Annotated in this window: 103 protein-coding genes and 1 tRNA gene (2 of these 104 only partly in view); 39 read left to right on the top strand and 65 right to left on the bottom strand. The window is 72.8% G+C overall.

The genetic code is table 11. The features are described from left to right. Positions 1-894, bottom strand: partial view of an aldehyde dehydrogenase family protein gene (locus IE182_RS07755; protein ID WP_190108924.1) — the 5' portion only. 483 nt of this gene lie to the left of the window's left edge; the window shows 894 of its 1,377 coding nt (coding positions 1-894); its start codon is at positions 892-894; its stop codon lies off the left edge, out of view. A 121-nt stretch (positions 895-1,015) separates the two neighbouring features. Beyond that, positions 1,016-2,383 (bottom strand): glutamine synthetase family protein, encoded by a 1,368-nt coding sequence (locus IE182_RS07750; RefSeq protein ID WP_190108923.1) that lies wholly within the window; start codon positions 2,381-2,383, stop codon positions 1,016-1,018. 72 nt (positions 2,384-2,455) lie between these two features. On the opposite strand from IE182_RS07750, the gene IE182_RS07745 reads away from it, so the two are divergent. The 3 genes from IE182_RS07745 to IE182_RS07735 all read left to right on the top strand — a co-directional run bounded on the left by IE182_RS07745 (position 2,456) and on the right by IE182_RS07735 (position 5,496). After that, positions 2,456-3,178: a FadR/GntR family transcriptional regulator gene (locus IE182_RS07745; protein WP_190108922.1), complete on the top strand. Its 723-nt coding sequence runs from the start codon at positions 2,456-2,458 to the stop codon at positions 3,176-3,178. Between the two features lie 102 nt (positions 3,179-3,280). Beyond that, positions 3,281-4,747, top strand: coding sequence for an ethanolamine permease (gene eat, locus IE182_RS07740; protein WP_190108921.1), 1,467 nt, complete (start codon positions 3,281-3,283; stop codon positions 4,745-4,747). 26 nt (positions 4,748-4,773) lie between these two features. After that, positions 4,774-5,496 carry a gamma-glutamyl-gamma-aminobutyrate hydrolase family protein gene (locus tag IE182_RS07735; RefSeq protein WP_229844657.1) on the top strand — a complete coding sequence of 241 codons (723 nt, stop codon included), beginning with the start codon at positions 4,774-4,776 and terminating at the stop codon, positions 5,494-5,496. Between the two features lie 46 nt (positions 5,497-5,542). On the opposite strand, the gene IE182_RS07730 is transcribed toward IE182_RS07735, so the two are convergent. Genes IE182_RS07730 through IE182_RS07720 form a run of 3 tightly spaced genes read right to left on the bottom strand, consistent with a single transcriptional unit; the run spans position 5,543 to position 8,071 of the window. Further along, the gene (locus IE182_RS07730; protein ID WP_190108919.1) at positions 5,543-6,199 is read right to left on the bottom strand and encodes a hypothetical protein; all 657 of its coding nucleotides are present in this window, start codon (positions 6,197-6,199) and stop codon (positions 5,543-5,545) included. A 52-nt stretch (positions 6,200-6,251) separates the two neighbouring features. Beyond that, complete coding sequence (locus IE182_RS07725; RefSeq protein ID WP_190108918.1) at positions 6,252-7,109, bottom strand: siderophore-interacting protein; 858 nt, start codon at positions 7,107-7,109, stop codon at positions 6,252-6,254. A gap of 56 nt (positions 7,110-7,165) precedes the next feature. After that, positions 7,166-8,071, bottom strand: coding sequence for a 5'-3' exonuclease (locus IE182_RS07720; RefSeq protein WP_190109155.1), 906 nt, complete (start codon positions 8,069-8,071; stop codon positions 7,166-7,168). A 180-nt stretch (positions 8,072-8,251) separates the two neighbouring features. Here IE182_RS07720 and IE182_RS07715 point away from each other — a divergent pair, with 180 nt between their 5' ends. The 3 genes from IE182_RS07715 to IE182_RS07705 are packed head-to-tail and all read left to right on the top strand — an operon-like array spanning position 8,252 to position 11,919. Beyond that, positions 8,252-9,340 carry a quaternary amine ABC transporter ATP-binding protein gene (locus IE182_RS07715; protein ID WP_190108917.1) on the top strand — a complete coding sequence of 363 codons (1,089 nt, stop codon included), beginning with the start codon at positions 8,252-8,254 and terminating at the stop codon, positions 9,338-9,340. Continuing rightward, on the top strand, positions 9,333-11,147 hold the full coding sequence (locus IE182_RS07710; protein ID WP_190108916.1) for an ABC transporter permease/substrate binding protein: 1,815 nt from the start codon (positions 9,333-9,335) through the stop codon (positions 11,145-11,147). Before IE182_RS07715 ends, IE182_RS07710 begins: the two co-directional genes overlap by 8 nt. 31 nt (positions 11,148-11,178) lie before the next feature. Next, positions 11,179-11,919 (top strand): helical backbone metal receptor, encoded by a 741-nt coding sequence (locus IE182_RS07705; RefSeq protein ID WP_190109154.1) that lies wholly within the window; start codon positions 11,179-11,181, stop codon positions 11,917-11,919. On the opposite strand, the gene IE182_RS07700 is transcribed toward IE182_RS07705, so the two are convergent. Further along, entirely contained in the window at positions 11,846-12,964 is a 1,119-nt protein-coding gene (locus IE182_RS07700) for a TDT family transporter (RefSeq protein WP_190108915.1), read from the bottom strand. The two genes, IE182_RS07705 and IE182_RS07700, sit on opposite strands and share 74 nt — an antisense overlap. A gap of 70 nt (positions 12,965-13,034) precedes the next feature. Here IE182_RS07700 and IE182_RS07695 point away from each other — a divergent pair, with 70 nt between their 5' ends. Next, positions 13,035-13,952, top strand: a complete 918-nt coding sequence (locus tag IE182_RS07695) for a LysR family transcriptional regulator (protein ID WP_190108914.1) — start codon at positions 13,035-13,037, stop codon at positions 13,950-13,952. Between the two features lie 175 nt (positions 13,953-14,127). On the opposite strand, the gene IE182_RS07690 is transcribed toward IE182_RS07695, so the two are convergent. The 12 genes from IE182_RS07690 to IE182_RS07635 all read right to left on the bottom strand — a co-directional run bounded on the left by IE182_RS07690 (position 14,128) and on the right by IE182_RS07635 (position 26,379). Beyond that, positions 14,128-16,953, bottom strand: coding sequence for a DEAD/DEAH box helicase (locus IE182_RS07690; RefSeq protein ID WP_190108913.1), 2,826 nt, complete (start codon positions 16,951-16,953; stop codon positions 14,128-14,130). A 44-nt stretch (positions 16,954-16,997) separates the two neighbouring features. Then, entirely contained in the window at positions 16,998-17,903 is a 906-nt protein-coding gene (locus IE182_RS07685; protein WP_190108912.1) for a diacylglycerol kinase, read from the bottom strand. A gap of 116 nt (positions 17,904-18,019) precedes the next feature. Beyond that, the gene (gene tatC / locus IE182_RS07680) at positions 18,020-18,892 is read right to left on the bottom strand and encodes a twin-arginine translocase subunit TatC (RefSeq protein ID WP_190109153.1); all 873 of its coding nucleotides are present in this window, start codon (positions 18,890-18,892) and stop codon (positions 18,020-18,022) included. A 111-nt stretch (positions 18,893-19,003) separates the two neighbouring features. Then, entirely contained in the window at positions 19,004-19,282 is a 279-nt protein-coding gene (gene tatA / locus IE182_RS07675) for a Sec-independent protein translocase subunit TatA (RefSeq protein ID WP_190108911.1), read from the bottom strand. A 263-nt stretch (positions 19,283-19,545) separates the two neighbouring features. Continuing rightward, a complete protein-coding gene (locus IE182_RS07670) occupies positions 19,546-19,752 on the bottom strand; it encodes a hypothetical protein (RefSeq protein WP_190108910.1) in 207 nt (68 codons plus the stop codon). 41 nt (positions 19,753-19,793) lie between these two features. Then, the gene (locus tag IE182_RS07665) at positions 19,794-20,054 is read right to left on the bottom strand and encodes a hypothetical protein (protein WP_506417120.1); all 261 of its coding nucleotides are present in this window, start codon (positions 20,052-20,054) and stop codon (positions 19,794-19,796) included. Between the two features lie 14 nt (positions 20,055-20,068). Beyond that, positions 20,069-21,031: a helix-turn-helix transcriptional regulator gene (locus IE182_RS07660; protein ID WP_190108908.1), complete on the bottom strand. Its 963-nt coding sequence runs from the start codon at positions 21,029-21,031 to the stop codon at positions 20,069-20,071. A 21-nt stretch (positions 21,032-21,052) separates the two neighbouring features. After that, the gene (locus tag IE182_RS07655; protein ID WP_190108907.1) at positions 21,053-22,045 is read right to left on the bottom strand and encodes a helix-turn-helix transcriptional regulator; all 993 of its coding nucleotides are present in this window, start codon (positions 22,043-22,045) and stop codon (positions 21,053-21,055) included. Positions 22,046-22,161: 116 nt separating this feature from the next. Further along, a complete protein-coding gene (locus IE182_RS07650) occupies positions 22,162-22,536 on the bottom strand; it encodes an FKBP-type peptidyl-prolyl cis-trans isomerase (protein WP_190108906.1) in 375 nt (124 codons plus the stop codon). Positions 22,537-22,601: 65 nt separating this feature from the next. Continuing rightward, the gene (locus IE182_RS07645) at positions 22,602-23,591 is read right to left on the bottom strand and encodes an FKBP-type peptidyl-prolyl cis-trans isomerase (protein WP_190108905.1); all 990 of its coding nucleotides are present in this window, start codon (positions 23,589-23,591) and stop codon (positions 22,602-22,604) included. A gap of 148 nt (positions 23,592-23,739) precedes the next feature. Next, positions 23,740-25,101 carry a Pup--protein ligase gene (gene pafA, locus IE182_RS07640; protein WP_190108904.1) on the bottom strand — a complete coding sequence of 454 codons (1,362 nt, stop codon included), beginning with the start codon at positions 25,099-25,101 and terminating at the stop codon, positions 23,740-23,742. Positions 25,102-25,110: 9 nt separating this feature from the next. After that, the gene (locus IE182_RS07635) at positions 25,111-26,379 is read right to left on the bottom strand and encodes an MFS transporter (protein ID WP_190108903.1); all 1,269 of its coding nucleotides are present in this window, start codon (positions 26,377-26,379) and stop codon (positions 25,111-25,113) included. A 263-nt stretch (positions 26,380-26,642) separates the two neighbouring features. Between IE182_RS07635 and IE182_RS07630 the strand changes: the two genes are divergently transcribed. Continuing rightward, positions 26,643-27,623, top strand: a complete 981-nt coding sequence (locus IE182_RS07630) for a LacI family DNA-binding transcriptional regulator (protein ID WP_190109152.1) — start codon at positions 26,643-26,645, stop codon at positions 27,621-27,623. A gap of 67 nt (positions 27,624-27,690) precedes the next feature. Here IE182_RS07630 and prcA read toward each other — a convergent pair whose 3' ends face one another. From prcA to arc, 5 genes are all read right to left on the bottom strand, one after another. Next, positions 27,691-28,458, bottom strand: coding sequence for a proteasome subunit alpha (prcA, locus tag IE182_RS07625; protein WP_190108902.1), 768 nt, complete (start codon positions 28,456-28,458; stop codon positions 27,691-27,693). Positions 28,459-28,492: 34 nt separating this feature from the next. Further along, a complete protein-coding gene (gene prcB / locus IE182_RS07620; protein WP_190108901.1) occupies positions 28,493-29,335 on the bottom strand; it encodes a proteasome subunit beta in 843 nt (280 codons plus the stop codon). A 105-nt stretch (positions 29,336-29,440) separates the two neighbouring features. Beyond that, positions 29,441-29,659 (bottom strand): ubiquitin-like protein Pup, encoded by a 219-nt coding sequence (locus IE182_RS07615; protein WP_016325855.1) that lies wholly within the window; start codon positions 29,657-29,659, stop codon positions 29,441-29,443. Positions 29,660-29,836: 177 nt separating this feature from the next. Then, positions 29,837-31,348: a depupylase/deamidase Dop gene (gene dop / locus IE182_RS07610; RefSeq protein ID WP_359363187.1), complete on the bottom strand. Its 1,512-nt coding sequence runs from the start codon at positions 31,346-31,348 to the stop codon at positions 29,837-29,839. A 306-nt stretch (positions 31,349-31,654) separates the two neighbouring features. After that, positions 31,655-33,421 (bottom strand): proteasome ATPase, encoded by a 1,767-nt coding sequence (gene arc, locus IE182_RS07605; RefSeq protein WP_190108900.1) that lies wholly within the window; start codon positions 33,419-33,421, stop codon positions 31,655-31,657. A gap of 241 nt (positions 33,422-33,662) precedes the next feature. On the opposite strand from arc, the gene IE182_RS07600 reads away from it, so the two are divergent. After that, on the top strand, positions 33,663-33,959 hold the full coding sequence (locus tag IE182_RS07600; protein WP_190108899.1) for a ferredoxin: 297 nt from the start codon (positions 33,663-33,665) through the stop codon (positions 33,957-33,959). Between the two features lie 4 nt (positions 33,960-33,963). On the opposite strand, the gene IE182_RS07595 is transcribed toward IE182_RS07600, so the two are convergent. The 3 genes from IE182_RS07595 to IE182_RS07585 all read right to left on the bottom strand — a co-directional run bounded on the left by IE182_RS07595 (position 33,964) and on the right by IE182_RS07585 (position 36,879). Continuing rightward, positions 33,964-34,530 (bottom strand): hypothetical protein, encoded by a 567-nt coding sequence (locus IE182_RS07595; RefSeq protein WP_190108898.1) that lies wholly within the window; start codon positions 34,528-34,530, stop codon positions 33,964-33,966. Positions 34,531-34,701: 171 nt separating this feature from the next. After that, entirely contained in the window at positions 34,702-35,589 is an 888-nt protein-coding gene (locus IE182_RS07590; protein ID WP_190108897.1) for a tRNA (adenine-N1)-methyltransferase, read from the bottom strand. A gap of 45 nt (positions 35,590-35,634) precedes the next feature. Then, positions 35,635-36,879, bottom strand: a complete 1,245-nt coding sequence (locus IE182_RS07585; protein WP_229844656.1) for a site-2 protease family protein — start codon at positions 36,877-36,879, stop codon at positions 35,635-35,637. Positions 36,880-37,006: 127 nt separating this feature from the next. Between IE182_RS07585 and IE182_RS07580 the strand changes: the two genes are divergently transcribed. After that, positions 37,007-37,981: a RecB family exonuclease gene (locus IE182_RS07580; protein WP_373303516.1), complete on the top strand. Its 975-nt coding sequence runs from the start codon at positions 37,007-37,009 to the stop codon at positions 37,979-37,981. Between the two features lie 15 nt (positions 37,982-37,996). Then, positions 37,997-38,668, top strand: coding sequence for a response regulator (locus IE182_RS07575; protein WP_087928839.1), 672 nt, complete (start codon positions 37,997-37,999; stop codon positions 38,666-38,668). Between the two features lie 80 nt (positions 38,669-38,748). Here IE182_RS07575 and IE182_RS07570 read toward each other — a convergent pair whose 3' ends face one another. The 9 genes from IE182_RS07570 to IE182_RS07530 all read right to left on the bottom strand — a co-directional run bounded on the left by IE182_RS07570 (position 38,749) and on the right by IE182_RS07530 (position 50,815). Continuing rightward, positions 38,749-40,347, bottom strand: coding sequence for an ABC transporter substrate-binding protein (locus tag IE182_RS07570; protein ID WP_190108895.1), 1,599 nt, complete (start codon positions 40,345-40,347; stop codon positions 38,749-38,751). 138 nt (positions 40,348-40,485) lie between these two features. Next, complete coding sequence (locus IE182_RS07565; RefSeq protein WP_190108894.1) at positions 40,486-42,078, bottom strand: ABC transporter substrate-binding protein; 1,593 nt, start codon at positions 42,076-42,078, stop codon at positions 40,486-40,488. Positions 42,079-42,507: 429 nt separating this feature from the next. Further along, positions 42,508-43,200: an HAD family hydrolase gene (locus IE182_RS07560; protein ID WP_190108893.1), complete on the bottom strand. Its 693-nt coding sequence runs from the start codon at positions 43,198-43,200 to the stop codon at positions 42,508-42,510. Between the two features lie 157 nt (positions 43,201-43,357). After that, positions 43,358-44,407: a PAC2 family protein gene (locus tag IE182_RS07555; RefSeq protein ID WP_190108892.1), complete on the bottom strand. Its 1,050-nt coding sequence runs from the start codon at positions 44,405-44,407 to the stop codon at positions 43,358-43,360. 143 nt (positions 44,408-44,550) lie between these two features. Beyond that, positions 44,551-45,588: a glycoside hydrolase family 18 protein gene (locus IE182_RS07550; protein ID WP_190108891.1), complete on the bottom strand. Its 1,038-nt coding sequence runs from the start codon at positions 45,586-45,588 to the stop codon at positions 44,551-44,553. 117 nt (positions 45,589-45,705) lie between these two features. Next, positions 45,706-47,313, bottom strand: a complete 1,608-nt coding sequence (locus IE182_RS07545) for a glycerol-3-phosphate dehydrogenase/oxidase (RefSeq protein ID WP_190108890.1) — start codon at positions 47,311-47,313, stop codon at positions 45,706-45,708. A gap of 2 nt (positions 47,314-47,315) precedes the next feature. Continuing rightward, positions 47,316-48,851 (bottom strand): glycerol kinase GlpK, encoded by a 1,536-nt coding sequence (gene glpK / locus IE182_RS07540; RefSeq protein ID WP_190108889.1) that lies wholly within the window; start codon positions 48,849-48,851, stop codon positions 47,316-47,318. A gap of 44 nt (positions 48,852-48,895) precedes the next feature. Continuing rightward, positions 48,896-49,678, bottom strand: a complete 783-nt coding sequence (locus IE182_RS07535) for an MIP/aquaporin family protein (RefSeq protein WP_190108888.1) — start codon at positions 49,676-49,678, stop codon at positions 48,896-48,898. A 372-nt stretch (positions 49,679-50,050) separates the two neighbouring features. After that, positions 50,051-50,815, bottom strand: coding sequence for an IclR family transcriptional regulator (locus tag IE182_RS07530; RefSeq protein WP_190108887.1), 765 nt, complete (start codon positions 50,813-50,815; stop codon positions 50,051-50,053). Positions 50,816-51,104: 289 nt separating this feature from the next. On the opposite strand from IE182_RS07530, the gene metH reads away from it, so the two are divergent. Further along, the gene (metH, locus tag IE182_RS07525) at positions 51,105-54,611 is read left to right on the top strand and encodes a methionine synthase (RefSeq protein WP_190108886.1); all 3,507 of its coding nucleotides are present in this window, start codon (positions 51,105-51,107) and stop codon (positions 54,609-54,611) included. Between the two features lie 39 nt (positions 54,612-54,650). Here metH and IE182_RS07520 read toward each other — a convergent pair whose 3' ends face one another. Then, a complete protein-coding gene (locus tag IE182_RS07520; protein ID WP_190108885.1) occupies positions 54,651-55,385 on the bottom strand; it encodes a hypothetical protein in 735 nt (244 codons plus the stop codon). A 114-nt stretch (positions 55,386-55,499) separates the two neighbouring features. Further along, a complete protein-coding gene (locus tag IE182_RS07515) occupies positions 55,500-56,267 on the bottom strand; it encodes a GntR family transcriptional regulator (protein ID WP_190108884.1) in 768 nt (255 codons plus the stop codon). A 226-nt stretch (positions 56,268-56,493) separates the two neighbouring features. On the opposite strand from IE182_RS07515, the gene IE182_RS07510 reads away from it, so the two are divergent. Together IE182_RS07510 and IE182_RS07505 are read left to right on the top strand one after the other, a co-directional pair. Next, positions 56,494-56,634 carry a hypothetical protein gene (locus tag IE182_RS07510; RefSeq protein WP_190108883.1) on the top strand — a complete coding sequence of 47 codons (141 nt, stop codon included), beginning with the start codon at positions 56,494-56,496 and terminating at the stop codon, positions 56,632-56,634. Further along, complete coding sequence (locus IE182_RS07505) at positions 56,631-57,101, top strand: hypothetical protein (RefSeq protein WP_190108882.1); 471 nt, start codon at positions 56,631-56,633, stop codon at positions 57,099-57,101. Before IE182_RS07510 ends, IE182_RS07505 begins: the two co-directional genes overlap by 4 nt. A 37-nt stretch (positions 57,102-57,138) precedes the next feature. On the opposite strand, the gene IE182_RS07500 is transcribed toward IE182_RS07505, so the two are convergent. The 6 genes from IE182_RS07500 to IE182_RS07475 all read right to left on the bottom strand — a co-directional run bounded on the left by IE182_RS07500 (position 57,139) and on the right by IE182_RS07475 (position 64,176). Next, positions 57,139-59,397 carry a glycoside hydrolase family 31 protein gene (locus IE182_RS07500; RefSeq protein WP_190108881.1) on the bottom strand — a complete coding sequence of 753 codons (2,259 nt, stop codon included), beginning with the start codon at positions 59,395-59,397 and terminating at the stop codon, positions 57,139-57,141. A gap of 96 nt (positions 59,398-59,493) precedes the next feature. Beyond that, complete coding sequence (locus IE182_RS07495; protein ID WP_190108880.1) at positions 59,494-60,474, bottom strand: SMP-30/gluconolactonase/LRE family protein; 981 nt, start codon at positions 60,472-60,474, stop codon at positions 59,494-59,496. 154 nt (positions 60,475-60,628) lie between these two features. Then, a complete protein-coding gene (gene mshC / locus IE182_RS07490; RefSeq protein WP_190108879.1) occupies positions 60,629-61,858 on the bottom strand; it encodes a cysteine--1-D-myo-inosityl 2-amino-2-deoxy-alpha-D-glucopyranoside ligase in 1,230 nt (409 codons plus the stop codon). Positions 61,859-61,975: 117 nt separating this feature from the next. Further along, positions 61,976-62,806: an SCO1664 family protein gene (locus IE182_RS07485; protein ID WP_190108878.1), complete on the bottom strand. Its 831-nt coding sequence runs from the start codon at positions 62,804-62,806 to the stop codon at positions 61,976-61,978. Further along, entirely contained in the window at positions 62,770-63,360 is a 591-nt protein-coding gene (locus IE182_RS07480; RefSeq protein WP_190108877.1) for a DUF3090 domain-containing protein, read from the bottom strand. The genes IE182_RS07485 and IE182_RS07480 overlap by 37 nt, the downstream gene beginning before the upstream one ends. Before the next feature lie 120 nt (positions 63,361-63,480). Further along, positions 63,481-64,176, bottom strand: coding sequence for a histidine phosphatase family protein (locus tag IE182_RS07475; RefSeq protein WP_190108876.1), 696 nt, complete (start codon positions 64,174-64,176; stop codon positions 63,481-63,483). A 125-nt stretch (positions 64,177-64,301) separates the two neighbouring features. Between IE182_RS07475 and corA the strand changes: the two genes are divergently transcribed. Next, a complete protein-coding gene (gene corA / locus IE182_RS07470; protein WP_229844655.1) occupies positions 64,302-65,285 on the top strand; it encodes a magnesium/cobalt transporter CorA in 984 nt (327 codons plus the stop codon). A 25-nt stretch (positions 65,286-65,310) separates the two neighbouring features. Here the strand turns inward: corA and IE182_RS07465 are convergent, their stop codons facing one another. Together IE182_RS07465 and IE182_RS07460 are read right to left on the bottom strand one after the other, a co-directional pair. Beyond that, positions 65,311-66,099 carry a ferritin-like domain-containing protein gene (locus IE182_RS07465; protein WP_190108874.1) on the bottom strand — a complete coding sequence of 263 codons (789 nt, stop codon included), beginning with the start codon at positions 66,097-66,099 and terminating at the stop codon, positions 65,311-65,313. Between the two features lie 210 nt (positions 66,100-66,309). Continuing rightward, positions 66,310-67,359, bottom strand: a complete 1,050-nt coding sequence (locus IE182_RS07460) for an LLM class F420-dependent oxidoreductase (RefSeq protein WP_190108873.1) — start codon at positions 67,357-67,359, stop codon at positions 66,310-66,312. A 148-nt stretch (positions 67,360-67,507) separates the two neighbouring features. Between IE182_RS07460 and IE182_RS07455 the strand changes: the two genes are divergently transcribed. Together IE182_RS07455 and IE182_RS07450 are read left to right on the top strand one after the other, a co-directional pair. Then, positions 67,508-68,491, top strand: a complete 984-nt coding sequence (locus IE182_RS07455) for an aldo/keto reductase (protein WP_190108872.1) — start codon at positions 67,508-67,510, stop codon at positions 68,489-68,491. After that, positions 68,488-70,539 (top strand): helix-hairpin-helix domain-containing protein, encoded by a 2,052-nt coding sequence (locus IE182_RS07450; RefSeq protein ID WP_229844654.1) that lies wholly within the window; start codon positions 68,488-68,490, stop codon positions 70,537-70,539. The genes IE182_RS07455 and IE182_RS07450 overlap by 4 nt, the downstream gene beginning before the upstream one ends. A 55-nt stretch (positions 70,540-70,594) precedes the next feature. Here IE182_RS07450 and IE182_RS07445 read toward each other — a convergent pair whose 3' ends face one another. Further along, a complete protein-coding gene (locus IE182_RS07445) occupies positions 70,595-71,365 on the bottom strand; it encodes a hypothetical protein (protein ID WP_190108871.1) in 771 nt (256 codons plus the stop codon). A 47-nt stretch (positions 71,366-71,412) separates the two neighbouring features. On the opposite strand from IE182_RS07445, the gene IE182_RS07440 reads away from it, so the two are divergent. Next, complete coding sequence (locus IE182_RS07440) at positions 71,413-71,601, top strand: DUF5703 family protein (RefSeq protein ID WP_190108870.1); 189 nt, start codon at positions 71,413-71,415, stop codon at positions 71,599-71,601. Between the two features lie 88 nt (positions 71,602-71,689). Here IE182_RS07440 and IE182_RS32590 read toward each other — a convergent pair whose 3' ends face one another. The 3 genes from IE182_RS32590 to IE182_RS07425 all read right to left on the bottom strand — a co-directional run bounded on the left by IE182_RS32590 (position 71,690) and on the right by IE182_RS07425 (position 74,437). Beyond that, the gene (locus IE182_RS32590; protein ID WP_190108869.1) at positions 71,690-72,535 is read right to left on the bottom strand and encodes a chaplin; all 846 of its coding nucleotides are present in this window, start codon (positions 72,533-72,535) and stop codon (positions 71,690-71,692) included. 165 nt (positions 72,536-72,700) lie between these two features. After that, the gene (locus IE182_RS07430; protein WP_190108868.1) at positions 72,701-72,934 is read right to left on the bottom strand and encodes a chaplin; all 234 of its coding nucleotides are present in this window, start codon (positions 72,932-72,934) and stop codon (positions 72,701-72,703) included. Between the two features lie 153 nt (positions 72,935-73,087). After that, complete coding sequence (locus IE182_RS07425; RefSeq protein ID WP_190108867.1) at positions 73,088-74,437, bottom strand: M20/M25/M40 family metallo-hydrolase; 1,350 nt, start codon at positions 74,435-74,437, stop codon at positions 73,088-73,090. A gap of 235 nt (positions 74,438-74,672) precedes the next feature. Here IE182_RS07425 and IE182_RS07420 point away from each other — a divergent pair. After that, positions 74,673-74,760 (top strand) — tRNA-Leu (locus IE182_RS07420). A 48-nt stretch (positions 74,761-74,808) separates the two neighbouring features. Here the strand turns inward: IE182_RS07420 and IE182_RS07415 are convergent. Continuing rightward, entirely contained in the window at positions 74,809-75,555 is a 747-nt protein-coding gene (locus IE182_RS07415) for a carbonic anhydrase (RefSeq protein WP_190108866.1), read from the bottom strand. A gap of 162 nt (positions 75,556-75,717) precedes the next feature. Continuing rightward, the gene (locus IE182_RS07410) at positions 75,718-76,599 is read right to left on the bottom strand and encodes a DMT family transporter (RefSeq protein WP_190109148.1); all 882 of its coding nucleotides are present in this window, start codon (positions 76,597-76,599) and stop codon (positions 75,718-75,720) included. Between the two features lie 367 nt (positions 76,600-76,966). On the opposite strand from IE182_RS07410, the gene IE182_RS07405 reads away from it, so the two are divergent. The 3 genes from IE182_RS07405 to IE182_RS07395 all read left to right on the top strand — a co-directional run bounded on the left by IE182_RS07405 (position 76,967) and on the right by IE182_RS07395 (position 81,623). Next, the gene (locus IE182_RS07405) at positions 76,967-77,959 is read left to right on the top strand and encodes a hypothetical protein (protein WP_190108865.1); all 993 of its coding nucleotides are present in this window, start codon (positions 76,967-76,969) and stop codon (positions 77,957-77,959) included. A gap of 95 nt (positions 77,960-78,054) precedes the next feature. Continuing rightward, positions 78,055-79,635 carry an APC family permease gene (locus IE182_RS07400; protein ID WP_190108864.1) on the top strand — a complete coding sequence of 527 codons (1,581 nt, stop codon included), beginning with the start codon at positions 78,055-78,057 and terminating at the stop codon, positions 79,633-79,635. Continuing rightward, a complete protein-coding gene (locus tag IE182_RS07395) occupies positions 79,632-81,623 on the top strand; it encodes a primary-amine oxidase (protein ID WP_190108863.1) in 1,992 nt (663 codons plus the stop codon). The genes IE182_RS07400 and IE182_RS07395 overlap by 4 nt, the downstream gene beginning before the upstream one ends. 40 nt (positions 81,624-81,663) lie before the next feature. Here the strand turns inward: IE182_RS07395 and IE182_RS07390 are convergent, their stop codons facing one another. Beyond that, positions 81,664-82,080 (bottom strand): (2Fe-2S) ferredoxin domain-containing protein, encoded by a 417-nt coding sequence (locus IE182_RS07390; RefSeq protein WP_190108862.1) that lies wholly within the window; start codon positions 82,078-82,080, stop codon positions 81,664-81,666. A gap of 58 nt (positions 82,081-82,138) precedes the next feature. Between IE182_RS07390 and IE182_RS07385 the strand changes: the two genes are divergently transcribed. Then, positions 82,139-82,663 carry an NUDIX domain-containing protein gene (locus IE182_RS07385; RefSeq protein WP_190108861.1) on the top strand — a complete coding sequence of 175 codons (525 nt, stop codon included), beginning with the start codon at positions 82,139-82,141 and terminating at the stop codon, positions 82,661-82,663. 809 nt (positions 82,664-83,472) lie between these two features. Here the strand turns inward: IE182_RS07385 and IE182_RS07380 are convergent. Then, on the bottom strand, positions 83,473-84,396 hold the full coding sequence (locus IE182_RS07380; RefSeq protein WP_190108860.1) for an NADP-dependent oxidoreductase: 924 nt from the start codon (positions 84,394-84,396) through the stop codon (positions 83,473-83,475). Between the two features lie 32 nt (positions 84,397-84,428). Continuing rightward, positions 84,429-85,937, bottom strand: coding sequence for an MFS transporter (locus tag IE182_RS07375; protein ID WP_190108859.1), 1,509 nt, complete (start codon positions 85,935-85,937; stop codon positions 84,429-84,431). Positions 85,938-86,086: 149 nt separating this feature from the next. Between IE182_RS07375 and IE182_RS07370 the strand changes: the two genes are divergently transcribed. After that, positions 86,087-86,527 carry a MarR family winged helix-turn-helix transcriptional regulator gene (locus IE182_RS07370; RefSeq protein ID WP_190108858.1) on the top strand — a complete coding sequence of 147 codons (441 nt, stop codon included), beginning with the start codon at positions 86,087-86,089 and terminating at the stop codon, positions 86,525-86,527. A 114-nt stretch (positions 86,528-86,641) separates the two neighbouring features. Then, complete coding sequence (locus IE182_RS07365; RefSeq protein ID WP_190108857.1) at positions 86,642-87,580, top strand: MBL fold metallo-hydrolase; 939 nt, start codon at positions 86,642-86,644, stop codon at positions 87,578-87,580. A gap of 25 nt (positions 87,581-87,605) precedes the next feature. On the opposite strand, the gene IE182_RS07360 is transcribed toward IE182_RS07365, so the two are convergent. Beyond that, positions 87,606-87,752: a hypothetical protein gene (locus IE182_RS07360; protein ID WP_190108856.1), complete on the bottom strand. Its 147-nt coding sequence runs from the start codon at positions 87,750-87,752 to the stop codon at positions 87,606-87,608. A gap of 357 nt (positions 87,753-88,109) precedes the next feature. Here IE182_RS07360 and IE182_RS07355 point away from each other — a divergent pair, with 357 nt between their 5' ends. Continuing rightward, positions 88,110-89,138 carry a phosphotransferase family protein gene (locus IE182_RS07355; protein ID WP_190108855.1) on the top strand — a complete coding sequence of 343 codons (1,029 nt, stop codon included), beginning with the start codon at positions 88,110-88,112 and terminating at the stop codon, positions 89,136-89,138. Positions 89,139-89,144: 6 nt separating this feature from the next. Then, entirely contained in the window at positions 89,145-90,359 is a 1,215-nt protein-coding gene (locus tag IE182_RS07350) for an acyl-CoA dehydrogenase family protein (protein WP_190108854.1), read from the top strand. A 40-nt stretch (positions 90,360-90,399) separates the two neighbouring features. Here IE182_RS07350 and IE182_RS07345 read toward each other — a convergent pair whose 3' ends face one another. Then, a complete protein-coding gene (locus IE182_RS07345) occupies positions 90,400-91,011 on the bottom strand; it encodes a TetR/AcrR family transcriptional regulator (RefSeq protein ID WP_190108853.1) in 612 nt (203 codons plus the stop codon). A 153-nt stretch (positions 91,012-91,164) separates the two neighbouring features. Between IE182_RS07345 and IE182_RS07340 the strand changes: the two genes are divergently transcribed. Then, a complete protein-coding gene (locus IE182_RS07340; RefSeq protein WP_190108852.1) occupies positions 91,165-92,502 on the top strand; it encodes an alpha/beta fold hydrolase in 1,338 nt (445 codons plus the stop codon). 169 nt (positions 92,503-92,671) lie between these two features. Continuing rightward, positions 92,672-93,283: a hypothetical protein gene (locus IE182_RS07335; protein ID WP_190108851.1), complete on the top strand. Its 612-nt coding sequence runs from the start codon at positions 92,672-92,674 to the stop codon at positions 93,281-93,283. 73 nt (positions 93,284-93,356) lie between these two features. On the opposite strand, the gene soxR is transcribed toward IE182_RS07335, so the two are convergent. Both soxR and IE182_RS07325 read right to left on the bottom strand, forming a co-directional pair. Beyond that, the gene (soxR, locus tag IE182_RS07330; protein ID WP_190108850.1) at positions 93,357-93,818 is read right to left on the bottom strand and encodes a redox-sensitive transcriptional activator SoxR; all 462 of its coding nucleotides are present in this window, start codon (positions 93,816-93,818) and stop codon (positions 93,357-93,359) included. A gap of 15 nt (positions 93,819-93,833) precedes the next feature. After that, positions 93,834-94,466 (bottom strand): TetR/AcrR family transcriptional regulator, encoded by a 633-nt coding sequence (locus tag IE182_RS07325; protein WP_190108849.1) that lies wholly within the window; start codon positions 94,464-94,466, stop codon positions 93,834-93,836. Between the two features lie 123 nt (positions 94,467-94,589). Here IE182_RS07325 and IE182_RS07320 point away from each other — a divergent pair, with 123 nt between their 5' ends. Beyond that, positions 94,590-95,102, top strand: coding sequence for a DUF2165 domain-containing protein (locus IE182_RS07320; RefSeq protein ID WP_190108848.1), 513 nt, complete (start codon positions 94,590-94,592; stop codon positions 95,100-95,102). Here the strand turns inward: IE182_RS07320 and IE182_RS07315 are convergent. Next, on the bottom strand, positions 95,099-96,187 hold the full coding sequence (locus IE182_RS07315) for a zinc-binding dehydrogenase (RefSeq protein ID WP_190108847.1): 1,089 nt from the start codon (positions 96,185-96,187) through the stop codon (positions 95,099-95,101). The two genes, IE182_RS07320 and IE182_RS07315, sit on opposite strands and share 4 nt — an antisense overlap. A 91-nt stretch (positions 96,188-96,278) precedes the next feature. Further along, on the bottom strand, positions 96,279-97,697 hold the full coding sequence (locus tag IE182_RS07310; RefSeq protein WP_190108846.1) for an aldehyde dehydrogenase family protein: 1,419 nt from the start codon (positions 97,695-97,697) through the stop codon (positions 96,279-96,281). Between the two features lie 216 nt (positions 97,698-97,913). Here IE182_RS07310 and hmgA point away from each other — a divergent pair, with 216 nt between their 5' ends. Further along, complete coding sequence (hmgA, locus tag IE182_RS07305) at positions 97,914-99,245, top strand: homogentisate 1,2-dioxygenase (RefSeq protein ID WP_190108845.1); 1,332 nt, start codon at positions 97,914-97,916, stop codon at positions 99,243-99,245. 22 nt (positions 99,246-99,267) lie between these two features. Beyond that, positions 99,268-100,017, top strand: a complete 750-nt coding sequence (locus IE182_RS07300; RefSeq protein WP_190108844.1) for a GntR family transcriptional regulator — start codon at positions 99,268-99,270, stop codon at positions 100,015-100,017. Positions 100,018-100,137: 120 nt separating this feature from the next. Here the strand turns inward: IE182_RS07300 and IE182_RS07295 are convergent, their stop codons facing one another. Continuing rightward, a complete protein-coding gene (locus IE182_RS07295) occupies positions 100,138-100,428 on the bottom strand; it encodes a hypothetical protein (protein ID WP_190108843.1) in 291 nt (96 codons plus the stop codon). A 236-nt stretch (positions 100,429-100,664) separates the two neighbouring features. On the opposite strand from IE182_RS07295, the gene IE182_RS07290 reads away from it, so the two are divergent. After that, positions 100,665-102,344, top strand: a complete 1,680-nt coding sequence (locus tag IE182_RS07290) for a serine/threonine-protein kinase (RefSeq protein ID WP_190108842.1) — start codon at positions 100,665-100,667, stop codon at positions 102,342-102,344. On the opposite strand, the gene IE182_RS07285 is transcribed toward IE182_RS07290, so the two are convergent. Continuing rightward, positions 102,333-103,136 carry an SGNH/GDSL hydrolase family protein gene (locus IE182_RS07285; RefSeq protein WP_190108841.1) on the bottom strand — a complete coding sequence of 268 codons (804 nt, stop codon included), beginning with the start codon at positions 103,134-103,136 and terminating at the stop codon, positions 102,333-102,335. The genes IE182_RS07290 and IE182_RS07285 overlap by 12 nt on opposite strands. A 305-nt stretch (positions 103,137-103,441) precedes the next feature. Here IE182_RS07285 and IE182_RS07280 point away from each other — a divergent pair, with 305 nt between their 5' ends. From IE182_RS07280 to IE182_RS07255, 6 genes are all read left to right on the top strand, one after another. Next, on the top strand, positions 103,442-103,909 hold the full coding sequence (locus tag IE182_RS07280; protein WP_190108840.1) for a hypothetical protein: 468 nt from the start codon (positions 103,442-103,444) through the stop codon (positions 103,907-103,909). A 1-nt stretch (position 103,910) separates the two neighbouring features. Next, the gene (locus tag IE182_RS07275; RefSeq protein ID WP_190108839.1) at positions 103,911-105,005 is read left to right on the top strand and encodes a GNAT family N-acetyltransferase; all 1,095 of its coding nucleotides are present in this window, start codon (positions 103,911-103,913) and stop codon (positions 105,003-105,005) included. A gap of 410 nt (positions 105,006-105,415) precedes the next feature. Then, on the top strand, positions 105,416-106,240 hold the full coding sequence (locus IE182_RS07270; protein WP_190108838.1) for a glycosyltransferase family 2 protein: 825 nt from the start codon (positions 105,416-105,418) through the stop codon (positions 106,238-106,240). Then, entirely contained in the window at positions 106,237-107,292 is a 1,056-nt protein-coding gene (locus IE182_RS07265) for a glycosyltransferase family 2 protein (protein WP_190108837.1), read from the top strand. The genes IE182_RS07270 and IE182_RS07265 overlap by 4 nt, the downstream gene beginning before the upstream one ends. After that, positions 107,289-108,089, top strand: a complete 801-nt coding sequence (locus IE182_RS07260; protein WP_190108836.1) for a polysaccharide deacetylase family protein — start codon at positions 107,289-107,291, stop codon at positions 108,087-108,089. The genes IE182_RS07265 and IE182_RS07260 overlap by 4 nt, the downstream gene beginning before the upstream one ends. Continuing rightward, a complete protein-coding gene (locus tag IE182_RS07255; protein ID WP_190108835.1) occupies positions 108,082-111,753 on the top strand; it encodes a polysaccharide biosynthesis protein in 3,672 nt (1,223 codons plus the stop codon). The genes IE182_RS07260 and IE182_RS07255 overlap by 8 nt, the downstream gene beginning before the upstream one ends. A gap of 16 nt (positions 111,754-111,769) precedes the next feature. Here the strand turns inward: IE182_RS07255 and IE182_RS07250 are convergent, their stop codons facing one another. The 3 genes from IE182_RS07250 to IE182_RS07240 form a co-directional block, all read right to left on the bottom strand. Then, positions 111,770-112,405 carry a hypothetical protein gene (locus tag IE182_RS07250; RefSeq protein ID WP_190108834.1) on the bottom strand — a complete coding sequence of 212 codons (636 nt, stop codon included), beginning with the start codon at positions 112,403-112,405 and terminating at the stop codon, positions 111,770-111,772. A gap of 2 nt (positions 112,406-112,407) precedes the next feature. Then, a complete protein-coding gene (locus IE182_RS07245) occupies positions 112,408-112,662 on the bottom strand; it encodes a hypothetical protein (RefSeq protein ID WP_190108833.1) in 255 nt (84 codons plus the stop codon). A 120-nt stretch (positions 112,663-112,782) separates the two neighbouring features. Continuing rightward, on the bottom strand, positions 112,783-113,317 hold the 3' end of the coding sequence (locus tag IE182_RS07240; protein WP_229844653.1) for a glycoside hydrolase family protein. Its footprint extends 854 nt past the window's final position; 535 of the gene's 1,389 nt are visible here — the last part of the coding sequence; its start codon lies off the right edge, out of view — the gene reads right to left on this strand; it ends in the stop codon at positions 112,783-112,785.

The following is a 113,317-nucleotide window of genomic DNA, read 5'->3' as shown; positions in this document are numbered from 1 at the left end:
CGGGTCGGTGGGGTCGCCCACGACGTAGGACGTCACGGCCGGCTCCAGCAGCTCCATGAAGCGGTCGTACACCGTGCGCTGGACGAGGATGCGGCTGCGGGCGCAGCAGTCCTGGCCGGTGTTGTCGAGGAAGGAGCCGGGGGCCGCCGCGGCGGCCCGTTCGACGTCGGCGTCGGCGAAGACGATGTTGGGGCTCTTGCCGCCCAGTTCGAGGGTCACACGCTTCACGCCGGCCGCGCACGTGGCCATGATCTGCTTGCCGACGGCGGTGGAGCCGGTGAAGACGACCTTGGCGACGCCGGGGTGGACGACGAGCGCGTCGCCCGCGACGGGCCCGGCCCCGGGGAGGACCTGCAGGAGGCCCTCGGGCAGCCCGGCCTCCAGGGCCAGTTCGGCCAGGCGCAGGGCGGTCAGCGGGGTGGTCTCGGCGGGTTTGACGACGACGGCGTTGCCCGCGGCCAGGGCGGGTGCGAAGCCCCAGGCGGCGATGGGCATCGGGAAGTTCCACGGGGCGATGACCGCGACGACGCCGAGCGGTTCGTGGAAGGTGACGTCGAGCCCGCCCGCGACGGGAATCTGGGAGCCGGTGAGCCGCTCGATGCCGGCGGCCGCGTACTCCAGCAGGTCACGGACGTTGCCCGCCTCCCAGCGGGCGTTGCCGACGGGGTGGCCGGCCTCGGCGACCTCCAGCTGGGCCAGTTCCTCCAGGTGTGCGTCGACCGCGTCGGCGAAGCGGCGCAGCTGCCGGGCGCGGTCGCCGGGGGCGAGCCGGGCCCAGCCGCGCTGGGCGTCGGCGGCGCGGGTCACCGCCGCGTGGACGTCCTGCCGCGTCGCGGCCGGGACGGTGGCGACGAGTTCCTCCGTCGCGGGATTGAGTACGTGAAGCTCGTGCAAGTCCTCTCCTGCGGTTCGTACGCGGCTGCACGCCGGTGGTCGCGTTGTGCCCACCCTCCCCCAGCTACCGCTGGGAGGTGCCCCCAGCCCAGCGGGACACAGGTGGGCGCAAAGTCACGGGTTACATCCGCTCGAAGGAGCGGAAGCGCTCCCAGTCCGTGACGGCGGTGTCGTACGCCTCCTGCTCGACACGCGCCATGTTGAGGTAGTGCTCGACGACCTCGTCGCCGAAGGCGGCCCGGGCCAGGGGGCTGGCCTCCCACACATCGGCGGCCTCGCGCAGGGTGGCGGGGACGTGCGCGGCGCCGCCGGTGTAGGCGTTGCCGGTGCAGACCTCGGGGAGCTCCAGCTCGTGCTCGACGCCGTGCAGGCCGGCGGCGACCATGCCGGCGACGGCCAGGTAGGGGTTGACGTCCCCGCCGGGCAGCCGGTTCTCGAAGCGGTGGGCGAGGCCGTGGCCGACGACGCGCAGGGCGCAGGTGCGGTTGTCCGGGCCCCAGGCGACGGCGGTGGGGGCGAAGGAGCCGGGGCGGAAGCGCTTGTAGGAGTTGATGTTCGGTGCGTAGAGGAGGGTGAAGTCGCGCAGGGCGGCGAGCTGGCCGGCGAGGAAGTGGCGCATGGTCTTCGACATGCCGTACGGGCCGTCGTCGTCGGCGAGCACCGGCCGCCCCGCCTCGTCGCGCAGCGAGAGGTGGATGTGGCAGGAATTGCCCTCGCGTTCGTCGTACTTGGCCATGAAGGTGAGGGCCATGCCCTCCTGGGCGGCTATCTCCTTGGCACCGGTCTTGTAGACGGCGTGCTGGTCGCAGGTGGTGAGCGCCTCGTCGTAGCGGAAGGCGATCTCGTGCTGGCCGAGGTTGCACTCGCCCTTGGCGGACTCCACCGTCATGCCGGCGGCGCCCATCTCGTTGCGGATGCGGCGGAGCAGGGGCTCGACGCGGCCGGTGCCGAGGACGGAGTAGTCGATGTTGTACTGGTTGGCGGGGGTCATGCCGCGGTAGCCGCGGCTCCAGGCGTCCTCGTAGGTGTCCTTGAAGACCATGAACTCCAGCTCCGTGCCCGCGTAGGCACTCCAGCCGTGCTCGGCGAGCCGGTCGAGCTGGCGGCGCAGGATCTGGCGCGGTGAGGCGAGGACGGGCGATCCGTCGTGCCAGGCGAGGTCGGCGGTCATCAGGGCGGTGCCGGGGTTCCACGGGGTGCGGCGCAGGGTGGCGACGTCGCCGTGCAGGGCGAAGTCGCCGTAGCCGCGTTCCCAGGACGACATGGCGTAGCCGCCCACGGTGTTCATGTCGGTGTCCACGGCGAGGAGGTAGTTGCAGCCCTCGGTGCCGTGTTCGAGGGTGTCGTCGAGGAAGAACCGGGCGGCGAACCGCTTCCCCTGGAGCCGTCCTTGCATGTCCGTGAAGGCGAGGACGACAGTGTCGATCTCCCCGGCGTCGACGAGCCTGCGCAGCTCGTCGACCGTGAGCGGGGGCATGCGGTCTGCCACGGTGTTGCCTCCTGTCGGTGCGACCGGGGGTCTTAAGGTAGGGCCGTAGACCATTGATTGGGAAGGGGGAAGATGAACGAGCATGCGGCGGACCGGCTCTCACCGGTCCTGCGGCCGGTCCGTGCGGGCAACGGCTTCGAGGAGGCGCTGCAGCAGATACTCCAGATCGTGCGGCTGGGTCTGGTGGCGCAGGGGGAACGGCTGCCCGCCGAGCGCGAGTTGGCCGAGCGGCTGCAGATCAGCCGGGTGACGCTGCGCGAGGTGCTGAAGGTGCTGGCGGACCAGGGCCTGGTGGAGAGCCGGCGCGGCCGGTACGGGGGGACGTTCGTGCTGGCCCGGCCGGCGACGGCGGGCGAGGACGAGCTGCGCCGGCGCGTGGCGGCCGTGGACGTGGAGGACGTGCTGCGCTTCCGCGAGGTGCTGGAGGTGGGCGCGGCCGGGCTGTGCGCCGCGCACGGCCTGGGCGACGAGGAGGCCGGGCGGCTGCGGGCGGCGCTGGCGGCCACGCACGACGCGCCGCTGGCCGACTACCGCCGCCTGGACACGATGCTGCACCTGACGCTGGCCGAGCTGTCCGGCTCCCCGACGCTGGCCGCGCAGTACGCCGCGGTGCGGGCGACCGTCAACGACCTGCTGGACTGCATCCCGCTGCTGGTGCGGAACCTGGAGCACTCCCAGCAGCAGCACACCGCCCTGGTGGAGGCGGTGCTCGACGGCGACGCGGAAGGTGCGCGGGAAGTGATGCGGGAGCACTGCTGCGGCACGGCGGCATTGTTGCGGGGGTTTCTGGCCTAAGTAACCCGGGTTTAACGCAAGGGGGTTGCCTTTCGGCCGCCGCCGAGGCAAAGGTATGGCGCAAAACCTTTGCCTCCCGGCACCTCCAGGCAGGAGCGGCTCATGGCCGATCGCACGGACACCCCCAGCGCGCCACCCGACCGACCGGCACCCCTGGACGGCGCCCCCGGCTATCTGGAGAAGCGCACCCTGCGCCGGGGCAGCGCGGGCCCCCTCCTGCTGACCGGGCTGGGCGTCGCCTACGTCGTCTCCGGCGACTTCTCCGGCTGGAACTTCGGCCTCGCGCAGGGCGGCTTCGGCGGGCTGGCCGTCGCCGCCGCGCTCATGGGCCTGATGTACACGTGCATGGTCTTCGCCCTCGCCGAGCTCGCCGCCATCCTCCCCACGGCCGGCGGCGGTTACGGCTTCGCCCGCCGCGCGCTGGGCCCCTGGGGCGGCTTCCTCACCGGGACGGCCATCCTCATCGAGTACGTCCTGGCCCCGGCCGCGATCTCCCTGTTCATCGGCGACTACGTCGAGTCGCTGCACCTGTTCGGGCTCACGTCGGGCTGGCCCGTGTACCTGGCATGCTTCGTGATCTTCATCGGCATCCACCTCTGGGGCGTCGGCGAGGCCCTGCGCTTCAGCTTCGTGGTGACGGGCGTGGCGGTCGCCGCCCTGGTCGTCTTCGCCGCCGGCGCGTTCACCGAGTTCGACGCGGGGCGGCTGAACGACATCCCGGCCGACCCCGGCGCGTTCGGCTCCTCCTCCTGGCTGCCGTTCGGACTGCTCGGCATCTGGGCGGCGTTCCCCTTCGGCATGTGGTTCTTCCTCGGCGTCGAGGGCGTGCCGCTCGCGGCCGAGGAGACCCGCGACCCCGCCCGTACGCTGCCGAAGGCCATGGCCACGTCCATGGGCATCCTCCTCGTCCTGGCGCTGCTGACGTTCCTCGCCGCGACCGGGGCCGGCGGGGCCGAGGCGATGAAGGACGCGGGCAACCCCCTGGTCGCCGCGCTGGAGGGCGACGGACAGGGCCACGTCCTGGCCCGCATCGTCAACTACGCCGGCCTGGCCGGGCTGGTGGCCTCCTTCTTCTCCCTCATCTACGCCGGCTCCCGGCAGCTGTTCGCCCTCTCCCGGGCCGGTTACCTGCCCCGCTTCCTCTCCCTCACCAGCCGCCGCAAGGCCCCCTGGCTCGGGCTGCTGGTGCCGGGCGCGCTCGGCTTCACGCTGGCGGCGGTGACGGGCGACGGGGCGCGGATGCTCAACGTGGCGGTGTTCGGCGCCACCATCTCCTACGCCCTGATGTCGCTCTCCCACATCGTGCTGCGCCGCCGCGAGCCGGGGCTGGCGCGCCCCTACCGGACGCCGGGCGGCGTGCTGACGTCGGCGGTGGCCTTCGTCCTGGCCTGTGCGGCGCTGGTGGCCACCTTCCTGGTGGACGTCACCGCCGCCGTCATCGCCCTGGGCGTCTACGCGGTCGCCGCCGCCTACTTCGCCCTCTACAGCCGGCACCGGCTCGTGGCGAGCGCACCGGAGGAGGAGTTCGCGGCCCTGGCCGCGGCGGAAGCGGAACTTGCCCGAGAATGAGTCACCGGGACGAAAGGACACGGCACGTGAGCACTCGGCCACGCCCCCTCATCGGCGTCACCACCTACCTCGTCCAAGCCCGCTGGGGAGTGGCCTGGGACCTGCCCGCCGCCCTGCTGCCGGCCGCCTACCACGAGCACGTCCAGCGCGCGGGCGGCCTGGCGACGCTGCTGCCGCCGGACGACCCGGCCGTCGCCGCGTCCCTGGTCCGGCGGCTGGACGGCCTGATCATCGCGGGCGGCGAGGACCTGGACCCCGCGCTGTACGGCGAACGGCCGCACCCGCGCGCCGGGACGCCCGTACCGGAACGCGACCGCTGGGAGCTGGCCCTGCTGGACGCCGCGCTGGAGCAGGGCCTCCCCGTGCTCGGCATCTGCCGCGGCCTGCAGGTGATGAACGTCCACGCGGGCGGCACCCTGATCCAGCACCTGCCGGACGAGGTGGGCCACGAGGGCCACAACCCCGTGCCGGGCTCGTTCAGCGACCACACCGTCAAGGCCGTGCCCGGCACGCTGACCGGCAGCCTGCTGCCCGGCCACACGCTGGACGTGGCCACCCACCACCACCAGGCGGTGGACCGGCTCGGCGCGGGTCTGATCGCCACCGCTCACGCGGAGGACGGCACCGTCGAGGCCCTGGAGTACGCGGACGGCCGCTTCGCCCTGGGCATCCAGTGGCACCCCGAGCCGAAGGACGACCTGCGGCTGACGCAGGCGCTGGTGCGGGCGGCCGGCGGCAGCGGGGACTGATCCGCCGCACCGGCCGGGTGCTCCGTGGGGACGCGCCGGCGCGCCCCTACGGAGCCGCGTCCTCCGGCGTCTTCTCCCCTGCGTCGCGGCGGCGCCGCCTGCGGGTGAGCAGGTACGTCGCCGTCGAGGCGAGCGCGGCGGCCAGGGCTGCCGTGCCGGCGATGACCGCGGCCAGTTCGCCGAGGCTCACGCCCTCCTCGTCCTCGTCGTCGTCCGGCGCCGTCTCGCTGGTCCGGTCGGCCACCTCGTCGTAGCTGCGCGGGCTCTCGCAGAACTCCCGGTTGCCCGGGTCCATGTCGGCGACGACCGTCAGCTCGGTCGTGTCCGCCGGCTCGTCCTCGCCACCGTCCTTGAGCTCGACGGGGTACGTCCCGGGCGCGACGTCGCACAGCACCATGCCCGCGACCTGCGTGTGGAGCATGGCGTCCTTGCCCTCGCGGAAACGCTTCGCCTTGAGGGTCAGCTTCTTGGCGAAGGCCGGCGACTCGACGGTGAGACGGCCGTCGTGGGCGTCCAGCACGTCCTGACTGGTCGTCACCGTGAAGACGGCCTCGCGGCCGCGCTGAGCGGGCCCGCCGCCCGATATGGAGGACTCCGAGTCCGAGGAGTCCGGGGCGGCGAAGGCCGGCGCGGCCCCGGCGGGGGCCGCCATGACGAGGGCCGACGCGGCCAGGGCCGCCAGGGCTGTCCGGGCACGATTCATGCGGCGAGAATATCTGCGGACGACCCCGGTGGTGAGCCCGGTTGACGGGCACTCATGCGGCCGCCGCGTCCGCGCCGCCCTCCTGCTCCGCCTCCACCTGCCGGTTCCACTCGCGCTTGGACGCCTGCCAGCCGTCCTCGTCGTGGCCGCGCCGCCAGTACCCGGAGATGGACAGCCGCTCGCGCGGCACCTCACGCTCCATGCGCAGGTGGCGCCGCAGCTCCTTGACGAAGCCCGCCTCGCCGTGGACGAAGGCGTGCACGGTGCCGGCGGGGAAGTCGAGCGAGCGGACGGCCGCGACCAGCAGCTCGCCCACGGGCCGGCTCCCGCGGTGCAGCCAGGTGACCTCGACGCCCGCGGGCAGCCGGAGTTTCTGCTCCTCGTCCGCGTCGGCGACCTCGACGAAGGCGTGGACGACCGCGCCGTCGGGCATCCGCTCCAGCGAGGCGGCGATGGCCGGCAGCGCGCTCTCGTCCCCCGCCAGCAGGTGCCAGTCGGCGGCCGGGTCGGGGGCGTACGCGCCGCCGGGGCCGAGGAAGAGGATCTCCTCGCCGGGCCGCACGCCGGCCGCCCAGGGGCCGGCCAGGCCCTCGTCGCCGTGGTGGACGAAGTCGATCGTCAGCTCGCACGCGGCGGGATCGAAGGAACGCACCGTGTACGTGCGCGTCCGGGGCCACTGGTCGCGCGGCATGTCACGGCGGACGGCCTCGATGTCGAAGGGCTCCGGATAGGCGACGCCCTCCACGGGGAAGAGCAGCTTGACGTAGTGGTCGCTGCACTCGCCGGCGGCGAGCCCGGCCAGGCCGTCGCCGCCCAGCACCACGCGGACCATGTGCGGCGTCAGCCGCTCCGTACGGACCACGCGGGCCCGGTTGAGCTGCGGCTTGCTGCGGACCGGACGCTCTGCCATCGCTGTCTCCCCTGATCCCCTGATCAATGCAAGTTAGGTACGCCTAACCTAACAGTTCAGGCGGCGAGCGTGGACAGCAATCGCTGGAGCGCCCCTCCCAGGCCCCACCGCCGGGCGAGCTCGTCCAGCCCGCGGGGGTCGCGGGGCGAGGACGGCAGCGCCGCGTCGAAGGGCGCCAGCGGCACGTCGGAGGCGACCCGCACCACCGTGGGGGCGACCGCCAGATACGGGCGGGCCTCGTCCAGCCGCCTGCGCTGGGCGGGGCTCAGCCTGGCCGCGGGGTCGTCGACGGCGGCCAGGATCCCGGCGAGGTCGCCGAAGGACGCCAGCAGCTTGGCGGCCGTCTTCTCGCCGACGCCGGGCACGCCCGGCAGCCCGTCGCTGGGGTCGCCGCGCAACAGCGCGAGGTCGGCGTAGCCGGGCCCGTCCACCCCGTACTTCTCGCGCAGTACGGCCTCGTCCACCACCTGCAGCGTGCCCACCCCCTTGACCGGGTAGAGCACCCGCACGCCGCGCCGGTCGTCGACGAGCTGGTAGAGGTCGCGGTCGCCGGTGACGATGTCCACGGGGCCCCGGGCCCGGGCGGCCAGCGTGCCGATCACGTCGTCGGCCTCGTAGCCCACGGCGCCGACGCGGGCGATGCCCACGGCGTCCAGCACGGCCTCGATCACCGGCACCTGCGGGGAGAGCGTGTCGGGCGTCTCCTCCTCGTCGGGCGCCCCCTCGACCTCCTCCGCCACCCGGTGCGCCTTGTAGGAAGGGATCAGCTCCACCCGCCACTGCGGGCGCCAGTCGAAGTCCATGCAGGCGACCAGGTCGTCGGGGTGGTGGTCCTGGACGAGGCGGGCGATGAAGTCCAGCAGGCCGCGCACCGCGTTCACCGGGGTGCCGTCGGGTGCCTTCACCGATTCCGGCACCCCGAAGTAGGCGCGGAAGTAGAGGGAGGCGGTGTCGAGGAGCATCAGGCGTCGGGTCACGCACCGATCATGCCGCACCCCACCGGCAGCGCCCCACCGGCATGTGAACCGGATCACTGTTCCGTTTGCCCCGAATGATCGGGGGCAGGCGCGGCGCCGGAGCGGTCCTGCCCTTGGGGGGTGGCGGGCCCCGCCGTCCGATGTTGTCCGACCCGAGAGGTTTATGTGTCCAGGCTGAAGGCCGAGCACCTGTACAAGGTGTTCGGCAGACGACCCGAAGCAGCCGTCCGGCGGCTCGCCGACGGTGCAGACCGCGACGAGCTGCGTGCGGACGGCACCACCGCGGCGGTGATCGACGCGTCGTTCGAGGTCGAAGCCGGCCAGATCTTCGTGGTGATGGGGCTCTCCGGATCCGGCAAGTCCACCCTCCTGCGCATGCTCAACGGGCTGCTCGACCCGACCGCGGGACGCGTCCTGTACGACGGACGGGACCTGACCGCGCTGTCCCCGCGCGAACTGCGCGACGTGCGCTCGCGGAACATCAGCATGGTCTTCCAGCACTTCGCGCTCTTCCCGCACCGCAGCGTGCTGGAGAACGCCGCCTACGGCCTGGAGGTGCGCGGCGTGCCGCGCGCCGAGCGCGAGGAGCGGGCCGCCGAGGCACTGGAGCTGGCCGGCCTCAAGGGCTGGGAGAAGTCCTGGCCCGACGAGCTGTCCGGCGGCATGCAGCAGCGCGTCGGTCTCGCCCGCGCGCTCGCCACCGATGCCGACCTGCTGCTGATGGACGAGTCCTTCAGCGCGCTCGACCCCCTGATCCGCCGCGACATGCAGGACCAGCTGCTGGACCTGCAGAAGCGGCTGAAGAAGACCATCGTGTTCATCACCCACGACCTCAACGAGGCCATGCGCCTCGGCGACCGCATCGCCGTCATGCGCGACGGCCGGATCGTCCAGAACGGCACCGCCGAGGACATCCTGGTCCGCCCGGCCAACGACTACGTCGCCTCCTTCATCCAGGACGTCGACCGTTCCCGGGTCCTCACCGCGGGCTCGATCATGACCGGCTCCGCGGCCCCCGCCGCCGGCCTGCCGGACGACGCCACGACCGTCAGCGCGGACACGCCCGTGGCCGAGCTGTTCAGCCCCTTCGCACGCAGCGGCGAGCCCGTCGCCGTCACCGGCGAGGACGGCGAGCTGACCGGCGTCGTCACCCGCGACGGCCTGCTGGCCGCGCTCGGCGACCAGCCGCAGGTCGCCCAGGGCGCCGCGCCCCGGGCCACGGATCCCGAGCCGGAGGTGACCGCCCATGCCTAGGATCAGCCTCGGCAGCTGGGCCGAGAGCGCCGTGGACTGGCTGCAGTCCCACCTCTCCTGGCTCTTCGACGCCGTCAACACCGTGCTGACCGGCATGTACGACGGCGTGAACGCCGTCCTCGGCGCGCCGGACGCCCTGCTCATGGCGGGCATCCTCGCCGTCGTCGCCTGGTGGCTGCGCGGCCTGCTCGCCGGCGCCCTCGCCTTCGCCGGGCTGGCGCTCGTCGACTCGTTCGGCCTGTGGGACGAGGCGATGGCGACGCTCTCGCTCGTCCTCGTCGCCAGCCTCATCACGCTCGTGCTCGCCGTGCCGCTGGGCATCTGGGCGGCCCGCAACCGCCGGGTCAGCCGGGTGCTGCGCCCCGTCCTGGACGTCATGCAGACGATGCCCGCCTTCGTCTACCTGATCCCGGGCGTGATGTTCTTCTCCATCGGCCCCATCCCCGGCCTGATCGCCACCATCGTCTTCTCGATGCCGCCCGGCGTCCGGATGACCGAGCTCGGCATCCGCCAGGTCGACGGCGAACTCGTCGAGGCGGCCCGGGCCTTCGGCACCACCCCGCGCGACACCCTCGTCCGCGTCCAGCTGCCGCTGGCGCTGCCCACCATCATGGCGGGCGTCAACCAGGTCATCATGCTGGCCCTGTCCATGGTCGTCATCGCCGGCATGGCCGGCGCGGGCGGCCTCGGCGAGTCCGTCTACGCGGCCGTGACCCAGGTGAACATCGGCGGCGGCGTCGAGAGCGGCCTCGCGGTCGTCGTCCTCGCCATGTACCTGGACCGGATGACGGGCGCCCTCGGCCGGCGCGTCTCCCCGTCGGGCCGCCGCGCCGCGGCCAAGGACGCCGCCTCCGCGCGCGCCTCGGCCTCCGCCGCGTTCCTGCGGTACCGCCCGGGCACCGCCGTCGCCACCGTCGGCATCGTCGTCCTCGCACTCGTCGCCGGTGGCATGCACCTCACCCGGGGCGGCGACGACCGGCAGGCCGTGGCCGCCGGCAAGAACGCCGGCCACGGCAAGAAGGTCAGGCTCGGCTACTTCCCCTGGGACGAGGCCGTCGCCACCACCTACCTGTGGCAGAACGTCCTGGAGGACCGCGGCTACGAGCCGGACGTCAAGCAGCTCGACCCCGGCCCCCTCTACACCGCGCTGGCCCAGGGCCAGATGGACCTCCAGTTCGACTCCTGGCTGCCCACCACGCACAAGCAGTACATGGACCGCTACGGCGACAAGCTCAGCGACCTCGGCTCCTGGTACGGCCCCACCTCCCTGGAGCTGACCGTCCCCTCGTACGTCAAGGGCATCGACTCCCTGGCGGACCTCAAGGGCAAGGGCGCACAGTTCGGCGGGAAGATCGTCGGCATCGAGTCCAGCGCCGGGATGATGGGCACGCTCAACGACAAGGTACTCAAGGAGTACGGCCTGGACGGCGAGTACAAGGTCGTCTCCTCCTCGACGTCCACGATGCTCGCCGAGCTCGACCGGGCCGTCAAGAAGAAGGAGCCCGTCGTCACCACCCTGTGGTCGCCGCACTGGGCGTACGCCAAGCACGACCTGAAGAAGCTCAAGGACCCCAAGGGCGCCTGGGGCAAGGGCGAGGAGATCCACGCCGTCGGCAAGAAGGACTTCGCCGCCGACTTCCCGAAGGTCGCGCAGTGGGTGAAGGACTTCAGGATGTCCGAGAAGGACCTCGCCTCCCTGGAGGCCGAGATCCAGAGCGGCGGCAAGGGCAAGGAGAAGGACTCCGCCCGCCGCTGGCTGGACGCCCACCCGGGCTTCGCGGACAAGCTGGCGCCTGTCGGCGCCTGACGAACAGGCGTACGGTGGGGCGGTGAGCTCGCTGAGCGGCCGCCCCGCCGTACGCCGTGTCGTCTCCCTGGTCCCCTCGCTCACCGAGGCCGTGGCCCGGTCCGCGCCCGGCCTGCTCGTGGGCGCCACCGACTGGTGCGAGCACCCGGCGGGCCTCGGCGTCGTCCGGGTCGGCGGCACCAAGAACCCCGACGTGGCGCGGATCGCGGCCCTCGCGCCCGACCTCGTCCTCGCCAACGAGGAGGAGAACCGCGCCCCGGACCTCGGCGCGCTGCGCGCCGCCGGACTGGAGGTGCTCGTCACCGAAGTCCGCACGCTGGAGCAGGCGTTCGCCGAACTGGAGCGGGTCCTCGTGCGCGGCTGCGGGCTGGCCCGGCCCGCCTGGCTGGACGACGCGCGCGACGCCTGGCGGGACGTGCGGGCCACCGCCCCGCTGACACCGGCCGTCGTCCCCGTCTGGCGCAGACCGTGGATGGTGCTGGGCCGGGACACCTTCGCCGGTGACGTCCTCGCCCGGCTCGGCATCGCCAACGTCCACGCCGGGCACGCCGATCGCTACCCGCGCATCCCGCTCCCGGAGCTCAACTCCTGCGGCGCCGAGCTGGTCGTGCTGCCCGACGAGCCGTACCGCTTCGGCGCCGACGACGGGCCGGAGTGCTTCCCCGGCCTGCCGTCGGCGCTCGTCAGCGGCCGTCATCTCACGTGGTACGGGCCCTCGTTGACGCAAGCGCCGGCGCTGCTGGGCGCGGCGCTGCGAGCAGCTTCCCGCTGACCAGGCCGGCCAGGGTGCGGGCCCCGGCGACGGCCCAGGCCGCCACCAGCAGGACGTACAGGCCCACCGCCAGCCAGGTGAAGGCGTCCAGGCCGGTGCGGCGCGCCAGGGCGGCGGCGCCCGTGACGCACGTGCCGACCGGGAAGGTGAAGGCCCACCACGTCATCGCGAAGCCCATGCCCTGCCGGAAGGCCCGCACCACCATGGCCGCGGCCAGCACCAGCCAGAGCATCGCGAAGCCGAGGACCGGCACCCCGTAGAGGAGCGCGAAGCCCGCCATCGCCTGCGCCGCGGGGGCCGCGACGGCGTGCGGTGCGACGTCGGCGAGGTTGCCGACGGCCGTCGTGGACTGGCCCAGCGGGCCCAGGACGAGGAACAGCGCCGGCGTCAGCGCGAGCGGCAGCGGGCCGTGGTGGAGGAGCCGCGCGAAGACCACCGGCAGGATGAGCAGCGTCGCCAGCAGGCTGATCCCGAACAGCGCGTAGCAGCCGAGCAGCATCGCCTGCTGCCACTGGCCCGCGGGCAGGTGGGGGACGAGCGTGGGGCCCAGCGCGGCGGAGACCATGGGCGGGACGACGGACAGCAGCCACACCGGCGAGGCGTCGCCGGGGCCTATGCGGTGACGGGTGACCATCAGGTAGGGCACGGCGGCCGCGGCGGCGAGGCCGACGACGGTGCCGGTCGTCCACAGCACGGCGTCGGTGGCCACGGCGGCGCGTTCGCCGATGACGCCCGAGCCCACGGAGCCGGTGGCGCCGCCGACGGCCAGCAGGGCCATGGCCAGACAGCCGTAGAAGGGGGCGACGGCGGGGTCGGCCAGGTGCTGCCTGGCCTGGTCGGGGTGGCGGGCCCAATGGGCGGCGCGCGCGACGAGCAGGGCGAGCAGCAGCAGCGCGGCCAGCGCCCACACCACCTCGTACGCCCCGCGCAGCCCGGTCCGGTGCACGGGCAGGGCCGCGCCGGCGGAGGCGACGATCGCGGTGCCCATGACGGTGGCGTACCAGTTGGGGCCGAGGTGGCGGAGGGGACTGCTGTGCGTGCTCATGGCTCCACCGTCGCCCGGGCGGGCCCGCCCGACCAGGGGCTTTGGCCGTATGAGCACATAAGCTGGGTTTATGACCATGGAGCCGGTTCCCTCCCCGCTCGCCCACCGGGTGCCCGACCTGGGCTCGCTGGAGCTGCTGCTCGCCGTGGCCCGGCTGGGCAGCCTCGGCCGGGCGGCCCGCGAGCTGGGCATCACCCAGCCTGCGGCGAGCGGGCGGCTGCGCGCCATGGAGCGGCTGCTCGGCGTCGCCCTCGTGGAGCGTTCACCGCGCGGATCGCGGCTGACGGACGCCGGAGTGCTCGTCACGGACTGGGCACGCCGGATCGTGGAAGCGGCGGAGGCGTTCGACGCGGGCGCCCAGGCCCTGCGCGGGCGGCGCGACTCGCGACTGCGGGTCGCCGCCAGCATGACCATCGCGGAGTACCTGCTGCCCGGCTGGCTGATCGCCCTGCGCGGGGAACGGCCGGACACGGCGGTCTCGCTGCTGGCCGGGAACTCGGCGGCGGTCGCCGGGCGCCTGCTCGCCGGGGAGGCCGATCTCGGCTTCGTGGAGGGCCTGGACGTGCCGCCCGGCCTGGACGGCGCGGTCGTCGCCCACGACCGGCTCGTCCTGGTCACCGCCCCGGGCCACCCGTGGGCCCGCCGCAGGGCCCCCCTGGCCGCGTCGGAGCTGGCGGCCACCCCGCTGATCCTGCGCGAGCGCGGCTCGGGCACCCGCCAGGTCCTGGACACGGCACTGGCCTCGTACGGCGGTCCGGCCGAGCCGCTGCTGGAGCTGGCGTCCACGACGGCGGCGAAGGCGGCCGTGGTCAGCGGAGCGGGCCCGTCGGTGCTGAGCGAGCTCGCGATCGGCGAGGAGCTGGCGGCCCGCCGCCTGGTGGAGATACCGGTCGCGGACCTGTCCCTGCGCCGCACCCTCCGGGCCGTCTGGCCGAGAGGCCACCGCCCAACGGGCCCGGCCCGCGACCTGCTGGCACTGACGCGGTGACGGCACCGCCGACCACCCTTGCGGTGGGCTGAGCGCCATTGCGGCGGAGAAGAAGCCCCGGCCCCGCCCTTTCACCGTTTCTTGTCCTCAAGCGCCGGACGGGCTGAATTTCAGCCCGTCCGGCGCTTGAGGACCGGGGGTCCGGGGGCGGAGCCCCCGTACCCGGACCCGTGCACTAGCCCACCGAGGAGTACGCCACGACCCCACGCAGCAGGCCCTCGACCGCCTTGCGCGCGTTCCGCGCGACGGGGCTGCCGGCCGGGGCCGCCGCCGCGATCTGGCCCAGGACGTCGATCAGCTGCTTCGACCAGCGCACGAAGTCGCCCGCCGGCATGTCGATCTCGCGGAGCACCTCGTCCAGGCCGTGGCCGGAGGCCCAGCGGTAGGCGGGCCACGCGAAGCCGAGGTCGGGCTCGCGCTGGCCGACGCCCTCGGCCTGGTTGATCTTGTGCTGCTCCTCCAGGGCATCCAGCCGGCCCCAGATGCGGACCATCTCGGCGAGCGCCTCCTTCGCCGCCCCCACGGGCAGCTTCGGCGGCACCGCGTCGTCGGCCGCGCGGGCCTCGTACACCAGGGCCGACGCACAGGCCGCCAGCTCCGCCGGGCCCAGACCGTCCCAGACGCCGTCGCGCAGGCACTCGGAGGCCAGCAGGTCGAGCTCGCCGTAGAGACGGGCCAGCCGGCGGCCGTCCTCGGTGACCTCGTCACCGTGCAGGTAGTCGAGGTCGGTCAGCAGCGCGCAGATGCGGTCGAAGGTGCGTGCGATGGTGTTCGTACGGCCCTCGATGCGCCGCTCCAGCTGGCGGGTGTCGCGCTGCAGGCGGTGGTAGCGCTCGGCCCAGCGGGCGTGGTCCTCGCGCTCGTCGCAGCCGTGGCAGGGGTGACGGCGGATCTCGGCGCGCAGGCGGGCGATCTCGGTGTCGTCGGCGGCCTCGGACCGCGCCTTGCGGTGCCGGTCCGGCACGATGTGCCCGGCCTTGGTGCGCAGGGCGGAGGCCAGGTCGCGGCGGGACTGGGGGCTGCGCGGGTTGAAGGACTTGGGGATGCGCATCCGCTCCAGCGGCTCCACCGGCACCGGGAAGTCGATCGGGGCGAGCCGCTTGACCTGCCGCTCGGCCGTGAGGACCAGCGGACGGGGGCCGTCGTAGTGGTCGAAGCCGCGGTTGCGGTCGGTGCGGCCGGGCGCCACGCCCGGGTCCAGCACCAGCGCCAGGCCCGCGAACTTGCCGGTCGGCACGTGGATGACGTCGCCCGGCTTGAGCCGCTCCAGGGCGGCCGCGGCGGCGGCCCGCCGCTGGGCCGCGCCCCGCTTGGCCAGGTCGTTCTCCCGCTCCTTCAGCTCGCGGCGCAGGCGCGCGTACTCGTCGAAGTCGCCCAGGTGGCATTCGATGGCCTGGCGGTAGCCGGCCAGGCCCTCCTCGTTGCGCTGCACCTGGCGGGAGATGCCGACGACCGACTTGTCCGCCTGGAACTGGGCGAAGGAGGTCTCCAGCAGCTCCCGGGAGCGGTGCCGCCCGAACTGCGAGACCAGGTTGACGGCCATGTTGTACGACGGCTTGAAGCTGGAGCGCAGCGGGTACGTGCGCGTGCCGGCCAGGCCCGCCAGCGCGGCCGGGTCCATGGCGCGCTGCCACAGCACCACCGCGTGGCCCTCGACGTCGATGCCACGGCGGCCGGCGCGGCCGGTGAGCTGGGTGTACTCGCCGGGGGTGATGTCGGCGTGCTGCTCGCCGTTCCACTTGACGAGCTTCTCCAGCACCACCGTGCGGGCCGGCATGTTGATGCCCAGGGCCAGGGTCTCGGTGGCGAAGACGGCCTTGACCAGGCCCTTGACGAAGAGCTCCTCGACGACCTCCTTGAAGGTCGGCAGCATGCCCGCGTGGTGGGCGGCGATGCCGCGCTCCAGTCCCTCCAGCCACTCGAAGTAGCCCAGGACGTGCAGGTCCTCGTCGGGGATCGGGGCGCAGCGCTCCTCGACGATCTCCCGGACCTTGGCGCGGGCCTCGTCGTCGTTGAGCCGCAGGCCGGCGTAGAGGCACTGCTGGACGGCGGCCTCGCAGCCGGCGCGGCTGAAGATGAAGGTGATGGCGGGCAGCAGGCCCTCGGCGTCGAGTCGCTCGATGACCTCGGGGCGGCCGGGGGTCCAGATGCGGCTGCGCTGGCGGCGCTCGCGCTCGCGGTCGGCCTCGCGCACCATCTTGCCGCGGCGGCGTTCGCGCGGGTTGTAGGTGCGGCTGTTCTCCATGCGGGCCATGCGCAGCAGGTCGGGGTTGACCTCGCGGCGGGCGGCGCCACGGCCGCCGTGGTCGGTCTCCTCCTCGAACAGGTCGTACATCCGCCGGCCGGCCAGCACGTGCTGCCAGAGCGGGACGGGCCGCTCCTCGGAGACGATGACCGCGGTGTCGCCGCGGACGGTGTCCAGCCAGTCGCCGAACTCCTCGGCGTTGGAGACGGTGGCCGACAGGGAGACCAGGGTCACCGATTCCGGGAGGTGGATGATGACCTCCTCCCAGACGGCGCCCCGGAAGCGGTCGGAGAGGTAGTGCACCTCGTCCATGACCACGTGGCCGAGACCTATGAGGGCCTGCGAGCCGGCGTAGAGCATGTTGCGCAGGACCTCGGTGGTCATGACGAGCACCGGGGCGTCGGGGTTGACGCTGTTGTCACCGGTCAGCAGGCCGACCTTGGCGGCGCCGTAGCGCCTGACCAGGTCGTTGTACTTCTGGTTCGACAGCGCCTTGATGGGCGTGGTGTAGAAGCATTTGCGGCCCTGGGTGAGGGCCAGGTGGACGGCGAATTCGCCCACGATGGTCTTTCCGGAGCCGGTCGGCGCCGCGACCAGCACCCCCTTGCCGGCTTCCAGGGCCTTGCACGCCTCTATCTGGAAGGGGTCGAGCTCGAAGTCGTACATCTCGCGGAAGGGGGCGAGCGCGGTGGCCTGCTCCGCGGCGCGGTGCCGTGCCAGGGCATAGCGCTCAGCAGGGGACATGTCCTCGGTCATCTTGTGTACGAGCCTACCGGGGACCTCCGACAGCCACCCGATCTTTATCGAGCTCCCAGCAGGCGCACGGCCCCCGGCACGGTCTCCGCGGTGACGGGCAGCGGGCCGAGCCGCTCTCCGTCGGCGTAGCCGGTGACGGGTTCGTGGCCGGGATCGACCGCCAGCGTCACCTTGGCCGCGCGGTGGGTGGTGACCTGCGGGTGGCCGAGGTGGGTGCCCCGGTAGACCTTCGGGAAGACGGTGAGCAGCGTGGTGCGGCGGCAGGGGCCGACCACGGTGATGTCGAAGAGCCCGTCGTCCAGCCGGGCGCCGCCGCAGATGCGCATGCCGCCGCCGTAGGAGCTTCCGTTGCCGACCGCGACCAGCGTCGCCTCGATCAGCTTCTCCGGCCCGTCGTCGAGCCGCATGCGGTACGGGATCGGCCGCAGCGCCGCCAGCTCGGCGAGCATCGCCACGTCGTAGCGCAGCCGCCCGGTGGGGAAGCGCATGCGGTTGCCCCGGTCGTTGACCCGTGAGTCGAAGCCGGAGGCGAGGACGGTGCCGAACCAGGTCTCCCCCACCCTGCCGAGGTCGACGGGCCGGCCGCCGTCGCCCTTGAGGGCCGTGGCGACGACCCGGGCCGCGGCCACCGGGTCGCGGACGGGCAGCCCGCTCGCGCGGGCGAAGTCGTTGCCGGTGCCGACGGCCACCACGCCGAGCGGGGTCCGCGTCCCGGCGACGGCCTGCAGCGCCAGCGAGGTCATGCCGTCCCCGCCGACGGCGATCAGCGCGCCGGTGCCGCCGGCGACGGCCTCGCGGGCGCGGCGCAGGGCGTCGGGGGCGTCCGTGCCCAGGACGGTGCGGACGGAGAATCCGGCCTCGCGCAGCACCCGGGCCGCGGGCTGGGCCGCGCGGGCGCCGCGGCCGCGGCCGGCGGAGGGGTTGACGAATAACGTGATGTCGCTGGTCACGCAGGGACACTATCGGGTGGGGCAGGTGGGCATGAACACGACGGGGCGGTCGCCGTTGCCGGCGACCGCCCCGGGTCCGGATGCCGCGGGGAGCCCACGTGCCGGATCAGGTCAGGTCAGGTCACGTCGTCGTAGCCGCTGCGGTGGTGGCTCTGCTCGGGCAGGGCCGGCATCGGCTCGCTGTCGCCGGCCGACTGCGGCGTGAGGTCCAGCGGGGACGCCTCGTCGTCGTCGAGCAGGCGGTCGGGGTTGCGGCGCGCGCGGCGCTTGTCGTTGAGGATCGAGAAGCCGACCGCCCCGAAGTACAGGATGATGATCGGCACGGCCAGGACGCACATGCCGAACGGGTCGGTGCTCGGGGTGGCGACCGCGCCGAAGATGAAGACGCCCATGACGACGCCCCGCCACCACTTGACCATGGCCTCGCCCGAGACCATGCCGGCCAGGTTCATCATGACCAGCAGCAGCGGCAGTTCGAAGGCGAGACCGAAGACGAGGATCATCCGGACGCTGAAGTCGAGGATGTCGTCCAGCGCCAGGGTGTTGGCCGCGGAGTCCGGGGTGATGCTCAGCAGGACCTGCATGCTGGTGGGCATGATCAGGTACGCCAGGTAGGCGCCCGCGAGGAAGAGCGGCGCAGCGGTCGCCACGAAGGCGATCGTGTACTTCTTCTCGTTCTTGTGCAGCCCCGGGGCGAGGAACGCCCACAGCTGGTAGAGCCAGATCGGCGCCGAGACGGTGACGCCGGCGAGCAGGCAGACCTTGACGATCGTGGTGAAGGGCGACGTCAGGTTGCTGAACACCAGGACGGCGCAGTTGCCGCCATGGCTCTTGGCCAGATCACGGTCCGGACACTGCGGCACGGGGCCGGACAGGAAGTCCATGATCTGTTTGTTGTAGAAGGCCGCGACGATGGCGACCACGACGATCGCGAGGACCGCCTTCGCCAGCCGGTTCCGCAGCTCACGAAGGTGCTCCGTGAGGGGCATCCGCCCCTCGGGGTCCTTCTCCTTCTTGCGGGCAGACGTGCGCAACCCACCGTCCCTATCTCGTGCGGCAGACGGACGCCGTCCCGGCGGCCGTCTCAGTCTGTCCGGGGGTCAGCGCTGGGTCGTGCGGTCGGTCTGCTCGGTCACCGGGCGGGAGGTGACGTCGCCGGGGGCCGCCTTGATCGTGCGGGGGGCCTCGGTGGCCGGCGGGTCGGCGGGGGCCGCGGCAGTGTCCTGGCCCTCCGACTTCATCGCCTTCGCCTCGCTCTTGAGGATGCGGGCGGACTTGCCGAGGGCACGCGCCATGTCCGGAAGCTTCTTCGCACCGAACAGCAGGACGATGACGACAAGAATGAGGATGATCTCGGTGGGGCCGAGCCGTCCGAACATGTGGTTTACCTTCTCACCGAAGCGGCATGGGTATGGGGGTCCGGGCGACCGATCGGACATTTGTCCATCAGTCGTACGGCAGCGATCGTAACGCGCAGGGGTAAACGCCGGGCAATCCCCGTGCATACTCCCGGTCGCGGCCCTCCGCCTCGTCCGCAGGGCCGCCCGGACCAGCGTACCGTCCGCCCCCGGAGGCCAGCAGAGCCCCGGACCCGGCCCTTCAGCTGCGGTCCCGCCGGAAACGGCCGGAAACCGCCGCCCGCTCAGTCCTGGCGCAGTACGTGCGCGCCGCCGGCGGCCAGCGGCGTCGCGGCCCGTTCGAGGTCCTCGGCCGCCCGGGTGATGCGCCCGGACGCCTCGGACACCTGCCGGGCGAGCCGCCGGGTCTCGACGAACACGCGCGCGGCCAGGACGCCGAGCACGGCGATGCCGAGGAAGCCGAGGGCGATGGCGAGCATGGGCCAGAACATGGGACGAGCCTATCGGGGGGACGGGAGGGGGGCCGGGGCGCTCAGGCCGTGATGTGCAGGCGCAGCGTGCGCACGCCGCCGCCCGTGAGCAACTCCACGATCCGCTCGCCGGCCGGCTTGCGGACGGCCGAGCCGCAGTCGGGGCAGGTGAAGGAGTAGAAGGTGGTGCGGTCGCTGGCGCCGATGGCCAGCCGCAGGGCGCCCGCGGCCAGCTCGAAGCACCCCCGGCAGTCGGGGCACGCGGCCTTGAAGACGGCGGCTGCCGTCGTCCGGGCGTTCCTCACGTCTCCTGACCATTCCACTGTGCGGTTCCCCTTCACTCTCCGTACGCCGCGAGCGCCTCGCGGGCGGCGTCCCGTGCGCTGTCGGCCAGATCGGCCGGGGCGGCGATCCGCCCGTCCCGGCCGAGCCGCAGCGCCAGCCGCCGCAGGGAGGCCGGGTCGGGGGTGCGCAGTGTGATCCGCAGACCGCCGTCGGCCAGCTCCTCGGCGCTGTCGTGCGGGTAGTACTCGGCGACCCAGCGGCCGCCGGGGCCCACCTCGATGACGACCTCGGGATCCTCGGCGGCCGGCTGCACCAGCCCCTCGGAGAGGTCGCGCAGCTCGACGGGCGGCGGGTCGGAGGGCTCGTCGAGGATCCTGATCTCGGCCACCCGGTCGAGGCGGAAGGTGCGCCGCGCCTCGGAGAGCCGGCACCACGCCTCCATGTAGGTGTGGCCGACGGCGAACAGCCGGATCGGGTCGACCTCCCGCTCGGTCAGCTCGTCGCGGGCGGGCGAGTAGTAGCGCAGCCAGACGCGGCGGCGCTCGGAGATGGCCCGGTCGGCGTCGGCGAAGACGCCGCCCTCGGACTCGAAGGTCACCGACAGCCGGGAGCTGGCGCCCGCCGCCTCGCCCGCCGCGGCCTCGATCTTGGCGGTGGCGCGCACGAGGGCTTGCCGGTCGCTCTCGCGCAGCCCGGGCAGGGTCGCCACGGCGCGGGCGGCGACGAGCAGCGCGGTGGCCTCGTCGGCGGCGAGCCGCAGCGGCTCGCCGGTGCTGGTGCCGGAGGCGTCGGGGTTGTGCCACCAGATGCGGTCGCCGTCGGTGTCGATGTCCAGCAGGTCACCGCCCCGGAAGCTGGTGCCGCACATGGGCAGCACGTCGAGGTCGCCGATCAGCTCGTCCTCGGTGATGCCGAAGGCGCGGGCGACGTCGGTGACGCGGGCACCGGGGCGCTCGCGGAGGTAGGTGACCAGCGAGAGCATCCGCCGGGTCTGGTCAATGGCGTTGGTGGCCATCAGGGGTCGCTTCCGTTCCTCTCAGCCCTTGGCGACGGCGCGCAGCCGGTCGATCACTTCGGCCCGCAGCTCGGCGGGTTCCAGCACGATGACGTCGGGCCCGAACTCCACGAGCCAGGCGTCCAGCCCGTGCCCGTAGGGGATCTCCAGCTCGTCCCAGCCGTCGCCGAGGTCGTGCGTGGCGAGCGCGCGGGCGCGCAGCGGGTAGCCGTGGCCCGCCCGCACCTTGATCCGGGCCGTGCCGGTGGCCTTCTCGCCCGCCCAGCGCTCGACGGTGGTGCGGACGGTGACGTGGTCCGGCACGGGCGCGGTGAACGGCAGGGCGCGCGAGCGCACCTTGCCGGTGATCCGGGAGAGCCGGAAGACGCGCTCGGCCTGCCGGTCGCGGTCCCAGCCGGCCAGGTACCAGTGGCCGCGCCAGCACTCCAGGGCCCAGGGCTCGACGCGGCGCTGTTCGGGGCGGGCGGCGTTGCTCTTGCGGTAGTCGAAGACGACGGGCCGGCGGTCCCGGGCGGCCAGCATCAGCGGCTCGAAGGCCGCCTCGTGGACGGGGATGCGGGTCTCCAGGGCGCTGTGCGTCCCGTACGGGTCCTCCGCCAGCGGCATGCCGGCCGCCGCCAGCTTCTGCAGGGCGCCGCTGGCGGCGGCGGCCAGGCGGGCCTGTTGCCACACCCTGGCGGCCAGGCCCAGGGCGGCGGCCTCCTCCACGTCCAGGGTGATCGCGGGGAGACGGTTGCTGTCGCGGCGGGCGAGGTAGCCGGTCTCGCCGTCCAGGCCCTCGACGGTCTCGATGATCAGCCCGAGCTCGCGGAGGTCGTCCTTGTCGCGCTCGAACATCCGGTTGAAGGCGTCGTCGTTCCCGGGGTCGTCGCCGGCCGCCGCGCCGCCGGCCCCCTTGCCGGCTTCGATGTAAGCCTCGATCGAAGCCCGCAACTCACCCTTGCTGAGCGGACGGCGCGTCCCCAGCAGGCACAGCGCCAGGTTCATCAACCGCTCGGCCTTGGCAATCGCCATCGACGCCCTCTCTACTTGTGCTCTCAACCGTTGACCGTACCGCTCACGGCTCCCACGACAAAAGCCGAGGGCCCGTGCCAGTCAGGCACGGGCCCTCGGCCTTCGTTCGGGGTGTCTCAGACGCCCATCAGATCGCAAACGAAGATCAGCGTCTCGCCCGGGGCGATGACACCGCCGCCGGCGCCGCGGTCGCCGTAGCCGAGGTGGGCGGGGATGACCAGCTTGCGGCGGCCACCGACCTTCATGCCCTGGATGCCCTTGTCCCAGCCCGCGATGACCTGGCCGGCGCCGAGCTTGAACTCCAGCGGGTTGCCGCGGTTCCAGCTCGCGTCGAACTCCTCACCGGTGGACCAGGCCACGCCCACGTAGTGGACCTTGACGAAGTCGCCGGCCTTGGCCACGGCGCCGTCGCCCTCCCAGATCTCCGTGATCTCGAGGTCGGACGGAACGTCGCCCTCGGGGAAGTCGATCTCGGGCTTTTCGATGTTCACGAACGTGCTCCTACGAATGAATCGTGTAGACAACCGTGCAATTCTGGCAGACCCCGGTCAGGGGATCAGACCTTGCCCACGATGTCCACGACGAAGACCAGGGTGTTCTTGTCGAGTCCGCTCTGCGCCTGGCCCTCGTAGCCGAGCTTCGGCGGGATCACCAGCTCGACGCGGTCGCCCACGTGCTTGCCGACCAGGCCCTTGTCCCAGCCCTGGACGACCGAGCCGGTGCCGATCTGGAAGGCCGTGGCGCCGGCGTGGTCCCAGGAGGAGTCGAACTTCTTGCCGTCCTCCCACTTCACACCGGTGTACTGGGCGATCAGGCCGTCCCCGGCCTTGATCTCCGCGCCGTCACCCTTGATCAGCACCTGCTCCTTGAGCTCGGTCGGCGCCTTGGTGTCCTTGGGGATGACGATCTCGGCGGCCTTCTGCGCATTGGGCTTGACCTCGGGCATGCCCTCCTCGGGCTTGGCCTGCTCGCCCTTGGCCTCGGCCTTCGGGTCGACCTTCTTGGCCCCGACGACGTCGATGACCCACACCAGGCCGTCCTCGGGCTTGACACCCGCCTGCGGGTTGAGCTGATCGCCGATCAGGGCCTTGGCGGTGCCCTCGACCTCGATGCGCGACCCCGCCTTCTGCCCGATCACCGCGTCCAGCACCTTGGCCGGCATCTCCTGGCTGGGCTGGCCGAGCTGCTGCACCATCTGGCGGCGCGGCGCGCCGGGCGTCGCCGTCTTGTCCTGGGTCGCCCAGGTGCCGCCGAGCGGCTTGTTGTCCTTCATCGTCTGCCCGGCGAAGTCGAGCCGGACGAAGGAGCCCTTCTCCGCCTTCTCGCCGGTGCCCTCGGTCAGGGTCTTGACGACGAGCTTGTCCGCCGGCTTGGCGTCGTCCGGTACGGAGATCTCGGGCTTCTCCCCGAACGCCCCCTTCACCGTCACCTTGGCGTCGGAGGAGGACCCACCGGCGTCCTCGGACCCGCACGCCGCGGCGGTCAGCAGCAGGACGGGCACGGCCAACGCCGCGGCGAGGCGACGCGCGTTCTTCGTGTGGTTCATGAAGTCCAACTCGGGCTATAGGGGTCGCTGGGCAGTGCCGTCACTCTACGGCCTGCGCCCGGCTGATCAACCCCGTCCGACACGGATGTGCGCCGGGTACGGTGGACCCGGCGCACATCCGTGCCTTTTGCGACGTCCGGCGCCGCTCTCACATCCCGGCGATCAGCTTCTCCACCCGGTCGTCCACCGACCGGAACGGGTCCTTGCACAACACCGTCCGCTGCGCCTGGTCATTGAGCTTGAGGTGCACCCAGTCGACCGTGAAGTCCCGGCGCTGCTCCTGCGCACGGCGGATGAAGTCGCCGCGCAGCCGGGCACGAGTGGTCTGCGGCGGCACCGACTTGCCCTCGAAGATCTTGAGGTCGTTGCACACCCGCGCCGCCTGGCCGCGCTTCTCCAGGAGGTAGTACAGACCCCGGCGGCGGTGGATGTCGTGGTACGCGAGGTCTATCTGCGCGATCCTCGGGTGCGACATGGAGATGTTGTTCTTCGCGCGGTACCGCTCGATGAGCTGGTACTTCATCACCCAGTCGATCTCGGTGGCGATGCGGTCCAGGTCCTCGTCCCGGATGGCCTCCAACGAGCGGCCCCACAGCTCCAGCACGCGCTCGACGGTGCCCGTGCGGATGCCCCGGCGCTCGCAGAAGTCCACGGCCTTCTCGTAGTACTCCTGCTGGACCTCCAGCGCCGACGCCTCGCGGCCGCTGGCGAGGCGCACCTTGCGCCGGCCCGTGACGTCGTGGCTGACCTCGCGGATGGCCCGGATCGGGTTCTCCAGCGTCAGGTCGCGCATGACCGTACCGGCCTCGATCATGCGCAGGACCAGGTCGGTGGCGCCGACCTTGAGCAACATGGTCGTCTCGGACATGTTGGAGTCGCCGACGATGACGTGCAGCCTGCGGTAGCGCTCGGCGTCGGCGTGCGGCTCGTCCCGGGTGTTGATGATCGGCCGGGAGCGGGTGGTGGCGGAGCTGACGCCCTCCCAGATGTGCTCCGCGCGCTGGCTGACGCAGTAGACCGCGCCCCGCGGGGTCTGGAGCACCTTCCCCGCCCCGCACAGGAGCTGCCGGGTGACCAGGAAGGGGATGAGGATGTCCGCCAGACGGGAGAACTCCCCGTGCCGCGCGACGAGGTAGTTCTCGTGGCAGCCGTAGGAGTTCCCGGCGGAATCGGTGTTGTTCTTGAAGAGGTAGACGTCGCCCGCGATTCCCTCCTCGTGCAGGCGCCGTTCTGCGTCGACGAGCAGGCCCTCGAGGATGCGCTCGCCCGCCTTGTCGTGGGTGACCAGCTCGGTCACGCTGTCGCACTCCGGAGTCGCATACTCCGGGTGCGAGCCCACATCCAGGTAGAGACGGGCGCCGTTGCGCAGGAAGACATTGCTGCTGCGGCCCCAGGAAACAACGCGGCGGAAGAGGTACCGCGCCACTTCGTCAGGGGACAGCCGGCGCTGTCCTCTGAAGGTGCACGTGACGCCGTACTCGTTCTCCAGCCCGAAAATGCGGCGGTCCATGCCTGAACATTACGCCTGATGCTCCGTGCTGAAACCGGGTTCGACAGCACCGTTCCGATCATTTTCCGACCGGGCCACGACCGTCGAGGCGGCCGCGGGGGCCTGCAGGGAGCGCCGCGCGAGCAGGAGGACCAGCGCGGCGGCGATGCCGCCGCCCACCGCGACGACGAACCCGGCGGTGGCCCCGCCGTATTCGACCGCCGGTCCCACGAAGGCGGTGCCGATCGCGGCGCCCACACCGAAGGAGGTCACCAGCCAGGAGAACGCCTCCGTCACGGTGCCGCTCGGGGCGTGCCGGTCGACGACGACGAACGCACAGGCGAGGCAGGGGGCGAGGAAGAGGCCCGCCACGACGGCCAGCGTCGTCATGGCCACCACGCCCGGCACCAGCAGCAGCGGTACGTAGAGCAGGGCCAGCCCGCAGACCAGCACCCGCAGCCGCTGCTCGGGGCTGCCGCCCCACTGCCGGGCGCCGTAGACGGAGCCGCCGATCAGGGCGCCGACGCCCAGGGCCGAGAGGAGGTAGCTGGCGACGTTGCCGCCGCCGCGGTCGTCACCGTAGGCCACCGACGCGACGGCGATGGAGCCGAGGGCCGAGCCGATGAAGAAGAACGTGCCCAGCAGCACCAGCAGCCCGCGGGAGCGCAGCGCGCCCAGCCAGTGCGCCTCGCGGGGCGCACTGCGCCACCTGCGGGAGGGCGGCGAGCTGACCACCGCGAGGGCGCCGATGACACCCAGCAGGTGCAGGACGTTCAGCGCGGCGGCCTCGGACCACAGGGCGACGATCCGGGTGACGATCAGCGGACCGACCACGTAGATCAGTTCCTGGGCGATCGCGTCCAGGGAGTACGCGGCGTGGAGGTCGTCCTCGTTCTTCAGGACGGAGGGCCACAGGGCCCGCAGTCCGCCCTCCAGCGGCGGCGCGAACAGACCCGCGAGGATCATGGCACCGTAGGACAGAGGCAGCGGGTCCAGGCCGACGACGGTGAACAGTCCCATGCCCAGCGCGGTCAGCACGGCCGAGGGGAAGATGACGCGGGGCTGGCCGTAGAGGTCGACGGCCCGGCCGAGCAGCGGCTGGCCGACGGCGTTGGCCACGCCGTAGACGGCGGAGAGCGCACCGGCGAGGGTGAAGCTGCCGCCCTCGGCGCGGACGAAGAGGACGATCGCCAGCGCGGCGGTGGCGTTGGGAAGCCGGCCCACCAGAGTGCCGGCGAGCAGCCGCGCCGCGTGCCGCGTCTTGAGCATCTCGACGTAACCGCCGCCCGCCGCCGCCATTGTCCGCCTCTCGTAGCGATCCGGCGGCCGAGCGCCGGTCGTCTTTGACCGAGCCATCCCGGTTTTACGTATAACTAGCTCGTTATACGTACCATGGCCGCAGCCTGCGGGTCCAGCCGCGGAGCACGGCGGCAGCGGAGAGGGGCGTCACAGCGGTGGCTGCAGACGAACGCGAGGTCGGGCAGGGCGACGACAAGGGCGGACCGCGCTGGCCGACCGTCCGGGGGCGGCACGCCGCGGCCGCCCGGGCCACCAGCCGTGACGTGGCGCGTGCCGCGGGCGTCTCCCAGGCTACGGTCTCCCTCGTCATGGGGGAGAAATGGCGGGGCCGGGTCTCCGAACCGACCGCCGAGGCCGTGCGCGGGGCCGCTCGCGAACTGGGCTACCGGCCCAACCTCGCCGCCCGCAACCTGCGGCTGGGCCGCACCCGGACCGCGCTGCTGGTCGTGCCCGCCCTCACCAACGACTTCTTCGCCCGCCTCTACACCGGCGCGGCCCGGGCCGCCGCCGAGCACGGCGTGGGCGTGGTGCTCTACCCCTCCCCCGGCGGCACCGGCCCCGCCCCCGACCCCTTCGCCTCGGCACGGGCCACCCTCGACGGCGTCATCGCCTCGTCCATGGCGGCCGACGCCCTGACCGACATCCGCGAGGGCGGCCTGCCCCTGGTCATGCTCGACAGCGACCCCGAGCGGACCGACGCCGCGGCCACGGTCAACCTCGACATCGCCGACGGGATGCACCAGGTGGCCCGGCACCTGCTCGGCCTCGGCCACCGCCGTATCGGCCACATCGCGGCGGGCATCGACTCGTGGACCTTCCGGGTACGGGCCCGGGCCCTGGCCGACGCCCTGCAGGGCACCGCCGCCGCGGTCGTACGGACCGAGCACGCCGCCCTGGACGTCCATGCCGGCCGCCGCGCCGCCGAGCGCGCGCTGACCGGACCCGGACCGCGCCCGACGGCCCTCATCTGTGACGGGGACATGCTGGCCGCGGGCGCCTGCAAGGCCGCCCGGCGGCTGGGCCTGCGGGTGCCGGACGACCTCTCGGTGACCGGCTTCGACGACCTGCCGCTGGCCACGGCCCTGGAACCGGAGCTGACCACGGTCCGGCTGCCGGCCGAGGCCGTGGGCGAGGCGGGCATGCGGGCCCTGATGGCCGTCCTGGACGGCAAGCCCGCCGAGGCGACGGCCCTGCCGGTCGGCCTGGTGGCCCGGAGGTCCACCGGCCCCGCGGCCGGAAAATGAGCACCGGGCGGGCCGGATGTCCCGGCCCGCCCGGCGGTACGCACAACACGCTCGGTCCCCGGCGCGCTCAGTCCTCGCCGTCCTCCGCGGACCCGGCGCCCTCCGAGGAGCCTGCGGAACCGGAGCGGGAACCGCTGCCCTCCTCCAGCAGCCGGGACAGCTGCCGCCCGAGGAGACGCTTGAACTTGCGCTGCTGCGGGCGCTTGCGGTCCAGGACCGCGACCTCCAGCTGCTCGGCGGTCAGCGTGCGCTCACTGCCGTTGGTGTCCCGGGCGAGCGACTCCACCGCCAGCTTGAGCGCCTCGGCGAGGGTCATCCCGTCCCGGTGCCGCTGGTCGAGGTAGCTGCTGATCTGGTCCGCGTTGCCGCCGACCGCGACCGAGCCGTGCTCGTCCACGATCGAGCCGTCGTGCGGAAGCCGGTAGATCTGGTCGTCCTCGGGGGCGGCCCCCACCTCGGCGACGATCAGCTCCACCTCGTACGGCTTCTCGCCCGCGCTGGAGAAGATCGTGCCCAGCGTCTGCGCGTAGACGTTGGCCAGGCCGCGGGCGGTGACGTCGTCGCGGTCGTAGGTGTAGCCGCGCAGGTCGGCGTAGCGGACGCCGCCGATGCGCAGGTTCTCGAACTCGTTGTACTTGCCGACCGCCGCGAAGGCGATCCGGTCGTAGATCTCGCTGACCTTGTGCAGGGCCCGGGACGGGTTCTCGGCAACGAAGACAACGCCGTCGTTGTACTGGAGGACCACGACGCTGCGGCCGCGCGCGATGCCCTTGCGGGCGTACTCGGCGCGGTCGGCCATGGCCTGCTGGGGTGAGACATAGAACGGCGTCGACACCGCTATCCGTCCCTTTCTGTTGGTGACGAGGACATCACAGCAGCGCGGCCCGCGGGCCGTCCGGCTCTTCGAGCCGCCGCTCGTGGATGGCGCGGACGATCTCGGAGCACTGTGCCTCGGTGAGCTTGCGGAAGCCCTCGTCGGTGATGACGATGACGAGCGGGTAGATGCGGCGTGCGAGGTCGGGCCCGCCGGTCGCCGAGTCGTCGTCGGCGGCGTCGTAGAGCGCCTGGACGACGAGCGTGGTGGCCTGCCCCTCCGTGAGGTCGTCCCGGAAGAGCTTCTTCAGCGAACCGCGCGCGAACAGCGAGCCGGAGCCCGTGGCCGCGAAGCCGTGCTCCTCGGAGCGGCCGCCGGTGACGTCGTAGGAGAAGATGCGGCCCTTCTCGCGGTCCACGTCCCAGCCCGCGAAGAGCGGCACCACGGCCAGGCCCTGCATGGCCATGCCCAGGTTGCTGCGGATCATGGTCGACAGGCGGTTGGCCTTGCCCTCCAGCGAGAGCTGGGCGCCCTCCACCTTCTCGAAGTGCTCCAGCTCCAGCTGGAAGAGCTTGACCATCTCCACGGCGAGGCCGGCCGTGCCCGCGATGCCCACGGCCGAGTACTCGTCGGCCGGGAAGACCTTCTCGATGTCCCGCTGTGCGATCACGTTGCCCATCGTGGCCCGGCGGTCACCGGCGATCACGACGCCGCCGGGGAACGTCGCGGCCACGATCGTCGTCCCGTGCGGCGCCTCGATCACGCCCTGCGCGGGCAGCTGCCGGTTGCGCGGCAGCATCTCGGGCCGGTGGGCGCCGAGGAAGTCCATGAACGACGACGAACCGGGCGTCAGGAAGGCAGCCGGCAGACGCCCCGTACCAGGAAAGTTGGCTTCCACTCGATTCCTTCGAAGAGATCTTGAAATGCTGCTCGGACGATACCTTCGGGCCGGCGAACCGTCCGTCCCGCACCCCTGGCCGGGGCGCGGGACGGGAAGCTCGCGCTACTGCCCACCCTTTTGCACGAACGAGCGTACGAAGTCCTCGGCGTTCTCTTCGAGCACATCATCGATTTCGTCCAGCACGGAATCCACGTCGTCCGACAGCTTCTCCTGGCGCTCCTTGAGGTCCTCGGACGCCTGCGCGTCCTGCGCCTGCTCCTCGACCTCTTCCGTCGAACGCGTGGCCTTCTGCTGCCCGCCGCCGGTGTCCTTGGTCGCCATACCCCTCACCCCGCTCGGTTTCGACGTACACGTACACGAGACGTACAAGATCAGACCCTACAAGCAGGGTCCGCGATCGGCCCTGCACTTGCTACAACGTCCCGGAACCACCGTGATGATTCCCGGTTCCCGCACTTCTCAGACCCCCGGCCACCACAGGGAAGGTCCCGGGCCCCGCTAGCCGCCCGAGAGCACCCGGACGAGGTCCTCCGCCGTGCGACAGCGGTCCAGGAGCTCCTTGACGTGGTTGCGGGTGCCGCGCAGGGGCTCCAGGGTCGGGACCCGCTGCAGGGAGTCACGGCCGGGCAGGTCGAAGATGACCGAGTCCCAGGAGGCGGCGGCCACGTCCTCCGCGTACTGCTCCAGACAGCGGCCGCGGAAGTAGGCACGGGTGTCCTCCGGCGGCGCCGTACGGGCGCGGGCCACGTCGTCCTCGTCCAGCAGGCGCTTGATCCTGCCCCGGGCCGCGAGGCGGTTGTACAGGCCCTTGTCCGGGCGCACGTCGGCGTACTGCAGGTCGACCAGGTGCAGCCGGGCCGCGTCCCAGCCCAGGTCGTCGCGGCGGCGGTAGCCCTCCAGCAGCTCCCGCTTGGCGACCCAGTCGAGCTCGCCGGCCAGGCTCATCGGATCGCGCTCCAGCCGGCCCAGGACGTCCTCCCAGCGGGTCAGCACGTCCTTGGTCTGCTCGTCTGCGTCCGCCCCGAAGCGGTCCTCGACGTACTTGCGGGCCAGCTCGCAGTACTCCATCTGCAGCTGGACGGCGGTCAGCGTGCGGCCGCTGCGCAGCGTGACCAGGCGTCGCAGCGAGGGGTCGTGGCTGACCTGGTGGAGGGTGCGCACGGGCTGTTCGACGGCGAGGTCGGTGGCGATGAAGCCGTCCTCGATCATGGACAGGACCAGGGCGGTGGTGCCGAGCTTGAGGTAGGTGGAGATCTCCGAGAGGTTGGCGTCGCCGATGATCACGTGCAGCCGGCGGTACTTCTCGGCGTCGGCGTGCGGCTCGTCGCGGGTGTTGATGATGGGCCGCTTGAGCGTGGTCTCCAGACCGACCTCGACCTCGAAGTAGTCGGCGCGCTGGCTGATCTGGAAGCCGTGCTCGTGGCCGTCCTGGCCGATGCCGACGCGGCCGGCGCCGGTGACGACCTGGCGGGAGACGAAGAAGGGGGTCAGGTGGCGCACGATGTCCGAGAACGGGGTCTCCCGCTTCATCAGGTAGTTCTCGTGCGTGCCGTAGGAGGCGCCCTTGTTGTCGGTGTTGTTCTTGTAGAGGTGGATGGGCTGGGCGCCGGGCAGCTGGGCGGCGCGCTCGGCGGCCTCGGCCATGATGCGCTCGCCGGCCTTGTCCCACAGGACGGCGTCGCGGGGATTGGTGATCTCCGGCGAGCTGTATTCGGGGTGGGCGTGGTCGACGTAGAGACGTGCGCCATTGGTGAGGATGACATTGGCCAGGCCGATGTCCTCGTCCGTGAGCTGGCTGGAGTCCGCCGCCTCGCGGGCGAGGTCGAAGCCGCGGGCGTCCCGCAGCGGGTTCTCCTCCTCGAAGTCCCAGCGGGCACGGCGTGCCCGGTGCATCGCGGCCGCGTAGGCGTTGACGATCTGGGACGAGGTGAGCATGGCATTGGCGTTCGGGTGACCGGGGACGGAGATCCCGTACTCCGTCTCGATGCCCATTACTCGCCGTACGGTCATGCGGCCCTCCTTGCCCGGCGACGCCCCGTGGTGGGGTCGGCGCTCAAGTACCGCTGCGCTTCCGGTCCGTATACGGTCCCCGATCCCCCACTGCGCTGTGCGGTGGTACCGAAGAGCCTAGAACGGCTTTGCGGCGCTTGGGAGATCATTACAGTCATTGCTCCGGTTCTGGCGGTGCGCGGATCAGGTCGTCGTGCGCGTCCCACAGGTGGGGCAAAACGCGTCCGGCTGCGGACGCCCCGGTCTCCTCCGCCCCGTGAGCGGGAGGATGACAACAACAGGGACATCCGCAGCCGGACGGCGGTGTTACAGGTACTGGCCGGTATTGGCCACGGTGTCGATGGAGCGGCCGGTGTCCGCGCCCTGCTTCCCGGTGACCAGGGTGCGGATGAAGACGATCCGCTCGCCCTTCTTTCCGGAGATGCGGGCCCAGTCGTCCGGGTTGGTGGTGTTGGGCAGGTCCTCGTTCTCCTTGAACTCGTCGACGCAGGCGGCGAGCAGGTGGGAGACGCGCAGACCCTTCTGGTTGTGGTCGAGGAACGCCTTGATGGCCATCTTCTTGGCGCGGTCCACGATGTTCTGGATCATCGCACCGGAGTTGAAGTCCTTGAAGTAGAGGACTTCCTTGTCGCCGTTGGCGTACGTGACCTCCAGGAAGCGGTTCTCCTCGGACTCCGCGTACATCTGCTCGACGACGGACTGGATCATGCCGTCGACGGCGGCGCGGGCCGATCCGCCGTGCTCGGCGAGGTCGTCCGCGTGCAGCGGGAGGGTCTCGGTGAGGTACTTCGAGAAGATGTCCTTCGCGGCCTCGGCGTCCGGGCGCTCGATCTTGATCTTCACGTCGAGCCGGCCGGGGCGCAGGATGGCCGGGTCGATCATGTCCTCTCGGTTGGAGGCGCCGATGACGATGACGTTCTCCAGGCCCTCCACGCCGTCGATCTCGGAGAGCAGCTGGGGGACGATGGTGTTCTCCACGTCCGAGCTGACCCCGGAGCCACGGGTGCGGAAGAGGGAGTCCATCTCGTCGAAGAAGACGATCACGGGCGTGCCCTCGCTGGCCTTCTCCCGGGCGCGCTGGAAGATCAGCCGGATGTGCCGCTCGGTCTCGCCGACGTACTTGTTGAGCAGCTCGGGGCCCTTGATGTTGAGGAAGAAGCTCTTCCCCGCGGGCTTGCCGGTGACTTCGGCGACCTTCTTGGCAAGGGAGTTGGCCACGGCCTTGGCGATGAGCGTCTTGCCGCAGCCGGGCGGGCCGTAGAGCAGCACGCCCTTGGGCGGCCGCAGTTCGTGCTCCTTGAAGAGGTCGGGGTAGAGGTAGGGGAGCTCGACCGCGTCGCGGATCAGCTCGATCTGGTTGCCCAGGCCGCCGATCTTCGTGTAGTCGATGTCCGGGACCTCTTCGAGGACGAGCTCCTCGACCTCGCTCTTGGGGATGACCTCGTAGACGTAGCCGGAGCGGGATTCGAGCAGGAGGGCGTCGCCGGGGCGGATGGTGGTGTCCAGCAGCGGCTCGGCGAGCCTCACCACCCGCTCCTCGTCGGTGTGCCCAATGACCAGGGCGCGTTCGCCGTCCTCCAGGATCTCCTTGAGGGTGACGATGTCCCCGTGCCGCTCGTACGCCATGGCCTCGACCACGTTGAGCGCCTCGTTGAGCATGACCTCCTGGCCGGGCCGGAGGTCCTCGACCTCGACGCCGGGGCTGACGTTCACCCGGAGCTTGCGGCCCCCGGTGAAGATGTCGGCCGTGCCGTCCTCGTTCGCGTGCAGGAAGACACCGAAGCCGGCCGGCGGCTGGGCGAGCCGGTCCACTTCCTCCTTGAGGGCCACGATCTGGTCGCGGGCCTCGCGGAGGGTGTTCGCGAGCCGTTCGTTCTGAGCGGAGACGCCGGCCAGGTTCGTCTGGAGCTCGACGATGCGCTCTTCGAGAATCCTCGTGTGGCGCGGAGAGTCGGCGAGCTTGCGTCGCAGGACGGCGATCTCCTGCTCAAGATAGGCAACCTGGCCCGCGGGGTCGTCAGACCCTCGTCCCGGCCGGATGCCGCGGTTCATGTCGTCGTCGTGGGCTGCCACGGTCCTCACCTCCTCCAAGGGGAGCTGGACGCTTCCTGACCCTACCTGGGCCGGTGCAGGTTGAAACCCCTAGATCACAAACCCGGTCGGAGTGTGTCCGATCTTCACCCTTGCGCACGTCCTCACGTGAGGGGGATACCCACCCACCAACATCGGAAAGCGGGCGGTTGTATCGTCGACTCGGTCAACACCCGTCAGGGCTGGCTCCAATTGATTCACATACGTAGGGACGGCAGGCGAGATGACCGTGCAGGAAGACGGACTCGGTGAACTGGAAGTCTGGATCGACCAGGACCTGTGCACCGGCGACGGTATCTGCGCGCAGTACGCCCCCGAGGTCTTCGAGCTGGACATCGACGGTCTGGCGTACGTGAAGAGCGCCGATGACGAGCTGCTCCAGGACAAGGGTGCCACCACGCCGGTGCCGCTGCCGTTGCTGAACGACGTCCGGGACTCGGCGAACGAGTGCCCGGGCGACTGCATCCACGTCCGGCGCGTCTCGGACAAGGTCGAGGTCTACGGCCCCGACGCGGAGTGACGGCCTAGACACTCCCCGCGACCGGCTGGGCGGTCAGGACGAACTTCCCGTCCCGCCAGTGCCACTTGACCACGCGCCGCCGGTCCGGGCAGCAGCGCGGGACGCCGGGGCCGGAGTAGCCGAGCAGAGTGGCCGAAAGGGTCCCTCCGGCCGCCACCAGGCCGGTGACGCTCATCCGCTCGCGGGGGTCGACGAGGGTCGCCGCGACGCGCGGCGCACTCCCTCCGGCCGCCGGGTGGGCGAGGACGTAGACGCCGCTGGGCCTGGTGCCCGCCCCGGAGGGGCAGCGCACGACCACGGCCGTCTCGGCCCGCCCGTCGCCGTCGAGGTCCGCGGGGGCCTGCCCGACGACCTGGGCGCTCACCGCTCCGCAGTTCACGGGGTAGTGCGCGGCGTACGGGTCCGGGGCGGCGGTGGGGGCGGGGCGGCCGGCCGTGGCGGTGGCCGTGGCGTCGCCGGGGCCGGCGAGGACGGCGCCGCCGAGCACGGCGGCCAGCGCGGCGGCGGTGGCGAGCCAGTGGACCGGGCGGGGACGGGAGTGCGGGTGGGGCGCGGGTCCTGCTGGCTGCACGCTCGCTGACTCCTGTGAGAGACGCGGGGACGAGGATCTTCCGCATCGTGCCACACCGCCGCCCGCCGCGCAGCAGGGGGCCGGGCGCCCGCGTCGCCCAACGACCACGCGCCGCCGCCGAGTTCCGCGTGCTGCGGTACCCGGCGGCGGCGCGCTGAGGTGGTGCGGGCGTCAGCCCTTGTTGGGGCCCTCGTAGTCGTCGCCGTAGGCGCCCTTGGCGGGGCGGCGGCGGCGCATCGGGGGCTCCACGCCGTCGGCGAGACGGCGGGCGGTGACGAGGAAGCCGGTGTGGCCGATCATCCGGTGGTCCGGGCGGACGGCGAGGCCCTCCACGTGCCAGTTGCGGATCATGGACTCCCACGGCTGCGGCTCGGCGAAGCAGCCGATCTCACGGATCGACTCGACCGTCCGCGCGAGCTGGGTGGTGGTCGCCACGTAGCAGCAGAGGATGCCGCCGGGGACGAGCGCCTTGGAGACGGCCTCCAGGCACTCCCACGGGGCCAGCATGTCGAGGACGACCCGGTCGACGTCGGTGTCGGAGAGGTTGTCCTGCAGGTCGCCCACGGTCAGCTGCCAGGCGGGGTGCGGGCCGCCGAAGTAGCGCTCCACGTTCGCCTGCGCGATCTCGGCGAAGTCCGCGCGGCGCTCGTAGGAGTGCAGCATGCCCTGGTCGCCGATGGCGCGCAGCAGGAAGGCGCTGAGCGAGCCGGAGCCCACTCCCGCCTCGACGACGCGCGCGCCGGCGAAGATGTCGGCGAAGGCCAGGATCTGCCCCGCGTCCTTGGGGTAGACCACGGCGGCACCGCGGGGCATGGACAGGACGTAGTCGGGGAGCAGGGGGCGCAGCGCGAGGTAGGCGACGTTTCCCGTGGTACGGACAACACTGCCCTCGGGAGCACCGATCAGCTCGTCGTGCGGGAAGGAACCCTTGTGGGTGTGGAAGTTCTTCCCGGCTTCGAGCGTGAAGGTGTAGTGGCGTCCCTTGGGGTCGGTGAGCTGGACCTGGTCCCCGACCTGGAAGGGCCCGCGACGGCGGGCGGCACCGGTCGGTTCGGACATGTGACCAGCCTACCGGGCCTGCGGAGGGCCGGGCACCACGAGGCTTCAGGAGGAGGGCCGGGCCATGGCCGCGACGAAGGCCCGCTCGACGTCCGCGGCGGACAGCACGCCGTAGACCTCGCCGCTGTCCTCGACGACCAGGTACTCGGTGGCCGGGGTGGCGCGGAGGACCTCCAGGAGCTCCTCGCCGGCGAGCTCCGCGGGCACCCGCATGCCGTCCTTGAGGTCCTGGGCGAGGGTGCCGACGGCGACCCAGGGGCGGCGGTGCTCGGGCACGCCGACGATGGCCGCCTCGCGGACGAGCGCGGCGGGGTGGCCCTGGCCGTCGACGACGACCAGGGCGCGGGCGCCCGCCTCGTTGGCGCGGCGCAGGGCCTCGGAGAGCGGGGTGGCGGCCTCGACGGGGACGGCGCGCCGGGTCAGGGCGCGGGCGCGCAGGGCGGGCAGGTGCTCGCGCAGGCGGGCCATGCGCAGGCTGTTGCCGGCGCCGGTCCAGATGATCGCCGCGAGGATGGCGGCGAGGAGGGCGTCGGTGAGCATGTCGACGCCGCCGAAGTCCTCGGAGTCGCTGCCGCCGAGCCCGCCGCCGTGGGTGAGCAGCGGGAGGCCGACGAGGACGGAGACGGCGAGCGCGCGGCCGACCCAGGCGGCGGCGACGGTGCCGGTCATGGGCTTGCCGCTGATCTTCCAGACCACGGCCCGGAGCATCCGGCCGCCGTCCAGGGGCAGGCCGGGCAGCAGGTTGAAGACGGCGACCAGGAGGTTGGAGACCATCAGTCCGGCGAGCAGGACGCCGGGGACGGACTCGGGCTCGACGGCGAGCAGGCCGAGGTAGAAGGCGCCCGCCAGGAGCAGCGAGAGCAGGGGGCCGACGAAGGCCAGCACGAACTCGCGGCCGGGGGTCTCGCTCTCCTTCTCGATCTCCGAGACGCCGCCGAAGAACTGGAGCTGGATGCGGCGCACGGGAAGCTTGAAGCGCAGGGCGGCGACCGTGTGGGCGAGCTCGTGGACCAGGACGGAGGCGTAGAAGGCGACCGCGAAGAAGAGGGCGACCAGGTAGCGGGCGCGGCCGAGCTCGGGCAGGACGCGGTCGAGCTGGCCGCCGAAGACCCAGGTGATCAGGGCGGCGACCAGGAACCAGCTGGGGGCCACGTAGACGGGCACGCCGAAGGGCCGGCCCATGAGGATGCCGCCGCCGGCCTCCTTCGGACGCTGCGGCCGGCGGTCCCCGGGCCCGGCCGGTCGGCCTGCGCCCCCGCCGCCGGATTGGCCCTGCCCGCTGTTGTCCACGGTGTCCCCTCGTCGGATCCGTTCCCCCCGCACCCGCCTGGTGCGCTGTCACGATCATGCAGTGCGAGGAGGTCTACCGTCGATGGTATGTCGCCGACTGTCAGTGACGGGCCGTAGGGTCTGTGTCATGGATACCGCCACCGACCATTCCGCCGGGCAGGGCAGCGGGCCGGCCGGGGACCGCTCCGCCGCCCCGTCGGGCGCCGTGCCGCCGTCGTCGCTCTCGCCGTCCCGTGCGGCCGATTTCATGCGGTGCCCGTTGCTCTACCGCTTCCGGGTGATCGACCGGCTGCCGGAGAAGCCGAGCCCCGCCGCCACCCGGGGCACGGTGGTGCACGCGGTGCTGGAGCGGCTCTTCGACGCCCCGGCGGCCGAGCGCACGGCCCCCCGGGCGCGCGGGCTGCTGCCGGGCGAGTGGGAGAAGCTGCTGGCGGCCCGGCCGGAGCTGGCGGAGCTGTTCCAGGGGGAGGACGGCACGCACGACGCCCAGCGGCTGGCCGCGTGGCTGGCGGACGCGGAGCGGCTGGTCGACCGCTGGTTCGAGCTGGAGGACCCCACCCGGCTGGAGCCGGCCGAGCGGGAGCTCTTCGTGGAGACGGTCATCGAGGGGGCCGGGGCCACGGGGCTGAAGCTGCGGGGCATCGTCGACCGGCTCGACGTGGCGCCGTCGGGCGATCTGCGGATCGTGGACTACAAGACGGGCAAGGCCCCGGCCCCGCAGTACCGCGGGGACGCCCTGTTCCAGATGATGTTCTACGCGCTGGTGATCTGGCGGCTGCGCGGCCGGGTGCCGCGCCGGCTGCAGCTGGTGTACCTGGGCAGCGGCGACGTGCTGACGTACGACCCGGTCGAGGCCGAGCTGCTGGGGGTGGAGCGCAAGCTGCGCGCCCTGTGGGAGGCGATCTCGCTGGCCACGGAGACCGGCGACTGGCGGCCGCGGCCGACGAAGCTGTGCGGCTGGTGCGACCACCAGGCCGTCTGCCCCGAATTCGGCGGCACTCCCCCGCCGTACCCGCTGCCCCTGCCGGCGCAGCGCGAGGGCGGTGCGACCGGTCCGGATGCCCCGGGCGAAGCGGGTCAGGGCAGAATGGAGCCGGTCTAGCGAAGGAGTTCTCCTGTGGCGATCCGCGTCCTATTGGTCGACGACCAGCCGCTGCTGCGCACCGGCTTCCGCATGATCCTGGAGGCCGAGCAGGACCTGGCGGTCGTCGGGGAGGCCGGGGACGGTCTGCAGGCACTCGACCAGGTCCGCGCGCTGCAGCCCGATGTGGTGCTGATGGACATCCGCATGCCCCGCATGGACGGTGTGGAGGCGACCCGGCAGATCACCGGCCCGGAGCGGAACGGCCCGGCGAAGGTGCTGGTGCTGACGACGTTCGACCTCGACGAGTACGTGGTGGAGGCGCTGCGCGCGGGGGCCAGCGGGTTCCTGCTGAAGGACGCGCCCGCCCATGAGCTGGTCCAGGCGATCCGGGTGGTGGCGGGGGGCGAGGCCATGCTGGCGCCGAGCATCACGCGGCGGCTGCTGGACAAGTACGCCGGGCACCTGCCGTCGGGCGAGGAGCCGCTGCCGGACACGCTCCACACGCTGACCGACCGTGAGGTCGAGGTGCTGAAGCTGGTGGCCCGCGGCCTGTCGAACGCGGAGATCGCGGCGGATCTGTTCGTCAGCGAGACGACGGTCAAGACGCACGTGGGACACGTGCTGACGAAGCTGGGCCTGCGGGACCGGGTGCAGGCCGCGGTCTACGCGTACGAGAGCGGCCTGGTGCGTCCCGGCGCGCAGTGACGGCAGCCTTGTCACCACCACGAACGCCCCGGCGCGCTGCGCGCCGGGGCGTTCGTGGTGTGCGTGGTGTTCCCGCCGGGTCAGGACTCCTTGGCGGCCTTGCTGATCTCCCAGAAACGGAAGACGGTCGAGGCGTCGAGGGTCCACTGGAGACCGGAGATGCGGCTGTTGGCCACGGCGTACTGCTTGCCCTGCCACAGCGGCAGCAGGGGGACCTCGTCGGCGACGGTCTTCTGCAGCCGGATGAAGTCGCTGACGGTCGCCGGGCGGCTGCCCTGGGCGGCCGTGGCCGGAAGGATGCCGGCTATCTCCTTCGACTGGTAGTTGTTGGCGAGGACGTTGTCCTCACCGAAGAACGGCGCGGTGAAGTTGTCCGGGTCCGGGTAGTCGGGGATCCAGCCCTTGACGTAGATGCCGTACTTGCCGGCCTCGATGTCCTTCTCGTACTGCTCCAGCGGGACGCTCTGGACGTCCGCCTCGAAGAGGCCGCTGGCGTTGAGCTGCTTGGCGATCTCCTGGAACTCGGCCACGGTCGCCGGGCCGTAACGGACCGGGGTGGCCCACAGGGTGAGCTTGACCTTGCCGCTGATGCCGGCCGACTTCAGGGCGTCGGCGGCCTTGTCCGGGCGGGGCCGGTCGCCGTACATGTCGAAGAACGGCGTCTTGTGGCCGGTGATACCGCTGGGGACGACGGAGTACAGGGGCTCGGCGGTGCGCCGGTAGACGTCGCGGACGAGCGTGCTGCGGTCGATGAGGTAGGCGATGGCCTTGCGCACGCCGACCTTGCCGACCACCGGGTCCTTGACGTTGAAGACCAGGTGCTGGACCTCGGCACTGGTGCCCTCGACGACCCGGAGGCTGTCCTTGTCACCGACGCCGGCGGCCTCCAGGTCGGCGATGTCCTTCATGGCCAGACCACGGTAGGCGAGGTCGACGTCGCCCTTCTGGACGGCCGCCTTCAGCGCGTCCTGGCTGCCGTGGAAGAACTTCAGCGTCATGCCGCTGTTCTGCACGGTGGCCGGGCCCTGGTAGTCGCCGTTGACCTTGAAGACGGCCTTGTTCTTGTCGAGGGATTCCAGCTTGTAGACGCCGGAGCCGACGGCCTTGCCGTCGTTGCGGAGCTTGTCCGCGGGGTACTCGGTGTGGTCGACGATCGAGCCGGCGCCGGAGGCGATCTTCTGCGGGAAGGTCGCGTCCGGGCGCTTCAGCTGGAAGACGACGGTCGCCTTGTCCGGCGTCTTGATGCTCTGGATCGACGAGAGCAGCGACGCCGCGGGGCCGTTCCTGTCATTGATCTTCAGCGTGCGCCGGAAGGAGAAGGCGACGTCCTCGGAGGTGAGGGCGTTGCCGTTGGTGAACTTCACCCCGTCGCGCAGCTCGCACTGGTAGACCGTGCTGGTCTCGTTCTTGAACTTGCAGCTCTTGGCGACTTCCGGAACGGGCGTGGTGCTGCCCTTGGGGAAGCTCATCAGCGACTGGAAGACGTTGTTGAAGAGCAGCCAGGATCCCGGGTCGTAACCGGATGCCGGGTCGGTGGCGAGCACCTCTTCCGACATACCCATGACCACCGACTGCCCGGTGCCGGCCGCCTTGCCGTCTTCCGATCCGCACCCGCTGAGCAGGGCGGCGGCAAGCCCCGCGCCGAGCGGGGCGGCGAGCCACTGGTCACGTTTCCTCACGTGCGTGTTCCTCACACTTCTTTGTTCGCTGAAGAGACCGTCTGTAGCTGGAGAACTCGTTCTGTGGAGCTGGGTGAAGCTGGTGGAGCTGGTGGTGCGCCGGAGCGGGTGTGCTCCGGGTGGTGCCCGACGGAGGGGTCAGGCGCCGCGGCCGAGCTCCCACGGCTGCAGCTCGGAGGAGGCGTTGAGGGCCCACTCCGCACCGGTGATCTTGCTGCGGACCGCGACGTACTGCTTGCCCTGCCACAGCGGGAGCACCGGGACCTCGTCGGCGACGATCTCCTGGGCCTGCTGGAAGAACTTGGCGGCCCCCTCGCGCTGCGACGCCTGGCGCGACTGGGGAATCAGGTCCTCGATCTTGGAGTTCCGGTAGGCGGAACCGAGGAAGTTGTCCGGGCCGATGAACGGGGCGACGTAGTTGTCGGGGTCCGGGAAGTCGGGGAACCATCCCATGCCGTAGACGGCGTACTTGCCCTTGGCGGCCTCGGGGCGGAAGTCCGCCCACTTCACGCCCTGGATCTTGGCGTTGAACAGGCCGCTGGAGTTCAGCTGCTTCTGCAGCGTCTTGAACGCCTTCTCGGTGCCCTGACCGTAGTGGTCCGTGGTGTACGTGAGGGTGATCGGCACCGGCGCGGTGACGTTGGCGCCGCGCAGGATGGCGCGCGCCCTGTCGACGCTGGGCTCGCCGTACTTGTTGGCGAACGCGTTCTGGTGACCGGTGATGCCGGTGGGCACCAGGGAGTACAGCGGCTCGCTCGTCCGGTTGTAGTTGTCGCGCGTCAGGGCCTGACGGTCAATCAGCTGGGCCATGGCCTGGCGCACCGCCTTGGGCTTCACCGAGGACTCCTCGGTGTTGAAGGCGAGGTAGCTGATCTCCTGGCCGGGCGACTCGATCAGGCGGACGCCCCGGTCCGCGGAGGAGCGCAGCCGGTCGATCTGCTCCGGCAGGATGGCGCGGTTCATGATGTCGATGTCGCCGTCGGTGAGCGCCTTCTCCATCGACGTGGAGTCGTCGAAGAAGCGCATCTCGACCTTGTCGTTCAGCAGCTTCACCGAGCCCTTGTAGTCGGGGTTCTTGGTGAAGGTGGCCTTGACGACGCGGCCGTCCTTCTGCTCGGTCTTGAGCGTGTAGGGGCCGGAGCCGACGGTCTTGAAACCGTTGCCGAGCTTCTTCTCGTCGTAGGACTCGCTGTCGACGATGGCCGCGGCCGGGGTGGCGATCTTCTGCGGGAAGGTGGCGTCGGGCGACTTCAGATGGAAGACGACCTCGCGCCGGCTGGGGGTCTCCACCGTGTCGATGTTGCTGAGCAGGGAGACCGGGCCGTTCTCGAAGTTGATGGCCCGGGCGCGGTCGATGGAGAACTTGACGTCCTCGGCGGTGAGCGCATGACCGTTGGAGAACTTCAGGCCCTCGCGCAGGGTGCAGCGGAACTGCTCGCTGTTGCGGTCGCCGAACGAGCACTTCTCGGCGGCGTCGGCGACGGGCGCGGTGCCGGAGCGGGGCAGGCGCAGGAGCGTCTGGAAGGTGCTGTGGAGCACATTCCAGGCACCGATGTCGTACGCGGCGGCCGGGTCGAAGGGCGCGGGCGCATCGGTGGTCTGCTCGAACCGGTCGGTGGTCCCGACGACGATGGCCTTGGATCCGCCGGCCCCCTCGCTCCCGCCGCAGGCGACGAGCACGGGAGCCAGCAGACCTGCCACGGCGGGCAGGACCATCGTCTTGCGGTTCATTGTCTGGGGCTCTCCCTGTGGTGCGTTCGGCTGCCCGGACCCTACCGATACCTGATGTGCTGGTCATACAGGCAGCCGTGAAGTTCTCGCGAAAAGATTAGTGCGCGCGGCCACCGGCGCCGGAACGGGATGAAGTTGAGGCGATATCACGTGGTGATAACGGAAGGCGAATGTCCGATATCCGGACGCGGGAACGATTCCGACACCTGATCACCAATCGGGACACAAGGGTGGGCTTCGCGCCGTTCGGAGCCGCTTTTCGAGGTGCGCAAGCCGACGCGCGGGCGACGGAACCGGTGACGAACGTCACTTCATTGCCGACGGCCGGGCCCGGGGGAATTCAGCCGTCGTATTCGTCACGGAAAACAATCGCCCAAGCGCTGAGAGTTCTTGGTCATTCGCACTGCACGCTCGGTGCACATGCGGCGATCAGACCGTGATCAGGCCCCGGAGAAAAGAAAGATCGACTTCCTCCAGGGAACCGACGACCGTGCGGCCCGCGGCCGGAGGGATCGGCGCGAGGGAGGGCACGGCCACCACCCGGCAGCCCGCCGCCTCCGCGGCGGTCACGCCCGTCATGGTGTCCTCCACCACGGCACACCGCGCCGGATCCACGCCCAGCCGGGCGGCGGCCAGCAGGTACGGGTCGGGGTGGGGCTTGGTGCGCGCCAGCTCGTCGCCCGCCACGGTCAGGGTGAAGTGCTGGGGACCGAGGGTGTGCAGCACGCGGTCGATGATGCGCCGGTGCGAGGCCGAGACCAGCGCCGTGGGCACCGAGTGGGCGGCGAGCTCCGCCAGCAGCCGCCGGGCGCCCGGCATCAGCGGCACGCCCCGGACGATCAGCTCGGCGAAGCGGGTGTTCAGCAGGGCGCTCAGCTCGGCGAGGGCGATCTTCGCACCGGTGGCCTTGATCAGGAAGGCGGCGCTGCGCGTCATCGGGCCGCCGACCACGACCTCCCGCCACTCCTCCAGCAGCTGGTGGCCCAGCTCGGCGAAGACGGCGACCTCCACCTCCCACCAGAAACCCTCGGTGTCGACCAGGGTGCCGTCCATGTCGAGCAGGACGGCCTGCAGGGCCGGTGCCGCCGAACGGGTGTCGACAGCGGGGATGCTGCTGGTCATCCGCACACCTCCTGAGGGGACGAGAAGGCCGGTCCGCACACCCCTGTGACAGGTGGCGCGAACCGGCCTTCACCGGACCGACAAGTGTACGACCGACCGTTACGGTGCGTCGCGTCGATATTCCGCTGTCCGCGCCGGCGCGCGGGAGCGGCGGGGATCAGCCCTCGTCCTCCGGGCCGTCGTCCTCCTCCGGGCCCTTGCCCGCTCCCCCGTCCTCGTCACGCGCGGGCGGCCGCGGCGGCCGGGTGCGGCCGCTGGACGTGTCGCGCAGGTAGGAGGCGTCCTTGCCGCCCTCGGCCAGGCCCGGCTCCGCCGCCAGGCCGCCCGGCTGGCCCGGCTGCGCGGGCCCCGGCTGGCCGTCCCGGCGGCGCAGGTAGCGCTCGAACTCGCGGGCGATGGCCTCGCCGGACGCCTCCGGCAGGTCGGCGGTGTCCCGCGCCTCCTCCAGCGACTGCACGTACTCGGCGACCTCGCTGTCCTCGGCCGCCAGCTGGTCCACGCCCAGCTGCCAGGCCCGGGCGTCCTCGGGGAGCTCGCCCTGCGGGATGCGCAGGTCGATCAGGTCCTCCAGGCGGTTGAGCAGGGCCAGGGTGGCCTTCGGGTTGGGCGGCTGGGAGACGTAGTGGGGCACGGCGGCCCACAGGCTCACCGCCGGGACGCCGGCGTGGGTGCACGCCTCCTGGAGGATGCCGACGATGCCGGTGGGCCCCTCGTAGCGGGACTCCTCCAGGTCCAGGGTGCGGGCCAGGTCCGGGTCGGAGGTGACGCCGCTGACCGGAACGGGCCGGGTGTGCGGGGTGTCGCCGAGCAGCGAGCCCAGGATCACGACCATCTCCACGCCGAGCTCGTGGGCGAAGCCCAGGATCTCGTTGCAGAACGAGCGCCAGCGCATGCTCGGCTCGATGCCGCGCACCAGGACGAGGTCGCGGGGCGCCCCCTTGCCGCCGGCCCCGCCCGTGCGCACCACGGAAAGCCGGGTGGTCGGCCAGGTGATCTTCCGTACGCCGCCGTCCAGCCAGACCGTGGGCCGGTTGACCTGGAAGTCGTAGTAGTCCTCGGCGTCGAGCGCCGCGAAGACCTCGCCCTTCCACTCCCGGTCCAGGTGCGCGACCGCACTGGACGCGGCGTCACCGGCGTCGTTCCAGCCCTCGAAGGCACAGATCATGACCGGGTCGATCAGCTCGGGAACCCCCTCAAGCTCGATCACCCAGCGCCTCCTTCCGACCGGGGCGCACGGGTGGGCCCGTGGCACCGCCGGTTGCCGTTCCGTGCAGTTGCGGTTGTCTTGCGTGTGCCCCAAGCCTACGACTTCGACGACCCCCGTTCGCAGTCCCTGAGGGGGAGGGACTTTCAGCCACGCACGCCCCATCCGGCGCGGTAGGCACGCCAGTCGGCCTCGGTGGCCGCGAAGTCCACGTAGAGCGCCAGCCCGAACCGCTGCCGGTGCCGGTCCTCGCGGCTCAGCCCGAGGCGGCTGCCGCGCACGGCGGCCGCGGCCGTCTCGGCCCGGCTCTGGTGGCCCCAGTTGTCCGTGTGGTAGAAGGGCACGCCCATCAGCAGGTCCGTGCCCCGGGGGGTGGCCTGCAGGGCCAGGGCGGTCTGGCGGGCCACGTAGCCGCCGTAGAGGTTCTCCCACGGCAGGGCGGTGTCGTAGGACATGACGGCTATCTGGTCGGTGCGGCGGGCGACCTTGCCGAAGTAGTTCTGCGTCCACCACTTCTTGCTGCCCAGCATGCCCGAGGCGCTGTGCATCGAGGGCAGCGGGTCGATCTGCTGGGCGGCGACCGACAGCACGCCGCCGGCCGAACGCACCGCCGGGTGCAGACCGTCCAGGAGGGCGAGGAAGTCCTCGTCGCCGGTGGGCACCGGTTCGACGTCCAGGTGCACGCCCTCGAAGCCGGCCGCCATGACCTGACGGGCGCTGGCCACCACGGCCGCGCGGGCCTGCGCCGAGGCCAGCCGCAGCCCGCCGCCGCCCTCGCGGACCAGCTTGTCGCCCAGCCACGCCTGCACCCGTACGCCCGGCAGCTCGCGGTGCACGGAGTCGATCAGCCAGCGTACGTTGCGGTACGCGGAGGGGGGCAGCGTGCCGTTGTGCTCCAGCGGCCCGGCGTGCACGTACAGGTCGCGCATGCCGGTGTCGCCTATGCGCTGCTTCAGCCGGGCCAGGTCCGCCGCGCCGCGCCGGCCGTCCACCCAGGCGTGGCCGAGCCAGACCGCGTCCCGTCCGCGGGTGACGGCCTCGTCGGCGGGCGCCCCGGCGTACGCGGCCCGCAGCGCGCTGCCCGCCGCCACGACGGGCGTCAGCGCCACCAGGACCAGCGTCAGGGCGATGCGCACCACCAGGCGTTTGCGCGGCAGTCGGCGGCGGATGTTCGGCCGGTTCATGTCGTCCCCCTCTTTCCCTTCGAGGGACGAACACGGCAGCGCATTGGTTGCCTGCCGGAACGCGCGCGGGGGAGGGACGCCCGAGGCGTCCCTCCCCTGTGCGGACCTGCCGACGGATCAGCCGCGGTCGCTGAGCATGTCCTTGACGCGCGTGCGGACGTCCTCGTCGTCCAGGCCGCGGATGGTCAGGGTGGTGCGGCGGCGCAGCACGTCCTCGACCGTCTCGGCCCACTCGTGGTCACGGGCGTAGGCGACCTGGGCCCAGATCTCCGGGCCGTCGGGGTGGATCCGCTCGCCGAGCTCGGGGTTCTCGTTGACCATGCGGGCGATGTCGAAGGACAGCGAGCCGTAGTGCGTGGCCAGGTGACGCGCGGTCAGCGGGTCCATGCGGCTGCCCGGCTCGCGGTCGACGAGCAGGCGGTGGGCGACCGCGTTGGGGTTGGCGACGCCGGGCAGCGGGGTGCGGCGGACCAGGCTGGAGACGGGCTCCATGTCCTCGGTCAGCGGGCTGCCGGGCACCTGGGCCAGCTTCTTCATGACCGTACGGCCGATGTGGCGGTAGGTGGTCCACTTGCCGCCGGCGACGGAGAGCATGCCGCCCTTGCCCTCGGAGACGACGGTCTCGCGCTTGGCCTGGGCCACGTCGCCCGGGCCGCCGGGCAGCACGCGCAGGCCGGCGAAGGCGTACGTCATCAGGTCGCGGTCGAGGTCCGCGTCCTGGATGGAGAAGGCCGCCTCGTCGAGGATCTGCTGGATGTCCTCCTCGGTGGCGCGCACGTCCGCCGGGTCACCCTCGTACTGGGTGTCGGTGGTGCCCAGCAGCAGCTGGTCCTCCCAGGGCAGGGCGAAGGTGATGCGGTACTTGTCGATCGGGGTGGCCATGGCGGCCTTCCACGGCGACTTGCGCTTCATCACGATGTGCGCGCCCTTGGAGAGGCGGATCGACGGCGCGGCGCCCTTGTCTTCCAGCTTCCGCAGGTGGTCCACCCACGGGCCGGTGGCGTTGAGGACGACGCGCGCGTCGATGCCGAACTCGGTGCCGTCGATGCGGTCCTTCAGCTCCGCGCCGGACACCTTGCCGCGCGTGAAGCGCAGGCCGGTGACCTCGGCGTGGTTGAGCACGACGGCGCCGGACTCGACCGCCGCGCGGACCGTCATGACGGCCACGCGGGAGTCGTTCATCTGGTGGTCGTAGTAGACCGCCACGGCCTTGAGGTTGTCCGTGCGCAGGCCGGGGTTGTCGGCCTTGGCCTTGGCCGGGGAGATCACCTTGCCGACGCCGTCGCCGAAGGCGGACAGCGCCGAGTAGGCGAACACACCGGCGCCGAGCTTGGCCGCGCCCACCGGGCCGCCCTTGTAGACGGGCAGGTAGAAGGTGAGCGGGTTGACCAGGTGCGGGGCCACGTCCTTGGCCAGCACCCGGCGCTCGTGGTGGTTCTCCGCGACCAGCTTGACCGCGCCGGTCTGCAGGTAGCGCAGACCGCCGTGGACGAGCTTGGAGGAGGCGGAGGAGGTGGCGCCGGCGAAGTCGCCGGCGTCCACCATGGCGACCCGCAGTCCGGACTGCGCGGCGTGCCAGGCCACCGAAGTGCCCAGGATGCCGCCGCCGATCACCAGGAGGTCGTACGTCGCCTTGGACAGCCGTTCCCGGGTCTCCGCGCGGCCCGGGTTGGTACCGGCAGCCGGGTGCGTTCCCAGGGTCGGAACGCTCTGCGGGGTTGTCATGATTACTCCTCGTCCTCGATCCAGCCCATGGTCCGCTCGACGGCCTTGAGCCAGCTCTTGTACTCGCGGTCACGCGTGTCCGCATCCATGCGGGGGGTCCACTCGGCGGCCCGGCGCCAGTTGGCGCGCAGCGCGTCGGTGTCCGGCCAGAAGCCGACGGCCAGGCCGGCGGCGTAGGCAGCGCCGAGGCAGGTGGTCTCCGCGACCATCGGGCGCACCACGGGGGCGTCCAGGAAGTCCGAGAGCGTCTGCATCAGCAAGTTGTTGGAGGTCATGCCGCCGTCGACCTTGAGTGCGGTCAGCTCGACGCCGGAGTCCTTGGTCATGGCGTCGGTGATCTCGCGGGTCTGCCAGGCGGTGGCCTCAAGCACGGCGCGGGCGATGTGCGCCTTGGTGACGTAACGGGTCAGGCCCGCGATCACACCGCGCGCGTCGGAGCGCCAGTAGGGGGCGAACAGGCCGGAGAAGGCCGGCACGAAGTAGGCGCCGCCGTTGTCCTCGACGGAGCTGGCCAGGGTCTCGATCTCGGCCGCGCTCTTGATGAGGCCCATCTGGTCGCGCATCCACTGCACGAGGGAGCCGGTGACGGCGATGGAGCCCTCGAGGGCGTAGACCGGCTTCTGGTCGCCGATGCGGTAGCCGACGGTGGTCAGCAGGCCGTTGTAGGACTGGACGGGCTCGTCACCGGTGTTCATCAGCATGAACGTGCCGGTGCCGTAGGTGGACTTGGCCTCGCCCTTGTCGTAGCAGGTCTGGCCGAAGAGGGCGGCCTGCTGGTCGCCGAGCGCGGAGGCGACGGGGACGCCCGCCAGGGCGCCGCCCTTGGCGGTGCCGTAGACCTCGGCGGAGGAGCGGATCTCCGGCAGGACGGCGGCCGGGATCTCCATGGAGGAGAGGATGCGCTCGTCCCACTCCAGGGAGCGGAGGTTCATCAGCATGGTGCGGGAGGCGTTGGTGACGTCCGTGACGTGCACGCCGCCCTCGACGCCACCGGTGAGGTTCCAGATGACCCAGGAGTCCATCGTGCCGAAGAGGATGTCGCCGCGCTCGGCGCGCTCGCGCAGGCCCTCGACGTTGTCCAGCAGCCAGCGGACCTTGGGACCGGAGAAGTAGGACGCCAGCGGCAGGCCCGTCTCACGGCGGAAGCGGTCCTGGCCGACGTTGCGGCCGAGCTCCTTGCACAGGGCGTCGGTGCGGGTGTCCTGCCAGACGATGGCGTTGTAGACCGGCTCGCCGGTGTTCTTGTCCCACAGCAGCGTGGTCTCACGCTGGTTGGTGATGCCGATGGCCTTGACGTCGGCGGCGGTGATGCCCGCCTTCTCGACGGCGCCCGCGACGACTTCCTGGACGTTGGTCCAGATCTCCACGGCGTCGTGCTCGACCCAGCCCGGCTTGGGGAAGATCTGCTCGTGCTCCTTCTGGTCGACGGAGACGATGCGGCCGTCGCGGTCGAAGACGATGCAGCGGGAGGAGGTGGTGCCCTGGTCGATCGCCGCGATGAACGGGCCGTGGCCGTGGCTGCCGGTGGTGTCGGTCATGGTGTGTGTGCTCCTGGGAGTCTGAAGGTCTCGGCTGTTGCTGCTCAGAATGCGAGCTTGTGGATGCCTGCGGCCAGAGCGGCGCCGACGAGCGGGCCGACGACCGGCACCCAGGCGTAGCTCCAGTCGGAGCCGCCCTTGTTCGGCAGCGGCAGCAGGGCGTGCACGATGCGGGGGCCGAGGTCACGGGCGGGGTTGATGGCGTAGCCGGTCGGGCCGCCCAGCGAGAGGCCGATGCCGACGACCGCGAGCGCGACCATCAGGGTGCCCGTGCCGCTGACGGCCAGGCCCTTGGTCAGACCCAGGGTGAGGATGAACAGCACCAGGACCGCGGTGGCGATGATCTCGGTGACGAGGTTCTGCACCACGTTGCGGACCTCGGGACCGGTGGAGAAGATGCCCAGCACCGGGCCGGCCTCCGGCGTGGCGGTCTGGTCGACCATGCCCTCGCGGGGGTTGAGCGAGGCGACGAGCTCCGGGTCCGTCAGGTGGGCCTGGAACTGGCCGTAGTAGGTCAGCCAGACCAGCGTGGCGCCGATCATCGCGCCGAGCATCTGGGAGCCGATGTAGAGCGGCACGTCGCTCCACTCGACCGCACCGTCGATGGCCAGGCCCAGGGTGACGGCCGGGTTGAGGTGCGCGCCGGACTTGGTGCCGATGTACGCACCGGCCAGCACGGCGAAGCCCCAGCCGAACGTGATGGCGAGCCATCCCGCGTTCAGTGCCTTGGAACGCTTCAGGGTGACGGCGGCGCACACGCCACCGCCGAGCAGGATCAAAACTGCGGTACCGATGAGCTCACCGGTGAAGATGTCGGAGCTGGACACCCGCGACTCCTTTGTCCTTCGTCCAGGGGAAGGCGAACCCCGGGTCCCTCCGGTGGTCCGCGCCCTCCGTGAGGGCGTTGATCGGTCCCGCGGCAATGCACACCATAGCGAATATTGTCGTCAGGTGTTCGACAATGCCGACCGATGAACGGCAGCTTCCTGCACGGTTAAGGGCGCGTCAAGGGCTCTGTGACCGGAAACTCTCGGCCAATAGGCCGGAAATGTACGTTCGGATACCGACCGGTAACGAGCCGGTCTCGGGGGCCGGGAATCCGGCTCACAACCGACCGGACCACCGGTTTCGCGCGCCGTTTCGCGCACCGGTTCGTGCGCCGTTCCGAGTGCCTCCGGCGCCCGTCGCGGGCGCCCGCCTCAGAAGCGTCCGGCGCCGAGGTCGCGGGAGACCGCCCGCGCGCAGTCACGGACGGCGGCGACGAGCCGCGCCCGGAGCTCGCCGTCCTCGCACACGCGCTCCACGGCGCCGGTGATGCCCACGGCACCCACCGGCATCCGGCGACGGTCGTGGATGGGGGCGGCGACGGACGCCACGCCCGCCCAGGTCTCCTCCACGTCCGCGGCCCAGCCGCGGGCCCGGGTCAGGTCCAGGACGCCTTCGATGTCGGGCAGGGCCGTGACGGTCCGCGGCGTGAACGCCTCCCGGTCGGCCTCGGCGACCTCGGCGTGCGCCACCGGGTCGTAGGCGCAGAGCACCTTGCCCAGCGCGGTGCTGTGCAGCGGCTGCATCGCGCCGACCTCCAGCACCTGGCGGCTGTCGTCGGGGCGGAAGACGTGGTGGATGACGAGGACGCCCTGCTGGTGCAGCACGCCGAGGTACACGCTCTCGCCGCTGGAGCGGGCCAGGTCGTCCGCCCAGACCAGGGCGCGGGCCCGCAGCTCGTGCACGTCGAGGTAGCTGTTGCCCAGCCGCAGCAGCTCGGCACCGAGCTGGTAGCGCCCCGATGCCGGGTCCTGCTCGACGAAGCCCTCCTGCTGCAGCGTCCGCAGGATGCCGTGGGCGGTGCCCTTCGCAAGGCCCAGCGCGGAGGCCACGTCGGACAGGCCGAGCCGCCGCTCGCCACCCGCGAGCAGACGCAGCATGGCCGCCGCCCGTTCGAGCGACTGGATGGTCCGTGCCATCGAGCAACCTCCTTACGCGCCGCCCGGCTGTCTCCGTTCGGCAATGCTGAACACTATCGGCCGATGCCGACCACGGGGTACCTGACAACAGCCACGACCATGATCATCGAGAGTGGCCTCCCTGGCCGAATCCGGGTGGCTGACTCCATGGTGACGGAGCCCCGCGCGCGGCGGTCCGGAGGGTGGGACGCCCCCTCCTTCCGGCGATCCCGCCAGCTACGCTTGCCGCGTACGCCTTCTGCAGGGAGGGCGTAAAGCCGACAGTCGTCGCACACCCGGGAGCACTTCCATGGCCTCGTACACGCCATCGACCCCTCTTTCCGCCCGCGTCGCGCAGTTGCGCGAGGCGCTCGCCACCCGCGTGGTGGTGGCCGACGGGGCGATGGGCACGATGCTCCAGGCGCAGGACCCCAGCCTCGACGACTTCCAGCAGCTCGAAGGCTGCAACGAGGTCCTGAACGTCACCCGCCCCGACATCGTGCGCTCGGTGCACGAGGCGTACTTCGCCGTCGGCGTGGACTGCGTGGAGACCAACACCTTCGGCGCCAACCTCGCCGCCCTGGGCGAGTACGACATCCCCGAGCGCATCGTCGAACTCTCCGAGGCGGGCGCCCGCATCGCCCGCGAGGTCGCCGACGAGTTCGCCGCCGGCGACGGCCGCACCCGCTGGGTGCTGGGCTCGGTCGGGCCCGGCACCAAGCTGCCGACCCTGGGCCACGCCCCCTACGACCGGCTGCGCGACGCCTACCAGCGCAACGTCGAGGGGCTGATGGCGGGCGGCGCCGACGCGATCCTGGTGGAGACCACCCAGGACCTGCTGCAGACCAAGGCGTCCGTCGTCGGCGCCCGGCGCGCGATGGAGGCGGCCGGCGTGGAGCTGCCGCTGCTGGTCCAGGTGACGGTCGAGACGACCGGCACGATGCTGCTGGGCTCCGAGATCGGCGCGGCCCTCACGGCGCTGGAGCCGCTCGGCATCGACATGATCGGCCTGAACTGCGCCACCGGCCCCGCCGAGATGAGCGAGCACCTGCGCTACCTCTCGCGGCACGCCCGCACCCGCGTCTCCGCCATGCCCAACGCCGGCCTGCCGGTCCTGGGCAAGGACGGCGCCCACTACCCGCTCACGCCCGCGGAGCTGGCGGACGCGCACGAGACGTTCGTCCGCGAGTACGGGCTCTCCCTGGTCGGCGGCTGCTGCGGCACCACGCCCGAGCACCTGCGCCAGGTCGTCGAGCGCGTGCGCGGCATGGAGCCGGGCGGGCGCAGCCCGCGCCCCGAGCCGGGCGCCTCCTCGCTCTACCAGACCGTGCCCTTCCGGCAGGACACCTCCTACCTGGCCATCGGCGAGCGGACGAACGCCAACGGCTCGAAGAAGTTCCGGGAGGCCATGCTGGAGGCCCGCTGGGACGACTGCGTCGAGATGGCCCGGGACCAGATCCGCGAGGGTGCGCACCTGCTCGACCTGTGCGTGGACTACGTGGGCCGGGACGGCGTCGCGGACATGTCCGAGATCGCCGGCCGCTTCGCGACCGCCTCCACACTGCCCATCGTGCTGGACTCCACCGAGCCGGCGGTCATCCGGGCGGGGCTGGAGAAGCTGGGCGGCCGGGCCGTGATCAACTCCGTCAACTACGAGGACGGCGACGGGCCCGACTCCCGCTTCGCGAAGATCACCCGGCTGGCGGTGGAGCACGGTGCGGCGCTGATCGCACTGACGATCGACGAAGAGGGCCAGGCCCGTACGCCCGAGCACAAGGTCGCCGTCGCCGAACGGCTGATCGCCGACCTCACCGGGAACTGGGGAGTGCGGGAGTGCGACATCATCGTCGACTGCCTCACCTTCACCATCGCCACCGGCCAGGAGGAGTCGCGGCGCGACGGCATCGCCACCATCGAGGCGATCCGCGAGCTCAAGCGCCGCCACCCGGACGTGCAGACGACGCTGGGCCTGTCCAACATCTCCTTCGGGCTCAACCCCGCCGCGCGCATGGTGCTGAACTCCGTCTTCCTCAACGAGTGCGTCGAGGCGGGCCTGGACTCGGCCATCGTGCACGCGAGCAAGATCCTGCCGATCGCACGGCTGGAGGAGGAGCAGCGCGAGGTCGCCCTCGACCTGATCCACGACCGGCGGCGTGAGGGCTACGACCCGCTGCAGCGGTTCCTGGAGCTGTTCGAGGGCGTGGACACCAAGTCCATGAAGGCCGGCAAGGCCGAGGAGCTGGCCGCCCTGCCGCTGGAGGAGCGGCTGCAGCGCCGCATCATCGACGGCGAGAAGAACGGTCTGGAGGCCGACCTCGACGAGGCCCTGGCCGGACGGCCCGCCCTGGAGATCGTCAACGACACCCTGCTGGAGGGCATGAAGGTCGTCGGCGAGCTCTTCGGCTCGGGCCAGATGCAGCTGCCGTTCGTGCTGCAGTCGGCGGAGGTGATGAAGAGCGCGGTGGCCTATCTGGAGCCGCACATGGAGAAGTCGGACGCCGAGGGCAAGGGGACGATCGTCCTGGCGACGGTGCGCGGCGACGTCCACGACATCGGCAAGAACCTCGTCGACATCATCCTCTCCAACAACGGCTACAACGTCGTCAACCTCGGCATCAAGCAGCCGGTCTCGGCGATCCTGGAGGCCGCCGAGGAGCACAAGGCGGACGTCATCGGGATGTCCGGGCTGCTGGTGAAGTCCACCGTGATCATGAAGGAGAACCTGGAGGAGCTGAACCAGCGCAAGCTGGCGGCGACGTACCCGGTGATCCTGGGCGGCGCGGCGCTGACGCGCGCGTACGTCGAGCAGGACCTGCACGAGATCTACGAGGGCGAGGTGCGGTACGCCCGCGACGCCTTCGAGGGCCTGCGCCTGATGGACGCGCTGATCGCGGTGAAGCGGGGCGTACCGGGGGCCTCGCTGCCGGAGCTCAAGCAGCGGCGGGTGCCCCGGCGCGACGTCGCGGTCTTGGAGGTCGACGAGCCGGAGGGCGCGGTGCGCTCCGACGTCGCCGTCGACAACCGCGTGCCCGAGCCGCCCTTCTGGGGCACCCGGGTCGTCAAGGGCATTCCGCTGAAGGACTACGCGTCCTGGCTGGACGAGGGCGCCCTGTTCAAGGGCCAGTGGGGCCTGAAGCAGGCCCGCGCGGGCGGTCCGACCTACGAGGAGCTGGCCGAGACCGAGGGCAGGCCGCGCCTTCGCGGCCTGCTGGACAAGCTCCACAGGGAGAACCTGCTGGAGGCCGCCGTCGTCTACGGCTACTTCCCGTGCGTGAGCAAGGGCGACGACCTCATCCTCCTGCACGAGGACGGCACGGAGCGCACCCGCTTCACCTTCCCGCGCCAGCGGCGCGGCCGGCGGCTGTGCCTGGCGGACTACTTCCGTCCGGAGGACTCCGGCGAGCGGGACGTCATCGGCCTGCAGGTCGTCACGGTCGGCTCGCGGATCGGCGAGGCCACGGCGGAGCTCTTCGCCTCCGACTCCTACCGCGACTACCTGGAGCTGCACGGCCTGTCCGTGCAGCTGGCCGAGGCCCTCGCCGAGTACTGGCACGCGCGCGTGCGGGCGGAGCTGGGCTTCGGCGGCGAGGACCCGGAGGACGTCGAGGGCATGTTCGCCCTGAAGTACCGTGGCGCCCGCTTCTCCCTCGGCTACGGCGCCTGCCCCGACCTGGAGGACCGGGCCAAGATCGCGGACCTGCTGCAGCCGGAGCGCATCGGCGTCCAGCTGTCGGAGGAGTTCCAGCTCCACCCGGAGCAGTCCACGGACGCGATGGTCCTCCACCACCCGGAGGCGAAGTACTTCAACGCCCGGTAGGCGCGCTGCGGCCGCCCCTCCTGGGGGGCGGCCACTCCGTCACGGGACATCGGCCCAGCGCTGCTCTTCGGGAAGGGCGAGCTGGTCGAGGCGGTACAGCAGACCGGGGTCCGCGTCGCCGCGGGCCCTGATCCGTGGTGCGGCGTGGTGCAGCACCCAGGAGATCAGCTCCGCGTCCGGCCGCGGGTCGACCGTCACCCAGCCCTCGCGGGTGTACGTGAGCGCCGGCGACAGGAGGTCGTCGATCCGGTCCTCCACGAAGTCCAGCAGGTGCGCGTCGGCCACCGGGCCGGTCTCGTTCTCCCAGCGCGCCAGACAGGGCACCGGGGAGCCGTGCGCCTCTTCGCAGAACGCGAAGGTGTCGAGGAGGGTGTGGGCGGGCCGCGGCTCACGCAGGGCGGCGGCCCAGTAGGCGTCGAGGAAGGCGTGCACGGCTTCGGCCTGATGGCCGGGCCACCGCTGCCAAGCGGCGCCACCCAGGCCGAGGCCGTGCGCATCGCTGACGTGCTCCCCTTCCGCCACCAGGGCCGTCAGGCGCGGCAGGACGCGGCGCATCACTGCCGCGTTGTCCGTCCAGTGGCTCGGCACTTCCCGCGCCACGTACCACACGAGTTCGTCCGGGAGCGGGGCATCGGGATCGCGCAGCCACGCGATCTCTTCCTCGCCGTAGCAGAAGAGACACCCGCTCTCCCGCGGGTCGGCCGCCTGCCCGGCGAAGGCTTCGGCGACACGGGCCACGGCGGCGGCCAGTTCGGGGGTGGTGATGGCGTGCACGGGCGTTCCGTCCGGGACTCCGGCCGGCGACGGCCGAAGGGGGTGACGTTACAGGACGCGTCCGCGTCCGGCTCGGCCGGCCGGTCAGCCCAGTCCTCAAGTTGCCACCACCAGTCAGGGAGAAGCGCCCTCGACGGGGATCTCGTAGGCGACTTCCCAACGAGCGTCCGGCACTGCGATGTCGGCCGTCTCGACCGGGCGGCCGTCGGTGTCGTAGTACGTGCGCTCGATCTCGATGATCAGATCACCCAGGCTGATCCCCAGGAGGTTGGCCTGCGCCTGTGTCGCCCGGGCCGGACGGGGCACCTCGACCGCCGTTTCGACCACGACTCCGATGGAACGCATCCGCTCGACCACGCCCATGCCGGCCAAGGGCCCGAGCTCAGGGAGGACGATCGGTGTGTCCCTGGTGATGGCCATGGGCTCCCAGCTCTCCGAGAGTTGCACGGGCTGACCGTCCGCCAGGAACTCGTAGACCGTGCGGACACAAGGGTCACCGGGCTCGATGGCAAGGCGATGGGCGATGCGTTCGGGTGCCGCCACGCGGGCCTCGGAGTGGGACTCCCACGATCCTCGCCGCCCTTGCTCCCGCATGCCGGAACGGAAAGGTGAGTCTTCACGCCGCTCTCGGTGGCGGGACCGGACCATCCGCGAACGCTCGCGGGGCGTGCGCACGTATGTGCCGGATCCGGCACGTCCCTCCAGCAGCCCCTCGACGATGAGGCGTTCCTGCGCCTTCTGCAGCACGTTCGGGCCGACTCCGTACTCGGCGGCCAGCTGAGCGCGGGAGGGGAGCCGGTCCCCCACCGTCCACTCACCGGCGGCAATCCGGCGCCGCAAGTCATGGGCGACGCGCAAGTAGGGCGGTTGTTCTGCGGCCATGGGCTCTCTCCGTGCTGCCCGTGAGGCTGGGGTTGCGGCGGCATTGACAACCTAATGCATCAGGTGGATTCTAATGCATTAGCAATACGTTACGTGATCGACTGCTCACCCGGGGGCATCTGTGTGCATCGCAAAAGCCCAGGCCAAAGCACTGGCCGCGCTCCTTGCGGCAGCAACCGGGTGTACGCCGCGCACCAACGAGACACGTCAACGAATCCGCGTCGAAGTGGACCTCCCACCCGACCTGAGCGAACAGGCCCGACGTGCCGTCATGGTCAGCCTCGTCGAGACGGACCGCTACGGACACGACCGCACCCGGCACGGCGCGGTCGTCTGGGCCGAACTGGACCACAGGAGCAGCACATGAGCCACAACCCGTTCACCCACTGGCTCGCCCGAGCCGCCACCGACCCCCACGCCACCGTCCACCTCTGGGACATGGGCTGCACCGCCCCGCTCCTGACGGGCAGGCGGTGGGACGTGGTGCAGGTGGACTTCGCCCTGGCCACGGCTGCCGTCGCCGAGCTGCGGGCCCAGGGCCACCACGTCGGGCCCTACCTCATGAGCGGCACTGAACGCGCCATGTGGTGGCTGCTTCCACTGGGAGCGGGGCGGGGGTTCGTCACGGAGGAAGGCGTCATCGTCTACCCACCCGGCTGGGCGCTCCTGTCCCCGCCGCCCGGCAAGTACCTCCGCGACCGTGTGTGGGTCCTCCCCGAAGAGGAGGAGGGAGACGGGCAAGGCCCCCGTCTCACCTCCCCCGGCAGCCTGCGCGCCGCGCTCGACGCGGCGGGCCGGGCGCTCGCCCGGAAGGCGGCCGCCCCGGCGCGCTGACGGCGCGGCGCGGGGTGCCGTCCCGGAGGGAGTCCGTCTAGGACGTGATCGCCACCGTCAGAGCCCGGTCCGTCGGCTGGGGCGGTGTCTTCAGCTGGACGACGCCGCCGCGGTCGGCGGGGTCGTACCACCAGCCGCGGTCCGCCTTCTCGAAGGCGTCCTTCGACTCCAGGCGCGGCAGGTCCTGCCCGTTCAGCGTGGCCGTGGCCGGTGCCGTGCGCGTGTGGACGGTGAAGTGGGTCGGGCGCGACGTCTGCTTGCCGCGGTAGTCGCCGGTGAGGGCGCTCAGCTCCAGGGTCACGTCGGCCGCGGACCGCGTCCGTACCGTCAGCTTCTGCTCGGCGTACGCGCCCGACCTGTGGGCCCGCGTCACGCCGTCGTCCTCGTACAGCGTGAACGAAGAAGTCCCCTGCGGGTAGACGTCCCAGGCCACCGGGGAGTCCGGCGTGCGGTCCTCGTAGGAGCGGATGCCGGGCCACATCGGGATGTTCGCGCCGGCCTTCACGAAGAGCGGGAGGGTGTCCAGCGGGGCGCGGTAGCCGTTCACCGTGGTCGGGCCCTCGTACGTGCGGCCCGTCCAGTAGTCGGTCCACTTCCCCCGTGGCAGGTAGATGCCGTCGCGGACCTCCTTGTCCTCGTACACCGGGGCCACGAGGAAGTGTTCACCCGCCAGGAACTCGTACTTCGCCTCCTCCGACGACGCCCGGGGGTCGTCGGGGTACTCCAGCGCCAGCGGGCGCACCGGTCCCACGCCCGTGCGGGTCGCCTCCGCCGCGTAGCTGTACGTGTACGGCAGCAGTGACTCCTTCAGCTTCAGGTACCTGCGGTTGACCGAGGTGTACGGCTCGCCGTACCGCCAGGGCTGCTTGTCGCTCGGCGCCCAGCCGTCCATGGTCATCACCGCCGGCAGGAACGCCTTCCACTGCAGGTCGCGCACGTACGTCTTCGGGCTGCCGCCGAAGATGCCGTCCACGTCGCCCGTCGTGTAGGCCAGGCCCGACATCGTCGCTCCCGCGTACGTGGGGATCTGCCAGCGGATGTACTCCCACGAGCCCTTCTGGTCGCCGGACCACTGGACTCCGCAACGCTGGGCGCCCGACCAGCTCTCGGGGGCCCAGGTGAAGCCGCGGGCGTCGCTGTTGTCCTCGATGCCCTTGTAGGCGTCCTTGCAGCCGTCGAGGGCGAACTTGTAGCCGTCGCCGACCCACGCCACGTCCAGCTTGGCGACCCGCTGGCCGGCCTTCACCTGGTCGGCGAGCTTCGCCAGGCCGTCCTCCGTCCACAGGCCCATCTTCATCCTGCGGTCGCCCAGGCCCTTGTTCACCTCGGCGAGGTTCTCGTACCCGCAGCCGTAGCCGTCGTTGACGAGCATCCAGCCGAGCGGCAGGTCGTGGGCGGTGTAGCCGTCGGCCACCTTCAGCGCGTCCAGCGTGCGGCGCTCGCCGCGGTTCTTGTTGTGCAGGTAGCAGTCCGAGTCGCCGATCTCCAGCCCGTACAGCGGGGGCAGGAAGGGCCTGCCGGTCAGCTTCGTGTAGCGGCCTATGACCTCCTTCGGCGTCGTCCCGGCGACGTAGTAGGCGTCGAAGCGCCGTTCCTGCGCGCTCGTCGTCACCGGGTCGCCGAAGGCGTACGTGTTGGGGGCGTACGTGTTGCGGTAGACGCCGTAGCCGGCCGAGGAGAGGTAGAAGGGCACGGAGTTGGGGTGCCCCCCGTCGTTCCAGTTGTAGTCGACGCCCACCTCGACCGTCCGGCCGCGGTGCGAGGTGTTGCCCCGCCCGTTCTGCATCCCGGCGCCGTAGAACTGCTCGGCCGCGCCCCGCCCGAGGGTCTGCGTGGTGCGGTCCGCGGTCCAGGTCAGGCCCTTGGTCTCGGCCCACAGCCGGGAGCCGTCGGCGCGGTGGAGGGCGAAGCGCAGCGGGTGCTTGTACGCCCGCAGGGTCAGTGCCGGGGTGCTCATCTCGTAGCGGTCCGGCCGCTCCCGCCACCGGGTTCCGGGCGGCGGGCCCTGTGGCAGGACGATGTCCTTGCCGGTGGGGTCGGTGAACGTGCCGTCGGGTGCGAGTTCGATGCGGAAGGTGTCGGCCGACACGAAGCTGACCCGTGCCCGGGCCGGGCCGGCCTGGAGGTGGAAGACGGGGCCGGCCGTGGAGAAGCCGGTGATGTCCCCGACGGTCTGCTCGGCGGCGCCGGCGGCCGGTTCGGCGTGCGCGCCGCCGGCCGCCGGGCCGGCCATGGCCGCCAGGAGCCCGAGGAGGGCGGTGGCGGCCATCGCTCTGAGGCGTCGTGGTGTTCTCATGGTGGCGTGCATAGCGTTCCCGGCGCGGGCGCGCCCATGGACTCACGTGCCGGGTGCGTGGACTTGTGGCATCGGGGAGCAGGAGGCCGCCCCGCGTCAGCGCGGCACCGCCACCGCGTCGTACTGCGTCGTCGGCGTCGGGTCCACGTCGAAGCGGGCGTTGGGCAGGTAGAGGCGGTCGCCGTAGGCGGCCACGGTCGTCGGGATGCGGAAGCGCGGGTCGGTGATGCGCCGGACCGCGCTGCCGCGCCGGCCGCCGGCGTCCAGGTGCAGCACGTCGACGGCGTTCTGCTTCTGCTGGACGACGTAGAGGGTGCGGCCCAGCAGCAGGGCTCCGTCCCCGTCGGGGAGCCTGGTGGTGCCCAGGTCGACGCGGCGCGCGTCGCCGGTGCGCGGGTCCACGCGCAGCAGGCTGCCGCCGTCCTGGTGGACGTTGACGACCAGCAGCGCCCTGCCGTCGGGCGTGGTGGCGATGCCGTTGGAGGTGAAGCCGCCGTCCGGGGCCTCGGCCCATTCGCCCGTCAGGCGCAGCGTCACCACGTCGCGGGCGGGCGGCAGTTCGCCGCGCGGGCCGAGCGGGAGCCCGTAGACCTGGGCGTGGGTGGAGTCGGTGAACCAGGCGGCCCCGGGCGTGAGCACCACGTCGTTGACGAACGTCGCGGCCGCGCCGACCTCGTACGTGGCGAGGATCCGGCCGCTGCGGGTGTCGACGACGCGCAGCCGGCGGGAGGCGCCACCGGCGATGAAGGCGCGGCCGTGGCGGTCGGTCTTCAGGCCGACGGACATGGCGTCGGTGCCGGTGTGCAGGAGGGTGCCGTGCCCGGTGGCGAGGCTCGCCCGGTAGAGGGAGCCGCCGCCGAGCGAACCGAACCAGGCGTACGGGCCGGGGCCGATGGCGATGCCCTCGGGCCGGAAGCCGTCGGGGAGGGCGAAGCGGGTGGGCCAGCGGGCCGGCTCGCCCGGGGCACCGGGAGCCGCCGCGGCCCGGTGCACCGGGCCGAGCGTTCCCGCGGCCGCCGCGGCGCCCAGCACGGCACCCGCCCGGAGGACTCTTCGGCGTGCGAGGGGACCTGTCATGGTGCGCGTCCTTCCGACGAACGGTCACGACGCCGCTCACCCCAGCACAGCGCCGGCCCACGACGCGCCCCCCACGCCGTCATCTCCACAAGCGAAAGGGGGCGCTCCCGCGGAAGACCGCGGAGGCGCCCCCGAGACCGGTGGGGTCAGGACCTCACAGCGCCACGCCCAGCAGTGCGTCGGCCGCGCGGGACACCAGGCCCGGCGCGCCCTCGTCCGTACCGCCGTCGGCGGCCTGAGCCGCGGCCCAGCGGTCGATGGCGGCCAGGGCGGCCGGGGCGTCGAGGTCGTCGGCGAGGGCCCCGCGGACCTCCTCGACCAGCGCGTCCGCGGAGGGGCCGTCGGGGCGGGAGACGGCGGCGCGCCAGCGGGCCAGGCGCTCCTCGGCCTCGGTCAGGACGGAGTCCGTCCACTCCCAGTCGGCGCGGTAGTGGTGGGCCAGCAGCGCGAGGCGGATGGCGGCGGGGTCCACGCCGTCCCGGCGGAGCTTGGAGACGAAGACGAGGTTGCCCTTGGACTTCGACATCTTCTCGCCGTGGAGGGCGACCATGCCGGCGTGCACGTACGTCTTGGCGAAGGGGTGCTCGCCGGTGAGGGCCTGGGCGTGCGAGGCGCCCATCTCGTGGTGCGGGAAGATCAGGTCGGAGCCGCCGCCCTGCACGTCGAAGCCCATGCCGAGGTGGTCCAGGGCGATGGCGACGCACTCGATGTGCCAGCCGGGGCGGCCGGGGCCGAGGGAGGCGCCGTCCCAGCTGGGCTCGCCCGGGCGGGCGGCCATCCACAGCATGGGGTCGACGGGGTTCTTCTTGCCGGGGCGCTCCGGGTCGCCGCCGCGCTCGGCGGACAGCAGGCGCATGGCCTCGGCGTCGAGGCGGGAGACGCCGCCGAAGGAGGGGTCGGAGGCGACGGAGAAGTAGATGTCGCCGTCGAGCTCGTAGGCGGCGCCCGCGTCGCGCAGCCGCTCGACGAGGGGCACGATCTTCGGTATCGACTCCACGGCACCCACGTAGTGGCGGGGCGGGAGCATGCGCAGGGCGGTCATGTCCTCGCGGAAGAGGGCCGTCTCGCGCTCGGCGAGGGCCTCCCAGTCGTCGCCGTTGGCGATCGCCCGCTCCAGCAGCGGGTCGTCCACGTCGGTGACGTTCTGGACGTAGTGAACCTGCCGCTTGGTGTCGAGCCACACGCGCTGCACCAGGTCGAACGCGTTGTAGGTCGCCGCGTGTCCCATGTGGGTGGCGTCGTAGGGCGTGATGCCGCAGACGTAGATACGGGCGACGGGACCGGGGGCGAGGGTCACTCGCTCGCCGGTCGCGGTGTCGTGGATCCGGAGGTCGCGGCCACTGCCGGGCAGGGCGGGAACCTCAGAAGCGGGCCAGGCATGCATGACTTGAGCGTAACCGGATGCACGTTCCGGATACGAACCGGGCGCGGGGGTTGGCCGAAGTTCCGTTCTTGCGCACGCCGTCCGACGTGTGTATTCCCGGGCCCCGGCCCGTAAAGATCACACCGGCGGCCAGGGGATGGCCGGCCACTGGCCGCTCGGCTCGCGGTGGCGCCCCGTTCGCAGCAGCTCCGCGACCCGGCCCCGCAGGGCCTCGATCTCGGCCGGGGTGATGAGCTCGGCCAGCCGCCGGGCCAGGGGCCGCCCGTCGGCCAGATCGGCCGAAAGCCGTCGTAGGGCCGTCAGGGCTTCCCCGGGGAGGGGTTCGCCCGCCCAGCCCCACAGCAGGGTGCGCAGCTTGTCGTCCGCGTTGAACGTCACGCCGTGGTCGATGGCGTAGAGCCGCCCGTCGGCGGAGGGGAGCAGGTGGCCGCCCTTGCGGTCGCCGTTGTTGATCACCGCGTCGAGGACGGCCAGCCGGCGCAGCCGCTCGTCGTCGGCGTGGACCAGCAGGGCGGTGCGGTCCTCGCCGACGTCCGCGAAGCCCACGGCCTTCCAGCCGGGCCCCGGCTCGTCGCCCTCGACCAGGGCCAGCAGCGCCGCCCCGGTCTCCTCGTCCGCCGACGCCTCGATCCACAGCTGGCACATGCCCTGCCCGTAGGGGCCGTCGCGCAGCACCGTGGGCGGGATCAGGCCCCATCCCATGGCCTCGGAGAGCTCGTAGGCGGCGACCTCGCGCTGGGCCAGGGTGCCGTCGGGGAAGTCCCACAGGGGCTGCTCCCCCGCGACGGGCTTGTAGACGCAGGCAGCGCTGACGCCCTCGTACTCGACCGTGCAGTAGAGCACCGCGTTGGACGCCTCGCGCACCTGGCCGCGCACGGTCAGCTCACCCTTGGCCAGCAGCTCGTGGGGCGTCACGCTCCGCGGCGGTATCCGTTCTGGCGCGGACATACGTGTCCCTCCGGGTCGAGCGGCAGGCTGCACAGCGGGCACGGGGGCCGGCCGGCGTTGACGACTTCCAGGGCGCGCTTGGCGAAGGCGCGGGCCATGGTGCCGGTGAGCCGCACGCGGAGCATGGGCGGCCCGTTCACCTCGTCCTGCAGCAGCCGCTCCTCGGCCTCGGCGAGGTCCTCGTCGGTGTCCGCCTCCAGCTCGACGAGGGCCTGTGCCTCCACCACCATGCGCTGGGTCTCGCCGTCCCAGGCCAGGGCCATGGTGCCCACCCGGAACTCCTCCTCGACGGGGGACTCCAGGGGCGCGCTGTCGGCGAACTCGACGGGCGCCACGGCCGGCACCGGGGCGCTGCCGCCGGTGCGCCGCACGACCTCGTCGAGGAGCTCGTCGATGCGCTCGGCGAGCGCCTCCACCTGGGTCTTCTCCAGCGCCACGCTGGTGGTCCGGCCGGCCGCGGTGGCCTGGAGGAAGAAAGTACGGCGGCCCGGCAGCCCGACCGTACCGGCGACGAAGCGGTCCGGAGGGTCATAGAGGAACACCTGACGGGACAACGTCCTGCTCCATGGGGATCGGTGGTCGGAGGGTCGGCGGTCGCGGTGGCGCGCCACGGGTGCGGGCCCGCGGGCGGCGGCCACGGGGCTCCCGCGTCACCACCCTACTGCGCACGACGATCACGGTGCTCCCGCACCACCGCCCACGGCCGCGTCCCCGGCCGCCCCCTCGCGCTCGCCCGTGTGCGGGACGAGCCCGCCGAGGTCCCCGGTGTCGCCGAGGCGCAGCAGATAGGGGCGCAGCCGCGTGTAGCGGATCGCGGTGACCGAGCAGGGGTCGGCGGTGATCCGCTGGAAGTGGTCGAGGTGCAGGCCGAGGGCGTCGGCGACGACCGACTTGATCAGGTCGCCGTGGGTGCACATGAGGTAGACGGCGTCCTCCCCGTGCTCGCGCTCGACGCGCTCGTTCCACTCCCGTACGGCGTCGACCGCACGGGCCTGCATGGCGCGCACGGACTCGCCGCCGGGGAAGGCGGCCGCGGCGGGGTGGCGCTGGACGACCTCCCACAGGGGTTCGCCCGCGAGCTCGGCGAGCTTGCGGCCGGACCAGTCGCCGTAGTGGCACTCGCCGATGCGCTCGTCGGTGTGCAGCGGCAGCTGCGGACGGGCGGCGAGCAGCGGCCGGAGGGTCTCCTCGCAGCGCTGGAGGGGGCTGGTGACGGCGGCGGCGAGCGGGACGCCGGCCAGCCGGGCGGGCAGGGCGGCGGCCTGGGCGGCGCCGCGTTCGTCCAGGGCCACGCCGGGGGTCCAGCCGGCGAGCACTCCCCCGGTGTTGGCGGTGGACCGGCCGTGCCGGACCAGGATCAGCGTGGGCATGACCACCAGCCTACGACCGCCCGGTGCCGGCACGGGGCATGAGAGGGTCGGAGGAAGGGTGGTGCGGGACCGAGGGGGAAGCAGCGGGGGAATCGACAGGGAAGCTACGGGGAAGAGGGACTCGCGTGATCGTGGACTGCGCCATCTACCGGGACGGGCACCGAACCGAGGGGCCCGCCGACTTCAGCGACGCCCTCGACCAGGCGCGCGCGGACGGCAACTCGTTCCTCTGGATCGGGCTGCACGAGCCGACGGAGAAGGAGTTCGAGCTCGTCACCAGCGAGTTCGGGCTGCACCCGCTGGCCGTGGAGGACGCCCTCAACGCCCACCAGCGGCCGAAGCTGGAGGTGTACGACGACTCTCTGTTCATGGTCCTCAAGCCCGTGGTCTACGACGACGACGCGGACACCGTCACCACCGGCGAGCTGATGCTGTTCGTGGGCGACTCCTTCGTGGTGACCGTCCGGCACGGCGAGGGCAGCCCGCTGGCGCGGGTGCGCCGGCGGCTGGAGCAGGACCCGGAGCTGCTGTGCCACGGGGCGACGGCCGTGCTGTACGCGGTGAGCGACGAGGTCGTGGACCAGTACACGGACGTGGCGGCCCTGCTGCAGGCGGACCTCGACGAGCTGGAGGCCGAGGTGTTCGCGCCGGTGGGCGGGGACACCAAGCACACCGCCTCGCGGATCTACTCCTTCAAGCGCCAGGTGGTGGAGTTCCGCCGGGCCACCAGCCCGCTCGCCGAACCGGTGGCGCGGCTGGTGGGGGCGGGCCTGCCGTTCGTCGACGAGCGCTCGCGCCCGTTCTTCCGCGACGTGGGCGACCACCTGACGCGGACGAACGAGGCCGTGGACGGCCTGGACCGGCTGCTGAGCGACATCCTCTCGGCGCACCTGGCGCAGATGGGCGTCCAGCAGAACGACGACATGCGCAAGATCTCCGCGTGGGCGGCGATGGCGGCGGTCCCGACGATGGTCGCCGGGGTGTACGGCATGAACTTCGACCACATGCCCGAACTGCGGCAGACGTGGGGCTATCCGGCGGTGGTGGCGCTGATGGCGGGGCTGGTGTTCTGGCTGTACCGGATGTTCAAGGGGCGCGGCTGGCTGTAGGGCGGCCGGCTGCGCGACGCGGAGTTCAGGCGAACTCGGCGGCGGTGGTCACGGGGCCGCCGAGGGCATCGCGCCGCTCGGGCATGCGCAGGCTGACCATGCGGCGCCAGCCGCCGAGCCGCTCGTAGGCGTGCACCGCGTGGATGCCCGCGGTGAGGGCGGCCGCCTTGGCCCGGGGCCAGCGCAGGATGCGGCCCATGTGGGCCATCACGGCGAGGCTGACGTCCCGGTAGACGTCGATCTCGCCGAGCGCGCTCTCGCGCAGCAGCGCCTGGATCGTCCGGCCGTGCCCGGCGGCGGCCAGGCGCAGCAGTTCCTCGTGGCAGTAGGCGAGGTGGTTGGCCTCGTCGTGGCAGATCATCCGGACGGCCCTGCCGACCTCCGGGTGGTCGCCGAAGTGCTGGGTGAGCATGTCCATCTGCTCGGAGGCGCGTTGCTCGGTGACGCGGCTGTGCGCGAGGTAGGCGACGATGTCCCGTTCCGTCAGCGGTTCCTCGGCGCGCAGCACGGCGTGGGGCAGGCCGATGCCCCGGCGTTCGAGGATCATGGTGTAGTCGGTCTCCGGCGGGACCTCGACGGGTTCGATGCCGCGCCGGTGCATCAGGGCCCGGAAGATGCGGCCGTGCTTGTCCTCGTCCGCACCGTGCCGGGCGATCTTCGGCGCCAGGGCGCGCTGGCTGTCGGGCACGAGGGCCGCGATCCGGCCGTTCTCCCAGCCGCCCTGGGCCTCGCCGCCGGCGGCGATGGAGCAGAAGAGGCGGTAGGACTCGTCGTCGTCCAGGATCTCCTGGAACAGGCTTCTGGCCGTGAGCATGGCCTCACCTCCGTGACCACCGAGTCAAGTGCGCCCCGCGGGGTGCGGCAATCAGAGGGAGCGCGCGCTCGGCCGAACGGGGGATGTCGGGCGGAGATTCGAAGGCGTCCCGGCGCGTAACCACCGGGCCGCCCGGGCGTTGTGTTCGGTGTCGGCCGTGGCGGGGAGGACCACCCCCGAGCCCCCACCACGGCCGCGGATTTCCCCGGGTCAGGCCAGTCCGGCCCGCTCCAGCGCCTCGACGCCGGTGCGCAGGCTCGCGATCCGCTCGTCGAGGGTGAAGCCGGCGGGGGCCAGGGACAGCGTCGTGGCGCCCGCGTCGGCGTACGCCTGCATGCGGTCGGCGATGCGCTCGACGGGGCCGAGCAGGGCGGTGGAGTCGATGAGCTTGCGCGGAATGGCCGCGGCCGCCCCGGCCTTGTCGCCCGCCAGGTACTTCTCCTGGATCTCGGCGGCCTCCTTCTCGTAGCCCATCCGCTGCGCGAGCTTGTTGTAGAAGTTCTGCTTGGCGCTGCCCATGCCACCGACGTAGAGGGCGGTGTACGGGCGGAAGAGGTCGGCGAGCGCGTCGACGTCGTCGCCCACGGCCATGGGGACGGTCGGGACGAGGTCGAAGCCGTCGAGGTCCTTGCCCGCCTTGGCGCGGCCCGCGCGCAGCGCGCCCAGGGTGGTCTCCTCGGCGTGCTCGGGGGCGAAGAAGACGACGAGGGCGCCGTCGGCGAGCTCGCCGGTCTGCTCCAGGTTCTTGGGGCCGATCGCGGCGATGTAGAGCGGGATGCGCTCGCGGACGGGGTGCACGGTCAGCTTGAGGGGCTTGCCGGGGCCGCCGGGCAGCGGCAGCGTCCAGTGGGCGCCCTCGTGGACGACCCGCTCACGGGCCATGGCCTTGCGGACGATCTCGACGTACTCGCGGGTGCGGGCCAGCGGCTTGTCGAACTTCACGCCGTACCAGCCCTCGGAGACCTGGGGGCCGGAGACGCCGAGGCCGAGGCGGAAGCGGCCGCCGGAGAGCGAGTCGAGGGTGGCCGCGGTCATCGCGGTCATCGTGGGCGTGCGGGCGGGGATCTGGAGGATCGCCGAGCCGACGTCGATGCGCTCGGTCTGCGCCGCGACCCAGGACAGCACGGTGGGCGCGTCGGAACCGTACGCCTCGGCGGCCCAGCAGACGGAGTACCCGAGCCGGTCGGCCTCGCGGGCGACGGCGAGATTGTCCGCGTCCATCCCGGCTCCCCAGTAGCCGAGGTTGATTCCGAGCCTCATCCGACCCATCCGGGCACCCCTTACTGATCAGTAACGTCGTCGTTGCGGGGACTCTAGCGCGCCGACCCGGAGTACGTCACCGGCCGGTTCCGTGAGCCCTGCGAAGGCCCGGCGACGCGGCGGGGTGCGAACAGTACCCTCAGCGCTCATGGAACAAAGGCATCTCGGCCGCACCGGCCTGCGGGTCTCCCGGCTCGGGCTCGGCACGCTCACCTGGGGCCGGGACACCGGGGAGCACGAGGCGGCCGAACAGCTCAAGACCTTCTGGGACGCCGGCGGCACCCTCGTGGACACCGCCGACGTCTACGCCGACGGAGGCGCCGAACACCTCCTCGGCCGGCTCCTGGAGGACCTCGTGCCGCGGCGGGACCTCGTCGTCGCGACCAAGGCCGGCAGCGTCCTGGACCCCGACCGCCGCGTCGACTGCTCGCGCGGCCACCTGCTCGCCGCCCTGGACGCCTCGCTGGACCGGCTCGGCACCGACTACGTCGACGTCTGGCAGATCCACGCCTACGACCCCGCGACGCCCGTCGAGGAGACGCTGCAGGCCGTCGACCTCGCCGTCGCCAGCGGCCGGGCCCGCTACGCCGGGGTCGTGGGCTTCTGCGGCTGGCAGCTCGCCCGGGCCGCGACGTGGCAGCTCGCCGCGCCGGGGGTGCGGACGCGGCTGGCCTCGACGCAGATGGAGTACTCGCTGCTGCAGCGCGGCATCGAACGCGAGGTGCTGCCCGCCGCGCTGGACCTGGGCATCGGCGTCCTGCCGTCCTCGCCGCTGGGCCGGGGCGTGCTGACGGGCAAGTACCGCCGCGCCACCCCGGCCGACTCCCGCGGCGCCTGTGAGCACCTGGCCCCCTTCGTCGCCCCCTACCTCGACGATGCGGCCGGCCGCATCGTCGACGCCGTCAGGACCGCCGCCGACGGGCTCGCCGTCACGCCCCTGCAGGTGGCCCTGGCCTGGGTGCGCGACCGTCCCGGGGTCGTCGCCCCGCTCGTCGGCGCCCGCACCGCGCAGCAGCTCACGGAGGCACTGTCAGTGGAGGGCCTTAGTCTTCCGGACGAGATCCGCCAGGCGCTCGACGACGTGTCGGCGCCCGTGCACCGCTATCCCGACCAGGACTGGAGCACCCTGTGACCAACGACCGCGGTCACCTCCCCGCCGACGGCGCCGCCGCCGACCCCGAGGGTGCCGGCGCCCCCGGCAGCCCGGAGCCGGACGGCGCGACGTCCCCGGCCGGAGAGCCGGCCGCCCAGGACGCGCCGGGCGAGCAGCCCGGGGCGCAGGAGGCGGCCGCCGGCAAGCGGTCCGCCGTCGCCGAGGCGCTGGCGGCGGCCGTGAAGGCCGTGGAGAGCGGGGAGCGCGACGCCGCGTCGTTCTTCAACGAGCCGAAGCCCGCGTCCCGGCCGCGCCGGCCCGCGCCGGCCCCCCGGCCCCCGGCCCACCCCGCACCGGCACCCGCTGCCTCCCCGGCGCGGGCGGCGATCCCGCCGAGCGCGGGCCTGGTCGAGGTGCTGGCCGCCGGAGGGGCGCCGGAGCAGCTGGCGGCCCCGGCCGCACAGGCGCTCGGGGAGCACGCCGCCGAGGCCCTGCGGGAGGACCCGTGGCGGCTGCTGGCCGTGCCCGGGGTGCGGCCCGAGCAGGCGGACGGCTTCGCACGGGCCCTGCTGGGGCCGGAGTGCGGGCCGGGCGACGAGCGGCGCGCCCAGGCGCTCGTCGTCTGGCTGCTGGAACGTGCCGCACTGGCCGGGCACACCGTGCTGGAGGCCCCTGCGCTCCGCGCCGAGCTCGCCCGGCGCGCCGTCCCCGACCCGGACGAGGCCCTGCAGGCCGCCATCGCGGAAGGCGCCGTCCTGGTCTTCCAGGAGGGTCAGGACGAGGCCGCGGCGACGGACGACGACGCCGAGGCCCCCGTTGTGCTGCTGCTGGGGCTCGACCGCTACGCCATGGCGGAGGAGAGCCTCGCCGACGGCCTCGCCCGGCTCGCCAACGCGGCCCCGCCCGAGGACGCCCCCGGCTGGGAGCAGGCGGCGGCCGCCGCCCCCTCCCCCTCCGCGGCCGAGCTGATCCGGGCCGCCGCGGCCTGCGGCCTGGTGACGCACAGCGGCGGCGAAGCGGCCCGCGCCGAGCCCGCCGCCCTGGTCACGGCGGCCGCCGGGCTGGGCCTGCGGGCCTGCGCCGCCGCGCACACCGAGGACGGCCGGCGCCGCCTCGCCGAGCTGGGCGTGCCCGAGGCCGTGACCGTCGCCGGCCTGCTCTCCGGCCAGGAGGGTCCCGGGCGTGACGAGGACGGCTCGCTGGCCCTCGACGTGCTGGTCGTCCTGGACGCGCCCCAGCTGGACGTGGAGGGTGCCGCCCTGCTGGTGGAGTCGCTCGCGGACGGCACCCGGCTGGTGCTCAGCGGCGACCCGGGCGTCCTGTGGTCCGCGGGCCCGGGCCGCGTGTTCGCGGACCTGACGGCCTCCCGCGCCTGCCCGTCGGTCGTCTCCCGCACCCCCGACCCGGGCCCCCTCGGGGAGCTCGTCTCGGGCATCGGCATCGGCGAGCTGACCGCGGTGGACGCCCCCGGCAAGGAGGTCGTGATCGTCCCGGTGCGGGAGCCGGCCGAGGCGGTGCACCGCACCGTGCAGCTCGTCGCCGACTCCGTGCCCCGCGCGATCGGCGTGCCCGCCACGGACACCCAGGTGATCACGCCGGGCCACGGCGGGCCCGCCGGCACCCGCGCGCTCAACGCGGCCCTGAAGGAGCGGCTGAACCCCGGCCCCGGCCGGTTCGGCGGCTTCGACCCCGGCGACAGGGTCGCGTACGTCCCCGCCCCCGGCCGCATGGTGCCCGGGACCGTGGCCTCGGCGGACGCCGAGGGGCTGCGGCTGGACTGCGGCGGCACACCTGTCGTCGTCCCGCCGGACCGCGTCGCCGAGCAGGTGCGGCACGGCTGGGCCGTGACCGCCCACCAGGCGGCCGGGACGCGCTGGCCGGCGGCCGTGGTGGTGCTGCCGGGCGACGCCGCGGCAACGCTGACCAGGGCGTGGGTCTACACGGCGTTCAGCCGCGGCGAGCGGCACCTGTCGGTCGTGCACGGCGTGGACCAGGCGCTGCCCCGCGCGGTCGCCGAGGTCCCGGCGACCGCGCGGACCACCCGGCTGCTGCCGCTGCTGCAGGCCCAGGCCCGGACCGCCGGGTGAACGGCGGCCGCCTGCGGGCCCCTTCCGGGCCCGCAGGCGGCCGCGACACCGCAGGTCAGCGCCGGCGCACCCGCGAGGGCCCGTTGCCCGCCCGCCCCTCGTCGCCTCCGGCGTCCTCGCCGTCGAGCTCGCCTTCGTCCTCGTCCTCGCCGTCGTCGCCTTCGTCCTCACCGTCCTCGTCGTCACCGTCTTCGTCCTCGTCGAAGACGGCACTGACGTCGAAGCGGCAGATGACCCGCTGCGGGTCGGCCTGCTCGAAGGGGGTGGACAGCCACTCGCCCGGCTCGGACGGCTCCTCGGCGGCCGACACCCACAGCGTGGAGTCGCCCTCCTCCAGGCCGAACTCCTTGTGCCGGGAGGCGATTTCGTCCGGCTCGTACTCGCCGAAGAGCACCCCGAGGGCGGCGTGGACGCTGCGCCCGACGAGGCCCTCCGCGCCGCCGTGGGTGCCCGGCTCCGTCTCGACGTCGACGTCCGGGTCGAGATCCGCGACGCGCTGCGCCTGGGAGAGCAGCCGCTGGGGCTCGACCACGGCGTAGTCCCTGCGGATCAGCACGCTGAGTGCGCTCGGCTCCTCCGGCCCGGCGTAGGCGGGAAGCGTGTCGTCGCCGGGGATCTCGAAGGGCGTGACCTCGTCGTAGACGTCGTAGAGCAGCTCGTCGTACGCCTCGGCTGTCGCGGCCAGCTCGTTGAACGCGGCGTAGACGGCCGGGTCGTCCTCCCCCGAACGGCGTTCGACGGCGTCGAGGTGGCGGTCCAGAGCGGCTTTGACCGCCTCGGCGGCGGCCCGTACCTCGGCAGCGGTTGGCTGCGCAGCATCAGACATAGTGCAGACGCTATCCGCACCGGGCCCGTTCCCGCACAATAGATGCGATGCCGGAATACGAATTCTGCGATGTGTATGTGCCCCGGGGCGTCTCCCGGAGGGCAGCCACACGCTTGCTGACCGAACACGCCGAGTACGGACACTGGGAGTTGGACCGACTGCGCCTCTACCCCGACGGCAGCCGCAGGGTGCGGCTGCGTCGCAGGATCATCCGACAGATCCGCGCCACCTGGTGACCACCGGGAGTGAACGCACACGGAGCGGGCCCCGCGGCTGCGGGGCCCGCTCCGTGCCGGTCGCTACCGGCTCAGCCGTTACGGCGTGTCAGCCCTGCGCGCCGCGGGAGCGGCGGTAGAGCATCGCGCCACCGAGCAGCAGGCCCGCGCTGGCCGCACCGGCCGCACCGAGCTGGCCGGCACCGGTGTGGGCGAGCTCGGCGGCCTGCTGGGCCACCGTCGCGGGACGGTGCTCGGCGAGGTCGGTGGCAGGACGGTGCGCGTCCTTGACCTCCATGGCCGGCTTGGCGTGGTGACCGCCCGTGCCCGGCGCCCCGGGGTGAGCACCCGGCGCGTCGTGGCCGTGGGCCGGCGGCTTGTGGCCGGGCTTCTCACCGGTGGGCGGGTTGTGGTGCCCGCCCGGGTGGTGGTCGCCGGGCTTGTGCCCGCCCGGGTGGCCCGGCTTGTCGCCGTGCGGCGGCTTGTGGCCCTGGCCCTGGTGGGCCGGACCGTGGCCGTCGTTGACACAGGTGTTGCCGGTGGCGGGGTTGCCGATACCGACGATGTTGACGCTGTTGCCGCAGGCGTTCACCGGGATGCTGACCGGCACCTGGGCGGTGTTGCCCGAGGCCACGCCCGGGGAGTGCGCCGCGGCGCCGTTGGCCAGCGCGCCGCCGTGTCCGCTGCCGCCGTGCCCATGGCCGCCGTGGCCGCCGTTGGCACAGCGGTTGCCCGTCGCGGGGTTGAGCAGTCCGACGACGTTCACGGTGTTGCCGCAGGCGTTCACCGGCACGTGCACCGGCACCTGGACGGTGTTGCCCGAGGCCACGCCCGGGGAGTGCGCCGCGGCGCCGTTGGCGCCCGAATCGGCGTGGGCGTAGCTGCCCGTGACGGCCGCGATGACGCCGCTGGCCGCCGCTACGGTGATCAGGCCCTTCTTGGTGACCTGTCGCATTTTCGTCTTGCCCCTCTGCTGCTTCTTACCATGCGGATTGCGCAAGGGCGTCCATATCCACGCCCTCGCGCGGAAAACCCGGCCAAAGCCCGGCGGCCCCGGAGCGCATGGCATGCGCCCGGAGCCACCACGGGATTCAGCCCCTCACGGGTTGAGAAAACGACGTCACTTGTTGACGCAGGTGTTCCCGAACGTGGGGTTGAGCAGCCCGACGACGTTGATGGTGTTGCCACACAGGTTCACCGGCACAGCCACCGGGACCTGGATGACGTTGCCCGAGACGACGCCGGGAGAATTCACAGCAGCACCCTGGGCGCCCCCGCTGGCGGCGGCGACGCCTGCCCCCGCGAGAACGAGACCACTGGTGGCTGCCGCGGCGGCGACGACCTTCTTGAGCATGGATTCCTCCTTGTTGGCAATGCGGTCCCAGCCGCGGACCGCACACCTGTAACGACGAGGAGGGAGTGGGGCTACGTAAGCAGCAGGGCGTTCACTCTTTCCGGGGAAGAAAGCGCCAGATTCGCACAGCCTGACACTCAATCAGGACTGCGCTCAGCACTGATCCAGGAAGCGGTCGAGCACACGCACACCGAATTTCAGACCATCCACGGGCACGCGCTCGTCCACGCCGTGGAACATTCCGGCGAAGTCCAGCTCGGGCGGCAGCTGCAGCGGCGCGAACCCGAAGCAGCGGATGCCCAGGTCGTCGAAGTGCTTGGCGTCGGTGCCGCCGGAGAGCATGTACGGGATGGCGCGGGCGATCGGGTCCTCGGCCCGCAGCGCCGCCTGCATCGCGTCGACCAGCTTGCCGTCGAAGCCGGTCTCCAGCGCCTTGTCCAGGTGTGAGCGCTCCTCGTCGATCTTCACCCGGGGGCCGAGGATGCGGGCCAGGTCGGCGTGGAACTCCTCCTCGTGCCCCGGCAGGAAGCGCCCGTCGACATGGGCGCTGGCCTGGCCCGGGATCACGTTCACCTTGTACCCCGCATCCAGCATGGTGGGGGCGGCGGAGTTGCGCAGCGTGGCGCCGACCATCTTGGCGATCCCGCCGAGCTTGGCGAGGGTGCCGTCCATGTCCTCGGGGTCCAGCTCAGTGCCGAGCGCGTCGGAGAGCTCGTCCAGGAAGGACCGGACGGTCTTGGTGACCCTGACCGGCCACTCGTACCGACCCAGCCGCCCCACGGCTTCGCACAGCTCCGTGATGGCGTTGTCCTTGTTGGTCATCGAGCCGTGCCCGGCCGTGCCGTCCACGGTGAGCCGCATCCAGTGCATGCCCTTCTGGGCGGTCTCCACCAGATAGAGCCTGAGCTGCTCGTTGACGGTGAAGGAGAAGCCGCCGACCTCGCCGATCGCCTCCGTCACGCCCTCGAAGAGATCCGGATGCCTGTCGACCAGGTGGCGCGCGCCGTACGTGCCGCCCGCCTCCTCGTCCGCGAGGAAGGCGAGCACGATGTCGCGCGGGGGCTTGCGGCCGCTGCGCAGCCTGTCCCGTACGACCGCGAGGGTCATCGCGTCCATGTCCTTCATGTCGACCGCGCCGCGCCCCCACACGCAGCCGTCCGCGATCTCCCCGGAGAACGGGTGGTGCGTCCAGTCCGCGGCGTTGGCCGGCACGACGTCGGTGTGGCCGTGGATGAGCAGCGCGGGCCGGGACGGGTCCTCGCCCTCGATGCGGGCGATGGTGGAGGCCCTCCCCGGGTGCGACTCGAAGATCTGCGGTTCGAGCCCGACCTCGGCGAGCTTCTCGGCCACGTACTCGGCGGCGAGCCGCTCGCCGGGGCCGGAGTGGTCGCCGTAGTTGCTGGTGTCGATCCGGATCAGGTCACGGCAGAGGTCCACGACCTCGCTCTCGGCGTTCTCGGCGTTCCCGCCCGGGCCGGCGGTGGCCGGCTTCGACTCGCTCACGCTGCCTCCTCGTGGTTCGGCTGCCGGGCGGCCGCCGCACGGTGGGCGCGACCCCCGGCGGGGTCCGAAGCCATCCTCCCTCTGCCGTTCGCCCAGCCCAAGGCCGCAATACAGCCGACACGAGCCCGCAACGATCACGGCCGCCCGCGGCGCCGGGGCGTGATCGAGCACCGCCGAATGTTTGGTATTGTTTTCCATGTCGCCGCGGGGAACACCCCGCCAAGACAAACACCTGGTCCGGGTGGCGGAATGGCAGACGCGCTAGCTTGAGGTGCTAGTGCCCTTTATCGGGCGTGGGGGTTCAAGTCCCCCCTCGGACACCAACGAAAAACCCCAGCTCAGCTGGGGTTTTTTGGTTTTCCGGCGGGTCCTCACGCCCCGGGGGGCACATCGGTGAGGATCTCCACCGCGCCGGTGTCGAGCGAGTAGTAGCCGCCGACCACGGCGAGGGCGCCCTTCCGCACGAGCGGGGCGAGGTCCGCGTTGCCGCGCAGGTCGCTGGCGGTCAGCCGGACCTGGGCGCGGGCCATGGTCTCGACCGGGTCGGCGCCCCCCTCCTTGAGCGCCCGCTCGTACGCCGGGCGCAGGGCCCTGACGATCGCCTGAAGGTTCCCGGGCAGCGGCTTGTCCTCGCGCAGCGAGGTATACGCCGCCTTGACGGCGCCGCAGCGCTGGTGCCCGAGGACGAAGATCAGCGGGGTGCCGCCCGTCACGGGTCCGTACTCGACGGATCCCGTGACCACCGGGCCGACGGCCTGGCCGCCCGTGCGCATCACGTACAGGTCGCCGAGGCCGGTGTCGAAGAGCAGCTCGGGCGGCACGCGGGAGTCGATGCAGGAGAGGACCACCCCGAACGGATTCTGCTCCTGGGCCACGAGCTCGCGCCGGGTGGGATCCCGGTCGGGGTGCTGGAGGTCCCCGCTCACCCAGCGCTTGTTGCCGTCCATCAGTCTCGCGAACGCCGCGGAGGGCGTCGTCGGTCTCGCCCCCGGCGAGGGCGGGGTGGACGCCCGGCCGGCCGAGGCGCCGGGCGCGGCGCACCCGGAGAGGGCGGCCGCGGCGGCCGCCAGCCCGCCGGCGAGCAGGGTCCTACGGCCCGGAGCTCTCGTACGGTCCACGGTCGTTCCCCTCGGTGCCGCCGGGCACGTCCGGCTGTTCTGGCCGTGGCGATTGTTCAACGGGCCGGGGTCACCCGGCGGCAGGCGCGAGCGGGCACGGGCCGTTTTGCCTCCGATGGAGCACGACGGGCCGGCGCCCGGGTGGCCGGCCGGACGCGTTGCTCAGTGCGGCTGCAGGTCGCGTACGTGGCCCGACGTGGCCATGCCCGAGGGCATGGCCGGGTGGCGGCCGATGAGGACGATCCCGACGACGATGGCCGCGAGGCCGGCCGCCTGGGCGGCCAGGGCGCCCGGGGTGGTGCGCAGCTGGTCGCCCATGAAGCCGACGCCGCAGGCGATGCCCGCCAGCGGCTGGGCGGCGGTCAGGGCGGGCAGGGACATCCGCAGCGGGGCCGTCTCGAAGGCGCTCTGCACCAGGACCAGCGCCGTCACCCCGAGCACCACCACCGCGTACGGCTGCCAGCTGGTGACCAGGGCGGTCCAGCCCTCCTTCAGCCGGCCGCCGCTGACCCGGGTGAGGGCGTCCTGCACTCCGTAGAGCAGTCCGGCGGCCACGGCCAGCAGCGCGGCCTCCGTGCTCATGCGGACGCGCCTGGCGACGGCGGTGAGCAGCAGCGCCGCGCCGACCATGATGCCGACGACCAGCCAGTGTCTGAGGGGGTCGGTGACGGTGCGGCCGCCGTGCGGGCGGCCGGCGACGATGAAGGCGGCGACCCCGCCGGCGAGCAGCCACAGGCCGCCCCAGCCGGGGGGGCCGAGCGGCTGCTTGGTCTGCCAGCGGGAGAGGGCCATCGCGAAGAGCAGGTTGGTGGCCATCAGCGGTTCGACGAGCGAGATCTCGCCCCGGCCGAGCGCGAGGGCGCCCAGCACCATGCCGCAGACCATGAAGGCGATGCCGGCGAGCCAGCGCGGCATGCGGGCGAGGTCCAGCAGCAGCCGGAGCGAGAGGAAGTCGCTCATGGGGGCCCGCTGCGCGGCGTTCTGCTGGAGGACGAACCCCACACCCAGGCAGCACGCCGCACTCACGGCGAAGGCGAAGACCATCACGTCGCGCACCTCAAGACCGAACGGTCACCGGAGACTTGACCCAAGACGATAGCCGCCGCCCGGGGCGGCATGGCGGCCGAGTACCCCATTCCGGCCTGTTCATCCCCGCGGGCCGTTGACGACCCCGGGAGAATGGCGAACTCTTGTTCGTAGCGCATGCGTACCCACGTCCACCCGGGGAGCCACCCCGCGTCCGCCGGACAACTGGAGCTGACGTAGCGTCATTTGGCATGGCAACAACGGCAAGATCGCCCTTGACTCGGAGCCGTGACTACCGGTTTGCTGTGCGTGATCGAGCACACACGCGCACGGACGCCCCCGTCGGCGTCCGGAGGGGACGTATCGCCGTGGAGGAAGCCCGCAGATGACGCCCCCGCCCCCCTTGGGCCGCCCCCGGAACAAGGACGGGCCGGCCTTCGACCCCGCCCTGGACGACACCGAACTCGCCACCGTCCGCGACGCGCTCGCCCGGGGCCGCTGGGCGGACGCCCGGCTCCTCCTCGCCCGTACCGGCGACGACTGGGACCGCCGAGGCCACCGCCTCGTCGTCCTCTCCGAGGGCCCCACCAGCGCCACCTGGGCCCGTGAGTGGCAGCTCGCCGAGCCCGGCAGCCCCGACGCCGCCGCGCTGCTGGCCTGCGCCACCGTCTTCCGCGCCGTGAGCGGCAAGGACGCCCCGGACACCGCCCGTGGGCTGTGCCTGACCGCCGCGCGGCTCGCCCCCCGCGACCCCACCCCCTGGCTCGGCATCCTCATGCTCGCCCACCGCACCGGCACCGCCGACGAGCGCGTCCGCGCCTTCGACCAGGTGCGCGCCCGGCACCGGGACCACCACCACGCCCACCACCTGATGGCCGCCTGCCTGGCCGAGCACCAGGAGGGCGACCGCGACGACCCGTTGCACGAGGTCTACGACTTCGCCTCCTGGGCGGCCGAGCAGGCCCCCGCCGACTCCCCGCTGGCCGTGCTCCCCGTCGTCGCGCACGCCGAGCGGTACCGCGTCCTCGCCCGCGCGGGGCTCGAACCGGCCGACCCCGCCCGCTCGGGGCACTGGTCCACCCGCCGGGCCCGCCAGGTGATGAAGGCCGCGTTCGACTGGTGGCTCGAATGGGACGTCGACGAGGACACGGCGGACGCGGCCGAGGCGGCGGATGCGGCCGGCGCCGCCCATCCCCGGCGCAAGGTCGACCTCAACTACCTGGCCCACGCCAAGTTGCACGAGGGCCGGCTGGCCGAGGCGGCCGCCCTGCTGACCCGCATCGGGCCGCACGCCACGCACGCCCCCTGGTCCTATCCGTACCGGGACCCCAGGAAGGCGTTCCGGGCCGCACGGCGTGCCGCGCTCGGCACCTCCTGAACCACCGCCGACGCTCCCCCGGGGCGTCCCGCACCGCCCCGCACCACCGCACCGACCACCCGCCCGCTCACCCCCACGGGAAGGACGGCCCCGCCATGCCGACGGGCACCACGAGCGAGATCAGCACGTTCAAGGGCCAGGGAAGACGCCTGCGCGCCGACCGCATAGGAGTGGCAGGACTGCTGCTGTCCGTCGTCGCCGCCAGCGCCCCGCTCATGGTCACGGCCGGGGTGATGCCCACCACCTACGGGACCATGGGCATCGTCGGCCAGCCCCTGCTCTTCGTCATCCTCGGCGCCGTGCTCACCCTCTTCAGCCTCGGCTACGCCGAGATGAGCCGGCACGTCCACAACGCCGGGGCCTTCTACGCCTACATCGCCCGCGGCCTCGGCGGCACGGCGGGCGCCGCCGCCTCCGTCGTCGCCCTCGTCGCCTACAGCGCCATGCAGTTCGCGATCTACGGCATCTTCGGCTTCGAGCTCTCCGGGCTCCTCGACGAGCACCTCGGCGTGCGCCTCGGCTGGTGGGTGCCCGCGCTCGCCGCCGTGGCGGTCGTCGGGGCGCTCGGCTGGCTCAAGATAGACCTCAACGCCAAGGTGCTGGGGGTCCTGCTGCTCGTCGAGTGCGCCATGGTCGTCGCCTTCGACGTCGCCGCCGTCGGCAGCCCCGGCCCGGACGGGGTCTCGCTGCACTCCTTCGACCCCCAGACCCTCACCGGCGCCGGCCTGGGCACCGCGCTGTCGTTCACCATCGCCTCCTTCGTCGGCTTCGAACAGGCCGCCGTCTACGCCGAGGAGACCAGCCGCCCCCAGGTGGCGGTCGCCCGCGTCACGTTCCTCGCCGTCGGCTTCGTCGCCCTGTTCTTCGCCCTCGCCTCCTGGGCGCTGAGCGTGGCCGCCGGGCCCTCACGGATCACCGGGCTGGCGGGGGACGAGGGCCCGAACCTGCTCTTCGCCCTCTCCGAGGACCGGTTCGGCGCCGCGTTCACCGATGTCATGCACCTCTTCTACGTGACCGGCATGTTCGCCGCGATGCTCAGCTTCCACAACGTCGTCGCCCGCTACGCCTTCGCCATGGGCCGCGAGGGCCTGCTGCCCGCCGCCCTCGGCCGGACCTCCCGGGCCAGCGGCGCGCCCGCCTACGGCTCGCTGCTGCAGAGCGCGGTCTCCCTGCTGGCCGTCGCCGTCTTCGCGGTCACCGACGACGGTCCGCACGGCGACCCGACGGCGCCCGTGCAGCGGCTGTTCACCTGGATGGGCAACGTGGGCGCGCTCGGCGTGATCCTCCTCATGGCCACCGCCAGCGCCGCCGTCATCGTCTTCTTCGTCCGGCGCGGTGCCGCCCGCGCGCAGGCCCCGCGCCTGGTGGCCGCCGGGGCGGCCGGGCTGATCCTGCTGGTCATCGTCGGCTACGCGGTCAAGGACTTCGACGTCCTGCTCGGCGCCGACCCCGGCTCGGCGCTCCGCTGGATCCTGCCCGGCATCGTCGGCGCGGCCGTCGTGCTGGGCCTCGGCTACGGGCTGGCGCTCAAGGCCGTACGGCCCGAGGTGCACGCCCGCATCGGGCTCGGGAACGAGGCGTTCCGGCTGGAGGAGGCCGCCCAGGCGGCGGCCGGCACGGCCGGTGGCCCCGCCCGCCCCCACGGCCCCACGACCCAAGGAAAGGTTTCCTCATGACGTGCTGTCACCCGCCCTCCCCCAACTCCCCTGACGCCCCTGCCTCCCCCGACGCCCCTGCTTCCCCGGCGCCGGCGGCCGCACCGGCGCACCCGCTCGACCCGCTGAGCGCCGCCGAGATCGCCGCCGCCCGGCGCGTGCTGGACGAGGCGGGCAGGCTCACCGCCACCACCCGCTTCCCGCTGGTGCTCCTCGACGAGCCGGACCGGCACGCGGCCGCCGCCCACCGGCCGGGCGAACCGTTCGTGCGCCGGCTGCGGATCACCCTCCTCGACACCGCGACCGGCGCCGCCGCCGAGGCGCTCGTCGACGTCACCGGCGGCCTGCTGCTCTCCTGGCGGGAGCTGGACGTGGCCGCCGAGGGACAGCCGCAGGTGATGTTCGAGGAGTACCCGGTCGTCGAGGCGATCGTGAAGGCCGACCCGGGCTGGCGCAAGGCCATGGCCGAGCGCGGGATCGAGGACACGGACCTGGCGATCTGCGCGCCGCTGGCGGCGGGCAGCACCGTCGTCGAGCGGCCGGGCCGCCGGCTGCTGCGCTGCCTGACGTGGCTGCGCTGCGACGCCACCGACAACGCCTGGGCGCACCCGGTGGGCGGGCTGGTGGCCGACGTCGACGTCATCGAGGGGCGCGTGGTGCGCATCACCGACACCGGCGCGGTGCCCGTGCCCGCGGAGTGCGGGCGGTACGAGGCGGAGTTCAACGGGCCGCCGCGCACGGACCTGCGGCCGCTGGAGATCACCCAGCCCGAGGGGCCGTCCTTCCGGCTGGACGGGCCCCTGCTCCGCTGGCAGAACTGGAGCTTCCGCGTCGATTTCAATGCGCGCGAGGGCCTGGTGCTGCACCGCATCGCCTACCGGGACGGCGGACGGGACCGGCCCGTGCTGCACCGCGCCTCCCTGGCCGAGATGGCGGTGGCCTACGGCGAGGCCGAGGAGTCCCGCAACTGGGTGGCGTTCCTCGACGCCGGCGAGTACTCCCTGGGCCGCAACGCCAACGCCCTCCGGCTCGGCTGCGACTGCCTCGGCGAGATCCGCTACCTCGACGCCGTCGTCGCCGACGACCACGGCGACCCGCAGACGCTGCCCAACGCCATCTGCATCCACGAGGAGGACTACGGCCTGCTCTGGAAGCACACCGACATCTTCAACGGCAATGCGGCCGAGAGCCGGCGGGCCCGCCGCCTGGTCGTCTCCTACATCGCCACGGTCGGGAACTACGACTACGGCTTCTACTGGTACTTCCACCAGGACGGCGCCATGGCCTTCGAGGCCAAGTCCACCGGCATCGTGCAGACCTCGGCCGTGGAGCCGGGCGCCGGTTCCCCGCACGGCACGGAGGTCGCGCCGGGGCTCCTCGCGCCGTACCACCAGCACCTGTTCTGCGTACGGCTCGACGTGGCCGTCGACGGGCTCGCCAACACCGTCGAGGAGGTGGACGTCGTCCCCGTGCCGGCCGGGCCGGACAATCCGGGCGGCAACGCCTTCACCACGCGGACGACCGTCGTCGCCGACAGCGCGGACGGCGGGCGGCTGGCCGATCCCCTGGCGGGCCGGCGCTGGCGGATCACCAACCCCGGCTCGCACAACCGCATGGGCCGGCCCGTCGCGTACACGCTGGTCCCCCAGCCGGGGCCGGTGGTGCTGGCGCAGCCCGGCTCGCCGGTGGCCGAGCGCATGGCGTACGGCACCAGGCACCTGTGGGTCACCCGGCACCGGGCCGAGCGGCGTTACCCGGCGGGCGACCACCCCAACCAGCATCCCGGCGGGGCGGGGCTGCCGCAGTGGACGGCGGGGGGCGAGTCGCTGGAGAACACCGAGCTGACCGTCTGGCACACCTTCGGGCCCACGCATCTGCCGCGCCTGGAGGAGTGGCCGGTGATGCCCGTGGAGCCCACCGGCTTCACTCTCAAGCCGACCGGGTTCTTCGACCGCAACCCGACCCTGGACCTGCCGCGGGAGGCGGGCGGCGGCCACGGCGCGGTGTGAGGGCGGTGGCCGGGAGAACGGGGAGGGCGGGGAGGACGCCTCAGGCGTCCAGCGCCTTCCCCACCCGCCGCGAGACGGTGAAGGCGTAGAGGTCCAGGACGCCGGGCGGCTCCGCGAGGCCGGGGCCGCCGGCCCGGACCCACGCGGCGATGTCCGCCAGTGCGTCGTCGTCGTTGACCAGGCCGAGCCAGACGGGCCGGCCCCCGGCCGCCCGGCCCGCCGCCGACGGCTGCACGACGATCACGTTGGCCTGGTCGCAGACGTCCAGGCACTCCGACGCCCGTACGACGGCGGCGCCCCCGAGGGCCTCCCGCAGCCGGGGGATCTGTCCCGCGTGGTCCACCCCCGGCACCTTGGCCGGGTCGCCGCAGCAGCAGCCGCGGCACACGGTGACGCGGCAGGGCGCGGCGGAAGGGGCGGTGCCGCGGCGGCTGTTGGGCAGGCTCTTGGACGTCATCCGGCTGATGATACGCATGATCCACACGGGGGCGGTGGCCTGGTGTTGGATGGGCCGCATGACTGATCAGCAGCCGCTCGGGGCGGACGAGGTGCTGGACGTCGTCGACGAGCACGACCGTGTGGTGGGGCAGGCTCCGCGCAGGGAGGTGTATGCCGGAGGGCTCGTGCACCGCTGTGTGTTCGTCCGGGCGCGGGACGCCCGGGGCCGGACCTTCGTGCACCGGCGCACGGACCGCAAGATCGTCTTTCCCTCGCGGTACGACATGTTCGTGGGCGGCGTCGTCGGGGCGGGCGAGTCCTACGACGAGGCGGCGCTGCGCGAGGCGGAGGAAGAACTGGGCGTGACCGGGCTACCGGCCCCGACGCCGCTGTTCCGCTTCCTGTACGAGGGGCCGGGGGGCCGGTGGTGGTCGGCGGTCTACGAGGTGCGGTGCGACCTGCCGGTCAGGCCGCAGGCGGAGGAGGTCGCGTGGTGGGCGTTCCTCTCCGAGGAGGAACTGGAGGCCCGGCTCCCGGAATGGGACTGGGTCCCGGACGGCCTGGAGGCGTTCGTCCGACTGCGCGACGTTTCCCGGGGCTGACGTTGGGGGGCCGCCGGTCCTCGGCCGACGGCCGCCGGGGCGGACGGTGTCCGCTTGGCTTGGCGGGGCGTCCGGTCGGTCCGGGCCGCAGCACGTCCGGGGCGCGTTTCCCGGGGCTGACGCCCTCGGGGCCCTCGGCCCCCGGCCGACGGGAGCGCGGACGGTGTCCGCCCCGGCCGAGCTGGTCCGGAGCCCGAGGACGCGGCACGTCCGGGCCCGGGGCCCGGCAAGTCGGCCCAGGGCGGGGTAGCGCAGCGGGGCGCGGTCCCGGACGCGAAGGGGATGCGAGGCGCAGCCCTGCGCGCCCGGGCCGGTATCGGCTGCACAGCGCCGCCCTTGTGCGGCAGGGCGCCGTGAGGCGTCTGCTCCGGGCCCGGAAGGACGCCGGGGCGCGGCCCCTGTACGGCAGGGGGCAGCTGGGCGTCAGGCCACCGCCCCTGGAAGGGCTGGGGCGCAGCCCTTCCAGGGGCAGCGGAGCACGGCCCCGGCCCTGGCAGCCGCCGGGGCGCGGCCCCCGGGCGGGAGCCCGCCCCGGAAGGGGCCCCCGGGCACGGCCCCCGGCCCGGCAAGGGCAGCGGTGGGGCGTCCGCCCCGCCCTGGAAGGACGCCGGGGCGCGGCCCGGGAGTCGCAAGGGCCGCGACCGCCAGGCCACCGGGGGCCCCTGGGCCGAGGGCGGCCCCGGGCGGCTGCCCGCCCCGGGCCAGGGCCCCGGGCGTGGCCTCCGCCGGCCCGCGCAAGGGCAGCGGGGTGTCGGTCCCGCCCCGGAAGGCGCCGGGGCTCGGGCCCGGAGCGGCAAGGGTCGCGGCCGTCAGGCCACCGTCACCACGATCTTGCCGCGGGTGTGGCCCTCGGCGCTGAGGCGTTGGGCGTCTGCCGTTTTCTCCAGCGGGAAGACCGCCGCCACCTCGACCGTGAGGACGCCCTGTTCCGCCAGGCGGCTGAGCTCCGTCAGGTCGGCGGCGTCCGGGCGTACCCACAGGAGGCGGCCGCCGAGGGCCGCGACCTCCGGGTCGGCGATGGAGACCAGGCGGGCGCCGGTCGCGGTCACGTCGGGCGAGGTCGTGACGGCCCCGCCGCCGACCAGGTCCAGCACGGCCGTCACACCCTTGGGCGCCAGCGCCCGCACCCGCTCGGCGAGCCCCTCCCCGTAGGTGACGGGCTCGGCGCCCAGCGAGCGCAGGTAGTCGTGGTTGCGCTCGCTCGCGGTGCCGATGACGCGGGCGCCCATGTGGCGGGCGAGCTGGACGGCCATGGAGCCGACGCCGCCGGCGGCCGCGTGGATCAGCACGGTGTCGCCCTTGCCCGCCTGGACGGCCTTGAGGGCCTGGTAGGCGGTGAGGCCGGCCAGCGGGATGCCCGCGGCCTCCTCGAAGGTGAGGCCCGAGGGCTTCGGTGCGAGGGTGCGCACCGGCGCCGCCACGTACTCGGCGAAGGTGCCGCGGGAGAGGAAGTCCTCGCGGACGTAGCCGATGACCTCGTCGCCGACCTGGTACTCGGGGGTGTCCAGGCCCTGGCCGACGACGACGCCGGAGACGTCCCAGCCGGGGATGACGGGGAAGACGGCGTCGAGGTAGGGGTCGAGGCCGCCGGCCTGGGCCTTCCAGTCGACGGGGTTGACGGCGGCCGCCTTGACCTTGATCAGGACGCTGTCCGGGCCGGCCTTGGGCTTGGGCGCCTCGCCGTATTCGAGGACCTCGGGGCCGCCGTAGGTGCGGTAGCTGACAGCCTTCATGGTGCCGACTCCTTGTCTAGCGGTGTTCGGGTTCAGCGTGCGGCGGGTGCGGTTTCAGCGTCGGGTGCGACGCCCCGGGCCGCCACCGCGGCGTCCCGCAGCGCGTGGATCTTCCGCAGGCCCAGCCAGGCCACCAGGGAGACCAGCAGGAAGGCGGTGCCCGCGATGACGAAGGTCAGGGTGAACTGGCTCTCGGCGGGGAGCTTGGGGGCGCCCGGCGGGAGGTGCTCGATGCTCTTGGAGGCGAGGACCGTGGTGATCATCGCGCTGCCGATGGCGCTGCCGGTCGAGCGGGAGATGGAGTTGATGCCGTTGGCTATGCCGGTCTGGTGGTGCGGCACGCTCGCGACGATCACGGCCGGCATGGCGGCGTAGCCGAAGCTGATGGCCGCGCCGACGAAGACGCCGGCGGCGATCACGGCGTAGGCGTGCTCGTGGTCCAGAGCGATCCAGACGAAGCCCACGGTGCCGATGAGCGAGGCGAGCAGCAGGACCAGGCGGGGGCCCTTGTGGCGGACGAGCTGGCCGCCGACGGGGGCGGCGAGCAGCGAGACGATCGTGCTGGGCAGCAGGAACTCGACCGAGGCCCGCAGGACGCTGGCGTCGAAGCCGTAGCCGGTGATCTTCGAGGGCATCTGGACCAGGTACGAGACGCCGATGAAGAGGGCGAAGGAGCCGAAGCCGACGAGCAGGCCGGCGAGGTTGGCGAAGAGCACCGGGCGGTGGGCGAACATCCGCATGTCGACCAGCGGCTCGCGGACCTTGCGCTCGACCAGCGTCCAGAGGGCGGCCATCGCCGCGGCGCCGGCGAAGCAGCCGATCGTGCGGGCGGAGGACCAGCCCCACTCGTGGCCCTGGGTGATGGGCAGCAGGAGCAGGACGAGCGTGCCGGCCAGGGTGAGGGCGCCCAGGACGTCCGTGCGGCCGCCGGTGGTCTCGCGGGTGGCGGGAACGAGCGCGGCGACGGCGATCAGGGCCAGCGTGGCGAGGCCGGTGGCCAGCCAGAAGGCGCTGCGGTAGTCGGGGTCGTCGCCGGAGGTGAGCAGGCCGGTGGCGACGAGGGCCAGGCCGCTGCCGAAGGCGAGGGTGCCGCTGACCATGGCCATGGCGCCGGGCAGCTTGGCCGGGCGGACCTCCTCGCGCAGCACGGACAGCGCGAGCGGGAAGATCGCGGTGGCGGCGCCCTGGAGCACCCGGCCGACGATCAGCCAGAGCAGTGAGTGGGTCACGGCGGCGAGGACGGAGCCCGCGACCATCACGACGAGGACGGCGACCAGGGTCTTCTTCTTGCCGTGCTGGTCGCCGAAGCGGCCGAGCAGCGGGGTGAAGACGGCGGCGGAGAGCAGGGTCGCGGTGGTGACCCAGCTGACGTCGGCGGAGGTGGTCTCCAGGTCGTTCTGGATGAGGCCCAGGATCGGCACGACGAGGGTCTGCATCATCGAGACGACCATGGCGGCCAGGCTCAGGGCGAAGACGATCACCGTCTCGTTCCGGCCGCCGGCCTGTTCTGCGGGCGCGGGCGCGGGCGCTGCGGAGGTCATGGAGGGAGGGGTTCCTTCGGGGTCACTTCGAGTTACTTCACGACATGGATGCTTGAGATCGTCAAGCAACTCGGACCACGGTAGGACCCAATAGTTCACATAGTCAAGTTAATGATTTAAGCCATCAAGCTCTTGAGTACACTTCACCCATGACCGGCACGCACCCCCAGCCCCCGACCAAGGCCCAGCTCCTGGAGCTGGTGGCCGCGCTCGGCACCGCACAGTGGCAGGACTTCGCGGCCGCCGCCGCCCGCCACGGCCTCACCTCCGTCCAGGCCAAGCTGCTGGCCCAGCTCAAGGGCCCGGTCCCGATGCGGGGCCTGGCCACCCTGCTGGTCTGCGACGCCTCCAACGTCACCGGCATCGTGGACCGGCTGGAGGCGCGCGGGCTGGTCCGCCGCGAGCCCGACCCCGCCGACCGCCGGGTGAAGAACGTCGTGGCCACCGAGGAGGGCCATGCGACGATCCGCCGGGTGCGCGCCGAGATGCAGGCCACGCACAGCGCGCTCGACGCGCTGGACGAGGAGGAGCGCACGGTGCTGTACGGGCTCCTGGAGCGGCTCCGCCCCGGCATGGAGCGCCGCGCCTGACCACGGCCGCCGGCCGCAACGCGCCCGCCCTGCAGGCCACGCGCCCGCCGGCCGCCGTATTCTGACGGTCGTTCGGAACGGCCCGCCCCGTGGCGGACGACACGGGAGGCATCCATGACCACGCTCAGCACCGCCGGCGAGGCAGCGGACACCGAGCCGTACACCGTCACCCTCGCACCGGGCGTGCACGCCTACGTCCAGCCCGACGGCGGCTGGTGCCTCAACAACGCCGGCTTCGTGTCCGACGGCGGCCGCACACTGCTGATCGACACGGCGGCCACCGAGCGCCGGGCGCGCCTGCTGCGCGACGCCGTGACCGCGAGCGGCGCCCCGCTGCCGACGATGCTGGTCAACACCCACCACCACGGCGACCACACCTACGGCAACTGCGTGTTCACCCCCGAGGCCACGGTCATCGGGCACGCCGACTGCCGCCGCGAGACCCTCGCCGCGGGCCTGCAGCTCCACCTCGCCTGGCCCGCCGTGGAGTACGGCGACATCGAGGTCACCGCACCCAACCTCACCTACACCGACGCGCTCACCGTCCACGTCGGCGACATCGAGGTCCAGCTGATCCACCCCGGCCCCGCGCACACCGTCGGCGACACGATCGCCTGGCTGCCGCAGCAGGGCATCGTCTTCACCGGCGACCTCGTCTTCAACGGCGGCACGCCCTTCGTCATGATGGGCTCGCTCAGCGGCTCGCTGCACGCCCTGGAGGTCCTGCGCGGCCTCGACGCGCACACCGTGGTGCCCGGCCACGGCCGCGTCACCGACCCCGGCGTCTACGACACCGTCGAGCGCTACCTCCGCTACGTCCAGGAGCTGGCCCGCACCTCCCGCGCCGCCGGTCACACCCCGCTGGAGGCCGCCCGCCGGGCCGACCTGGGCGAGTTCGCCGGCCTGCGCGAGAGCGAGCGCCTGGTGGCCAACCTGCACCGCGCCTACGCCGAGCTCGACGGCCGGCCCGTGGGCACGACGCTCGACCTGCTGCCCGTGCTCGGCGACATGACGCAGATGAACGGCGGGCGGCCCGTGGCCTGCCACGCCTGAGTCCGACGGGGCCGTGTGCCCGCCGCTACTCGCTTTCGCCCTTCCAGAAGACGGTGACGACGGTCCAGCCTCCGTTGCCGAGACCGATGACGACCACCAGCTGGCCCTCGGCCATCCCGATCGAGTAGCGCCAGTTGCCGTTCGGCTGGCAGGTGGCGCTGGGTCGTCTCATGGCCTCCGCGGGGCGGCGGCCCCGCGGTCGCCGATGCGTCCGCCGCGGGGCCGGCGATCACCGCCACCGCCGAGGTGACGAGGCTGAGGGCCAGGAGCCGAAGACGCTGCGAACTCTTCCCGGTGATTCCCTTTTTTTCCGGTGCTGTGCGCGCGGCTCGTCGGCCCGCTGTGGAGAAGCGTGCCCGATGTCGGTCTACGCGCGACCAGAAGATGATCAACTGCGATCGCCGCCGGGGCCGGATGCGCCCTGGACTGCATACCGACTGGTCGGCATCATGATCACGTCAGCAGGCGAAGGGCGTCCGCCGAGCGCGGCCCGACTCCCGTGAACCCGACTCCCGTGAAGGAGTACGCGATGAGCAAGGCCGGCCCCCTGCCGGGGCTCGATCCCCAGAGGTTGCGCGACCACCTGGAGCGTGAGCGCCCGGGGCTGGTGACCGGGCCGCTGGAGGCGGATCTGATCGAAGGCGGGCGCTCCAACCTCACGTACGCGGTGCGGGACTCCGCCGGTGGGCGGTGGGTGGTGCGCCGGCCCCCGCTGGGCCACGTGCTCGCCACCGCGCACGACATGGCCCGCGAGCACCGGGTGATCAGCGCGCTGCGCGACACGGCGGTGCCGGTCCCGCAGGCGCTGCTTCTGTGCGAGGACGAGGAGGTGCTCGGGGCGCCCTTCTACGTGATGGAGTTCGTGCCCGGCACCCCCTATCGCACGGCGGAGCAGCTGACCGCGCTCGGCCCGGGCCGGACGCGGGAGGTGGTGCTGGGGCTCGTCGACACCCTCGTGGAGCTGCACGCCGTGGACCCGGCGGCCGTGGGGCTCGGGGACTTCGGGCGCCCGGAGGGCTTCCTGGAGCGGCAGCTCCGGCGGTGGGGCAAGCAGCTGGCGGCGTCCCGCAGCCGCGAGCTGGCCGGGATCGACGAGCTGCACCGGGCCCTCGGCGCGGCGCTGCCCTCCTCCCCCGCGCCCGCCGTCGTGCACGGCGACTACCGGCTCGACAACGTCCTCGTCGGCGCCGACGACACCGTCCGGGCCGTCCTCGACTGGGAGATGTCCACGCTCGGCGACCCGCTCACCGACCTCGGCCTGCTCGTGATGTACAGCGAGCAGCAGGAGGTCCCGGGCTCGCCCCTGACGGCCACCCGCACGGCCCCCGGCCACCCGGCGCCCGCCGAGCTCGTCGAGCGCTACGCGGCCGGCTCCGGCCGCGACGTCTCGGCGCTGCCCTGGTACACCGCCTTCGCCTACTTCAAGCTCGCCGTGATCCTGGAGGGCATCCACCTGCGCCACACCCTCGGGCAGACCGTGGGCGCGGGCTTCGACCGCATCGGCGAGCTCGTCCCGCTCTTCATCGGCAACGGACTCACCACCCTGCAGGAAGGCTGAGCACCCATGGACTTCGCCTACGACGCCCGGACCGAGGAACTGCGCGGCCGGCTGCTGGCCTTCATGGACGAGCACGTGTACCCGGCGGAGGCCGCCGCCGAGGAGCAGCGGGCCGCGGCCGCCTCGCCCTGGGACGTCCCGCCCGTGGTGGAGGAGCTCAAGGCCGAGGCACGGCGGCGCGGGCTGTGGAACCTGTTCTTCCCCGGTGAGCGGTACGGCGCCGGGCTGACCAACCTCCAGTACGCGCCGCTGGCCGAGATCACCGGCCGCAGCCCCCAGCTGGCCCCCACCGCCCTCAACTGCGCCGCCCCCGACACCGGGAACATGGAGCTGCTGGCCCAGTTCGGCACCGAGGAGCAGCGCCGGCGGTGGCTGGAGCCGCTGCTGGCCGGTGAGATCCGCTCGGCCTTCGCCATGACCGAGCCGGACGTGGCCTCGTCGGACGCCACCAACGTGCAGACGCGGATCGAGCGCGACGGCGACGAGTACGTGATCACCGGCCGCAAGTGGTACATCTCCGGGGCCCTGCACCCCGACTGCCGGATCCTCATCGTCATGGGCAAGACCGACCCGGACGGGCCCGACGTGCGCCGGCAGCAGTCGATGGTGCTGGTCCCCCGCGACACGCCCGGCGTGGAGATCCGGCGGGCCATGCGGGTCTACGGCTACGAGGACCACTACCACGGCGGCCACGCCGAGGTGGTCCTCGACGGCGTCCGCGTCCCGGCCACGCACCTCGTCGGCGAGGAGGGCGGCGGCTTCGCCATCGCCCAGGCCCGGCTCGGCCCCGGCCGGATCCACCACTGCATGCGCCTGATCGGCATGGCCGAGCGGGCCATCGAGCTGATGTGCCGGCGGGCGGCGGCCCGCACGGCCTTCGGCAAGCCGCTCGCCCGCCAGGGGGTGGTGCAGGAGTGGATCGCCGATGCGCGGGTGGCGGTGGAGCAGCTGCGACTGCTGGTGCTCAAGACGGCCTGGCTGATGGACACCGTCGGCAACCGGGGGGCGCACACGGAGATCCAGGCCATCAAGATCGCGACGCCGCGGACGGTGGCGGACATCCTCGACAAGGCGGTGCAGCTGCACGGCGCCGGCGGCGTGGGCCAGGACTTCCCGCTGGCGGAGCTGTGGGCGGCGGCGCGGACGCTGCGCCTGGCGGACGGGCCGGACGAGGTGCACCAGCGGTCGCTGGCCCGGCGGGAGCTGGGACGCCACGCCTGAGGCCGTGGGCGGCCCCCGTGAAGATCCGCCATGTACGGACCTAGGGCCGCAGGGCCCGCAGGAGGAGGTCCGCGAGGTGGTCGGCGACCTGCCGGGCGCTGAGCGGGCCGTCCGGGCGGTACCAGCTGGCGAGGTGGTGGACGGAGCCGAAGTGGTAGTCGACCACCAGGTCGGCGGGGGTCGCCGAGCCGAAGACGCCCGTGCGCTGGCCCTCCTCCACCAGCGCGCGGAACCGCTCGTGGTAGCGGCGCCGTTCGGCCCGCACCTGCTTGAGCTTCTCGGGGCCGAGCTGGTGCATCGACCGGAAGAAGATCTTCGTGTCGTCGAGGTTCTCGATGGTCGTCACGACCACGTCGGCGGCTGCGTCCCGCAGCCGCTGCTCGACGGGGGCGTCGGCGCCCGCGAAGGCGTCGAGCCGCTCCTGCTGCAGGCGCAGGACGCGCCCGTAGACCTCGTGCAGCAGGTCGTCCTTCGAGCCGAAGTAGTGGTAGAGCGCGCCCTTGGTGACCCCCGCCGCCCGGACGATCTCCTGGACGGACGTGCGGTCGTAGCCCTGCTCGGCGAAGAGCCGGGTGGCGGCCGCGATCAGCCGCTGGGGTACGGGCCGTCCGCCGCCCTCCGTCGTGCCGGCCGTCGCCGTCGTGGTCGTCATCGCCACCCGCCTTTCCGTGAGCGGCACACTAACCAGTCGGTATGCCCGCGCGAAAGGGCTTCTCGCACGGGTGAACCGGTTGACGGGAGGCTGGACACGCCCTCTTGACGGCAGGAAGATGCGCGCACATCGGGACCGGCACAGGGGGACGACATGGCGGACGTGGGCGTGGAGCCGTACTGGGAACTGATGTTCGACGCCGAGGGGGACAGGGATCCGGGCGGCCGGGACGCCCTGATACGGGGGGTGGTGGACCGCGGCCTGACCGATCTGGTGATCTTCGCGCACGGCTGGAACAACAGCCGGTCGCTCGCCACCGGCCTCTACCGACGGTTCTTCGCCCCCTTCCCCGCCGTGTTCGCCGAGTGCGGCGACACCACCGCGCGCCTGGGCTACGGCGGGGTGATCTGGCCGTCGATGCGCTTCACCGACGAGCCCGTCCCCGACTTCCCGGACCTCCGCCCCGCGCTGACCGGCGACGGCCCGGCGCTGGAGCCCGGCACGCTGGAGGCGCTGGCGGCGGCCTTCCCCGGCAGCGAGACGCTGCTGGACCGGCTGGCCGAGCTGATCGAGCGGCGGCCCGCGGAGCCCGCACGACTGGAGGAGTTCGCCTCCCTCGTGCGCCGGCTCGTGGGGATGCCCGGTCCGGGGGCGGCCACTGGCACGGAGGACCCCGTTCTCCACGACGTGGATCCGGAGCCGGGCGCGTCCGGGGTGCCGGCGATGCTGACCGAGAACCCGCAGGCGGTCTGCGAGCGCTTCGCCGACGCCGTGGCCCCGCCCGGCTCGGCCCGGGCCGAGCTCTTCGGGAGCCTGGGGCGCCTGTGGAGCGGCGCCCTCGAACTGCTGCGGCAGAGCTCCTACTGGGAGATGAAGCGACGCGCGGGCCAGGTGGGGCAGCAGGGACTCGGCCCGCTCCTCGGGGAGCTCGCCGCGGCGTCCCCCGGCCTGCGGGTGCACCTGGTGGGGCACAGCTTCGGCGGGCGGCTCGTCGCGTTTGCCGTGCGCGGGCTGCCGGAGCGCGCACAGTGCGTGCACTCCCTCGTTCTGCTCCAAGGCGCCTTCTCGCACTACGCCTTCGCGCCCCGCCTGCCCTTCGCCCAGGACCGCTCGGGGGTCCTGAAGGACCTGCACCGCCGGGTCGCCGGGCCCGTGGTGTGCTGCCATTCGCGCCACGACCTGGCGCTGAGCGTGCTCTACCCGCTCGCCTCCCGGTTGTCCGGGGACACGCAGTCCGCGCTGGGCCTCGGCGACCCCCGGTGGGGCGCGATGGGCCACGACGGCGTCCAGGCCGTGACCGGCACCGGAACGCTGGAGCTCGGGCAGGCCCTGGCGGGCCCGCTGCCGGAGACCGGCTGCGTCAACGTCGACGTCGCGGCCGTCGTCCGGCACGGCGGACCGCCCTCCGGGGCCCACAGCGACATCTGCCACGGCGAGCTCGCCCGTCTCGTGCTGGTGGCCGGGCGGCTCGTACGCCCGTCGGTGGACTGAGGATCCGCCACCTTCGCACGGGCCCACATCTGTCGGCCCGATGGGGGTAGCAGAGCGGAAGTCGGCGCGTATCCCCTGCCGCGGGTCCGGATATCCGATGGATCCGATCGGCGGCGGGATACGTCCCTTCCATGTCGATCCGAGTCCGCGCCGCCGGAGGTGGGATGCAGTGGCAGGTTTCAGAGCACTAGCCCGGGAAGTCCGCAATCCACGGAACACCATCGCACTGCGCCGGACGTCCTTGCGCAAATGCCTCGAACGCTTCGCCCCGTACGGGCACCGGGCGACCTGGCGCCACCTGTGCGCCCGCGCCGGCCTCGCCCCCGACGACCGTTCCCCCGACCCCGCCCTGCTCATCGCCGCGCTGGCCGAGCTGGAGGAGGCGCGCGAGGTCTGGCTGGCCTACGAAGCGGAGTTCGCCGGCCGCCGCCGGCGCGAGAAGCACGACGGCATCCGCCAGCCCAGCGCCGTCGACGACTGGCACCGCAACACCTGGGGCGGCTGTGACATCGTGCCGTGCGCGTCCCCCGAGGTGACGCCGGCCGCTCCCCTCGCGGACGTGCTCCGCCGGATGATCAAAGCCATGGAGTCCGCCCCCGGCGATGCCTGCCCCGTGTGCGCCCAGGAACGCATCGAGTGGCGCACGGACCTGGAGCGCTACCCGCTCCAGGGCCCGGTGTGCACGGACTGCGGCATCGTCGTGCCCGTGCCCGTCCTCACCCCCGCCGCGCTCTCCGCGGCCCGGCGGTACACCTTCGCCGAGCGCTACGCGGCGGTGTGAGGCCGCTCCCCGGGGGCGCCCCCGGGGAGCGGCCGGACGCCCGGTGACCGGCCGCGGGAGCGGTGTGCGGCCGTCAGGACGTGCGCTGGCCGTACAGCAGCGAGCCGGTGCCCATACCGCCGAAGCGGTCGTCGGGGTTGGACAGCGCGCACTTGTCCAGCGACAGACAGCCGCAGCCGATGCAGTCGTCCAGGCGGTCGCGCAACGCGCCGAGCTGCCGTATCCGTTCGTCCAGCTCGGTCCGCCAGACCTCGGACAGCCGTGCCCAGTCGGCGCGGTTGGGGGTGCGCTCGTCGGGCAGTTCGGCGAGCGCGTCACGGATCGTGGCGAGCGGGATGCCGACACGCTGGGCGGCGCGGATGAAGGCGACCCGGCGCAGCGCGTCACGGTCGTAGCGGCGCTGGTTGCCGGCCGTGCGACGGCTGCTGATCAGGCCCTTGGTCTCGTAGAAGTGCAGGGCGGAGACGGCTGCGCCGCTGCGCGCGGAGAGCTGTCCGACGGTCAGCTCGTGGATTTTGTTCGAAATCTGCGGCACGGCTCAGACTGTACGTCAGACGCCGGTGGGCAGGGTGCCGTCGTACCCCACCATGCGCAGCACCAGCCCGGCGTGCAACTCGCCGACCTCGTCGGGGGTGCGCTTGCCCTCGACGTTGAACCAGCGGGCGACGTCGATGCACAGGGAGAGCACGGCGAGGGTGGTGCCGCGCACGTCGGGGACGTCGAAGTCGCCGGCGGCGACGCCGTCCTCGATGATGGCGCGCACGGCGGCGTCGGTGTCCCGGCGCATGCCGAGGATCTCCGCGTAGTGCTCCTCGCCGAGCGCGCCGAGCTCGTACTGCACGACCCGCGCGGTGGTGTGGTGCTCGGCGTGCCAGCGCACGAAGCGGCGGACGGCGGCGGCGAGCCGCTCGGCGGGGGTGCCGGCGCCGTCGCGGGCCTGCCGGAGGATGTCGAGGGCGAGGCGGTGGCCGACGCTGCTGATGCGGAAGAGGAGCTCTTCCTTGGTCCGGTAGTGGATGTAGAGCGCGGCAGGGCTCATGCCGGCGCGGCCGGCGATGTCGCGGGTGGTGGTGGCGTGATAGCCGCGCTCGGCGAACGCCTGGACGGCGGCGGTCAGCAGCCTCCGTGCGGCGTCGGGCGTCACGTCGGCCCACTCCTCGGTCCGCTGCGCCTCCGCACCCATGCCGTGCCCCGCTCTCCGGGCCGCTCCGGGCCCCTCGCCGTCGGAAGGACGAACACCATACCCCGAACCTGAGCAAGCGCTTAGGGGGCGTACGGCTCCGGTCCCGGGGGAAGGAATCACCCCATGACCGCTGAGCGCACCCTGCCCGTGGCGGCCACGGTGCTGACCGCCACGGTGGCGGTCTACATCACCCTCGTCGCCTTCGGCAACATCACCGACTTCGGCACCAACCAGGAGTTCGTCCGGCACGTCCTGGCGATGGACACGACCTTCGAGGACGATGACCTGATGTGGCGGGCCGTCACGGACCCCGCGGTCCAGGACGCCGCCTACGTGCTCATCATCGTATGGGAGACGCTGGCCGCCGCCCTGCTGATCGCCGCCACCGTGCTGTGGGTCCGCGGCCTGGGCCGGTCCGGCCCCGGCTACGGCGCGGCCCGGCGTGCCACCACGGTGGGACTGCTGATGCTCATGCTGCTGTTCGGGCTGGGCTTCATCGCCATAGGCGGCGAGTGGTTCGCCATGTGGCAGTCGGCCAAGTGGAACGGACTGCAGGCCGCGCTCCGCACCTTCACGCTCGCCGGCTTCGTGCTGATACTGATCCATCTGCCGTCCCCGCAGTGGCACCGGGACTAGTCCGGGAAGACCACCAGGGCCCGGCCGCCGCGGCCGGCCAGCATCGCCTCGAACGCCTCCGGGATGCCGTCGAGGTCCGTGCGCGCCGTCACCATGCCCGCCAGGTCCAGCCGCCCCGCGCGCACGTGGGCGGCGATGGCGGGCAGGTCCCGGGCCGGGTCGCTGTTGCCGTAGACGCAGCCGTTGAGGGTGCGGCCGAAGTAGAAGAGCTCCAGCGCCGAGAAGGCCACCTGCTGGTCGCGGCCGCCGATGCCGACGACGGTGGTGCGGCCGCCCCGGCGGGTGGAGGTCCATGCGGTGCGAATGGTGCCGGCGTGGCCGACGCACTCGACGGCCACGTCCACGCCGTGGCCGCCGGTCAGCTCCCGGACCGTCCGTGCGGTGTCCTCGGAGGCGACGACGAACGCGGTGGCCCCGGCGGCGCGGGCCAGCGCCTCCTTCTCCGGGGACACGTCCACCGCCACGATCGACGCCGCCCCGGCGATCCGCGCGGCCTGCAGCACGGACAGGCCCACCCCGCCGACGCCGTAGACCGCCACCGTCTCGCCGGCCCGCACCCGGGCGCTGTGGTGCACCGCGCCGTAGCCGGTGAGCACCGCGCAGCCCAGCAGGGCCGCCTCCACCAGCGGGATGCCGTCGGGCAGCGGCAGCACCGCGCTCGCCCGCACCACGGTCTCCTCGGCGAAGACCGCGGTGCCCAGGCCCGGGTAGAGCGCGGAGCCGTCCCGGCGCAGGGTGGCGTACGGGGCGCCGGCACCGGTCGCGGCGTCGGCGCACAGCCAGGGCTCGTCCAGGCCGCAGAAGTGGCAGGAGCGACAGGAGGGCGCCCAGTTGAGGACGACCCGGTCGCCGGGTGCCACCTCGTGCACGCCCTCGCCCACGGCGGTGACGGTGCCCGACCCCTCGTGGCCGAGCACGGCCGGGACCGGCTGGCGCAGGGTGCCGTTGGAGAGCGAGAGGTCGGAGTGGCAGACCCCGGCGGCGGCGAGCCTCACCCGCACCTGCCCCGGGCCGGGGGCGGGCAGGTCGATCTCGGTGATCTCCAGCGGGGCGCCCACGGCGGGCAGGACGGCGGCGCGAACCATGGCGAACCCTTTCTCAGGTCTCTCCGGGCCGGTGCGGACTGTGCGCTCCGGCGGACGGCGGGCGGGGTGGACCGGGCCGGCGGGCCCGGGTTCAGAACTGGAGGGACTTGGTCTGCAGGTACTCGGTCAGACCGTGCACGCCCAGCTCCCGGCCGATCCCCGACTGCTTGTGGCCGCCGAAGGGGGCGAGCAGGTTGAACCGGCCGCCGTTGATGTCGACCTGCCCGGTGTCCATGCGGCGGGCGAAGGCGGCGGCCCGCTCCTCGTCCTGCGCCCACACCGCGCCGGCCAGCCCGTAGACCGTGCCGTTGGCGATGCGCAGGGCCTCCTCCTCGTCCTCGTACTTCATGACGCAGACGACGGGCCCGAAGATCTCCTCCTGGGCGATGGTCATCCCGGGCGTGACGTCGGCGAAGACGGTCGGGCGGACGTAGTAGCCCTTCTCACGGCCCTCCGGGGCCCCGGGCCCGCCCACGACCAGGCGCGCACCCTCCTCGATGCCCCGGGTGACGTAGCCGGTGACCCGCTCGCGCTGCGCCGCGCTGACGAGGGGCCCCAGCCGGGTGGCGGGGTCGGCGGGGTCGCCGGGCACGTAGTCCTGCACGGCCCCGGCGGCGATCCGGACGGCTTCCTCGTAGTGGTCGGCGTGGACCAGCAGCCGCGTCAGGGCGTTGCAGGACTGGCCGGCGTTGCGCATGACGTCGGCGACGGTGGTGGTGACGGCCCGGGTGAGGTCCGCGCCCGGGAGGACGACGCAGGCGGACTTGCCGCCGAGTTCGAGGGCGACCCGCTTGATCGCCGCGCCCGCGGCCGCGGCGACGGATCTGCCGACGGCCGTCGAGCCGGTGAAGGAGACGAGGTCGACGCCCCCGTGCTCGGCCAGTGCCCGGCCGGCGACCTCGCCCAGGCCGGTGACCAGGTTGAACACGCCGGCCGGGAAGCCCGCGTCCGCCACGCACTCGGCGAAGAGCTGTGCGGTCAGCGGCGTGTCCTCGGCGGGCTTGAGGACGACCGTGCAGCCCGCGGCGAGGGCCGGGGCGACCTTGGCGACGATCTGGTGGAGCGGGTAGTTCCAGGGGGTGATCGCAGCGACGACGCCGACCGGCTCGTGCAGGACGGTGGAGTTGCCGATGCGCTCCTCGAACGCGTGCTCCGCGGCCAGCTCGGCGTACGAACCGGCGACGGCGACCGGCACGCCGGCGTGGACGCGCAGGGCGAAGCCGGTGGGCGAGCCGAGCTCGGCGGTGACGGTGGCGGCCACCTCCTCCTGCCGGGCGGCGAGCGCGTCGCGCAGCGCGGCGAGGTACTCGCCGCGCCGGGCGGGCGGGGTGGCGGCCCAGGCCGGCAGGGCCGCACGGGCGGCCCGTACGGCGGCGTCGACGTCCTCGGCGGTGCCCGCCGGGACGACCCCGATGACCTGCTCGTCGGCCGGGTTGACCACCTCGGTCGTGTCACGGCCCGCAGCGGGCCGCCAGCTGCCGTCGATGTACATCCCGTCGTGGGCGATCACAGGTCTTCTCCTCGCGGTGCGGTGCGCTCGGTCGCCCTCGACCCTACCCACCGGTAGGACGAACTGACCAGCAACTGCGTCCCGCTCCGGCCGATTTGGCCGGTCCGTGGGGCGACTCCCGGGCGGTCCCGGACACGACGGCCGCTGATCCATTGACGCGCCCGGCCGGGAATCCTACGGTCTCCCATAGGAATCCACCGGCAGCGGGAGCACGCGATGAGCGGTAGCGGCAACGAGCAGGCGCGGAAGACGGCCGAGGGGCTGACGTATCTGTCCGGCTTCGGCAACGAGCACAGCAGCGAGGCTCTGCCCGGTGCCCTGCCGCACGGGCGCAATTCCCCGCAGCGGGCGCCGCTCGGCCTCTACGCGGAGCAGCTGAGCGGCTCCGCCTTCACCGAGCCCCGCGCCCACAACCTGCGCTCGTGGCTGTACCGCATCCGCCCCTCGGCCGCCCACCCGCCGTTCACCCGGACCGACAACGGCGCCGTGCGCGGCGCGCCCTTCACCGAGACCGTGCCCGACCCCAACCGGCTGCGCTGGGACCCGATGCCGGAGCCCGCCGCGGGCACCGACTTCCTGGCCGGCCTGTGGACCCTGGGCGGCAACGGCGACGCCGCGCAGCGCACGGGCATGGCCGTGCACCTGTACGCCGCCAACGCCTCGATGAGCCGGGTGTTCAGCGACGCCGACGGCGAGCTGCTGATCGTGCCGGAGCGCGGCGGGCTGCTGCTGCGCACCGAATTCGGGCTGCTGCGCGCCGAGCCGGGGCACGTGGCGCTGATCCCGCGCGGCGTGCGCTTCCGGGTGGAGCTGCTGGACGAGCAGGCCCGCGGCTACGTCTGCGAGAACTACGGCAAGCCCTTCGTCCTGCCCGACCTGGGCCCGATCGGCGCGAACGGTCTGGCGAACGCCCGGGACTTCCTGGCTCCGGTGGCGGCCCACGAGGACGTCGAGGGCCCGGTCGAGGTGGTCAACAAGTTCTGCGGCAACCTCTGGACGGCGACCTACGACCACTCGCCGCTGGACGTGGTCGCCTGGCACGGCAACTACGTCCCCTACGTCTACGACCTGCGCCGCTTCAACGTCATCGGCTCGATCAGCTACGACCACCCGGACCCGTCGATCTTCACGGTCCTCACCTCGCCGTCCGACACCCCGGGCCTGGCGGGCGTCGACTTCGTGGTGTTCGCCCCGCGCTGGCTGGTGGGCGAGGACACGTTCCGGCCGCCGTACTTCCACCGGAACGTGATGAGCGAGTACATGGGCCTGATCGAGGGCGCCTACGACGCGAAGACGGCCGGAAAGGGCGGCTTCGTGCCGGGCGGCGGTTCGCTGCACAACATGATGTCGGCGCACGGCCCGGACCGGGACACCTTCGAACGGGCGAGCGCGGCGGAGCTGGCTCCGCAGAAGCTGGACGACGGGCTGGCCTTCATGTTCGAGACGCGCTGGCCGCTGACCCTCACCGGACGGGCGGCGGGGGCCCGTCACCTGCAGACGGGGTACGACGCGGTGTGGCAGGGTCTGCAGCGCCACTTCGACCGCTGACGCCGCAGGAGCCGGAGCCACCGTGACCACCTTCGCCCCCGACTCCCTCGCGCTCAACCGCAAGCTGCCGCTGTGGTACCAGGTCTCCCAGTCGCTGCGCGCCTCCATATTGGGGCGGCGTCCGGACGACCCGCTGCGCCTGCCCACCGAGGAGGCCCTCGCCGAGCACTACGGCGTCAGCGTGCTGACCATGCGGCAGGCGCTGAAGGAGCTGGAGGCGGAGGGGCTGATCAGCCGGCACCGGCGGCGCGGCACCTTCATCGAGCCGAGCGCCCGGCGAGGCTCTCCCGTGCGGCTGCTCGGCTCGGTGGACACGATCGTCGCGCAGCAGTCCGGCGAACGCACGGCGGTGCTGGACCACGGGCCGGTCGCCGTCCCGGCCGACCTGGCCGAGCACTTCCCCGGGATGGAGGAGGCGGTCGCCTACCGGCGGCTGCGCTGCGACGGGACGTCGGGCGAGCCGACGAACTGGGCGGAGAACCTCGTCCGGCCGGAGGTGGCCGAGCGCATCGACGTGGCGGACCTCGCGCGCTGGCCGATGACGAAGGTGCTGCGCGACGCGGTGGGGGTGCGGATCAGCCGCATCACGGACACGGTCGAGGCGCGCCTGGCGGACCCGGAGACGGCCCGTCTCCTGCAGGTGCCGCTGCTGAGCCCGATCCTGCACTACACGGGCGTGACCTACGACGAGTCGGGCCACGCCGTCGACGTGGCCCGTATCCGCTACCGCGGTGACCGCTTCTCGTTCACGGTCACGCTGGACGTGCACTGAGCAAGGCTCGGGGCGGACACGGAACGAAGGAGCGGGGTGTACGCCCCGGCCGGGGGTGCCGTGGGTGTGCCGGATGGCCGGCCCCGGGGAAAAGGGCAGGCCGTGCGGGCCGGGGCCGGGTCAGGCGTGGTTGCCGCCGCTGTGGCTGCCGAAGAGCGAACGGCGCAGCCGCCGCAGCGGGGCGAACAGGGAGACCCGGGCGGTCCGGCTCCGGCTCGCGCCCTTGCCGGCCCGGGCGTGCTCGCGCGAGGTCAGCTCACGCATCAGCACGGTCGCACCCTCGACCTCGCGCTGCGGCAGGGCGGGCCCGCCGAGCACCGCGAGGTGACGGTCGAGGCGCGCGCTCGACGCACCGCTCCCGTAAGTAATGGCAGGCACACGCGGCCTGCTGCGCATTGTTATCTGATCCATGACACTCCCCACCCGTACGAGGCACCCGGCCCAGGCAGGGTAACCCTATCGCCCCATCGCGTCACCCGCGCATCGGCGGGGCCGATTCACCACCCCGTCAAGGGGGTTGACGTGCCTGGCGTGAACCTGACGTCACTGTGCGCGAGTTGACCAGGACAATACGGCACGAGGGTAGGGGCAATCACGCTACGTTGCGGTACATTCACCCCGAATTGCTCTCGGGGGAGGGACACGGCATGGACACGGCTTCCGGCGCCGGACGAGTGCTGGCGGGCCGCTACCGGCTGCTGGGCGAGCTGGGGCGCGGCGGCATGGGCGTGGTATGGCGGGCGCGGGACGAGGTCCTGGGCCGGGAAGTGGCGGTCAAAGAGGTGCGCGCCCCCGCCGGCCTGCCGGATCGTGACGTGCGCCATCTCTACGCCCGGCTGGAGCGCGAGGGGCGCGCGGCGGCGCGCATCTCCCACCGCAACGTCGTCACCGTGCACGACGTGGCCGGTGACGAGGGCCGGCCGTGGATCGTCATGGAACTGGTGCGCGGCATGTCGCTGGCCGACCTGCTGGAAGCGGAGGGCCCCCTGGAGCCGGCGCGGGCGGCGCACATCGGCGCGGAAGTGCTGGCCGCGCTCCGGGGGGCGCACGCCGTGGGCGTGCTGCACCGCGACGTGAAACCGGGAAACGTCCTCATCGCCAACGACGGGCGTGTCGTCCTCTCCGACTTCGGCATCGCGATGATCGAGGGCACGTCGGCGCTGACGGCGACCGGCCAGCTGGTGGGCTCGCCCGAGTACCTGGCGCCCGAGCGCGCCCTCGGGCACCCGCCGGGGCCCGAGTCGGACCTGTGGTCGCTCGGCGTGATGCTCTACGCCGCGGTGGAGGGTGCCTCGCCGTTCCGTCAGGACACGCCGCTGAGCACGCTGCGGGCCGTGGTCGACGCGGAGCTGCCGCCGCCGCGGCGGGCGGGCGCGCTGGCGCCCGTGCTCGACGGGCTGCTGCGCAAGGATCCCGCGCAGCGGATCGGGGTGGACGAGGCCGAGCAGTTCCTGCGGACGGTGGCCGCCGGGGGCGGCCGGCCCGTGGCACCGCCGGGCGGCGGCCACGCCCCGACGGTCGCGGCGCATCCCGCACCCGGGTCCGGGCAGCCGGCACGGGACGGCCGGGGTGCGGGCGGTCCGGCGGGCGCGCCGCAGGGGCGCGCACCGGAGCCCGGGCCGGGCGCGCCCGTCCCCGGCACGCCGGGGCCCGGGCGGCGGGGCAGGTGGGCGCTCGCGGTCGGCGCGCTGGTCACGGGGCTCGCCGCGGCCGGGCTGGTGTGGGCGCTGACCGGCGGGGGCGGCTCGGGCGGCGGCTCGTCGGCGGGCGGCGCCTCGACGGGCGGCGGCAAGGACGCGGCCCCGCAGGACGGCGCCGGGACGTCGGCCCCCTCCTCCTCGGCGGGGTCCGGCCGGGCCGTGGTGACCGTGACGATCGCCGCGCTGCGCGACCGCTATTCCGGGCCCTGCCCGGCCCCGGTGGGCTCCGCGCCCGTCTTCCAGGCGGCCGTCGCCGTCGACCGGACCCCGGTGGACGTCGGCTACCGCTGGGTGACGGGCAGCGGGAGCGTGACGGACGGCGGCTGGAAGACCGTCCGGATCGGGGAGGGCGAGCGGAGCGTGGTGCTCAAGCACACCGAGGTGAGCCACCGCCCGAGCGACCCGGACCAGGACTGGATGGCGCTGGAGGTCAGGAGCCCGCGGCAGCTGACGTCCCGTCGCATTCCGTTCACGGTGTCCTGCACGGCGCCCCCGGCGGGCACGCCGTCCTCGCCCCGGCCGTCCCCGGCCCCGTCCTCGCCCGGGCGTTTGACGCCGGGCCCGTCGGGGGCGTCGGCGACGGGCCCGGGCGGTTACTCCGGTGGGGCGTACGGCTCAGGCCACTGACGAGAAGACGGGCAGGTAGCCGCGCGACTGGCCGGTGGCGGTCGGGTGGTAGGACTCGTCGACGGGGAACGTCACGCTGTTGAGCCAGGAGCTGCCGGAACAGATCTCGTGGCCGCCGAAGGTGGTGTTGACGTCGCCGAAGTCGAAGCCGTGGTCGGCGGCGCGCTTGGCGATGACGGAGTTGATGTGGTCGGCGGCGGCGTTGATGGCCTTCCTCTTGGTGTCGCTCAGACCGACACAGACGCCGCCGGTCCGGTAGAAGCGCGGGTAGCCCATGACGACGACCTGGGCGTGGGGGGCTCTGGAGCTGATGGCGGAGTAGACGCCGTCGAGCTTGGCGGGCAGTTCGTCCTGGATGAAGGCGCGGGCTCTGGCGATGCGGTCCAGGCACGTGCTGTCGGAGTTGAGCACGCAGGTCGACATGGTGTCGGCGAATCCGGCGTCGTTGCCGCCGATGCTGATGCTGACGAGCCCGGTGGAGGCGTTGAGGGGGCCGAGCTGGCCGCTGAGGACATCACCCGTCCGGGCGCCCGAACAGGCGGTGAAGGCGAAGCTCGCGGGGGCGTGCTCGGCGGCCCAGAGGGCGGGGAACGCCTTGGTGCTGCGTTTGCAGCTGCCGCTGGAGGAGTCGTAGCTGCCGGCCCCGACGCCGGCGGTGTAGGAGTCACCGAGGGCGACGTAGGCGGGAGTTGCGCCGCCGTCGTCCGCGTGGGCGGTACCGGCTCCGGTGAGGGCGAGGGCGGCCGTGAGGACCAGCGCGGAGAAAGCACCCGCGCAACGGGACAGTTTCATGGAACCTCCTTTAGCAGGGTTTTCAACTACCTCCGTGGTAGCAGCGACCCTGTGTCACCGGAAGTGTCCATGCCAAAACTGACAACAAGCTGACAACCACCCTGTCAGGGCGGCCAGTTGACGAGCAGTTGACCATATGTCCGACAGTCGGGAGGCGTCACCGACCGTTCATCCGACGGACTGACTCCGGTTGTGCGGGAGTCGCCGAGGGGGGCCTGTTCGCATGGCCTTCACATCTTGACGGGCCCCGCCGACTGCGCGACATTGAAGCCCGGCATCCGGCGCTTCGGGGGGCAAAGTCGCCAATGCAGAGCTTTACAGATCTCACCGGGCTCGATGACGCGAAAGAACCGGGCGAGGGGAGCGAGGATGACGGCCGCGCCGGACGCGGCACGACCGCAGGGGACTCGCTCCCGCTGGCGGCGGGTGCTGCGGCGGCCATCGCGGGGGTGGGCGGCGCGCTGGCTCTCGCCGACGTCACCTCACCACTGCGCGCGCCGTTCACGCTGTTCTTCCTGATCGTGGCGCCCGCGTGCGCCCTGGCGGCCGGCCTGCGCGGCCTCGATCCGCTCAGCCGGGCGGTGGTGGCCACCGGCGGGGCCGTCGCGGTGGACCTGCTCGTCGCCCAGATCATGCTCGCCCTGCACGCCTGGACGGTGCGGGGCGGTGTCGCCGCCGTCGCGGCCGTCAGCGCCGTGCTGCTGCTCCTTTCGTTCCTGATGGCACACGCGCGGCGCCATCGGAGCCGCGCCGCGAGAAGTCGGGCTTCCTGAGGTGGACATCAGCGTGTACCGACCCGGCGAGCTCACCGCGGCCGACCGGGCGGTGTGGTCGGCCCTGCAGGCCAGGGCGGTGGAGGACGGCTCGCCGCAGCTCGCGAATCCTTTCCTCGCCCCGGAGTTCGCCCTCGCCGTCGGCCGCTGCCGGCGCGGGGCGCGGATCGCGGTCGTGCGCGAGGACGGCGAGCCGGTGGCCTTCTTCCCGTTCCAGCGTTCCGCCCTGGGCGTGGGGCGGGCGATCGGGCTGGGGGTCTCGGACGCGCAGGGCCTGGTGCACCGGCCCGGCTTCCAGTGGGACGCCCGCGAGCTGCTGCACGCCTGCGGGCTGTCCCTGTGGGAGTTCGACCACCTGGTGGAGGGGCAGAAGCCCTTCGAGGTGGCGGCCTCCGGCTCGTACGCCTCGCCCGTCATCGACGTCGACCAGGGCTACGACCACTACCTCGCGGCGCTGCGCAAGCAGTCGCCCAAGTTCACCCGCACCACGCTCGCCAAGGAGCGCCGGCTCGGCCGGGACGTCGGCGAGGTGCGGTACGTGCACGACGAGCGCGATCCGGACGCGTTGCGCGTCCTGACCGGCTGGAAATCGGCGCAGTACCGAAGAACAGGGCGCGCGGACCGCTTCGCACGCCCCTGGATATCCCATCTCGTCGAGCAGCTGTTCCACACGCGCACGGAGTCCTTCTCCGGACTGCTGTCGGTGCTCTACGCCGCCGGCCGGCCGGTGGCGGCGCACTTCGGGCTCCGTTCCGGCACGGTGCTGGCGTGCTGGTTCCCCGCGTACGACCCGGAGTTCGCGAAGTACTCCCCCGGCCTGGTGCTGCACCTGCGGATGGCCGCGGGGGCGGCCGCCGACGGGATGGCCTACCTGGACCTGGGGCGGGGAGTGAAGGCGTACAAGGACTCCCTCAAGACCCGGGAGCTCAGCGTCGCGGAGGGCTGGGTGACCCGGCAGCACCCGGTGGCGCTGGGGTACCGGGCGCGGCGGGCGCCGCTGCGGGCGCTGCGCAACACGGTGCTGGCGCGGCCGGAGCTGTTCGAACCGGCCGACCGGCTGCTGAAACGGGTGGGGCGGCTGCGCGCGGGCGGCTGACGGGGACCCGCCCATGACCGCGGCCGACGTCAAGAGGTGAGCCGGTGCGGATGGTTGCATAGGCGCAAAAAACACCAAAGGAGGAGTCTCCGACCCACCTCTTGCCATACGGTCTCAAGCTTCAATACCGTCGTACATCTACCCGCATCGGCCCATCATGTCTGAGCGGCTCCGGGGAGGGCTTCACAAGCGTCGCGATGGTGTCCGGCGCGGGGCGCGGCAGGGGGTGCCGCGCTCGGCCAGTCAGCAGTGCCGAGTCGCGTGCCGCGCGACCGGCGTTACTTGCCAACTCACCCTGTCCGTACGGGCGTCCTTCGCCACCGGGCAAGGCGAGTACCCCCTTTTCGAACCGGACAGACGATCGGACCGCTGGGGCAGGCGGTCCACCGGACGAGAGGGAACGAAGACTCATGAGTGCCTTCCTGCGGCCGGCGGCCGGAGAAGAGGATCCGGAGACATCAGGCCGCTACCGGCCGGTGACCTCGCACTTCGCGATAGCGCCACCGGTCAGCGTCGTCATTCCCGCCATGAACGAGGCGGAGAACCTCCCGTACGTCTTCAAGACCCTGCCGGACTGGATCCACGAAGTGGTCCTGGTCGACGGCAGTTCCACCGACGACACCGTGCGCGTCGCCCGCGACCTGCGGCCCGACGTCAAGGTCGTCGAGCAGCTCGGCAAGGGCAAGGGCGACGCCCTGATCACCGGCTTCGCCGCCTGCACGGGCGACATCATCGTGATGGTCGACGCGGACGGCTCCGCCGACGGCGGCGAGATCGTCAGCTATGTGTCCGCGCTGGTGGGCGGTGCGGACTTCGCCAAGGGCTCCCGCTTCGCCAACGGTGGCGGCACGGACGACATGACGTTCATCCGCAAGCTGGGGAACCGCGTCCTGACCTCCATGGTCAATCACAAGTTCGGCGCCCGCTACACCGACCTGTGCTACGGGTACAACGCGTTCTGGAAGTACTGCCTGGACGAGATAGCCCTGGACTGCGCCGGCTTCGAGGTCGAGACCCTGATGAACATCAGAGTGGTGAAGGCCGGGCTGCGGGTCCAGGAGATTCCCAGCCATGAGTTCGTCCGCATCCACGGCGCGAGCAATCTGCGGGCCGTGCGCGACGGACTGCGTGTGCTGAAGGTGATCCTCCATGAGCGCGGCACCCGCCGCAGCTCCCGCCGCCGGCGGCATCCCCTCGCCGTCGCGCCCACCGCGAGCCGCGGGGAAGTCTCTTGAGCGCTGCACCGACCGGACGGACCGGAACACCGAGCGTCTCGGTGGTCGTCTGTGTCTACACCGAGGACCGCTGGGGCGACATCCTCGCCGCGGTGGCCTCGGTGCGCGACCAGTCGTACCCCGCCCTGGAGACGCTGCTCGTCGTCGACCACAACCCCGTCCTGCTGCGCCGGCTCGCCAAGACCTACGGCGACGACGGCGCCGGCGCGGACCCGCACCGGGTCAGGGTGCTGGCCAACGCCGGGCCGCGGGGCCTGTCGGCCGGCCGCAACACCGGCATCACGGCCTCCTCGGGGGACGTGGTCGCGTTCCTCGACGACGACGCGGTGGCCGAGCGGGACTGGCTGCTGCACTTCGCCGAGGGGTACGCCGACCCGCGGGTGATGGCGGTGGGCGGGCGCACCCAGCCCGTGTGGGCCTCGCGGCGCCGGCCGGCGTGGTTCCCGGAGGAATTCGACTGGATCGTGGGCTGTACGTACCGGGGACTGCCGCCGGGGAAGGTGGCGGTGCGCAACGTCCTCGGCGGGAACGCCTCGTTCCGCAGATCCGCCCTGGAGGCCGTGGGGGGCTTCGCGAGCGGCATCGGGCGCGACGGCCACCGGCTGCCCCTGGGGGGCGAGGAGACGGAGCTGTGCATCCGGCTGACCCGGGCCGTGCCGGACGCCGTCCTGCTGATCGACGACCGTTCGGTCATCCACCACCGGGTGCCGGCGGGCCGCGAGCGGTTCCGCTACTTCCGCACCCGGGCGTACGCCGAGGGGCTCTCCAAGGCCCTGGTGGCGCGCAGCGTGGGGGCCCGGGAGGGGCTGGAGAGCGAGCGCCGCTACACCACGCGCGTCCTGCCGGCCGGTGTCGCGCGCGGGGTGCGCGACGCGCTGCTGGGCCGGGCCGGGGGCGCGGGGCGGGCGGGGGCGATCGTGGCGGGCGTGGCCGCGGCGGCCGGGGGCTACGCCCTGGGCAGCCTGCGGGCGCGCCGGGGCGGCGGCCGCTTCGCGGTGCCGGTGCCCGAGCCGGCCGACGCGCCGCCGCTGCCCCAGGGGGCCGGGGCATGAGCGCGGGCCCGGTGCCGATCCTGATGTACCACGCGGTGGCGCACTCGCCCGCCCGGGCGGCGTACGGGCTGTCGGTCTCGCCGGAGGCGTTCGCCGAACAGATGCGGCTGCTGGCCGACTTCGGCCACACCCCGGTGACGGCCGGCCGGCTGGCCGCCGCCTGGCGCGGGGGCGGGCGGCTGCCCCCCAAGCCGGTGCTGATCACGTTCGACGACGGCTACGAGGGCGTGCACCGCTACGCCCTGCCGGCCCTGGCCGGGCACGGCTTCGCGGCGACGCTGTTCGCGTCCACGGGCTGGCTGCGCGGCGCGCACGAGACCGGGGGCGCGCTCGACCTCATGCTCAGCTGGGACCAGCTCCGGGAGCTGGCCGCGGCGGGAATGGAGATCGGCGGGCACAGCCACACGCACCCGCAGCTCGATCAGCTGACCGACGAGCGACTGTCGTTCGAGGTGCGGCACTGCCGTGACCTTCTGACGGCCGAACTGGGTCACCCACCCGTGTCGTTCGCCTATCCCTACGGCTACTCCAGTCGCCGGGTGCGCGGTACGGTGCGCGCGGCCGGGTTCGGTGTCTCGCTCGCCGTGGGCAACGCGCTGGCCACGCGTCGCCAGGGCCCGTACGCCCTGGAGCGGGTGACCGTGCGCCGTACCACGGGGATCGCCGAGTTCGAACGGCTGGTGGAGGGCCGGGGCCTCGGCCGGCTCTTCGCCGGGGACCGGGTTCTGACCAAGGGGTACGCCGTCGTCCGCCGCAGCCGCAGCGCCATCAGGAAAGCGACCGAAGCCTGTGCCTGACACGTCCGCGCCGATCGAGGAACGCACCGAGGGCAGAGCCGAGGAGCCGGCGTCCCGCCGGCTGCGGCTGCCCGGGCGCGGCGTCGGCAGCCCGCTGTTCCGCAACGCCTTCGCGCTGATGCTCAACACGGGCATCAGCGCCGTCCTGGGGGTGGGGTTCTGGCTGGTCGCCGCCCGTTACTACACCGAGGAGTCGGTGGGTCAGGGCTCGGCGGCCATCGCCGCGATGAAGCTGCTGGCGGGGCTGACGGCGGTGACGCTGACGGGGGCGCTGGCCCGTTTCATCCCGGTGGCGGGGCGGACGACGGGCGCCCTGGTGCTGCGGACGTACGCGGGGAGTTCGGTGCTGGTCGCCGTCGCGGCGGCGGTGTTCCTGGCCACGCTGGACCTCTGGGGTCCCTCCTACCGCTTCCTGCACGGGTGGCTGCCGGGGCTCGGGTTCGTCGCGGCGGTGGTGGCCTGGTCGCTGCTGACCCTGCAGGACGGGGTGCTGACGGGGCTGCGCAGTGCGTTCTGGGTGCCGGTGGGCAACACGGTCTTCTCGGCGGTGAAGCTGGCGCTGCTGGTGGGGCTGGCGGTGACGCTGCCGGTGTCCGGGGTGTTCGTGTCCTGGGTGGTGTCCATCGCGGTGTCGGTGGTGCCGCTGGGCTGGCTGGTGTTCCGGCGGCTGGTGCCCGCACACGTGCGGGCGACCGGGGACAGCGCGCGCCCGGCGTCCCCCCGGGAGATGGGACGTTTTCTCGCCGGGGACTACACCGGGTCGTTGTTCTCCCTGGCCGTGGTCTATCTCGTCCCGGTGATCGTCGCCGCCCAGGTCAGCCCGGCCGACAACGCCTACTTCTACATCACCTCCACCATCGCCGGCACGGTCAACCTGCTGGCGATCAACATGGGTGCCTCGCTGACGGTGGAGGGCTCGCACGACCCGGCGCGGCTGGCGGAGAACTGCCGGGCCGCGCTGCGCCGGATGGCCAGGATCATGGTGCCGGTCTGTGTGCTGCTGTTCCTCCTGGCCCCCTACGTCCTGCGGGTCTTCGGCCGGGGGTACGCGGAGGCGGCGACGCCGCTGCTGCGCTGGTTCGCGGTGGGGGCGGCGCTGCGGGTCGTCATGGAGGTCTACTTCGCGGTGCTGCGGGCGCAGAGCCGGACGGCCGGGCTGGCCTATCTGCAGGGGTTGCTGTGTCTGCTGGTACTGGGGCTGACGGTGGTGCTGCTGCCCCGGATGGGGCTGACGGGCGCGGGCGTCGCGGAGATCTGCAGCCTGACGGTGATCACCGCCATCGCGGCGGTGAAGCTGCGCGGGGTGCTCAGGGCGGCGGCTCCGGTGCCCGCCTCCGGCGCCGACGAGACGCCGCCCGACGGTGACCTGGCGGACCTGGCGGTGCACGGCGACCGGCGGGACGACGGCGCGAAGGAGCATGAGACCCGCTCGCTCGGCACCCGCTGGGCGCTGCGCTCGGCCCTCGATCCCGACACGATCCCGCTGGGCGTGCGGCTGGACATCGACCATCCGGAGCGCCGTCCGGACGTGCGGCCCGGCCCCGAGGTGCCGGAGAGAGGGGCGGAGCAGGCGGAGAAGAAGGCCGCCGGGAAGAAGGCGAAGGAGCCCCCTCTGTCCGCGGCGCTGCCGGTCGCCGCCCCCGTGCGCCGCGTGCGCCGGTGGCGCACGCCGCAGACGGCGGCCCGGCTGGTGCAGGTGCTGCTGGCCGGAGCGCTGGCGCTGTACTGGCTGCCGCTGACGGCCGTGGGCGAGGTGGACCTGGACGGCATGGGCGGCTTCGGGCTGGTGTCCGTGCTGCCGGTGGCGACGCTGCTGGGCGCCGGGCTGCTCGTGGTGTGCTTCGCGGGTGCGCTGTCGCTGCCCCGCCCGCGCCCCTGGCTGCTGCTGACGGTGCTGCTGGTGACGGTGGTGTCGCTGCATGCGGTGCCCGCGCTGCTGGAGGACCGCCCGCGCTTCGCCACGGCCTGGCAGCACCTGGGCTTCCTGGACTTCATCGACCGCACGGGGGTGGCCGCCCCCGACCTCGACGCGCGCTGGAGCTGGCCCGGCTTCTTCGCCCTGGCCGCGTTCGCCGCCCGCGCCTGCGGCGTGCAGGACCTCACCGAGGTGCTGCGCTGGTGGCCGCTGGCCGTCCAGCTGCTCTGCCTGGCACCGCTGTGGCTGCTGATGCGCGCGGTCCGGGCGAGCTGGCGGGCGACGTGGACGGCGCTCTGGCTGTTCGCGCTGTCCGGCTGGGTCGGGCAGGACTACTTCTCCCCCCAGTCCCTCAACTACCTCTTCTACCTGCTGTTCGTGGCCGTCCTGCTGGTGTGGTTCCGCTGGCCGGGCCAGCTGCGCGGCCGGCTGCTGCCCGGCGAGCAGGAGGTCGCGCCGGCCGGCCGCGGCACGCGCGTGGTCCTGCTGGCGCTGGCAATCGTCCTGTTCACCGCCTCGGTCGCCAGCCACCAGCTGACGCCCTTCGTCATGCTGGGTGTCGTCACCGCCCTGGTGCTGGTGCGGCGGCTGTCGCCGACCGGGCTGCCCCTGCTGTGCGGGGTGCTGCTCGTGGTGTGGGTGGGCTTCCTGGCGGAGCCGTACTGGTCGGGTCACTTCGACGACCTCTTCGGCGGGCTGGGATCGCTGGGCGGCAATCTCTCCTCGTCCGTGTCGGGCCGCATCGAGGGCGGCAGCGCCACGCACAAGATGGTGCTCTACGTCCGCGTCGCGCTCGCCGGCGGCGTGCTGGCGTGCGCCGCGCTGGGCTGGTGGCGGCGGCGCCGCGCCGGGCTCGGCGACGTCTGCCTGCCGGTCCTGGCCTGCGTTCCGTTCCTCGCCTTCGGCATGCAGTCCTATGGCGGCGAAGTGGCCCTGCGCGTCTTCCTCTTCGCCCTGCCCGGCGCCTGCGCCCTGGCCGCGCTCGCCTTCTTCCCGCGCCCCGGGGCCCGGCAGGCCCGCGTCTGGCGCGGGCCGCTGGCGGCACTGCTGGCCGGCCTGGTGCTCGTGCTGGGCTTCCTGGTGGCCCGCTGGGGCAACGAGCCGTTCGAGCGCGTCCGCCCCGGCGAGGTCGCGGCCATGGACTACGTCTACCGCCACGACCGGCCGACCGTCCGCCTGCTGTGGCTGAGCGGCAACACCGCCACCGACGTCACCCCCGCCATCCCGTGGGGGGCGCGCGACATGGAGCGCGTGCTGTACGAACCGGCCCTCGCCCCGCGCGACCCCGCTCAGGTGCCCGGCCTGGTGAGCGCCCTGCAGCAGGCCGGCCCCCACGCCTATCTGATGGTGGGCCGCGGGCAGTCGGTCTATCTGGAGCTCAGCGCGGGCTACGCCCCCGACTGGGAGCAGCGGTTGCGGCGCTCCCTCGACGGGCGGCCGGAGCTGCGCCGGGTGCTCAGCAACGAGGACGCGGTCCTCTACGAGCTGAAGGACAAACCCGCCGGCAGTGCGCCCGGGCCGCGGCCGGGCCCCGCCGGGCCGCGGGTGACGTGGACGCCAGTGACGGTGGTCGGTGCGCTGGCGGCGGGCCTGCTGCTGGTGCTGCTGACGGCGCGGGAGCTGGTGCGCGTGGGGGCGCGGCCGGGGGTGCGGCAGCTGCGGTGGTTGCAGGGGACGTTCTGGTTCGCGCTGCCGTTGCTGGCCGTGGTGCTGGGGTCGCTGGTGTGGCGGCTGGTGACGATGTCGTAGCAGGAGCGCAGGCGCGTCAGAACAGCGGCCGGTAGCACAGGGCGGCGACCGCGCGCAGGCCCGGCGCCCGGCGCCCGGGCCGGTGGTGCGGCAGGACGTGGCCGTTCAGGGCGGTGACCCCCGTGTCCGGGTAGGTCAGGCGCGTCCCGCCGTGGCGGTCCCAGGCGGGATCGCTCTCCAGGGCGCCGAGCCGCTCCATGGTGCTGCCGGTCAGCCCGGGGTGGACGTGGAGCGGGCCGACGTCGCCGAAGGCGGTGGTCAGCAGCGTCAGGCCGCACTGCTCGGTGTCGATGTGGAGGAAGACCTCGTCGTCGTCCTCGTAGTAGCCGTACGCGGCGAAGGTGGGGACCAGCAGCCGGCCCGTGAGCGCCCGCGCCGCACCGGTCAGCTCCAGGTGGATCCGGGCCAGCAGCGGGCCGCCGGCGGCGGGGGTGCCCCGGGCGGGCAGGCGGCGGGCCACGACGGGGGTGCGCGGCCCGCGCCGGGGGATCACGGCCGCGGCGTGCCGGGCCCGGCCCTCCGCGGCGATGCGGCCGGCGAGCGCACGGTCCCACAGGCCGGGGAGGCGGACGTGCCCGTGGGCGGCGTAGGAGTGCTGTTCGGCGCGGGTGACGGTGGTCCGGTGCAGCAGCGCTTCGGAGGCGGCGGTCATGGTCAGGAGGTGGTGGCGACGGGCCAGGAGGGCTCGGTGGTGTAGTGGGCCAGCTCACTCACGGCGGGCAGCTGCAGCAGGCCGGCGAAGCTGTAGCCGCCGGCGAGCGGGATCCGCACGCTCTCCCGCAGGTGTGCCTCAATGGCGTCTCTGGCCTCGGGCGCGGCCTTCGCCGTCTCGACGGTCTCCCGGGGCAGGACGTAGTAGTTCTCCTCCGCGTCGACGATGACCAGGGCCTGACTCGCGTTCTCGGGCACAGCGGCTTCCCTTTCGTTCCCGGCGCGGTGGGCGCCGGGGGAAGTCTTTCCGCGTGCCGCGGTGATAACAACAGCCCGGACCCGCCCCGGACGGGTGATTCCCCGGCCGTGTGCACGCCTTCAGAGCCAGCGGACCTCGTAGGCCGCGAGCTCGACCGCACGGCCGTCGACGCGGGTCGCGACCGCCCTGTCCTGGGTGTTGACGACCAGGACCGTGCTGCCGGAGGCCAGTACCTGCACGCGCGCGCGGTCCTCGTCCGGCACGTCGGCCGTGCGGAAGTCGGTGCCCGGCGGGAAGGCTCTGGCGAACCGCGCGAGCAGGTCCAGCATGGGCAACGCCCCTCCCCCGTCGCGCAGTTCGGTGCTGCGCCACAGGCAGCCGGGGCAGTCGGCGCCCTGTTCCTCGGGGTTCCAGTAGAACGCACCGGCCGCCCCCGCCCCCGCCAGGTGCATCATGGCGCTGGCCTGCACGGCGACGCGGTGGGGCTCGGTCCACGTCTTGCGGCCGTCGTGCTCGTCGGCGGGCTCGACGTACCACTCGGCCCACCACACCGGCAGTCCCGTGGTCCGGCCGAGCCACGTGGTGACGTCGGCGAACTTCCGGGTGGCCGCGAACTCGTCGGGGACGGGCCGGCTGCCCGTGCGGGTGTAGCTG

Source organism: Streptomyces cinnamoneus (assembly GCF_014650495.1).
Classification (GTDB): domain Bacteria; phylum Actinomycetota; class Actinomycetes; order Streptomycetales; family Streptomycetaceae; genus Streptomyces; species Streptomyces cinnamoneus.
Note: the sequence above shows the minus strand (reverse complement) of the source record. Positions and strands in the feature narration are given on the sequence as shown.

Excerpts from the sequence above, each read along its gene's own strand:
- IE182_RS07745 (WP_190108922.1), top strand. The coding sequence starts at position 2,456 with ATGAACGAGCATGCGGCGGACCGGCTCTCACCGGTCCTGCGGCCGGTC.
- eat (WP_190108921.1), top strand. The coding sequence starts at position 3,281 with ATGGCCGATCGCACGGACACCCCCAGCGCGCCACCCGACCGACCGGCA.
- IE182_RS07730 (WP_190108919.1), bottom strand. The coding sequence starts at position 6,199 with ATGAATCGTGCCCGGACAGCCCTGGCGGCCCTGGCCGCGTCGGCCCTC.
- IE182_RS07725 (WP_190108918.1), bottom strand. The coding sequence starts at position 7,109 with ATGGCAGAGCGTCCGGTCCGCAGCAAGCCGCAGCTCAACCGGGCCCGC.
- IE182_RS07720 (WP_190109155.1), bottom strand. The coding sequence starts at position 8,071 with ATGCTCCTCGACACCGCCTCCCTCTACTTCCGCGCCTACTTCGGGGTG.
- IE182_RS07710 (WP_190108916.1), top strand. The coding sequence starts at position 9,333 with ATGCCTAGGATCAGCCTCGGCAGCTGGGCCGAGAGCGCCGTGGACTGG.
- IE182_RS07700 (WP_190108915.1), bottom strand. The coding sequence starts at position 12,964 with ATGAGCACGCACAGCAGTCCCCTCCGCCACCTCGGCCCCAACTGGTAC.
- IE182_RS07695 (WP_190108914.1), top strand. The coding sequence starts at position 13,035 with ATGACCATGGAGCCGGTTCCCTCCCCGCTCGCCCACCGGGTGCCCGAC.
- IE182_RS07690 (WP_190108913.1), bottom strand. The coding sequence starts at position 16,953 with ATGACCGAGGACATGTCCCCTGCTGAGCGCTATGCCCTGGCACGGCAC.
- tatC (WP_190109153.1), bottom strand. The coding sequence starts at position 18,892 with ATGCCCCTCACGGAGCACCTTCGTGAGCTGCGGAACCGGCTGGCGAAG.
- tatA (WP_190108911.1), bottom strand. The coding sequence starts at position 19,282 with ATGTTCGGACGGCTCGGCCCCACCGAGATCATCCTCATTCTTGTCGTC.
- IE182_RS07670 (WP_190108910.1), bottom strand. The coding sequence starts at position 19,752 with ATGTTCTGGCCCATGCTCGCCATCGCCCTCGGCTTCCTCGGCATCGCC.
- IE182_RS07660 (WP_190108908.1), bottom strand. The coding sequence starts at position 21,031 with ATGGCCACCAACGCCATTGACCAGACCCGGCGGATGCTCTCGCTGGTC.
- IE182_RS07655 (WP_190108907.1), bottom strand. The coding sequence starts at position 22,045 with ATGGCGATTGCCAAGGCCGAGCGGTTGATGAACCTGGCGCTGTGCCTG.
- IE182_RS07645 (WP_190108905.1), bottom strand. The coding sequence starts at position 23,591 with ATGAACCACACGAAGAACGCGCGTCGCCTCGCCGCGGCGTTGGCCGTG.
- pafA (WP_190108904.1), bottom strand. The coding sequence starts at position 25,101 with ATGGACCGCCGCATTTTCGGGCTGGAGAACGAGTACGGCGTCACGTGC.
- IE182_RS07635 (WP_190108903.1), bottom strand. The coding sequence starts at position 26,379 with ATGGCGGCGGCGGGCGGCGGTTACGTCGAGATGCTCAAGACGCGGCAC.
- IE182_RS07615 (WP_016325855.1), bottom strand. The coding sequence starts at position 29,659 with ATGGCGACCAAGGACACCGGCGGCGGGCAGCAGAAGGCCACGCGTTCG.
- dop (WP_359363187.1), bottom strand. The coding sequence starts at position 31,348 with ATGACCGTACGGCGAGTAATGGGCATCGAGACGGAGTACGGGATCTCC.
- IE182_RS07600 (WP_190108899.1), top strand. The coding sequence starts at position 33,663 with ATGACCGTGCAGGAAGACGGACTCGGTGAACTGGAAGTCTGGATCGAC.
- IE182_RS07590 (WP_190108897.1), bottom strand. The coding sequence starts at position 35,589 with ATGTCCGAACCGACCGGTGCCGCCCGCCGTCGCGGGCCCTTCCAGGTC.
- IE182_RS07580 (WP_373303516.1), top strand. The coding sequence starts at position 37,007 with ATGGATACCGCCACCGACCATTCCGCCGGGCAGGGCAGCGGGCCGGCC.
- IE182_RS07565 (WP_190108894.1), bottom strand. The coding sequence starts at position 42,078 with ATGAACCGCAAGACGATGGTCCTGCCCGCCGTGGCAGGTCTGCTGGCT.
- IE182_RS07560 (WP_190108893.1), bottom strand. The coding sequence starts at position 43,200 with ATGACCAGCAGCATCCCCGCTGTCGACACCCGTTCGGCGGCACCGGCC.
- IE182_RS07550 (WP_190108891.1), bottom strand. The coding sequence starts at position 45,588 with ATGAACCGGCCGAACATCCGCCGCCGACTGCCGCGCAAACGCCTGGTG.
- IE182_RS07545 (WP_190108890.1), bottom strand. The coding sequence starts at position 47,313 with ATGACAACCCCGCAGAGCGTTCCGACCCTGGGAACGCACCCGGCTGCC.
- glpK (WP_190108889.1), bottom strand. The coding sequence starts at position 48,851 with ATGACCGACACCACCGGCAGCCACGGCCACGGCCCGTTCATCGCGGCG.
- IE182_RS07530 (WP_190108887.1), bottom strand. The coding sequence starts at position 50,815 with ATGGCACGGACCATCCAGTCGCTCGAACGGGCGGCGGCCATGCTGCGT.
- metH (WP_190108886.1), top strand. The coding sequence starts at position 51,105 with ATGGCCTCGTACACGCCATCGACCCCTCTTTCCGCCCGCGTCGCGCAG.
- IE182_RS07515 (WP_190108884.1), bottom strand. The coding sequence starts at position 56,267 with ATGGCCGCAGAACAACCGCCCTACTTGCGCGTCGCCCATGACTTGCGG.
- IE182_RS07505 (WP_190108882.1), top strand. The coding sequence starts at position 56,631 with ATGAGCCACAACCCGTTCACCCACTGGCTCGCCCGAGCCGCCACCGAC.
- IE182_RS07500 (WP_190108881.1), bottom strand. The coding sequence starts at position 59,397 with ATGAGAACACCACGACGCCTCAGAGCGATGGCCGCCACCGCCCTCCTC.
- IE182_RS07495 (WP_190108880.1), bottom strand. The coding sequence starts at position 60,474 with ATGACAGGTCCCCTCGCACGCCGAAGAGTCCTCCGGGCGGGTGCCGTG.
- mshC (WP_190108879.1), bottom strand. The coding sequence starts at position 61,858 with ATGCATGCCTGGCCCGCTTCTGAGGTTCCCGCCCTGCCCGGCAGTGGC.
- IE182_RS07485 (WP_190108878.1), bottom strand. The coding sequence starts at position 62,806 with ATGTCCGCGCCAGAACGGATACCGCCGCGGAGCGTGACGCCCCACGAG.
- IE182_RS07475 (WP_190108876.1), bottom strand. The coding sequence starts at position 64,176 with ATGCCCACGCTGATCCTGGTCCGGCACGGCCGGTCCACCGCCAACACC.
- IE182_RS07465 (WP_190108874.1), bottom strand. The coding sequence starts at position 66,099 with ATGCTCACGGCCAGAAGCCTGTTCCAGGAGATCCTGGACGACGACGAG.
- IE182_RS07460 (WP_190108873.1), bottom strand. The coding sequence starts at position 67,359 with ATGAGGCTCGGAATCAACCTCGGCTACTGGGGAGCCGGGATGGACGCG.
- IE182_RS07455 (WP_190108872.1), top strand. The coding sequence starts at position 67,508 with ATGGAACAAAGGCATCTCGGCCGCACCGGCCTGCGGGTCTCCCGGCTC.
- IE182_RS07445 (WP_190108871.1), bottom strand. The coding sequence starts at position 71,365 with ATGTCTGATGCTGCGCAGCCAACCGCTGCCGAGGTACGGGCCGCCGCC.
- IE182_RS07440 (WP_190108870.1), top strand. The coding sequence starts at position 71,413 with ATGCCGGAATACGAATTCTGCGATGTGTATGTGCCCCGGGGCGTCTCC.
- IE182_RS32590 (WP_190108869.1), bottom strand. The coding sequence starts at position 72,535 with ATGCGACAGGTCACCAAGAAGGGCCTGATCACCGTAGCGGCGGCCAGC.
- IE182_RS07430 (WP_190108868.1), bottom strand. The coding sequence starts at position 72,934 with ATGCTCAAGAAGGTCGTCGCCGCCGCGGCAGCCACCAGTGGTCTCGTT.
- IE182_RS07410 (WP_190109148.1), bottom strand. The coding sequence starts at position 76,599 with ATGGTCTTCGCCTTCGCCGTGAGTGCGGCGTGCTGCCTGGGTGTGGGG.
- IE182_RS07405 (WP_190108865.1), top strand. The coding sequence starts at position 76,967 with ATGACGCCCCCGCCCCCCTTGGGCCGCCCCCGGAACAAGGACGGGCCG.
- IE182_RS07400 (WP_190108864.1), top strand. The coding sequence starts at position 78,055 with ATGCCGACGGGCACCACGAGCGAGATCAGCACGTTCAAGGGCCAGGGA.
- IE182_RS07395 (WP_190108863.1), top strand. The coding sequence starts at position 79,632 with ATGACGTGCTGTCACCCGCCCTCCCCCAACTCCCCTGACGCCCCTGCC.
- IE182_RS07390 (WP_190108862.1), bottom strand. The coding sequence starts at position 82,080 with ATGACGTCCAAGAGCCTGCCCAACAGCCGCCGCGGCACCGCCCCTTCC.
- IE182_RS07385 (WP_190108861.1), top strand. The coding sequence starts at position 82,139 with ATGACTGATCAGCAGCCGCTCGGGGCGGACGAGGTGCTGGACGTCGTC.
- IE182_RS07380 (WP_190108860.1), bottom strand. The coding sequence starts at position 84,396 with ATGAAGGCTGTCAGCTACCGCACCTACGGCGGCCCCGAGGTCCTCGAA.
- IE182_RS07375 (WP_190108859.1), bottom strand. The coding sequence starts at position 85,937 with ATGACCTCCGCAGCGCCCGCGCCCGCGCCCGCAGAACAGGCCGGCGGC.
- IE182_RS07370 (WP_190108858.1), top strand. The coding sequence starts at position 86,087 with ATGACCGGCACGCACCCCCAGCCCCCGACCAAGGCCCAGCTCCTGGAG.
- IE182_RS07365 (WP_190108857.1), top strand. The coding sequence starts at position 86,642 with ATGACCACGCTCAGCACCGCCGGCGAGGCAGCGGACACCGAGCCGTAC.
- IE182_RS07360 (WP_190108856.1), bottom strand. The coding sequence starts at position 87,752 with ATGAGACGACCCAGCGCCACCTGCCAGCCGAACGGCAACTGGCGCTAC.
- IE182_RS07355 (WP_190108855.1), top strand. The coding sequence starts at position 88,110 with ATGAGCAAGGCCGGCCCCCTGCCGGGGCTCGATCCCCAGAGGTTGCGC.
- IE182_RS07350 (WP_190108854.1), top strand. The coding sequence starts at position 89,145 with ATGGACTTCGCCTACGACGCCCGGACCGAGGAACTGCGCGGCCGGCTG.
- IE182_RS07345 (WP_190108853.1), bottom strand. The coding sequence starts at position 91,011 with ATGACGACCACGACGGCGACGGCCGGCACGACGGAGGGCGGCGGACGG.
- IE182_RS07340 (WP_190108852.1), top strand. The coding sequence starts at position 91,165 with ATGGCGGACGTGGGCGTGGAGCCGTACTGGGAACTGATGTTCGACGCC.
- IE182_RS07325 (WP_190108849.1), bottom strand. The coding sequence starts at position 94,466 with ATGGGTGCGGAGGCGCAGCGGACCGAGGAGTGGGCCGACGTGACGCCC.
- IE182_RS07320 (WP_190108848.1), top strand. The coding sequence starts at position 94,590 with ATGACCGCTGAGCGCACCCTGCCCGTGGCGGCCACGGTGCTGACCGCC.
- IE182_RS07315 (WP_190108847.1), bottom strand. The coding sequence starts at position 96,187 with ATGGTTCGCGCCGCCGTCCTGCCCGCCGTGGGCGCCCCGCTGGAGATC.
- hmgA (WP_190108845.1), top strand. The coding sequence starts at position 97,914 with ATGAGCGGTAGCGGCAACGAGCAGGCGCGGAAGACGGCCGAGGGGCTG.
- IE182_RS07295 (WP_190108843.1), bottom strand. The coding sequence starts at position 100,428 with ATGGATCAGATAACAATGCGCAGCAGGCCGCGTGTGCCTGCCATTACT.
- IE182_RS07290 (WP_190108842.1), top strand. The coding sequence starts at position 100,665 with ATGGACACGGCTTCCGGCGCCGGACGAGTGCTGGCGGGCCGCTACCGG.
- IE182_RS07285 (WP_190108841.1), bottom strand. The coding sequence starts at position 103,136 with ATGAAACTGTCCCGTTGCGCGGGTGCTTTCTCCGCGCTGGTCCTCACG.
- IE182_RS07280 (WP_190108840.1), top strand. The coding sequence starts at position 103,442 with ATGCAGAGCTTTACAGATCTCACCGGGCTCGATGACGCGAAAGAACCG.
- IE182_RS07270 (WP_190108838.1), top strand. The coding sequence starts at position 105,416 with ATGAGTGCCTTCCTGCGGCCGGCGGCCGGAGAAGAGGATCCGGAGACA.
- IE182_RS07260 (WP_190108836.1), top strand. The coding sequence starts at position 107,289 with ATGAGCGCGGGCCCGGTGCCGATCCTGATGTACCACGCGGTGGCGCAC.
- IE182_RS07250 (WP_190108834.1), bottom strand. The coding sequence starts at position 112,405 with ATGACCGCCGCCTCCGAAGCGCTGCTGCACCGGACCACCGTCACCCGC.